93 protein-coding genes (1 of these 93 running past the window's edge) are annotated in these 115,343 nt (G+C 71.4%); 45 read left to right on the top strand and 48 right to left on the bottom strand.

The window, feature by feature from the left end:
• The 5 genes from A3CQ_RS0116835 to A3CQ_RS0116815 form a co-directional block, all read left to right on the top strand.
• Positions 1-1,304, top strand: partial view of a DEDD exonuclease domain-containing protein gene (locus A3CQ_RS0116835; RefSeq protein WP_020512114.1) — the 3' portion only. It extends 481 nt beyond the left edge of the window; the window shows 1,304 of its 1,785 coding nt (coding positions 482-1,785); the start codon falls outside the window, past its left edge; it ends in the stop codon at positions 1,302-1,304.
• Between the two features lie 108 nt (positions 1,305-1,412).
• Positions 1,413-3,212, top strand: a complete 1,800-nt coding sequence (locus A3CQ_RS0116830; protein ID WP_020512113.1) for a RelA/SpoT family protein — start codon at positions 1,413-1,415, stop codon at positions 3,210-3,212.
• 95 nt (positions 3,213-3,307) lie between these two features.
• Positions 3,308-3,751, top strand: a complete 444-nt coding sequence (locus A3CQ_RS0116825) for an NUDIX hydrolase (protein WP_084699119.1) — start codon at positions 3,308-3,310, stop codon at positions 3,749-3,751.
• Complete coding sequence (locus A3CQ_RS0116820; protein ID WP_085944319.1) at positions 3,751-4,587, top strand: nucleotidyltransferase family protein; 837 nt, start codon at positions 3,751-3,753, stop codon at positions 4,585-4,587. Before A3CQ_RS0116825 ends, A3CQ_RS0116820 begins: the two co-directional genes overlap by 1 nt.
• Before the next feature lie 57 nt (positions 4,588-4,644).
• Positions 4,645-4,932 carry an Lrp/AsnC family transcriptional regulator gene (locus tag A3CQ_RS0116815; protein WP_020512110.1) on the top strand — a complete coding sequence of 96 codons (288 nt, stop codon included), beginning with the start codon at positions 4,645-4,647 and terminating at the stop codon, positions 4,930-4,932.
• 58 nt (positions 4,933-4,990) lie between these two features.
• Here A3CQ_RS0116815 and qcrB read toward each other — a convergent pair whose 3' ends face one another.
• Genes qcrB through ctaE form a run of 4 tightly spaced genes read right to left on the bottom strand, consistent with a single transcriptional unit; the run spans position 4,991 to position 9,219 of the window.
• Positions 4,991-6,610 (bottom strand): cytochrome bc1 complex cytochrome b subunit, encoded by a 1,620-nt coding sequence (gene qcrB / locus A3CQ_RS0116810; RefSeq protein ID WP_020512109.1) that lies wholly within the window; start codon positions 6,608-6,610, stop codon positions 4,991-4,993.
• Positions 6,607-7,701, bottom strand: a complete 1,095-nt coding sequence (gene qcrA, locus A3CQ_RS0116805) for a cytochrome bc1 complex Rieske iron-sulfur subunit (RefSeq protein ID WP_020512108.1) — start codon at positions 7,699-7,701, stop codon at positions 6,607-6,609. Before qcrA ends, qcrB begins: the two co-directional genes overlap by 4 nt.
• A complete protein-coding gene (qcrC, locus tag A3CQ_RS0116800; RefSeq protein WP_026205776.1) occupies positions 7,698-8,570 on the bottom strand; it encodes a cytochrome bc1 complex diheme cytochrome c subunit in 873 nt (290 codons plus the stop codon). Before qcrC ends, qcrA begins: the two co-directional genes overlap by 4 nt.
• Before the next feature lie 49 nt (positions 8,571-8,619).
• Complete coding sequence (gene ctaE, locus A3CQ_RS0116795; RefSeq protein ID WP_020512106.1) at positions 8,620-9,219, bottom strand: aa3-type cytochrome oxidase subunit III; 600 nt, start codon at positions 9,217-9,219, stop codon at positions 8,620-8,622.
• A 106-nt stretch (positions 9,220-9,325) separates the two neighbouring features.
• Between ctaE and A3CQ_RS0116790 the strand changes: the two genes are divergently transcribed.
• The 4 genes from A3CQ_RS0116790 (at position 9,326) to A3CQ_RS0116775 (ending at position 12,205) form a co-directional block, all read left to right on the top strand.
• Complete coding sequence (locus tag A3CQ_RS0116790) at positions 9,326-10,285, top strand: cytochrome c oxidase assembly protein (protein ID WP_020512105.1); 960 nt, start codon at positions 9,326-9,328, stop codon at positions 10,283-10,285.
• A gap of 49 nt (positions 10,286-10,334) precedes the next feature.
• On the top strand, positions 10,335-10,784 hold the full coding sequence (locus A3CQ_RS0116785; protein WP_020512104.1) for a hypothetical protein: 450 nt from the start codon (positions 10,335-10,337) through the stop codon (positions 10,782-10,784).
• Positions 10,785-10,820: 36 nt separating this feature from the next.
• Entirely contained in the window at positions 10,821-11,879 is a 1,059-nt protein-coding gene (gene trpD / locus A3CQ_RS0116780) for an anthranilate phosphoribosyltransferase (RefSeq protein ID WP_020512103.1), read from the top strand.
• A gap of 116 nt (positions 11,880-11,995) precedes the next feature.
• A complete protein-coding gene (locus A3CQ_RS0116775; protein WP_020512102.1) occupies positions 11,996-12,205 on the top strand; it encodes a hypothetical protein in 210 nt (69 codons plus the stop codon).
• A 42-nt stretch (positions 12,206-12,247) separates the two neighbouring features.
• Here A3CQ_RS0116775 and A3CQ_RS0116770 read toward each other — a convergent pair whose 3' ends face one another.
• Both A3CQ_RS0116770 and ctaC read right to left on the bottom strand, forming a co-directional pair.
• Positions 12,248-12,673, bottom strand: a complete 426-nt coding sequence (locus A3CQ_RS0116770) for a cytochrome c oxidase subunit 4 (RefSeq protein WP_020512101.1) — start codon at positions 12,671-12,673, stop codon at positions 12,248-12,250.
• Between the two features lie 10 nt (positions 12,674-12,683).
• Complete coding sequence (gene ctaC / locus A3CQ_RS0116765) at positions 12,684-13,619, bottom strand: aa3-type cytochrome oxidase subunit II (RefSeq protein ID WP_026205775.1); 936 nt, start codon at positions 13,617-13,619, stop codon at positions 12,684-12,686.
• Between the two features lie 207 nt (positions 13,620-13,826).
• On the opposite strand from ctaC, the gene A3CQ_RS0116760 reads away from it, so the two are divergent.
• Together A3CQ_RS0116760 and A3CQ_RS0116755 are read left to right on the top strand one after the other, a co-directional pair.
• Entirely contained in the window at positions 13,827-14,933 is a 1,107-nt protein-coding gene (locus A3CQ_RS0116760) for a cysteine desulfurase family protein (protein ID WP_026205774.1), read from the top strand.
• A complete protein-coding gene (locus A3CQ_RS0116755; protein ID WP_020512098.1) occupies positions 14,930-15,142 on the top strand; it encodes a sulfurtransferase TusA family protein in 213 nt (70 codons plus the stop codon). The genes A3CQ_RS0116760 and A3CQ_RS0116755 overlap by 4 nt, the downstream gene beginning before the upstream one ends.
• Here A3CQ_RS0116755 and A3CQ_RS0116750 read toward each other — a convergent pair.
• The 4 genes from A3CQ_RS0116750 to A3CQ_RS0116735 all read right to left on the bottom strand — a co-directional run bounded on the left by A3CQ_RS0116750 (position 15,135) and on the right by A3CQ_RS0116735 (position 18,303).
• On the bottom strand, positions 15,135-15,635 hold the full coding sequence (locus A3CQ_RS0116750) for a P-loop nucleotide/nucleoside kinase family protein (RefSeq protein ID WP_020512097.1): 501 nt from the start codon (positions 15,633-15,635) through the stop codon (positions 15,135-15,137). The genes A3CQ_RS0116755 and A3CQ_RS0116750 overlap by 8 nt on opposite strands.
• Positions 15,636-15,640: 5 nt before the next feature.
• Positions 15,641-16,618, bottom strand: a complete 978-nt coding sequence (locus A3CQ_RS0116745) for a carbohydrate kinase family protein (RefSeq protein ID WP_020512096.1) — start codon at positions 16,616-16,618, stop codon at positions 15,641-15,643.
• A gap of 123 nt (positions 16,619-16,741) precedes the next feature.
• Entirely contained in the window at positions 16,742-17,110 is a 369-nt protein-coding gene (gene erpA / locus A3CQ_RS0116740) for an iron-sulfur cluster insertion protein ErpA (protein ID WP_020512095.1), read from the bottom strand.
• Between the two features lie 89 nt (positions 17,111-17,199).
• On the bottom strand, positions 17,200-18,303 hold the full coding sequence (locus A3CQ_RS0116735; RefSeq protein ID WP_020512094.1) for a glycerate kinase family protein: 1,104 nt from the start codon (positions 18,301-18,303) through the stop codon (positions 17,200-17,202).
• Positions 18,304-18,359: 56 nt separating this feature from the next.
• Between A3CQ_RS0116735 and nadA the strand changes: the two genes are divergently transcribed.
• From nadA to A3CQ_RS0116720, 3 genes are all read left to right on the top strand, one after another.
• Entirely contained in the window at positions 18,360-19,523 is a 1,164-nt protein-coding gene (gene nadA / locus A3CQ_RS0116730; RefSeq protein WP_020512093.1) for a quinolinate synthase NadA, read from the top strand.
• 210 nt (positions 19,524-19,733) lie between these two features.
• On the top strand, positions 19,734-21,089 hold the full coding sequence (murA, locus tag A3CQ_RS0116725; RefSeq protein WP_020512092.1) for a UDP-N-acetylglucosamine 1-carboxyvinyltransferase: 1,356 nt from the start codon (positions 19,734-19,736) through the stop codon (positions 21,087-21,089).
• 59 nt (positions 21,090-21,148) lie between these two features.
• Positions 21,149-21,766, top strand: a complete 618-nt coding sequence (locus tag A3CQ_RS0116720) for a DUF3043 domain-containing protein (RefSeq protein ID WP_020512091.1) — start codon at positions 21,149-21,151, stop codon at positions 21,764-21,766.
• 68 nt (positions 21,767-21,834) lie between these two features.
• On the opposite strand, the gene A3CQ_RS0116715 is transcribed toward A3CQ_RS0116720, so the two are convergent.
• Both A3CQ_RS0116715 and A3CQ_RS53145 read right to left on the bottom strand, forming a co-directional pair.
• Entirely contained in the window at positions 21,835-22,143 is a 309-nt protein-coding gene (locus A3CQ_RS0116715; RefSeq protein WP_020512090.1) for an AzlD domain-containing protein, read from the bottom strand.
• Positions 22,137-22,832 (bottom strand): AzlC family ABC transporter permease, encoded by a 696-nt coding sequence (locus A3CQ_RS53145; protein WP_040432501.1) that lies wholly within the window; start codon positions 22,830-22,832, stop codon positions 22,137-22,139. The genes A3CQ_RS0116715 and A3CQ_RS53145 overlap by 7 nt, the downstream gene beginning before the upstream one ends.
• 66 nt (positions 22,833-22,898) lie before the next feature.
• On the opposite strand from A3CQ_RS53145, the gene A3CQ_RS0116705 reads away from it, so the two are divergent.
• Positions 22,899-23,465 carry a helix-turn-helix domain-containing protein gene (locus A3CQ_RS0116705; RefSeq protein ID WP_020512088.1) on the top strand — a complete coding sequence of 189 codons (567 nt, stop codon included), beginning with the start codon at positions 22,899-22,901 and terminating at the stop codon, positions 23,463-23,465.
• Between the two features lie 72 nt (positions 23,466-23,537).
• Entirely contained in the window at positions 23,538-25,436 is a 1,899-nt protein-coding gene (locus A3CQ_RS0116700) for an acyl-CoA dehydrogenase family protein (protein WP_020512087.1), read from the top strand.
• Here the strand turns inward: A3CQ_RS0116700 and A3CQ_RS0116695 are convergent.
• The 3 genes from A3CQ_RS0116695 to A3CQ_RS0116685 are packed head-to-tail and all read right to left on the bottom strand — an operon-like array spanning position 25,421 to position 28,012.
• Positions 25,421-26,371, bottom strand: a complete 951-nt coding sequence (locus A3CQ_RS0116695; RefSeq protein ID WP_026205773.1) for an ABC transporter ATP-binding protein — start codon at positions 26,369-26,371, stop codon at positions 25,421-25,423. The genes A3CQ_RS0116700 and A3CQ_RS0116695 overlap by 16 nt on opposite strands.
• A complete protein-coding gene (locus A3CQ_RS0116690) occupies positions 26,368-27,168 on the bottom strand; it encodes an ABC transporter permease (RefSeq protein WP_020512085.1) in 801 nt (266 codons plus the stop codon). Before A3CQ_RS0116690 ends, A3CQ_RS0116695 begins: the two co-directional genes overlap by 4 nt.
• Positions 27,161-28,012: an ABC transporter permease gene (locus A3CQ_RS0116685; RefSeq protein WP_370657612.1), complete on the bottom strand. Its 852-nt coding sequence runs from the start codon at positions 28,010-28,012 to the stop codon at positions 27,161-27,163. Before A3CQ_RS0116685 ends, A3CQ_RS0116690 begins: the two co-directional genes overlap by 8 nt.
• Before the next feature lie 2,376 nt (positions 28,013-30,388).
• On the opposite strand from A3CQ_RS0116685, the gene A3CQ_RS57475 reads away from it, so the two are divergent.
• Both A3CQ_RS57475 and A3CQ_RS0116675 read left to right on the top strand, forming a co-directional pair.
• Positions 30,389-33,376 carry a WG repeat-containing protein gene (locus A3CQ_RS57475; RefSeq protein WP_020512083.1) on the top strand — a complete coding sequence of 996 codons (2,988 nt, stop codon included), beginning with the start codon at positions 30,389-30,391 and terminating at the stop codon, positions 33,374-33,376.
• Positions 33,377-33,390: 14 nt separating this feature from the next.
• Complete coding sequence (locus A3CQ_RS0116675) at positions 33,391-34,389, top strand: aldo/keto reductase family protein (protein WP_020512082.1); 999 nt, start codon at positions 33,391-33,393, stop codon at positions 34,387-34,389.
• Between the two features lie 23 nt (positions 34,390-34,412).
• Here A3CQ_RS0116675 and A3CQ_RS0116670 read toward each other — a convergent pair whose 3' ends face one another.
• Together A3CQ_RS0116670 and A3CQ_RS0116665 are read right to left on the bottom strand one after the other, a co-directional pair.
• Positions 34,413-35,240, bottom strand: coding sequence for a site-2 protease family protein (locus tag A3CQ_RS0116670; RefSeq protein ID WP_020512081.1), 828 nt, complete (start codon positions 35,238-35,240; stop codon positions 34,413-34,415).
• Position 35,241: 1 nt separating this feature from the next.
• The gene (locus A3CQ_RS0116665; protein ID WP_020512080.1) at positions 35,242-35,439 is read right to left on the bottom strand and encodes a hypothetical protein; all 198 of its coding nucleotides are present in this window, start codon (positions 35,437-35,439) and stop codon (positions 35,242-35,244) included.
• Between the two features lie 82 nt (positions 35,440-35,521).
• Here A3CQ_RS0116665 and A3CQ_RS0116660 point away from each other — a divergent pair, with 82 nt between their 5' ends.
• Positions 35,522-37,540, top strand: coding sequence for a bifunctional adenosylcobinamide kinase/adenosylcobinamide-phosphate guanylyltransferase (locus A3CQ_RS0116660; protein ID WP_020512079.1), 2,019 nt, complete (start codon positions 35,522-35,524; stop codon positions 37,538-37,540).
• Positions 37,537-38,280: an adenosylcobinamide-GDP ribazoletransferase gene (gene cobS / locus A3CQ_RS0116655; RefSeq protein ID WP_020512078.1), complete on the top strand. Its 744-nt coding sequence runs from the start codon at positions 37,537-37,539 to the stop codon at positions 38,278-38,280. The genes A3CQ_RS0116660 and cobS overlap by 4 nt, the downstream gene beginning before the upstream one ends.
• A 17-nt stretch (positions 38,281-38,297) precedes the next feature.
• Here cobS and gcvT read toward each other — a convergent pair whose 3' ends face one another.
• The gene (gcvT, locus tag A3CQ_RS0116650; RefSeq protein ID WP_020512077.1) at positions 38,298-39,401 is read right to left on the bottom strand and encodes a glycine cleavage system aminomethyltransferase GcvT; all 1,104 of its coding nucleotides are present in this window, start codon (positions 39,399-39,401) and stop codon (positions 38,298-38,300) included.
• Positions 39,402-39,539: 138 nt separating this feature from the next.
• Between gcvT and A3CQ_RS0116645 the strand changes: the two genes are divergently transcribed.
• On the top strand, positions 39,540-41,075 hold the full coding sequence (locus tag A3CQ_RS0116645) for a leucyl aminopeptidase (RefSeq protein WP_020512076.1): 1,536 nt from the start codon (positions 39,540-39,542) through the stop codon (positions 41,073-41,075).
• A gap of 63 nt (positions 41,076-41,138) precedes the next feature.
• Here the strand turns inward: A3CQ_RS0116645 and A3CQ_RS0116640 are convergent, their stop codons facing one another.
• Positions 41,139-41,456 carry a hypothetical protein gene (locus A3CQ_RS0116640; protein ID WP_020512075.1) on the bottom strand — a complete coding sequence of 106 codons (318 nt, stop codon included), beginning with the start codon at positions 41,454-41,456 and terminating at the stop codon, positions 41,139-41,141.
• 164 nt (positions 41,457-41,620) lie between these two features.
• On the opposite strand from A3CQ_RS0116640, the gene lpdA reads away from it, so the two are divergent.
• From lpdA to A3CQ_RS0116610, 6 genes are all read left to right on the top strand, one after another.
• Positions 41,621-43,012 carry a dihydrolipoyl dehydrogenase gene (gene lpdA, locus A3CQ_RS0116635; RefSeq protein WP_020512074.1) on the top strand — a complete coding sequence of 464 codons (1,392 nt, stop codon included), beginning with the start codon at positions 41,621-41,623 and terminating at the stop codon, positions 43,010-43,012.
• 41 nt (positions 43,013-43,053) lie between these two features.
• Entirely contained in the window at positions 43,054-44,961 is a 1,908-nt protein-coding gene (sucB, locus tag A3CQ_RS0116630; protein ID WP_020512073.1) for a 2-oxoglutarate dehydrogenase, E2 component, dihydrolipoamide succinyltransferase, read from the top strand.
• Positions 44,962-45,175: 214 nt separating this feature from the next.
• The gene (locus tag A3CQ_RS0116625) at positions 45,176-46,081 is read left to right on the top strand and encodes a TIGR01777 family oxidoreductase (RefSeq protein ID WP_020512072.1); all 906 of its coding nucleotides are present in this window, start codon (positions 45,176-45,178) and stop codon (positions 46,079-46,081) included.
• A 32-nt stretch (positions 46,082-46,113) separates the two neighbouring features.
• Positions 46,114-47,976, top strand: coding sequence for a DUF6311 domain-containing protein (locus A3CQ_RS0116620; RefSeq protein ID WP_026205771.1), 1,863 nt, complete (start codon positions 46,114-46,116; stop codon positions 47,974-47,976).
• Positions 47,977-47,996: 20 nt separating this feature from the next.
• A complete protein-coding gene (gene lipB, locus A3CQ_RS0116615; RefSeq protein ID WP_020512070.1) occupies positions 47,997-48,626 on the top strand; it encodes a lipoyl(octanoyl) transferase LipB in 630 nt (209 codons plus the stop codon).
• Positions 48,626-48,790 carry a hypothetical protein gene (locus tag A3CQ_RS0116610; protein ID WP_020512069.1) on the top strand — a complete coding sequence of 55 codons (165 nt, stop codon included), beginning with the start codon at positions 48,626-48,628 and terminating at the stop codon, positions 48,788-48,790. The genes lipB and A3CQ_RS0116610 overlap by 1 nt, the downstream gene beginning before the upstream one ends.
• Here the strand turns inward: A3CQ_RS0116610 and A3CQ_RS0116605 are convergent.
• Complete coding sequence (locus A3CQ_RS0116605; protein ID WP_157295978.1) at positions 48,780-49,952, bottom strand: outer membrane protein assembly factor BamB family protein; 1,173 nt, start codon at positions 49,950-49,952, stop codon at positions 48,780-48,782. The two genes, A3CQ_RS0116610 and A3CQ_RS0116605, sit on opposite strands and share 11 nt — an antisense overlap.
• 51 nt (positions 49,953-50,003) lie before the next feature.
• Positions 50,004-51,269, bottom strand: coding sequence for an aspartate--tRNA(Asn) ligase (gene aspS / locus A3CQ_RS0116600; RefSeq protein ID WP_020512067.1), 1,266 nt, complete (start codon positions 51,267-51,269; stop codon positions 50,004-50,006).
• Positions 51,270-51,657: 388 nt separating this feature from the next.
• Between aspS and lipA the strand changes: the two genes are divergently transcribed.
• Together lipA and A3CQ_RS0116590 are read left to right on the top strand one after the other, a co-directional pair.
• The gene (gene lipA / locus A3CQ_RS0116595; RefSeq protein WP_020512066.1) at positions 51,658-52,554 is read left to right on the top strand and encodes a lipoyl synthase; all 897 of its coding nucleotides are present in this window, start codon (positions 51,658-51,660) and stop codon (positions 52,552-52,554) included.
• Positions 52,555-52,738: 184 nt separating this feature from the next.
• A complete protein-coding gene (locus A3CQ_RS0116590) occupies positions 52,739-53,710 on the top strand; it encodes a hypothetical protein (protein ID WP_020512065.1) in 972 nt (323 codons plus the stop codon).
• A 65-nt stretch (positions 53,711-53,775) separates the two neighbouring features.
• Here the strand turns inward: A3CQ_RS0116590 and A3CQ_RS0116585 are convergent, their stop codons facing one another.
• Both A3CQ_RS0116585 and A3CQ_RS0116580 read right to left on the bottom strand, forming a co-directional pair.
• Entirely contained in the window at positions 53,776-56,631 is a 2,856-nt protein-coding gene (locus A3CQ_RS0116585; RefSeq protein WP_245577249.1) for a helix-turn-helix transcriptional regulator, read from the bottom strand.
• Positions 56,632-56,684: 53 nt separating this feature from the next.
• Positions 56,685-56,867: a hypothetical protein gene (locus tag A3CQ_RS0116580; RefSeq protein WP_020512063.1), complete on the bottom strand. Its 183-nt coding sequence runs from the start codon at positions 56,865-56,867 to the stop codon at positions 56,685-56,687.
• 171 nt (positions 56,868-57,038) lie between these two features.
• Between A3CQ_RS0116580 and A3CQ_RS0116575 the strand changes: the two genes are divergently transcribed.
• Entirely contained in the window at positions 57,039-57,731 is a 693-nt protein-coding gene (locus tag A3CQ_RS0116575) for a DUF4191 domain-containing protein (protein WP_026205769.1), read from the top strand.
• Between the two features lie 73 nt (positions 57,732-57,804).
• On the opposite strand, the gene A3CQ_RS0116570 is transcribed toward A3CQ_RS0116575, so the two are convergent.
• Complete coding sequence (locus A3CQ_RS0116570) at positions 57,805-58,209, bottom strand: RDD family protein (protein ID WP_020512061.1); 405 nt, start codon at positions 58,207-58,209, stop codon at positions 57,805-57,807.
• Positions 58,210-58,427: 218 nt separating this feature from the next.
• Between A3CQ_RS0116570 and glnA the strand changes: the two genes are divergently transcribed.
• The gene (gene glnA, locus A3CQ_RS0116565; protein WP_026205768.1) at positions 58,428-59,852 is read left to right on the top strand and encodes a type I glutamate--ammonia ligase; all 1,425 of its coding nucleotides are present in this window, start codon (positions 58,428-58,430) and stop codon (positions 59,850-59,852) included.
• Positions 59,853-59,933: 81 nt separating this feature from the next.
• On the opposite strand, the gene A3CQ_RS0116560 is transcribed toward glnA, so the two are convergent.
• From A3CQ_RS0116560 to A3CQ_RS0116500, 13 genes are all read right to left on the bottom strand, one after another.
• A complete protein-coding gene (locus A3CQ_RS0116560; protein ID WP_020512059.1) occupies positions 59,934-61,136 on the bottom strand; it encodes a tyrosine-type recombinase/integrase in 1,203 nt (400 codons plus the stop codon).
• Entirely contained in the window at positions 61,136-61,321 is a 186-nt protein-coding gene (locus A3CQ_RS0116555; protein WP_020512058.1) for a helix-turn-helix domain-containing protein, read from the bottom strand. Before A3CQ_RS0116555 ends, A3CQ_RS0116560 begins: the two co-directional genes overlap by 1 nt.
• 335 nt (positions 61,322-61,656) lie before the next feature.
• Positions 61,657-63,315 carry a replication initiator gene (locus A3CQ_RS0116550; RefSeq protein ID WP_157295976.1) on the bottom strand — a complete coding sequence of 553 codons (1,659 nt, stop codon included), beginning with the start codon at positions 63,313-63,315 and terminating at the stop codon, positions 61,657-61,659.
• Positions 63,312-63,632, bottom strand: a complete 321-nt coding sequence (locus A3CQ_RS0116545) for a DUF4031 domain-containing protein (protein ID WP_020512056.1) — start codon at positions 63,630-63,632, stop codon at positions 63,312-63,314. The genes A3CQ_RS0116550 and A3CQ_RS0116545 overlap by 4 nt, the downstream gene beginning before the upstream one ends.
• Before the next feature lie 95 nt (positions 63,633-63,727).
• Positions 63,728-64,738, bottom strand: coding sequence for a hypothetical protein (locus A3CQ_RS60160; RefSeq protein ID WP_026205767.1), 1,011 nt, complete (start codon positions 64,736-64,738; stop codon positions 63,728-63,730).
• On the bottom strand, positions 64,735-65,037 hold the full coding sequence (locus A3CQ_RS0116535; RefSeq protein ID WP_020512055.1) for a hypothetical protein: 303 nt from the start codon (positions 65,035-65,037) through the stop codon (positions 64,735-64,737). The genes A3CQ_RS60160 and A3CQ_RS0116535 overlap by 4 nt, the downstream gene beginning before the upstream one ends.
• Positions 65,034-65,708 (bottom strand): hypothetical protein, encoded by a 675-nt coding sequence (locus A3CQ_RS63910; RefSeq protein ID WP_020512054.1) that lies wholly within the window; start codon positions 65,706-65,708, stop codon positions 65,034-65,036. Before A3CQ_RS63910 ends, A3CQ_RS0116535 begins: the two co-directional genes overlap by 4 nt.
• Positions 65,705-66,841, bottom strand: a complete 1,137-nt coding sequence (locus A3CQ_RS57470) for a DUF6197 family protein (RefSeq protein WP_020512053.1) — start codon at positions 66,839-66,841, stop codon at positions 65,705-65,707. The genes A3CQ_RS63910 and A3CQ_RS57470 overlap by 4 nt, the downstream gene beginning before the upstream one ends.
• A 119-nt stretch (positions 66,842-66,960) precedes the next feature.
• Complete coding sequence (locus A3CQ_RS0116520; RefSeq protein WP_020512052.1) at positions 66,961-67,359, bottom strand: hypothetical protein; 399 nt, start codon at positions 67,357-67,359, stop codon at positions 66,961-66,963.
• A gap of 67 nt (positions 67,360-67,426) precedes the next feature.
• Positions 67,427-68,305: an FtsK/SpoIIIE domain-containing protein gene (locus A3CQ_RS53125; protein ID WP_157295974.1), complete on the bottom strand. Its 879-nt coding sequence runs from the start codon at positions 68,303-68,305 to the stop codon at positions 67,427-67,429.
• A gap of 13 nt (positions 68,306-68,318) precedes the next feature.
• Entirely contained in the window at positions 68,319-68,783 is a 465-nt protein-coding gene (locus A3CQ_RS0116510) for a single-stranded DNA-binding protein (protein WP_020512050.1), read from the bottom strand.
• A 207-nt stretch (positions 68,784-68,990) separates the two neighbouring features.
• Positions 68,991-69,866: a hypothetical protein gene (locus A3CQ_RS53120; protein WP_157295972.1), complete on the bottom strand. Its 876-nt coding sequence runs from the start codon at positions 69,864-69,866 to the stop codon at positions 68,991-68,993.
• Positions 69,867-69,965: 99 nt separating this feature from the next.
• Entirely contained in the window at positions 69,966-70,718 is a 753-nt protein-coding gene (locus A3CQ_RS0116500; protein ID WP_020512048.1) for a GntR family transcriptional regulator, read from the bottom strand.
• 71 nt (positions 70,719-70,789) lie between these two features.
• On the opposite strand from A3CQ_RS0116500, the gene A3CQ_RS53115 reads away from it, so the two are divergent.
• Both A3CQ_RS53115 and A3CQ_RS60825 read left to right on the top strand, forming a co-directional pair.
• Entirely contained in the window at positions 70,790-71,881 is a 1,092-nt protein-coding gene (locus tag A3CQ_RS53115) for a DUF1152 domain-containing protein (RefSeq protein ID WP_020512047.1), read from the top strand.
• Between the two features lie 360 nt (positions 71,882-72,241).
• Positions 72,242-73,051, top strand: a complete 810-nt coding sequence (locus A3CQ_RS60825) for a Swt1 family HEPN domain-containing protein (RefSeq protein WP_157295970.1) — start codon at positions 72,242-72,244, stop codon at positions 73,049-73,051.
• A 743-nt stretch (positions 73,052-73,794) separates the two neighbouring features.
• Here the strand turns inward: A3CQ_RS60825 and A3CQ_RS63650 are convergent.
• Positions 73,795-73,926: a hypothetical protein gene (locus tag A3CQ_RS63650; protein WP_020512046.1), complete on the bottom strand. Its 132-nt coding sequence runs from the start codon at positions 73,924-73,926 to the stop codon at positions 73,795-73,797.
• A 1,121-nt stretch (positions 73,927-75,047) separates the two neighbouring features.
• On the opposite strand from A3CQ_RS63650, the gene A3CQ_RS0116485 reads away from it, so the two are divergent.
• The 6 genes from A3CQ_RS0116485 to A3CQ_RS0116460 are packed head-to-tail and all read left to right on the top strand — an operon-like array spanning position 75,048 to position 95,156.
• On the top strand, positions 75,048-78,416 hold the full coding sequence (locus A3CQ_RS0116485; RefSeq protein ID WP_020512045.1) for an SIR2 family NAD-dependent protein deacylase: 3,369 nt from the start codon (positions 75,048-75,050) through the stop codon (positions 78,414-78,416).
• Positions 78,417-78,472: 56 nt separating this feature from the next.
• The gene (locus A3CQ_RS0116480; RefSeq protein WP_020512044.1) at positions 78,473-81,850 is read left to right on the top strand and encodes an SIR2 family NAD-dependent protein deacylase; all 3,378 of its coding nucleotides are present in this window, start codon (positions 78,473-78,475) and stop codon (positions 81,848-81,850) included.
• Between the two features lie 52 nt (positions 81,851-81,902).
• Positions 81,903-85,250, top strand: a complete 3,348-nt coding sequence (locus tag A3CQ_RS0116475) for an SIR2 family NAD-dependent protein deacylase (RefSeq protein ID WP_020512043.1) — start codon at positions 81,903-81,905, stop codon at positions 85,248-85,250.
• Positions 85,251-85,263: 13 nt separating this feature from the next.
• Positions 85,264-88,623, top strand: coding sequence for an SIR2 family protein (locus A3CQ_RS0116470; RefSeq protein WP_020512042.1), 3,360 nt, complete (start codon positions 85,264-85,266; stop codon positions 88,621-88,623).
• Positions 88,623-91,988 carry an SIR2 family NAD-dependent protein deacylase gene (locus tag A3CQ_RS0116465; RefSeq protein ID WP_020512041.1) on the top strand — a complete coding sequence of 1,122 codons (3,366 nt, stop codon included), beginning with the start codon at positions 88,623-88,625 and terminating at the stop codon, positions 91,986-91,988. The genes A3CQ_RS0116470 and A3CQ_RS0116465 overlap by 1 nt, the downstream gene beginning before the upstream one ends.
• Before the next feature lie 36 nt (positions 91,989-92,024).
• Positions 92,025-95,156, top strand: a complete 3,132-nt coding sequence (locus tag A3CQ_RS0116460; protein WP_020512040.1) for an ATP-binding protein — start codon at positions 92,025-92,027, stop codon at positions 95,154-95,156.
• On the opposite strand, the gene A3CQ_RS0116455 is transcribed toward A3CQ_RS0116460, so the two are convergent.
• From A3CQ_RS0116455 to mptB, 6 genes are all read right to left on the bottom strand, one after another.
• Positions 95,082-95,876, bottom strand: coding sequence for an ABC transporter permease (locus A3CQ_RS0116455; protein ID WP_020512039.1), 795 nt, complete (start codon positions 95,874-95,876; stop codon positions 95,082-95,084). The genes A3CQ_RS0116460 and A3CQ_RS0116455 overlap by 75 nt on opposite strands.
• Positions 95,873-96,838 (bottom strand): daunorubicin resistance protein DrrA family ABC transporter ATP-binding protein, encoded by a 966-nt coding sequence (locus tag A3CQ_RS0116450; RefSeq protein WP_020512038.1) that lies wholly within the window; start codon positions 96,836-96,838, stop codon positions 95,873-95,875. The genes A3CQ_RS0116455 and A3CQ_RS0116450 overlap by 4 nt, the downstream gene beginning before the upstream one ends.
• A 96-nt stretch (positions 96,839-96,934) precedes the next feature.
• Positions 96,935-98,392, bottom strand: coding sequence for an esterase-like activity of phytase family protein (locus A3CQ_RS53110; RefSeq protein ID WP_020512037.1), 1,458 nt, complete (start codon positions 98,390-98,392; stop codon positions 96,935-96,937).
• A gap of 4 nt (positions 98,393-98,396) precedes the next feature.
• A complete protein-coding gene (locus tag A3CQ_RS64420; RefSeq protein ID WP_505558653.1) occupies positions 98,397-98,732 on the bottom strand; it encodes a YncE family protein in 336 nt (111 codons plus the stop codon).
• A 99-nt stretch (positions 98,733-98,831) separates the two neighbouring features.
• Positions 98,832-99,998, bottom strand: a complete 1,167-nt coding sequence (locus A3CQ_RS53105; protein ID WP_020512035.1) for a glycosyltransferase 87 family protein — start codon at positions 99,996-99,998, stop codon at positions 98,832-98,834.
• On the bottom strand, positions 99,922-101,325 hold the full coding sequence (gene mptB, locus A3CQ_RS0116435; protein ID WP_020512034.1) for a polyprenol phosphomannose-dependent alpha 1,6 mannosyltransferase MptB: 1,404 nt from the start codon (positions 101,323-101,325) through the stop codon (positions 99,922-99,924). The genes A3CQ_RS53105 and mptB overlap by 77 nt, the downstream gene beginning before the upstream one ends.
• Positions 101,326-101,464: 139 nt before the next feature.
• On the opposite strand from mptB, the gene A3CQ_RS0116430 reads away from it, so the two are divergent.
• Positions 101,465-102,946 (top strand): hypothetical protein, encoded by a 1,482-nt coding sequence (locus A3CQ_RS0116430; RefSeq protein ID WP_370657611.1) that lies wholly within the window; start codon positions 101,465-101,467, stop codon positions 102,944-102,946.
• Here the strand turns inward: A3CQ_RS0116430 and A3CQ_RS0116425 are convergent.
• Entirely contained in the window at positions 102,943-103,395 is a 453-nt protein-coding gene (locus tag A3CQ_RS0116425) for an Lrp/AsnC family transcriptional regulator (protein WP_020512032.1), read from the bottom strand. The two genes, A3CQ_RS0116430 and A3CQ_RS0116425, sit on opposite strands and share 4 nt — an antisense overlap.
• 79 nt (positions 103,396-103,474) lie before the next feature.
• Here A3CQ_RS0116425 and A3CQ_RS0116420 point away from each other — a divergent pair, with 79 nt between their 5' ends.
• On the top strand, positions 103,475-104,473 hold the full coding sequence (locus tag A3CQ_RS0116420) for a Glu/Leu/Phe/Val dehydrogenase family protein (protein ID WP_020512031.1): 999 nt from the start codon (positions 103,475-103,477) through the stop codon (positions 104,471-104,473).
• Between the two features lie 73 nt (positions 104,474-104,546).
• On the opposite strand, the gene A3CQ_RS0116415 is transcribed toward A3CQ_RS0116420, so the two are convergent.
• Both A3CQ_RS0116415 and A3CQ_RS0116410 read right to left on the bottom strand, forming a co-directional pair.
• Positions 104,547-107,555 (bottom strand): bifunctional [glutamine synthetase] adenylyltransferase/[glutamine synthetase]-adenylyl-L-tyrosine phosphorylase, encoded by a 3,009-nt coding sequence (locus A3CQ_RS0116415; RefSeq protein WP_020512030.1) that lies wholly within the window; start codon positions 107,553-107,555, stop codon positions 104,547-104,549.
• Positions 107,556-107,557: 2 nt separating this feature from the next.
• Positions 107,558-108,343 (bottom strand): type 1 glutamine amidotransferase, encoded by a 786-nt coding sequence (locus tag A3CQ_RS0116410; protein WP_020512029.1) that lies wholly within the window; start codon positions 108,341-108,343, stop codon positions 107,558-107,560.
• Between the two features lie 107 nt (positions 108,344-108,450).
• Between A3CQ_RS0116410 and A3CQ_RS0116405 the strand changes: the two genes are divergently transcribed.
• Positions 108,451-108,843, top strand: a complete 393-nt coding sequence (locus A3CQ_RS0116405; protein ID WP_020512028.1) for a VOC family protein — start codon at positions 108,451-108,453, stop codon at positions 108,841-108,843.
• Between the two features lie 20 nt (positions 108,844-108,863).
• Here A3CQ_RS0116405 and A3CQ_RS0116400 read toward each other — a convergent pair whose 3' ends face one another.
• Complete coding sequence (locus A3CQ_RS0116400) at positions 108,864-109,559, bottom strand: helix-turn-helix transcriptional regulator (RefSeq protein ID WP_020512027.1); 696 nt, start codon at positions 109,557-109,559, stop codon at positions 108,864-108,866.
• A gap of 117 nt (positions 109,560-109,676) precedes the next feature.
• On the opposite strand from A3CQ_RS0116400, the gene A3CQ_RS0116395 reads away from it, so the two are divergent.
• Genes A3CQ_RS0116395 through A3CQ_RS0116385 form a run of 3 tightly spaced genes read left to right on the top strand, consistent with a single transcriptional unit; the run spans position 109,677 to position 115,253 of the window.
• Positions 109,677-111,689, top strand: a complete 2,013-nt coding sequence (locus tag A3CQ_RS0116395; RefSeq protein WP_157295968.1) for a fibronectin type III domain-containing protein — start codon at positions 109,677-109,679, stop codon at positions 111,687-111,689.
• A 31-nt stretch (positions 111,690-111,720) separates the two neighbouring features.
• Positions 111,721-112,872 (top strand): low temperature requirement protein A, encoded by a 1,152-nt coding sequence (locus A3CQ_RS0116390; RefSeq protein ID WP_020512025.1) that lies wholly within the window; start codon positions 111,721-111,723, stop codon positions 112,870-112,872.
• 59 nt (positions 112,873-112,931) lie between these two features.
• Positions 112,932-115,253, top strand: coding sequence for a fibronectin type III domain-containing protein (locus A3CQ_RS0116385; protein WP_084699104.1), 2,322 nt, complete (start codon positions 112,932-112,934; stop codon positions 115,251-115,253).
• Positions 115,254-115,343 lie beyond the last annotated feature (90 nt).

Raw genomic sequence — 115,343 nt, 5'->3', positions numbered from 1 at the left:
TCGCCCAGTTCTTCCACGCCGCGGTCCAGCCCACCCACCGCGCGCTCGACGACGCCCGGGCCACGGTCGACGTGCTCCACGGCCTGATCGAGCGGCTGGGCAGCTTCCGGGTGCATACGCTCGGTGACGCCATCGAGTTCGCCAAGGCGGTCACGCCCACCCAGCGCCGCCAGCGCCACCTGGCCGAGGGCCTGCCCCACGTCCCCGGGGTCTACGTCTTCCGCTCGGCCGACGACCGCCCGCTCTATGTGGGCACCTCGAAAGACATCGCCACCCGCGTCCGCAGCTACTTCACCGCCAGCGAGAAACGCGCCCGCATCTCCGAGATGCTCGGCGCCGCCACCCGGGTCGAGGCGGTGGAGTGCGCCCACTCGCTCGAGGCCGAGGTGCGCGAGCTGCGGCTGATCGCCGCGCACGCCCCGCCGTACAACCGGCGGTCCAAGTACCCCGAGCGGGTGGTCTGGCTCAAGCTCACCGACGAGGTCTACCCGCGCCTGTCGGTGGTCCGCCGCCTGGCCGACGACAACGCGGCCTACCTGGGCCCGTTCTCCTCCCGGCGCACCGCCGAGCTGGCCGCCGCCGGGGTGTACGACGCTCTCCCGCTGCGCCAGTGCGGCCACTCCCTGTCCATTCGCACCCCCACCCCGGCCTGCGCGCTGGCCGAGCTCGGCAAATGCCCCGCACCCTGCCAACACCAAATCTCCCCCGAGACGTACGCGTCGACCGCCGCCCTGCCGTTCCGCACGGCCATCCACGGCGACCCCGAGATCGTCGTGGCCGCCCTGATGGGTCGCATCGACGCCCTCTCCGAGCACCAGCGCTACGAGGAGGCGGCGGTCCTCCGGTCGCGGTTGATCGCCCTGCTCCGGGCGACCGTCCGCATGCAGCGGCTGTCCGCCGTCACCCGCCTGGCCGAGGTGGTCGCCGCCCGGCGGGACGGCATCGGCGGGTGGGAGATCATCGTGGTCCGGCACGGCCGGCTCGCCGCCGCGGCCACCTCGCCGCCCCGCGAGCATCCCCGGCCCACTCTCGACGCCGCCCAGATGACCGCCGAGACGGTCCTACCCGGACCGGGCCCGGTGCCGGCCGCGAGCGCCGAGGAGACCGAGCGGATCCTCGCCTGGCTCGAGCGACCAGACACCCGGTTGGTGGAAACCTCCGGCGACTGGGTGTCACCGGTTCGTGGCGCCGCGCGCTTCACCGCCCTGCTCAACCGGGCAGAAGCCGCAGCAGCGGGCAAAGACTCGGCCGTTCGCTCATCCGTAACTGACCGTTCGGATGACGCTCGCTCGCTTAGGCTGTAAGGCAAGTGGAATCCCCCGGAGTGGTTCGGGTGACTTCACGGCGATTTGCCAGGCGGATCGCACGGCGCCTCACGGGTTCCGGGCGACCGAGCGGTGAGGGGGTGTCCAGTGGACGTCGACGCCGGCCACGGCGCCGCCCTTGGACGTGCCCTCCCCACCCAAGCTCCCGCCGTCGGCCCCAGCTCCATCTCGAGACGACTGCGCTCGTTCCTCAGCTTCCCGGGCAACGACGACGACCCGGTCGTGCGCCTCACCAAGACCCACCGCGGCATCCATCCCTCCGCCGACGCCGGCGTCCTGCGCCGCAGCTACGCGATCGCGGAGAACATGCACCGCGGCCAGATGCGCAAATCAGGCGATCCGTACATCACGCATCCCCTGGCCGTCGCCCAGATCTGCGCCGAGCTCGGCATGGACACGACGACTCTGGTCGCCGCCCTGCTGCACGACACGGTGGAGGACACGAGCTACACGCTCGAGGCGCTGCACAGCGACTTCGGCCCCGAGGTGACCCACCTGGTCGACGGCGTGACCAAGTTCGACAAAGCGTTCTACGGCAAGGCGGCCGAGGGCGAGACCATCCGCAAGATGATCGTCGCAGCCGGCAAGGACGTCCGGGTTCTGGTGATCAAGCTCGCCGACCGGCTGCACAACATGCGCACGCTCGATGCCCGCTCCCCCGCGAGCCGCGCCCGGATCGCCACCGCGACCCTCGACGTGCTGGTCCCGCTCTGCGACCGGCTCGGCATCCAGGCCCTCAAGCGCGACCTCGACGACGTGGTGCTCTACCACCTCGAGCCCGAGTCCTACGCCCGCATCGACGACCACGTGCGCAACCGCCCCGGCTGGGACGACTACCTCGCCGAGGTCTCCGGCAAGGCCCGCGCCGCCCTGCGCCGCCAGCGGGTGTCGGCCGAGGTGCGCGCCCGCCCCCGGCACTACTACTCGATCTGGAAAGACACGGTCGCCGGCGGCCACCCGATCCCGTTCGACCTGCCCCGCATTGCGGTGATCGTCGACGGCCCGGCCACCGACTGTTACGCGGCGCTCGGCGCGATCCACGGCCAGTGGCGCCCGGTCGCCGGCCGCTTCAAGGACTTCATCGCCTCCCCGAAGAACAACCTCTACCGCTCGCTGCACACGACCGTGACCGGCCCCGACGGCCGCCTGGTCGAGGTGCTGATCCGCACCGAGACGATGCACCAGTACTCCGAGTACGGCGTCGCCACGACGTACCGATATCCCAAGGTCGCCGAGACCACCGACGTGTCCGGCGCCGACCAGCTCTCCTGGCTCAAGCGGGTGCTCGACTGGCAGCAGGACACCACCGACGCCGCCCAGTTCCTGGCCTCGCTGCGCTGCGACCTCGCCGAGGGCCAGATCACGATCTTCGCCCACGGCCAGGCGTTCGAGCTGCCGAGCGGCTCCACCCCCGTCGATCTGGCGTACGAACTGGGCCCCGAGACCGGCGACGAGTGCCTGGCCGCCACGATCAACGGCCGCCTCGCCCCGCTGAGCTCGCCGTTGCGCGACGGCGACGTCGTCGAGATCTTCTCCGAGTCCGACGGCCACGTCGAGGTCGAGCCGAACGCACCGCGCGGCCCGCGCAAGGAATGGCTGGGCTTCGTCAAGTCGAGCCAGGCCCAGCTGCAGATCAACCGCTACTTCGACGACAAGAACCAGCCCGGCATGAGCATCGCCGACAAGGTGCGGCTCGGCCGGGCGACCATCGGGCTCACCCTCCGCAAGCACGACCGGGGCCTGGCCAGCGAGGTGCCGCTGCGCCGGCTGGCCGAGGAACTGGGGTACCCCGATCTCGAGACGATGCTGGTCGCCGTCTGCGAGCGCAACCTGGAACCGGACGCGGTCGTCGAGCAGCTCATCGCGCTGGTCGACCACCCCGACTGAGTCGTGCCCCGGTCGCCGATAGCCTTGCCTACGTGAAATTCCCTCGGCGAGTGCGCGGCCTGGCGTACACCACGTTCTACGGTCTGCCACTGCCCATGCGCCGCACGTTGGCCAAGATCGTCGCTCCCCGTTACGTGGTGGGCGCGGTCACCGTCCTGCGCGACTCGGAGGCGGCCGAGGGCGAGGACCGCCTGCTGCTGCTCCGCCAGCCGCACCGGGGCGGTTGGGGCCTGCCCGCCGGCCTGCTGAAAAAGCGCGAACAGCCGGTGGTGGGCGCGGCGCGCGAGCTCTTCGAGGAGACCGGCGTCCGGGTCGACCCCGCCGACATGACCGCCGGCTCGCCGAACGCGATCATCCACGTGGTCGGCGTGGTCGACACGGTCTTCTTCGCCTCGGTGCCGGCCGCCACGACGCCGCTGCGGGTGGACGGCGCCGAGGTGCTCGAGGCCCGCTGGTTCCCGGTCGCCGACCTCCCCCACCTCAGCGCCAACACGGCGTACCTCCTGGGCCGCTACGGCATCGGCCCTCAGGCGAAATGATCGGAATGCCGGATATATGCGCCGTTGTCCTGGCGGCGGGTGAGGGCCGGCGCCTCCGACCCCTCACCGAGAGCCTCCCCAAGGCCCTCTGCCCGGTCGGCAACGTCCCCCTGCTCGATCGCGCCCTGAGCCGGGTGGCCGCGCTCGGACTCGACGCGGCCGTCAACGCCGCCTACCTCGCCGACCAGGTACGTGACCACGTCGGCGCCCGCGCCCACCTCTCCGTGGAGCCCGACGGCCCGCTCGGCACCTCCGGCGGCGTCGCCCGCCTGAGGTCCTGGATCGACGGTCGCGGCGTCCTCATCGGCAACGCCGACGCCTACCTCGCCGACCCGCACCAGTCCCCGGGCAAGGACATCGCGGCCATGCTGGACGGCTGGACCGGCACGACGGTCCGTATGCTCACCAAGCCGTGCCGCCCCGGCGAGACGGGCGGCTTCAGCGGCCGTCGCTTCGCCGGCTTCTCCCTGCTGCCCTGGCGCTACGTCCGCGAGCTGGACGAGCACGACCACGGCAGTCTGGTCCGCACCGTCTGGCGCCCCGCCGAGGCCGCCGGCGAGCTCGAGCTCATCGGCTACGACGGCCTCTACATCGACACCGGCACCCCGGCCGACTACTTGAGAGCCAATCTGCACGCCGCCAACGGCCGGACCCTGATCGACCCCACCGCCGAGATCACCGGACGCGTCAGCGACTGCGTGATCGGCCCGCACGCCCGTGTCCGGGGAGACGCCACCCGCGTCGTGGTCTGGCCGCACGCCGAGATCCTCCCCGGCGAGCACCTCGTCGACGCGATCCGCGCACCCGGCGGCCTGACCGTCCAGGTCACAGCCTGACCGCGCGCCGATAGCATGGTCGCGACCGTTCCGCTCTCATCGCCGAGGAGCCGCCAGGTGAACACCGCGATCGTGCACATCGACTGCGCCACCGACTCGATCCCCGAGGTCGCCGAGGCGCTGGCCGCTCTGGACGGCGTCAGCGAGGTCTACTCGGTGGCCGGCAACGTCGACCTGATCGCCATCGTCCGAGTCCCGCACTTCGACGACATCGCCGAGGTCATTGCCGGCAAGATCTCCAAGACCCCCGGCGTCGTCAACACCGAGTCCCACATCGCCTTCCGCGCCTACTCCAAGCACGACCTCGAGGACGCCTTCGCCATCGGCCTCCCCGACGCCGACTGAGACACCGTAAGCACGAGAAAAGGGGCCCCCGAGGGAGCCCCTTTTCTCGTCAGTGAACTCAGCGGCCGGAGGTGATCTCCTCGCGCTCTTCCGCGGCGGTCACCGGAGGCATACCGGGCGAGACCGGCGCCTCGGCGGGCTTCTCGACCGGGAAGAAGAAGCCCTTGATCGCGGGAGCCAGGGCGCCCACGCGGTTCATCTTCTTCGGGACGACCCAGCCGCCGTACTCGAGCGGGATGGGGTGTCCGTGGTCGTCGACCGGGCCGAGCGGCTGGTGGACCTCGATGAACTGGCCGTTCGGGAGGCGGCGGATGATGCCGGTCTCCACGCCGTGCGCCAGCACTTGGCGGTCGTGCTGCTGGAGGCCCAGACAGATGCGGACCGAGATGAAGTAGGCCAGCGGCGGCCCGATGAGCAGCCCGATCCGGCCGGCCCAGGTCATCGCGTTCAGGCTGATGTGGAACTTGTCGGCGATCACGTCGTTACCGCCGGACAGGGTCGCCACGATGAAGAACGTGAAGGCCATCGCGCCGATGCCGGTGCGCTCGGGGTTGTCCCGCGGGCGCTGCAGCAGGTTGTGGATCGACTTGTCCTTGGTACGGCGTGCCTCGATCCACGGATAGAACATCGGGATCGTGGTGAGCGCGCCGAGGCCGACCACCGCGGGCCAGAACAGCGGCGGAATGCTGTACCCCTCGCCGATGGGGATGTAGATCTGCCAGTTCGGCATGAGACGGACCAGGCCGTCCATGAACATGACGTACCAGTCGGGCTGCGAGGCCGACGAGACCTCGGAGGCACGGTACGGACCGAACAGCCAGATCGGGTTGATCTGGAACAGGCCCGCCATCAGCGCCACGGTGCCGAAGACGGCCATGAAGAAGCCGCCCTGCTTGAGCGCGTACCGCGGGAACATGCGCTCGCCGACCACGTTGGTGTTCGTCCGCCCCGGGCCGGGCCACTGGGTGTGCTTCTGCACGAAGACCAGGCCCACATGGATGCTGATCAAGGCGAGCAGAGCGGCCGGGATGAGCAGCACGTGGGCGATGTAGAACCGCCCGATGATCAGGTGGCCCGGGAACTCGCCGCCGAAGATCGACGCCGAGATCCAGGTGCCGGCGACCGGGATCGACAGCATGATCGCCGAGGCGATGCGCAGGCCGGTGCCGGAGAGGCCGTCGTCGGGAAGCGAGTACCCGGTGAAGCCGGCCAGGAAGCCGAGCAGGAACAGCAGGACGCCGATCGCCCAGTTCGCCTCGCGCGGCTTGCGGAACGCGCCGGTGAAGAAGATGCGGGCCATGTGCACGACGATGGCCGCCACGAACAGCAGCGCCGCCCAGTGGTGCATCTGCCGCAGGAACAGGCCGCCGCGCACCTCGAACGACAGGCGCAGGGTCGACTCGTACGCCGCCGACATGGGCACGCCGCGCAGGGCCGGGTAGGCGCCGTCGTAGACGACCTCCTTCATCGACGGGTCGAAGAAGAGGGTCAGGAACGTGCCGGTCAGCAGCAGGATGATGAACGAGAAGAGCGCGATCTCACCGAGCAGGAAAGACCAGTGGTCGGGGAAGACCTTGTTGAGCAGCCCGCGCAGCGGGGTGGCCGCCTTGTAGCGCTCGTCGACGCCCTTGGCGAACGTGACGGGCGCCTGCGCGAGGTCGACTTTCCGGCGTTTCATGGCCGCTCCCAAAAATCGGGTCCGACGGTGTCCTTGTAGTCGCGAACTGCCACGAAGAACCCTTCGTCGTCCACGGTAAGCGGCAACATGGGCAGTCGGCGAGTGGCGGGCCCGAAAATGGGCTGCGCGTTACGCGTAATCAGGAACTGCGACTGGTGGCACGGGCAGAGCAGACGGTTGGTCTGCTGCTCGTACAGGCTCGCCGGGCAGCCGGCGTGCGTGCAGATCTTCGAGTAGGCGACGTAGTCGCCCCACATCGAGTCCTTGTTGCGCGGGTCGGCGTTGGCGTTCGCCCGGGTGAGCGCCGCGTCGTCGGGCCGCAGGTGGATGAGCAGGGTCGGCGAGTCGGCCCACTCGTTGGTGGCGCCGCCGGGGATGCCGGGGAACACCGTCATCTGCCCGCCGGTGCTGACGTCGTCGGGACGGATCGGGGAGCCGTCCTCGCGGGTCAGCCGCACCGGCTTGCCGCCGTTGTGCGCCGGGTTGTACCCGGTCGAGAACATGAACGGCGGGTCGTCCTTGTGCGGGTTCTCGATCAGGCCGCCGATCAGCGGCGCCGCGACGGCCAGGCCGAGCGGCGCGAGACCGACCGCGATGGCGCCCTTGAGCAGCGGCCGGCGCTGCACGCCCTGTCCGAGCTCCTCGCCCACGAAAAGCATGGTCTGGCCGGTGATGGTCTGCTGCTCGGCGGGCGAGCCGCCGTTGTGCCGCTGCTGGATCGACACCTCGTGCGGCAGCAGTTTCTTGGCCCAGGCGAGGATCGCGAAGCCGATGCCGAACAGCGCGATCGCCAGCGAGATGCCCAGCAGCGGCGTGTAGTAGTCGCTCAGCGTGTCGCCGAGCTCGAACTCCCACGGCCACCAGATGTAGAAGCCGAGGAAGGCCAGGCCGGCGGCACCGGCCAGGAGGAACAGCAGGGCGATGTTGCGCGCGACGCGCTTCTCGGCCTTGGAGTCCGTGCCGTGGAACTGCGACTCGTACGTGACGATCTCGATCTCGTCGCGCCGGGCGCCTTCCTTGACGATGTCGAATCGCGTCAGGCGCGGGTCGCTGACGTCGACCGGTTCCGTCTCGTCGTGCATGGTCGTCATGACTTCCCCGCAATCCACAGCGTCGTGAAGACCAGGATCGTGATGCCCACACCGAAGATGACGAGACCCTCGGTCACCGGGCCGTAGCGCCCGAGGTTGAACAGGCCACCCGGGTCCCTGTCCTGCTGCAGCTGCACCGTGATGTACGTGATGATCTGGCGCTTCTGCTCGGGCGTGAGCTCGTTGTCCCCGAAGACCGGCATGTTCTGCGGGCCGGTCAGCATGGCCGCGTAGATGTGCTCGGGGGAGACGTCGTGCAGGCCCGGCGCGTACTTGCCTGAGGAGAGAGCACCGCCCCCGCCGCCGTAGCCGTGGCAGGAGGTGCAGTTCACGCGGAACAGCTCACCGCCGCGGGCCAGGGCCTCGGGGTTCTGGTTGAGGTCCTCCGTGTAGACGCCGTCCTTGGGCAGCTCGGGGCCTCCACCGAGCTCCTGGATGTACTGACCCAGTTGCCTGGTCTGCGTCTTGTCGAAGGCCGGCTTCTTCTCCTCGGCCTGCGCCTCCTGGCGGGTCATCGGCATGCGGCCGGTGCCCACCTGGAACTCCACCGAGGCGGAGCCGACGCCGATCAGGCTCGGACCCCGGCCCTGCACGCCCTGCGCGTCGCGCCCGTGGCAGGTGATGCAGCTGTTGTCGAACAGCTGCTTGCCCTCTTGCGCGGTCGCGGAGAGTGGCACGTTGTCCTCGGCGAAGGCGCCGGGAGCGAACGCGGTGTACACGCCGCCGGCGAGCGCGAGCGCGGCGAGCATGCGCACCGCCGCGCCGAGACGCCGGCGCGCCCGGCTCGGCACGCCGCGGCGCCGGGTGAACACACCCCTACCGAGCCTGCTCAACCGGGGCCTCCGCCCGGCGGGGGATCCTGAAGTCATCAGCTGTGTCCCTCTGGTTTTTGACCTGAAACTCATGGACGGACGCGGGTCACTGAAGCCAATAGATCATGGCGTACAGCGCGATCCACACGATGTCCACGAAGTGCCAGTAGTACGACACGACGATCGCCGACGTCGCCTGCGCCGGGGTGAACCGGCCCATGGTCGTACGGATCATGTAGACGATGAAGGCGATCAAACCACCGGTGACGTGCAGGCCGTGGAAGCCGGTCGTCAGGTAGAACATCGAGCCGTAGCCGTCCTTGTTCAGCGCGACGCCCTCGTGGACCAGGTTGCGGTACTCGTTCGCCTGGCCGAGCACGAAGATCAAACCCATCACGAAGGTGATGGTGAACCAGCGCCGCAGCCCGTAGACATCGCCCTTCTCCGCCGCGAAGACGCCGAGCTGGCAGGTCACCGAGGAGAGTACGAGGATCACCGTGAAGGTGGTCGCGTACGGGATGTTGAGCTCCGGCGTGTGCTCGTCCCACAGGCTGTAGTCCGCCGCTCGGATCGAGAAGTACATGGCGAACAACGCCGCGAAGAACATGAGTTCGCTGGAGAGCCACACGATCGTGCCGACACTGACCATGTTCGGTCGGGTCAGCGAGTGGATCCGGCTCTTGTCGATGGCTGAGGCCGCTGTCACGGGCTCATTATTGCCCCGCGATCAGTCCAACGTGCCGCGGGGGGTGGAATCCGGCACGTGTCGCAGCCCGGGATAACGTGCGCCGACCGGATAGGCCTAGCCTCGAGTGGTGCAGCTAGCCGAAACGCCCACGCCGCTGGCCGCGGGCGGGGATACTGTTCTCCCGCCCTTCACGCCGGCGCGCATCTTCAGCGAGATCCACCTGACCAGCCTGGTCGCCCTGATCCTGTTGGTCTCGGCCGCGCTCTACGGGTACGGCGTCTACCGCCTGATGCAGCGCGGTGATCACTGGCCGATCGGGCGGACGGTCGCGTTCGTCGCCGGTGGACTCGGCTCGATCGCGGCGGTCACGCTGAGCGGCGTCGAGGCGTACGACGACACGCTGCTCTCGGTGCACATGGTCCAGCACATGGTGCTGTCGATGGTCGGACCGATCTTCCTGGCGCTGGGCGCCCCGGTGACGCTCGCCCTGCGCACGCTGCACGGCGGCAGCCGCAAGTCGTTGCTGGCGGTGCTGCACAGCCGGGTGGTGCGGGTGCTGACGTTCCCGCTGGTCGCGTTCGCGATCTTCATCGCGAACCCGTTCATCCTCTACTTCACCGGCCTGTACCGCGCGACCCTCGAGCACGCCTGGCTGCACGAGCTCGTCCACGTGCACTTCATCGTCACCGGTTGCCTGTTCTTCTGGCCGTTGCTGGGCCTCGACCCGCTGCCCAACCGCTGGCCGTACCCGGGACGCGCGCTGCTGATGGTGCTGTCCGTGCCGTTCCACACAGTCCTCGGGCTGACCATCATGCAGAGCAAGACGCTGCTGGCCGGCGACTACTACCCGAGCCTGCACCTGACCTGGGCGAACCCGTGGGACGACCAGGTCACGGCGGGCGGCATCCTGTGGGCCGGCGGCGAGATCATCAGCGTCACGATGCTGGGCATCCTGATCATGCAGTGGATCAAGCAGTCCGAACGGGAGGCCCGCCGGATCGACCGCGCCCTGGACCGCGCCGAGGCCGAAGAGGCAGCTCGGGCGGCGGCGATCAAGATCACAAACCCGCCAGACGGCCGGTAATCACATTCGGTACGATCAGCGAGCACCTACGACGAACCCGGGGCTATTCATGACCGACGCACAGGCGACTCCGCAGCCGGATCTCTACACGGTCCTGCTCTACAGCGACGACCCCGCGGTCCGCGACCGGATCCGGCTCGCCATCGGCACTCGCCCCGCGGCCGATCTCGCGGTCGAGTTCGTCGACGCCTCCACCTGGGAAGAGTGCCGCATCCTCCTGGACAAGTACGAGATCGACCTGATGGTCCTCGACGGCGAGGCGGCCCCGGCAGGCGGCCTGGGCATCGCCCGCCAGACCAAGGACGAGTACGCGACTCCCCCGCCCGTCTGCGTCGTGATCGCCCGCGCCGCCGACCGCTGGCTCGCGGCGTACGCGCAGGTCGACCAGACCCTGACCTACCCGCTCGACCCGGTCACCACGGGCCAGACGATCGCCGCGATGCTGCGCGCCCGCCGCGCCGGCGCGATCCCGCTGGGCACGCTGGGCCACCTGGGCTGACCGACCCCCTCTTCCAATCCCCCCGGAGGCCCCGCCATGGGCGCACGCACCTGGCCGAACCTGACTAGCGCCCTGCTGCGCGGCGAGGAGCTGGAGACCGCCGACACCGCCTGGGCGATGGGCGAGATCATGGCGGGCAACGCCACGCCGGTCCAGATCGCCGGGTTCGCGATGGCGTTGCGCGCCAAGGGCGAGACCCCGGGCGAGCTGGCCGGCCTGGTCGAGGCCATGCTGGCCAACGCCACCCTGGTCGAGCTGCCGGAAAAGGTGCGCACCAACGCGGTCGACGTGGTCGGGACCGGCGGCGACCGGGCCAACACGGTGAACATCTCCACGATGGCCGCGATCATCACGGCCGCCGCCGGGGTCACCGTGGTCAAGCACGGCAACCGCTCGGCCTCCTCCACGACCGGCACGGCCGACCTGCTCGAGCACTTCGGCATCCCGCTCGACCTGGGCCCGCAGGGCGTGTCCCAGACGGTCGCCGACGCCGGGATCGGCTTCTGCTTCGCGGCCCGTTACCACCCCGGCATGCGGCACGCCGCGGTCACCCGGCGCGAGCTGGGCGTCCCCACGTTCTTCAACGTGCTCGGCCCGCTGACCAACCCGGCCCGCCCGACGGCGGCCATGGTCGGCTGCTTCGACCAGCGGATGGCGCCGGTGATGGCCGCCGTCTTCGCCGGCCGCGGCGACTCGGCTCTCGTGGTGCGCGGCGAGGACGGCCTCGACGAGTTCACCACGGCCGCGCCGACCCGGCTGTGGATCGCCCGCTCCGGCGCCGTCGAGGAGCTCGTGGTCGACTCGGTCGAGCTCGGCCTGCCCCGCAGCCAGCCGGCCGATCTCCGGGGCGACAACGTGGAGTTCAACGCCCAGGTGGCCCATCGGGTGTTCGCCGGCGAGCCCGGCCCGGTGCGCGACGCCGTGGTGCTCAACGTCGCGGCCGCCCTCGCCGCGCACGCCGGCTTCCCCGGCGACTTCAGGGACACGCTGCGGGCCGGAATAGCCCGGGCCCAGGAGACGATCGACTCCGGCGCCGCGACGGCTCAGCTGGCCCGCTGGGTGGAGTCGGCGCAGGCCGCCAAGGCCGCGGAGTAGCGAAAATCGGGCGGGACACGCCGCCGACAATGCTCCGTGATGCCGGCGTTCCGTGGCAGCGTCTGAAGGACATTCGGGAAATCCGCACGGTCCGGCGACGAGCGAAGGAGCCACCCGTGTCCGAACGAGAACTGCGCTGTGTCATCTGCGACGGCGACATGATGTTCGAGGTGCCGCCCTGCACGGACGGCCACGACGACTGCCCCGAGCTGGTCTGCACCCGCTGCGGCGCCGCCGAGGTGGTCGCGCCCATCGTCGTCCACCTCTGGTGGAAGCCCCAGGGCCCCCGCCGCTGGACGGCCCCGCAACAGCGCCGCGCCGCATAGCAAAAAGGCCCGCGACCGCGGGCCTTTTTGACAAGAACAGATCTAGTGCTCGGCGGTGTGGCGGGTGCCCGAGTAGTACTCGAAGATCATCGCGCTGGCGGCGAAGATCACCATGATCAGACCGGCGCCGATCAGCCACCACATCCAGAACACGAGGCCCAGGCCGGCCACCGTGGCCGCCAGGGCGATGCCGAACGGCCAGTAGCTGCCCGGGCTGAAGAAGCCGATCTCGCCGGCGCCCTCGGCGATCTCGCCGTCCTCCCGGTCTTCCGGGCGGGGCTCGATGCGCCGCGAGACGAACATGAAGAACGTCGCGCACATCGTGCAGAGCAGGCCGGACAGGATCAGCGCGACGACGCCGATCCACTCCGTCTGGCCGGTCGCGCCGTGGGTCCAGAAGCCGTACAGGGTGGCGGCGCAGAACAGGAAGACGGCCACCCCGCCGAAGATCTTGTATTCGGTCTTCACGTCGCGTCCCTTACTTTCCCGAAGCCACGGCGTCGTGCTGGTTCCAGCTGTTCGCCTGGCGACGCGTGTTCAGCGGCTCGGTGGTCACGGCGTACGCGTCCTTGCCGGTGAAGCCGATCGCCTCCATCGCCTCCTGGGTGGAGGCGCCGGCCTTCTTCGCGGTGAGGAACTGGTCGAACTTCTCCGGGGAGACCACGACCATCTCGAACTGCATGAAGGCGTGGTACGTGCCGCAGAGCTCGGCGCACCGGCCGACGTAGCGGCCCTCCTTGTCGAGGGTCACCTCGAAGACGTTGCGCACGTTGCCGGGGAAGACGTCCCGCTTGAACAGCATCTCCGGCACCCAGAACGAGTGGATGACGTCCTTCGAGGTCTCCTCGAAGCGGATCTTCTCTCCGGTGGGGAGGACGAGCAGCGGGATGACGTCGGCCGAGCCGATGGTCGAGGCGACCGTGTTGGCGTCCTTGCCCATGCCGTCGCGGTAGTCGAACTCCCACTGCCACTTGAACGCCGTGATCTGAACGATCTGGTCGGGGTTCTTGGAGAGCTTGTCCACGTCGGTCTGCACGATCGCGGTGTAGTAGAACAGCACCGCGACCACGAGGATCGGCGTGACCGTGTAGAGGACCTCCATGGGCATGTTGAACCGGGTCTGCACGGGCAGCTCGTCGCCGCGCTTGCGGTACCGGATGATGCACCAGAAGATCAGGCCCCACACGAAGATGCCGACGACCAGGGCCGCGATCACCGCCGCGATCCACAGGTCGTACATCTTGTGGGCCTGGAGGCTCACGCCGCTACTGGGCCAGCCGAAGTTGCCGAACGCGCTCCCGAAGCTCTCCAACGAGCAACCGGATAGCAGGAACAGCAGCCCCGCGCCGCCGAGACCGAGCCCGGCGATCCGGACTGCCCCTCGCCTCCGTGCGGCCGAACTCTTTGCGCCCACCTGCTTCTGCCTCCCTTAGCAGCGTCGCCCCAGCCCGAAAACGGACACGGGCGGCAAGGCGTCACCGACGGTCGCACATTACTCGACCAGGCCCTACCGTCCGGTTCCGGGGGTCGGATCTTCAACGCCTGCGGAACCCCTCAACAAACGGACGATACCGTTCGCAGGGTGGAATACACGGGCGTTCCCGCCGGAGCGGCGGCCTACATGGACGCGGCCACCGCCGTACCGCTGCATCCGGTCGCGGCCGAGGCGCTGGTCGCCGCGCTGGCCGACGGCTGGGCGGACCCGTCGAGGCTCTATTCCGCGAGCCGGCGGGCCCAGCAGCTGAGTGACGCGGCCACGGCCGTTTTCGCCGAGACATTGGGCGTACGCCCCGACGAGGTGTCACTGTGGTCGTCCGGCACGCAGGCAGTGCAGGCCGCCGTGCTCGGTGGACTCGCCGGCCGCCGCCGTCAGGGCGACACGCTGGTCCACTCGGCCATCGAGCATTCGGCCGTCCTGCACGCCGCCCAAAAAGGTCAGAGCATGCAGGTGGGAGTCGACCGCCTCGGCCGGCTCGACCTGGCCGCCTGGGACGCGGCCGTCTCCGCCCCGGGAGTCGCACTGGCCAGCCTGATCAGCGCCAGTCACGAGGCCGGGACCGTGCAGCCGGTCGCGGCCGCCTCCGACTACTGCGCCGAGGCCGGCGTCCCGCTGTTCGTCGATGCGGCCCAGTCCATCGGCCACCACCCGGTGCCCCCGGGCTGGTCGATGTTGAGCGCGAGCGCGCACAAGTGGGGCGGCCCGCCGGGCGTGGGCGTGCTGGTGGTGCGCAAGGGTGTGCGGTGGATCTCACCGTACCCGCAAGATGATCTTTATCGTCCCGGCGCGACGGGCGCCCTCGACCTGCCCGCCGTCGTGGCCGCGGCGGCGAGCCTGCGAGCCGTTCTCGCCGAGGCCGGGGCCGAGGCGGCGCGGCTGAGCGCGCTGGTCGACCGGATCCGCGACCGGGTTCCCGCGACCGTGCCCGACGTCGAGGTGGTGGGCGACCCGGTCGACCGGCTGCCGCACCTGGTCACCTTCTCCTGCCTCTACGTGGACGGCGAGGCGCTGCTGCACGCGCTGGACCGGGAGGGCTTCGCGGTGTCGTCCGGCTCGTCGTGCACGGCGTCGACGCTGCGGCCGAGCCACGTGCTGGAGGCGATGGGCGTGCTCAGCCACGGCAACGTGCGGGTCTCGCTGCACCGCGGCACGACCGCCGAGGAAGTGGACCGCTTCCTGACCGTCCTGCCGGGCCTGGTCGAGAAGATCAGGAAAGAGGCGGGGATGTGATCACGCTCGACTGCCTCGGCCGGAAATGCCCGCTGCCCGTGATCGAGCTGGCGAAGAACATCCGGAATGTCGGGGTCGGCGAGGTCGTCCGCGTGCTCGCCGACGACCCGGCCGCCGCCAACGACATCCCGGCCTGGTGCCGCATGAAAGATCAGGAATACCTCGGCTCGCCGGAAAAAGACGCCTTCGACGTACGCCGGGTCAGCTGAGGTACTCCACGACCGGCCCGACCGGCTCCTTGGCCAGGAACGTGTCGACGACCAGGCGCGGGCCCAGGTACGGCTCGTACTCCTTCTGCCGTTCCAGCACCCGTACCCAGTCCGGGATCCCGTCGTGGTCGCGGGACTCGTAGCGGGCCTCGACCCGCCGCCGGTGCTCGGCGTCGTCGCCGCACACCACCTCGACCACCCGCAGCGGCACCTTCATCCGCTCGGAGAGCTCGACCCACAGCTGGCGCGCCGCCTTCACCGGGTTGACCGCGTCGATGATCACGTGGTGGCCGATGTGCAGCTGCAGCTCGGCCAGCGCGGCGACGACACCGTACGCGGCATAGCCCGGCCGCGTCTCGGTGACCTCGTAGCGCTGCAACGTGAAGTCGACGGTGTCGACGGCGAGCACGGCCGCGGGCAGCTCGGCGGCCACCCGCGCGGCAAGCGTGCTCTTCCCGACCCCCGGCAACCCGGCGAAGACGGCGAGGACCATCGGGATCAGGCGGGCAGGAAGGGCTTGACCTCGGCGGCGGCCTCATAACCGTACGAGTCGGCGAGCCGCTTGGCGAAGTCCTCGGTGCGGACGTCGTACTCCTGGGGGCCGACCGACTCGAGAACGAGCGCCGCCACCAGCGAACCCACCTGCGCGGCCCGCTCGAGGCCGAGCCCCCACGAGACGGCCGCGAAGAAGCCGGCCCGGAAGCCGTCGCCGACGCCGGTCGGGTCCTCGGGGATGACATCGCGGGCGACCGGCACGTGGATGCGCTCGATGTCGCGGCCGGTGATCTCCACGCCGTCCTTGCCGAGCGTGGTCACCCGGATCTTGACGTGCTCGAGGACCTGGTCGCTGGTGAGACCGGCCTTGGTCTCCAGCAGGGAGCGCTCGTAGTCGTTGGTCAGCAGGTATTCCGCGCCGCTGATCAGGGTCAGCGCGTCGCTGCCGTCCATGCGGGCGAGCTGCTGCGACGGGTCGGCCGCGAACTTGAAGCCGCGGGCCCGGCACTCCTGGGAGTGGCGGATCATGGCGGCCGGGTCGTTGGCGCTGATCAGCACGAGGTCGAGGCCGCCGGCCCGCTTGTCGACCGGGTCGAGCTCGATGTTGCGCGCCTCGGACATCGCGCCCGCGTAGAACGAGGCGATCTGGTTGAGGTCGTCGTCGGTGGTGCAGACGAAACGGGCCGTGTGCGCGACCTCGCTGATGTGCACCGAGTCGCAGTCGACGCCGTGCCGCTCGAGCCAGGAGCGGTAGTCGGCGAAGTCGGCGCCCACCGCCCCGACCAGGATCGGGCTGAGGCCGAGCTTGCCCATGCCGAACGCGATGTTGCTGGCCACCCCGCCGCGGCGGACCACCAGGTCGTCCACCAGGAACGAGAGGGAGACCTTGTGCAGCTGGTCGGCGATGAGCTGGTCGGCGAACCGGCCGGGGAAATGCATCAGATGGTCGGTTGCGATCGAGCCGGTAACGGCGATCTTCATGTCGGCCCTCGAGGTCGGGGAACAGGGGGCGGGCTTACCAACGCAGCCTACCGGCACGTTACGCGACGCAGGCCGTCCCGTTAACGGGACGGCCTGCGGAGGTTTCCAGCTGTTAGGGCGATGTCAGTGGAACGAGTCGCCGCACGCGCACGAGTTCTGCGCGTTCGGGTTGTCGATCGTGAAGCCCTGCGCGTCGATGCGGTCGGCGAAGTCGATGGTGGCACCCGCCAGGTACGGCGAGCTCATCCGGTCGACGACCACCTCGACACCGCCGAAGTCGCTGACGATGTCACCGTCGAGCGAGCGCTCGTCGAAGAAGAGCTGGTAGCGCAGGCCGGAGCAGCCACCGGGCTGAACGGCGATACGCAGGCGCAGGTCGTCGCGCCCTTCCTGCTCGATCAGGGCCTTGACCTTCACCGCGGCGACGTCGGTAAGGATGACGCCGGTGGGCGCGCTGGCCTCGGTCGACTGGGTGTGCGCTTCAGTGGTCACTGCGTTTCTCCCTGCAGGGTGCGGACTTCTGCCGTACTGCCCAACGCTAGCCCTGTTTCCGCTGATTCCCAATCCGGGTGGCCCACCTCTCACCGGCTCCACTGCTGAGAAAGACGCTCGGCGAGTTCGCGCAGGCCACGGGCGGGCTCGCTGAGGGCAGTTTCTTCCGACCCGAAATGCTCGGTGAGCGACAGGGTCTCGGTGACGCCGGCGCTGGCCGCCTCACGGTAGCCGGTTTCGTTCCGTCCGCAGACCACCACGCAGGGCAGGCCCCGGTCACGGGCGCCGTTGGCGATGCCGGCCACCACCTTGCCGCGCAGCGACTGGTGGTCGAACGAGCCCTCCCCGGTGATCACCAGGTCGGCGGTGTCCAGCTCCTTCTCCAGCCCGATCAGCGTGGTGACCAGGCCGATGCCGGAGGTGACCCGGGCGCCGAGGGCGATCAGCGCTGCCCCGATGCCGCCGGCCGCGCCGCCGCCGGGCGCCACCTCGAGGTCGGTCACGCCGAAAGCCCGCTCGAGCACGCCCGCGAACTGCTCGAGCGCGGCGTCGAGCCGGAAGACGTCCTCCTCGGTGGCGCCCTTCTGCGGGCCGTAGACCTTGCTGGCGCCGTGCAGGCCGGTCAGCGGGTTGTCGACGTCGGTCGCGGCGACCAGGCGGGCCTGGCGCAGGCGCGGCTCACCGCCGAGCGCGACGGCCGAGCTCAGGTAGGCGCCGCCGTACGGGAGGGCGTAGCCGGCCACGTCGACCGGGGCGGCGCCGAGCGCGGCCAGCATGCCCGCGCCGCCGTCGTTCACGGCCGAGCCGCCCAGCCCGATGACCAGCTCGCTCGCACCGGCCTCGACCGCGGCCATCATGAGCAGTCCCAGCCCGTACGACGTCGTGGTGTTGGGGTCTCGTTCTTCCTTGGTCAAAAGGTGCAGGCCACAGGCCTGTGCGCTCTCGATGTACGCCGTCGCGCCGACGATGAGGACCTCGCCGCTCGCGGGCCGCCCGAGCGGGTCGACGGTCGGCACCGGCAGCAGATGGCCGTTCAGCGCGGCGGCGAGCACCTCCACGAAACCGGGGCCGCCGTCGGAAAGCGGCCGCTGCACGAGCTCGTCGGCGCCCGTCCAGCCGGTGGCGACGGCGGCGGCGACCTCGGGGGCGGAAAGGGTGCCGGCGAACTTGTCCGGACAGATCAGTACGCGCACGCCTACGAGTGTGGCAGGCCACTGTTCGCCGTCGCGCGCTGTGCGACCATGGCGGCGTGACCTGGAACGAACCCGGTAACACCGCCACCGCGCTGCTGCTTCTCGGCCGTGGCACCGATCCCGCTTCCGAGCGCGGCGTCGACTGCCCCGGCGATCTGCCCGCTCCGAGCGACCCCGACCTGGTCGCCCGGGCCACCGCCGCCAAGGCCGCGCTCGGCGACCGCGTCTTCGTGCTCGGCCACCACTACCAGCGCGACGAGGTCATCCAGTTCGCCGACGTCACCGGCGACTCGTTCAAGCTCGCCCAGCAGGCCGCGGCCCGGCCCGACGCCGAGTTCATCGTGTTCTGCGGCGTGCACTTCATGGCCGAGAGCGCCGACGTCCTGACCACCCCGGCGCAGAAGGTCGTGCTGCCCGACCTGGCCGCCGGCTGCTCGATGGCCGACATGGCCGTGCTCGGCCAGGTGCAGACCGCCTGGGAGCACTTCGAGGACCTCGGCATCGCGGACGACATCGTCCCGGTCACGTACATGAACTCGTCGGCCGACATCAAGGGCTTCGTCGGCCGCAACAAGGGCGTCGTCTGCACCTCGTCGAACGCGAAGCGGGCCCTGACCTGGTCGTTCGAGCACGGCTCCAAGGTGTTCTTCCTGCCCGACCAGCATCTGGGGCGCAACACCGCCGTACTCGAAATGGGCTTTGATCTTGATGATTGTGTTCTTTACGACCCGCACAAGCCGAACGGCGGCCTGACCGACGAGCAGCTGCGCGACGCCCGGATGATCCTGTGGCGGGGGCACTGCTCGGTGCACGGCCGGTTCACGATCGACAGCGTGCGCGAGGTGCGCGAGCGGGTGCCGGGCGTGAACGTGCTGGTCCACCCCGAGTGCCGGCACGACGTGGTGCGTGCCGCCGACTACGTCGGCTCGACCGAGTACATCATCCGGGCCCTGGACGCGGCGCCGTCCGGTTCCGCCTGGGCGGTGGGGACCGAGCTCAATCTCGTACGCCGGATGGCGCTCGCCCACCCGGACAAGCAGATCATGTTCCTCGACCGGACCGTCTGCTACTGCTCGACGATGAACCGGATCGACCTGCCGCACCTGGTGTGGGCGCTCGAGGAACTGGTCGCCGGCCGGGTGCCGAACCAGATCTCCGTCGACGAGGACACGGCACACCACGCGAGGGTCGCTCTCGACCAGATGCTCGCTCTGCCGTAACCCTTAGTAGTGACAAGGGCGCGGTCCGAGTGACCGCGCCTTTATGTTGTCTTAATCATCAGCATTTCACGGCCCTCCAGGCGTTGTGCCGACTTCCCTCCTTGTCACTCAACGCTATGCTTCCCCGGTTGCAGGACGGGTGCCCCCGCCCCGGCCCTGCCCCCTCGAACAATTCGGGCGGCCCCGACCGCCCCCCGGCTGGAGGTTACGTTGACCGACGATGTCCTGGTCGTGCACGGCGGTACGCCACTGCAGGGCCAGATCCGGGTCCGTGGCGCCAAGAACCTCGTCTCCAAGGCGATGGTCGCCGCCCTGCTGGGCGAGACACCGAGCACCTTGTTCGACGTGCCGCGCATCCGCGACGTCGAGGTCGTCCGCGGCCTGCTCGAGCTGCACGGCGTCAAGGTCACCGACGGCGCCGACGACGGCGAGATCGTCATGGACCCGACGAACGTCGAGTCCGCCAGCACCGACGAGATCAACGTGCACGCCGGCTCGAGCCGGATCCCGATCCTGCTGTGCGGGCCGCTGCTGCACCGCCTCGGCCGGGCGTTCATCCCGGACCTCGGTGGCTGCCACATCGGCCCGCGCCCGATCGACTTCCACATCCAGGCGCTGCGCGAGTTCGGCGCGGTCGTCGACAAGGCGCCCGAGGGCATGCACCTGAGCGCGCCGAACGGCCTGCGCGGCGCCAAGCTCGAGCTGCCCTACCCCAGCGTCGGCGCCACCGAGCAGGTGCTGCTCACGGCCGTCCGCGCCGAGGGCGTCACCGAGCTGCGCAACGCCGCCATCGAGCCGGAGATCATGGACCTGATCTGCGTGCTGCAGAAGATGGGCGGCATCATCACGGTGCACACCGACCGGGTCATCGAGATCCAGGGTGTGCCGAGGCTGCACGGGTACGCGCACAAGCCGATCCCCGACCGCATCGAGGCCGCCAGCTGGGCCGCCGCGGCGCTGGCCACCAAGGGCGAGATCGAGGTGCTCGGCGCCCGGCAGGCCGACATGATGACGTTCCTGAACGTCTTCCGCTCGATCGGCGGCGAGTTCCAGATCACCGACGACCGGGTCTCCCGTACGGGCGTGACCGGCGTCGAGGGCGGCATCAAGTTCTGGCACCCGGGCGGCGACCTGCAGCCGGTGGCGCTCGAGACCGACGTGCACCCCGGCTTCATGACCGACTGGCAGCAGCCGCTCGTGGTCGCGCTGACCCAGGCCCGCGGCCTGTCGATCATGCACGAGACCGTGTACGAGCAGCGGCTGGGATACACCGACGCGCTCAACCAGATGGGCGCGACCATCCAGGTCTACCGGGACTGCCTGGGCGGGACGCCGTGCCGCTTCGGCCGCCGCAACTTCAAGCACTCGGCCGTCATCGCCGGGCCGTCCAAGCTGCACGCGGCCGACCTGGTCATCCCCGACCTGCGGGCCGGTTTTGCGCACCTGATCGCGGCGCTGGCCGCCGAGGGCACCTCCCGGGTGTACGGCGTCGACCTGATCAACCGCGGCTACGAGGACTTCGAGAACAAGCTCGCGGCCCTGGGCGCACACGTAGAACGTCTCTGATTCGCAATATTGGGCGGCGCGGTGTGAGAAGCACCGCGCCGTTTGGCTACTCTCCTACCGTGCCCTCGCTTTTTCGCCGCAAGTCAGCCGACGTCACCACTCCCGAACCCGAGGAGGAGGTGACCGACGCCGAGCGCCGGCCCAAGGGCTACACCCCCAGCAAGCGGGAGCTCGGTCAGGTCACGCCCAAGCGGCAGAGCACGGGCCGGCGGGTCAACGCCGAGGCCCCGGCCAACCGCCGCGAGGCCATGAAGCAGATGCGCGAGCGGCAGCGCACCGAGCGGGCCGAGGCCGCCGAGGGCATGCGGGCCGGTGACGAGCGTTACCTGCTGGCCCGTGACCGCGGCGCCGAGCGCAAGCTGGTGCGCGACATCATCGACTCCCGCCGTACGGTCGGCACCTGGTTCTTCGGCGGCGCGCTGATCGTGCTGATCGGCTCGACCGTCCGCGTCGGCGCCATCCAGCTCATCAGCAACCTGCTGTGGGCGCTGCTCGCGGTCGCCGTGATCGTCGACAGTGTGCTGATCGCTCGCAAGATCAAGAAGATGGTCCGGGAGCGCTTCCCCAAGAGCACGCAGCGGATGGGCTCGCTTCAGCTGTACGGCGTGATGCGGGGGCTGACCTTCCGGCGGATGCGCGTGCCGAAGCCGCAGGTCGACCTCGGCGCCAAGATCTGAAGACCTCGGGGCGCTGCCCCAAACCCCGGGTCACTCTGGGCGGCATTCGCCGCCAATCAAACCCTGTACTAGGGGACTCCGGCCAGGCGTAGCAGGGCGGCGGTTGCGGCGGCGGCCAGCACCACGACGACGAACGGGGCCTTGCGCCAGGCCAGGATGCCGCCGACCAGGACGCCGGCCGGGCGGGCGACGCCGGCGAAATCGGTGCCGGCCATCAGTGCGGCCGTGCCGGCCAGGGCGGCTAGCAGGGCGGCGGCGGCCATGGCCAGCACTCGCTGGACGGTGTCGGAAAGCTTCAGGCGGCCTCGCAGCAGCACGCCGCCCAGCCGCATGGCGTAGGTGCCGACCCCGAGCGCGATGATCGCGGCGATCAGCATGTCCGCTCCTTTCGGCGGGAGTGGGGCCGGACCAGCGTCAACAGGCCGGCCAGGGCGCAGATCACCGGCAGGCCGGCGGGGAGAACCGGGGTCAGCAGGACGGCGATCGCGGCGCCGGTCAGCGCGACCTTGCGGGTGGTGCGGTCGCGGAGCGAGGGCATGATCAGGGCGAGGAGAGCGGCCGGGAAGGCGGCATCGAGGCCCAGCGCGTCGGGGTTGCCGGTCGCGCCGCCCAGGAGCACCCCGAGGGCCGTGCCGATGTTCCACGACGTGAACAAGGTTGCCCCGATGATGAGGTAGACCCGGCGACGGCGTACGGGATCGGGCTCGGCCAGGGTGAAGGCCGCGACCTCGTCGGTGAGCACGTGGCTCGCGATCATGCGCTCGCTCAGCCGGGGCCCGAGAGCGTCGCCGACGGCCAGGCCGAACGGCAGGTGGCGGGCGTTGAGCAGCAGCCCGGCGAAGACGGCGGCCAAGGGGTTGCCGGCCGCCAGCAGGCCGACCGCGAGGAACTGCGAGCCGCCCGCGAAGACGACCGTGGACATCAGGAACGGCACCCACACCGGCAGCCCGTACGCGATCGCGATGGCCCCGAACGACGCGCCGACCGCGACCATGGCGGCGGCGATCGTCACCGCGTCGCGCAGCAGGGCCTGATCCGCCCCGCCTGTTCGCTGTAGCGTACGCATGGTTTGAAATACTGAACGATACGAGTAGCGTTCGTCAAATCGAACGACCCGATCGACGGAGCGAACATGCAACAGTCGGCCCCACCGCTCGCCACCATCGCCGCGGCCCTGCGCCGCGAACGCGAGCGGGTCGGCATCTCCCTGGCCGAGCTCGCCCGCCGGGCCGGCCTGGCCAAGTCGACGCTTTCCCAGCTCGAGGCCGGAACCGGCAACCCCAGCATCGAGACGCTCTGGTCGCTCGGGGTGGCGCTCGGGGTGGCGCTCGGCGTGCCGTTCAGCCGCCTGGTCGAGCCGCCCGCCGCCCAGGTGCGGGTGATCCGGGCCGGCGAGGGCCAGCGGCTCGAGGCCGACCAGGCCGACGTGCTGGTCAAGCTGCTCGCGGCCGGCTCGCCGCAGACCCGGCGCGACATCTACCTGATGGAGCTCGAGCCGGGCCAGCCGCGGGAGGCGGCGGCGCACATCCCGGGCAGCGTCGAGCACCTGATCGTCGGGGCCGGCCGGCTGCGGACGGGCCCGGTCGGCGAGGAGGTCGAGCTCGCGCCCGGCGACTACGTGACCTTCCCCGGCGACGTGCCGCACCACTACGAGGCGCTCGAGACGTCCTGGGCCGTCCTCGTCATGGAGCATCGCTGAGTGACAAAAGGTTGCTCACGGCTACCCCTGGGTAACACGCCTCGGTAACCTGGCGGTCTGAGGAGGTCGGCGATGACCACGACGCAGCGCAACGTCTCCGAACAGCAGGCACGCCAGGTCGCCGAGGCCGCTCGCGAGTCCGAGTGGCGCAAACCCAGTTTCGGCAAGGAGCTCTTCCTCGGCCGGTTCCGGCTCGACCTGATCGACCCCTGGCCCACCGAGCAGCCCCGCCCCGACGCCGACGAGTTCCTCGCCAAGCTCCAGCAGTTCGCCGGCACCGAGATCGACGGCGCCCGCATCGAGCGGGACGCGCGGATTCCCGACGAGGTCTTCCAGGGCCTGGCCCGGCTGGGCGCGTTCGGCATGAAGATCGACAAGGAGTACGGCGGGCTCGGGCTCACCAACCTGCACTACTGCCGGGCGCTCACCCTGGTCGGTTCGGCCAACGCCGCGATCGGCGCGCTGCTCTCCGCCCACCAGTCGATCGGCGTACCGCAGCCGCTCAAGATCTTTGGCAGCCCCGCCCAGAAGAAGGCGTTCCTCCCCCGGCTCGCGGCCGGGGAGGTCTCGGCGTTCCTGCTCACCGAGCCCGACGTCGGCTCCGACCCGGCGCGCCTGGGCACCACCGCCGAGCCGGTCGAGGGCGGGTACCGCCTGAACGGCGTGAAGCTGTGGGCCACCAACGGCACGGTCGCGACGCTGCTGGTCGTGATGGCCCGGGTGCCCGGCAAGGGCATCACCGCGTTCGTGGTCGAGGGCGACGCCGAGGGCATCACCGTCGAGCGGCGCAACGAGTTCCTCGGCCTGCGCGGCCTGGAGAACAGCGTGACCCGGTTCCACGACGTGTTCGTGCCGGAGGAGAACGTCATCGGCGGCCTCGGCAAGGGGCTCAAGATCGCCCTGACCACGCTCAACACCGGCCGCCTGTCGCTGCCCGCCATGTGCGTGAGCGCCGGCAAGCGGTCGCTCGCGATCGCCCGCGAATGGTCGGCGGAGCGCGTGCAGTGGGGCCGCCCGGTCGGGCAGCACGAGGCGGTGGCCAAGAAGATCGCGTTCATCGCCGCGACCACGTACGCGATGGAGTCGATGCTCGACCTCTGCTGCATGATCGCCGACGACGACCGCAACGACATTCGCATCGAGGCCGCGCTGGTCAAACTGTTCGCCAGCGAGATGGCCTGGCAGGTCGCCGACGAGGTCGTGCAGATCCGGGGTGGCCGCGGCTACGAGAAGTCCGACTCGCTGTCGGCCCGGGGCGAGCGACCGACCGAGGTCGAGCAGCTGCTGCGCGACCTGCGGATCAACCGGATCTTCGAGGGCTCGACCGAGATCATGCACCTGCTGATCGCGCGCGAGGCGGTCGACGCGCATCTCTCGGTGGCCGGCGACATCATCGACCCCTCGGTCTCGCTGGCGCGCAAGGGCCGGGCCGCCGCGCGGGCCGGTGGCTTCTACGCGAAGTGGCTGCCCACGCTCGCGGTCGGCAAGGGCCAGGCCCCCAGCGCGTACGGGGAGTTCGGCCCGCTCGCCGGTCACCTGCGCTACGTCGAGCGCGCGTCCCGCAAGCTCGCCCGCTCGACGTTCTACGCGATGTCCCGCTGGCAGGGAAAGCTGGAGCGCAAGCAGGGCTTCCTCGGCCGGATCGTGGACATCGGCGCCGAGCTGTTCGCGATGTCGGCCGTCTGCGTGCGCGCCCACGCCGAGCGCGAGCACCGGCCGGAGGGGCGCGAGCTGGCCGACCTGTTCTGCCGGCAGGCGCGCCTGCGGGCCGACGCGCTGTTCGACGCCCTCTGGGAGAACACCGACGCGCTCGACGTGACCGCGGCGAAACGGGTGCTCGAGGGGCGGTACACGTTCCTCGAGGACGGCGTCGTCCACCCGGCGAGCGACCTCGCCTGGGTCGCGGCCTGGCAGCCCGGCGCGGCCACGGTCGAGGACGTCCGGCGGCGCATACCTCAGGCGGAGGCGTAAAGGCGCGCCACCACGTCCTCGATGTCCGGCTCCACCACCGACAGGTCGCGTACCGAGGCGGCCGACACCAGGCCGGCCACCGCCGCGCCGGCCGACGCCGTGTCCAGGGCGAACGTGACCCGGTGCCCGTCCGCCTCGACCCCGGTCAGCGTCGCGCCGGGCAGCGTGAAGCCGTCCGGCAGCGGCCGGTCGAGGTCGACGACGAGGCTGCGCCGCGAGCCGTAGCGCTCGTGCAGCGCCTCGATCGTGCCGTCGTGCACCACCCGGCCGTGGTCGATCACCACGAGCCGGTGGCAGAGCCGCTCGATGTCGGCCAGGTCGTGGGTGGTCAGCACCATCGTCACGTCCCCGGTCGCGCCCAGCTCGGCCAGGAACGAGCGGACCGCCTGCTTGCTCACCACGTCCAGCCCGATCGTCGGCTCGTCGAGGAACAGCACACCCGGCCCGTGCAGCAGCGCCGCGGTCAGCTCGCCGCGCATCCGCTGGCCCAGCGAGAGCTGCCGCACCGGCGTGTCCAGGAACGCGTCCAGGTCGAGCAGCGAGCGGCAGCGCCGCAGCCGTGCCTCGTGCTCGGCGGCCGGCACCCGGTAGACGTGCCGGAGCAGCCGGAACGACTCGCGCAGCGGCAGGTCCCACCACAGCTGGGAGCGCTGGCCGAAGACCACGCCGATGCGCAGCGCCAGCCGGGTCCGCTGCGGCACCGGGGTCAGCCCGAGGACCGACACCTCGCCCGAGGTCGGCGCGAGCACTCCGGTCAGCATCTTCAGCGTCGTCGACTTCCCGGCGCCGTTGGGCCCGATGTAGCCGACCATCTCCCCCCGCTCGATGGTCAGGCTGACGCCGTCCACGGCCGCGACCGTACGTTTCTCCCGCCGCAACCGGCCGGCTTTGACGCGTACCGTGAAATCTTTTTGAAGGTCTTGCATGCGAATCATGAGCCCGTACTCCGGTAGTGACGGATGCCGGTGCCCCACACCAGCGCGGCGATCGCCACGGCCGGGGCGGCGACCAGCGGTGCGGCATAGCCGGCCCAGGCCGGCAGACCGAGGGGATCGGTGCGGCCCAGCAGCGCCAGCGCCGGCTGGTAGGCGACCAGACCAAATCCGAGGGCGTACGCGAAGAGGTCGCGGAACCAATCGCCATAAACCGTTATCGGGTACGACGTGAAGTCGCGCCCGCCGTACGTGAAGCTCGCGCCGATCTCGCCCGACTCCACCCACCAGAACGCGAGGCTCGCGGTCAGCACGAAGATGGCCCCGAAGAACACTCCGGCCGCTATCGGGGCGACCACGGCCAGCAGAGCGCGGGCCGCGGTCCATTGAATGTGGTTGGCGACGAGCGCCGCGGCGTACACGAAAATGCCGAAGGCCAATCGCAGCAGCTTGCGCAGCGGCAGGTCCATGAAGATCAGCTGGGGAAGCACCCGGAGGGGGCGGATCAGCACGGTGTCGAGGGTGCCGGTACGCACGTAGCGCTTGAGGTCGTCGATGTTGCCGACGATCATGTCGGCGAGCGTGAAGCCGGCCGCGGTGAGCCCGGTCATCAGCAGCGACTCGGCCAGCGAGAAGCCGCCGACCACGGCGGTCGCCCGGTAGAGCACGAAGACGGTGACGACGTCGAGCACCGTGCTGCCGAGGTTGCTGAGCAGCTCGATCGCGAACGACGTCCGGTAGGCGGCCATCGAGCGCAGCTTGCCCCCGAGCAAAGCGACATACGCCCCGATCTCACCCACCCTGCACCACCAGCTTGCGTTCCGCCCGGTGCTGCACCAGCCGGCACAGGGCGAGCAGCGCCACCGCCCAGCATGCCTGCAGCAGCACCAGGCCGGCCTGCTGAACCGGCGGGTCCCGCTCGACCAGCACGTCGAGCGGCGTCTGCAGCAGGCCCGGGAACGGGGTGGCGACCCAGAGCGTCACGGCCAGCCACTCCGGGAGCATCCGCAGCGGGAAGTAGAGCCCGGCCAGCAGGCCCGAGCTGAGCGTCCAGAGCACGAGCGGCCCGCGGGCGTCGTGCAGCCAGTAGGCGGTCGCGTTGATCAGGAAGCGGCACCCGAAGCTGCCGATCGTGGCGAGCACCGCGGAGACGGCGAAGAGCGGGACCGTCTGCCAGCGGGTCGGGACGGCCAGCGTGAAGAAGATCGCACCGACGATCAGCGGCCCGATCATCCGGGTGAGCACGGCGTGCAGAAAACGACCCAGGTCGGCGGCCAGGTAGGCGGTCACCGGCGCGACGGGACGTAACAGATCGGACGCGACGTCGCCGGAACGGATCCGGTCGGAAAGATCCGGTGGGCCCCAGATGCCCACCACGGTGAGTAGTCCCTGCCCCACCCAGACGAACGTGGCGAGCTGCGCGGTGTCGTACCCGCCCGGGCGGCCGCCGACCGCGCCCGCCGCCACGGCAAGGAGCACGTAGCAGCGAAGGAAGCCGAAGACTATGTTGGTGAACGATCCGGCTATGGTGGCTTGCCGATAGGTCGCGTAACGCCGGAAACCCGACCCCACCAGTGCACCGAAAGTAGTGACGGAGGCGCGCAACGGACGACCGGGAGAGATCGTCAGCACGCTGGCGTCAATCCCACCCACGCCGTTAATCTCCTTCCAAACCCCGCAGTGGAGCCGGGAGACTCTACCCGGGTCTCCGGACGGCCACCGCACATTTTCTGACGAAGAAGTGGACTTGACCGTGACGGAGCGTCGCCAATCGCCGGGCCGGCCCCTTGGTGCCCGATGAACGGCTGGAGCTCCCAGATCGGCGACGACCGCTGGGGGGACGAGCCCGCCTGGGTCTACGAGATCACCTGGGAGTGGGAGCCGCAGACGCCTGGGCAGCGCTATCCGGGCGACCAGGGGCGGCGGAAGGCCGTGCATACACCTGTCTATGAGGCATCCTCGGGCCCACCGCCGTCCGACGACCGCGGCCGGCCCTCCGGTGACGACCGGGGTCGGTCCTCGGGTGACGACCGCGGCCGGTCCTCCGGTGACGACCGGGGTCGGGGCGATGAGCGCGGCCGTGACCAGCGCGGCCGTGGCCCGGGCGACGAGCGGGGCCGTGTGCCGGGCGATGATCGTGGCGGGCGGGGTCGTGCACAGGTCGGGCAGGTCTCGACGCCGCCGGCTCCGGATCAGGCCGCGCGGTACGCCGCTTCCCGGGATGATCGCGCCTACGAGCCGCGGTCGGCATATGGGCAGCGCAGCGCGCCCGTGCCCCCGCAGCAGCGCGACGAGCCGTCTTGGAACCGCCCTGCCGGCATAACCGAGCGTGTCAACGACGAACGCCGCCGGCCGGGCGCGCCTGACCAGCGCCGGGGTTCGGCGCCGGTCTATGGGCGCCAGCCTGGGCCCGAGGGCGGTTACTCCGAGCGTGATCCGCAGCACCGCCCGCCGTTCCGTACGCCGCAGGTCCCGGTCACGCCCGGCGGCCCGCAGGTTCCGGTCACTCCGGGCGGGACGCAGCCTCCGGCCCACGGCGGCCGCGCCTCGATCTCGCCGGTCTCGGGCCCCGCCCCGCACCCGCAGTCAGCACCGCCCGGCGCGCCGCAACACGGGCAGGGGCCGGCGCACGGGCAGGGGTCGGCGCACGGGCAGGGGCCGGCGCACGGGCAGGGGCCGGGGCACGGGCAGGGGCCGGCGCACGGGCAAGGGGCGGCGCAGCGGCCTTACTCCGCGCCTCCGGGATCGCCGCAGCGCGGGCAGGCCATACCGCCCGGGTCGCCCCAGCGCGGACAGGTGACGCCGCCGGGATCACCGGGATCGCCGCAGCGTACGCAAGGCATGCAGCCCGGTTCTCCGCAGGGCCCGCGGCCTCCGCAGGGCCCGCGTCCGCCGGCTGGGCATGCCCCGGGTCACGGCGTCGCCCCGATCTCGCCGGCGAACTCCGGTGTTTACGGCGCCGCTCGCCCCCAGTACCCCGACGCTCCCGACCAGCCCTACCGTGAGGGACGCCCGGCCGCCGGCCCGCGACCGGTGTCGCCGGCCTCGGGACCGCACGTCTACGGCAGCGCTCGTCCCGCGCCCGCCGACGCCTTCCCGACCTACCCCGAAGCGCAACAGAGCCGCCGCCAGTTCGACGCGCCGTTCGACCTGCGCCCGGCGCCCGAGCTCGGATCCCCCGCACCGTCGCGCCCCGCGCCTCAGCCCACCCGGGTCACGCCGTCGCAGCCGTCCACTCCCCCGGCGCCGGTCTACCCGTCGGTCCCCGGCCAGGCGCGCCCCGTCTCGGCCCAGCCCGGCCCCGCCGACCACCCGTGGTCCACATCCGCCCCGGTCCAGCCCGGCCCCGAGCACCCGCGCCCGGTCTCGGCGCCCGCCCACTCCGGCCCCTCCGGCCCGGTCTCGTCGAGCCCGTCCGACTACGCACGCCCGGTCTCGTCGGGCCCGTCCGACCACGCACGCCCGGTCTCGGCTCCCGCCCAACCCGGCCCGGAACACCCGCGCCCGTTCTCCGCGCCCGCCCACGCCGGGCCGCCCGAGCCGCCGCGCCCGACCTCCGCGCCCGTGCACCCCGGACCGACCGAGCCGTCGCGCCCGGTATCCGGACCTGTCTACGCCGGACCACCCGAACCGTCCCGCCCGGTATCCGGGCCCGTCTACGCCGGACCACCCGAACCGTCCCGCCCAGTATCCGGGCCCGTCTACGCCGGACCACCCGAACCATCCCGCCCAGTATCCGGACCCGTCTACGCCGGACCACCCGAGCCGGGCCGGCCGGTCTCCGCGCCCGGATACGCCGACTTCCCCGAGCAGCCGGGGCCGGTGTCCGCTTCGGCCTACGCTGACTCGGTCGAGCCTTCGTGGCCGGGTTTCACCCCGGCTCAGTCCGCTTATCCCGGGGCGGACCACCCCTATACACCTCGGGCGCGGCACTCCACGCCGGACGAGTTCGGGGGCGAGGCGGAGCCGTTCGACGCGTCCGTTGCGCCGGTCACCTCGCCGCCCGCGTCTGATGGCGTTGTGCTGCCGGACGGGCCGGTGGCGGGTTCGGGTCTGGAGCCGGTCACGGCGCCGCCGATCGAGCCCGAGCCGAACTGGGCCGAGTCGGCCTGGGCTCGGACCGCTGCTCCCGAGCCGTCCGCCGATCCACAGCCATCCGCCGATCCGCAGCCGAACGGCGAGCCCCACCCGAACGGCGAGGCGCACCCGAACGGCGAGTTCCCGTCGAACGTCGAGGCGCAGCCGGGCGCCGAGCCAGAGCCGGTTGCCGAGCCGCAGCCGGGTGGCGAGTCGGAGGGTTCGCACGGGCTGGGCTGGCTGCTGTCGCAGAGCGGACTCGGAGCGACCTCGCCGGTGCCGATCGAGGCCGCTCCGGAAGAATCCGAGCCCGAGCCCGAGCCGGAACCCCAGCCGGTCGTGGTCGAGGACCCGGCGCCGGTGAGTGGCGTCCCGGAGAAGCAGAACTGGTTCGTCCCGGTCACCGGCGCGCAGCCGATCATCACCCCGGCCGAGACCCCCGCCGAAGACCCGGCCGAGTCCGACCCGGCGCCGACGAGTTCCGGACCGGTCAGCTCTGCGCCGACCGGCACCTCCGCGCCAGCCAGCACCGGGCCAGTCAGCTCCGCGCCAGCCAGCGCCCAGCCGGCCAGCTCCGCGCCGGTCAGCGCCGCCCCCGTCAGCGCCCACCCGGTCAGCGCCCACCCGGTCAGCGCTCACCCGGTCAGCTCCGGGCCCGTCAGCTCCGGACCCGTCAGCTCCGCGCCCGTCAGCTCCGCGCCCGTCAGCTCCGCGCCCGTCAGCTCCGCGCCGACGAGTGATGGGCCAATGAGTGATGAGCCGGTTAGTGCCGCGCCGGTCAGTGCCGCGCCGGTCAGTGCTAGCCCGGTGGCTGCTGCCTATGACGACGTGCGGTTCGATCGGGAGGCGTTTGGGGCATCGCTGGGAGGCGTGGCGCCGGTCAGCGCGGCTCCGGTCAGTTCGGCTCCCGCGGAACCGTTTGGCGTGCGGCCGACCAGCGCGTCTCCGTTCAGCACTACGCCGGTCAGCGCCTCGCCGGCCGACGCCGAGGCCGGTGACGGCGGTTCGCTCGGCGACGGTTCGGTCGGCGACGGGCCGGTTGGCAACGGGCCGGTCAGTGCCGTTCCGGTCAGCTCGGCTCCCGGTAGTGCTACGCCGTTCAGCGCGACTCCGGCCGGTGACGCCCCCTCCGAGCCCGTGAGTGGGGCGCCCGTCGAGACCGACCCGGTGGGGACTGACCTCGTTGAGGCTGAGGCGGTTGAGGCTGAGCTGGTCGACGTCGGGCCGGTCGATGCCATGTGGGTTGAGGCCGAGTTGCCGCCGCCAGTCGTTGAGGATCGCCTTGAGCCGGGCGAGGAGGAGGGCGACGCGCCCGCTGAAGCCGAGCTTGTGGACGCGCCCGCTGCCGAGGCCGTGGACAGCGCCGACGGCATGGACATCGACGGTGACGACACCGATGTGGACGACACCGATGTGGACGACATCGGGGGCGAGGCGGTTGCGGATGAGACGGACGCCACCGGGCTCGGTGGGGACGGGGATGAGGGCCCGGGGACCGGCGAATCCAACGTGAAGCCGGTGGCGCGCGAACTTGCGGGGGCGTCTGGACCCGTACGAAATGATGCGCCTGGGGTGGGGGACGCCAAGCCGAAGGTGATCCGCCAGCGTGGGGATGGGGCCGGCGCAGCCAGCAGTCGGAGGGCGGATCCGGAGCAGGTGCTGGCGGCCTACCCGTGGGCCTTCGACACCGAGACGTTGCGGGAGCAGATCGACGACCCGGACCCGATGTGGGTTGTCGTGGATCGGCTGACCGACAAGTTGGAGTACGCCGAGCGGGACAGCGTGCGGGCCCGGCTGTTGAGTCTTCGGGCGGTCGCGGAGCGGCTCGCGGGTGATCTGGACGCGGCCCTGGAGGACGCGCGGGCGGCGCTCACGCATGCGGCAACCGTGGGTGAGCTGCGGCAGACGGCGATCGTGCGGGCGCGGCTGGCGCACGTGTTGCAGTGGCGCGGGGATTTTGCGGAGGCCGACCGGTTGTACGCCGAAGCCGCCTCGCCCGAATTGCCGTCGCGGCTGCGGGCCGAGATTCATGAGCTCGCGGGGCGGTCGGCGTTCGATCAGGGGCGCTACCTGGAGGCCATGAACCACTTCGAGACCTCCCTCGACCTGCGGAAGGGCGCCGACCCGGAGCTGGTGGAGCGGATCGAGGCGGCGCTCGACACGATCACCAAGCGGACGGCGGGCGGCTCGTGGGGGCCCTACCCGCGCACCAGCGACGAGATCCTGGGCCGCGCGGAACCACCCCGCCCGATTCGAGATGATAAATCGGGACTTTGGGGGTACGTGGGGGCGGTGCCACCACGGTACGCGCAGGCGCAGCCGTTCGCGGACGGGCTGGCCTGGGTGCGGCGGCCCGAGTCGCAGACGTGGGAGCTGATCGACCTGAGCGGCGCTACGGTGATCGACGCGTCGTCGGGGTATCTCGCGGCCGAGCGGTTCGCCGAGGGGCTGGCGTGGGTGTCGCGGGACGAGGCCGGCGGCTGGTACGCGATCGACCGGCAGAACCGGCTGATCATCCCGGGCGGGTTCGACGACGCGAAGGCGTTCCACCACGGGCTCGCGCTGGTCCAGCGGGGCGGCTGGGGCGTGATCGACCGGCACGGGCGGGTCGTGGTGCAGCCGCGCTACCGGGCGTTCGTGACGCCGCTGGTGTCGGGCGGCCCGATCGAGGGCTTCACCGACGAGGGGCTGGCCGTGGTCGACGCCGGCGACCGGTTCGGGGTGGTGGACCGTGGCGGTCAGGTGATCGTGCCGGCCGAGCACGCGGCGGTGGTGATCCACCCGGTGGCGTTCCTGGTCGGCGACCAGTTCGGGCTGTGGGGCGCGCTCGACCGCAAGGGCAAGCCGCTGGTCGAGCTCAAGTACAAGGAGCAGGCCGAGGTGGTCGAGCAGATCGAGCGGCGGCTGACGGATGGGCGTCCGGTTCTGTAAGTAGAGTCAGACGTATGGAGTTCCGTCATCTCGGCCGTTCCGGCCTGCTCATCAGCGAGATCGCCTACGGCAACTGGATCACCCACGGTTCCCAGGTCGAGGAGGAGGCGGCGGTCGCATGCGTCCGCGCCGCCCTCGACGAGGGCATCACCACCTTCGACACCGCCGACGTGTACGCCGGCGGGCGTGCCGAGGAGGTGCTGGGCCGCGCGCTGAAGGGCGAGCGCCGCCAGGGTCTGGAGATCTTCACCAAGGTCTACTGGCCGCTCGGGCCGGGTCCGAACGACCGCAGCCTGTCCCGCAAGCACATCATGGAGTCGATCGACGGCTCGCTGCGCCGGCTGCAGACCGACTACGTGGATCTTTACCAGGCGCACCGCTACGACTACTCGACGCCGCTCGAGGAGACCATGCAGGCGTTCGCCGACGTGGTCCGCTCGGGCAAGGCGCTCTACATCGGCGTCTCCGAGTGGAGTGCCACGCAGCTGCGCGCCGGCTGGGAGATGGCGCAGGACCTGAAGATCCCGTTCGTCTCCAACCAGCCGCAGTACTCGGCGCTCTGGCGGGTCATCGAGGCCGAGGTGGTGCCCACCTCGATCGAGCTGGGCATCGGCCAGGTGGTCTTCTCGCCCATCGCGCAGGGCGTTCTCACCGGGAAGTACGCGGTCGGCCAGCAGCCGCCGGAGGGGTCGCGGGCGACCGACGAGAAGAGCGGGGCGCGCTTCATCTCCCGCCTGCTCGGCGACGAGGTGCTGACCGCGGTCGCCGGCCTCAAGCCGATCGCGGAACAGGCCGGGCTGTCGATGGCCCAGCTCGCGGTGGCCTGGGTGCTGCAGAACCCGAACGTCTCCGCCGCGATCGTCGGAGCGTCCCGGCCCGAGCAGGTCAAAGACAACGTCAAGGCCTCGGGTGTACGCCTCGACGCCGACGTCATGAAGGCGATCGACGCCGCGCTGGACCCGGTCGCCGAGCGCGACCCGGCCCTGACCGTCTCCCCCGCGAAACGGCCGTAGTTCTCTCCGCTTCTGGGAGGGGGTTAATTCCCCTTCCAGAAGCGCATGAGCTCGAGGCCGACACTGATCGCGTTCTGGTCGAGGCCGATCTTCTCGGAGAGCCAGAAGACCACGTCGTAGAAGTACACGCTCAGCCTGGTCTGCCACAGGAGCAGGAAGAGCAGGATGAAGCCGTACGGCGCGAACAGGGCCCACGCGCGCTGGTAGGCCGGGCTCATCCACGGCGCGATGATGCTGCCGCCGTCGAGGCCGGGGATCGGCAGGAAGTTGAGCACGCTCGCCGTGACCTGCAGGAAGGCCAGCGCGGCGAGAGCGCACCAGAACTCCGGGTGGGTGCCGCCGAGGGTCAGCTGACCCGACGGGAGCACGACCAGGTCGGTGGAGCCGTAACCGGCCAGGAACGGGGCGGCGAGCACCAGCGCGAGGATCACATTGGTGAGCGGGCCGGCCGCGCTGATCAGCGAGTCCTTCGCCTTCGACTGGATGTACCGGTGGTCGATCCAGACCGCGCCGCCGGGCAGGCCGATGCCGCCCAGGATCACCACGACGACCGGCAGCACGATGGACAGCAGCGGGCTCGTGTATTTCAGCGGGTTGAGACGCAGGTAGCCGCGTTCCGCCACGGTCTTGTCGCCGGAGAAGAAGCCGGCCAGGGCGTGCGCGTACTCGTGCAGGCAGAGCGAGACCAGCCAGCCGGCCACGATGAACAGGAAGACGTCGACCTTGACGTTGCCGAAGTGCGTCCACGTCATCACGCCGCTGACCGCGAAGATGGCGACGATGCCGACGAAGACCGGGCTCGGGATGAACGCGTTGCGCGGGGTCCGCGTGTACACGGGCTCGTAGGTCACGTCAGTCCGCCGGCAGCAGGCTCATCGCGTAATCGACCCGGTCGTCCTCGACGAGAACGACCTGGGCGACCCCGGCGTCGGCCAGCTCGCGCCACTCCTGGCCGATCCACGACTCGGCGTCCGCCTGGCTGCTGAACGTCTCGGCCGGGCCGGAGACCGGCTGTCCGTCGCCGTTCTCGTACCGCCAACTCCACGGCATTCGCCGTTCCCCCTCACGTCTGGGCTCGTGCGCCTCCACCCTACGGCGTCCGCCTGTGCGGCCCGGCCTTAAGGTACGGGGCATGTCCGATGATCGGTGGAACACCGTCCTGGTGCTCGGCGGTATCCGCTCCGGCAAATCAGCGTTCGCCGAGGCGCTGGTCGCGGACGCACCCTCGGTGCGGTACGTGGCCACGGCCGTGGGCGGCGAGAACGACCCGGAGTGGCTGGCCCGGATCGAGGAGCATCAGCGGCGCCGGCCGCAGTCCTGGTCGACCGACGAGACCGCCGCCGACCCGGCCCGGCTCATCGCCCTGCTCACGGAGGCGAAGCCGGACGACACGCTGCTCGTCGACGACCTCGGCGGCTGGGTGGCGGCGGTGCTCGACCCGGCCCGCCAGCCCAACGACGACGAGGCCGACGTGGCGGCGCTGGCGGCGGCGGTGCGCGGGTGCACGGCCCGGGTCGTGCTGGTCAGCCCGGAGGTGGGGCTGGCACTGGTGCCGACCACGCCGGTGGGCCGGGCGTTCACCGACGCGCTCGGCGCGACCAACCAGGCGCTCGCCGAGGTGTGCGACCGGGTGGCTCTGGTGGTGGCCGGTCAGCACGTGTGGCTGAAGGCCACCGTAACCGACAAACCTGACTTGTCCGAAAAGGCGAGTGTCGTCCCGGTCGTCGCTGACGAGGATCTGCCCGAGCCCGAGCTGGTCGTCCCGCTCGCCGCCGGCCCGCTCGGCACGGTCGCCGAGATCGTCGCCCAGGAGACGGCCTTCACCGAGCCGACCCAGACCCTCCCGGTCGTCGGCGACCGTTTCGCTTTCGAGCCCGGCCTCGATCTCCCGCTCCCCGACGGCGACGCCGGCCCCGACGCCCGCGACCGCCTCGTCAACGTCGACTTCGCCGGCGCCGGCCTCGGCGACCTGGTCGAGGCGGTCGAGTTCGCGGCGGCCACCCAGGGCACCACGATCCCGCGCCCGTGGGAGTCCGTGCGCGTCCTGCTGATGTCGGGCCGCCACGAGGGCGGCGCGGCCGCCGGCGAGGACCCGGACGACGCCGAGCGCCGGGTCGCGCAGGTCGAGCAGGGCGAGGGCGTGCTCAGCCGGCTCGCCGGCCAGGCGGGCGCCGATGTCGCGGTGCTGCGCGTGGCCCGGGCCGGCGCCATGGAGGACGGCCCGGTGATCGACGAGTCGGCCGTGGACGTGGCGCTGCGGCAGGGCTGGCGGCTGGCCGAGGCCGCCGCCGACGCCGGTCGCGACCTGCTCGTGCTCGCCTCGATCGGGGTGGGCACCGACGCGGTGGCCGCCGCGCTGTCCGCCGCGATCACGGGCGCCGAGGCGGTCGAGGTGCTGCCGCGGGTGCTGCGTCCGGGCGGCCGCTTCGACGACGAGGCGTGGATGGTGCGCTGCGCGGCGGTGCGCGACGCGCTGCACCGGATCCGGCAGGAGCCGCGCGGCGCCAAGGACATGCTGCGCGAGCTCGGCGGGGCCGACCTCGCGGTGGCCGTGGGCGCGCTGCTCGGCGCGGCCTCCCGGCGCCTGCCGGTGGTGCTCGACGGGCCGGTCGGCATCGCGGCCTGTCTGGTCGCCCGCGACCTGGGCAGCCAGGCCCGGCACTGGTGCCTGCTGCCGGATGCCGGCAAGCTCGCGCTGGTCACCAAGGGCGCCGACGTGCTCGGCCTCAACCCGGTGCTCGACCTGGGCCTGGGCCTGGGCGAGGGTGCGAACGCGCTGGCCGCGCTGCCGCTGCTGCGGGCCGCGATCGGGCTGGCCGCGGCGGCGCCGGTGCACCCGGCGCTGCTGACCGAGCCGGGCGACGAGGGCCTGGCCGACCTGATCGTCCCGACCGAGGCCGACCTCGCGCCGAGCGTCGAGGCCGATCTGATCGCGCCGAACGACGAGGCCGATCTCGCCGCGCCGACCGTCGAGGCCGATCTGATTGTGCCGAACGACGAGGCCGATCTCGCCGCGCCGAGCGTCGAGGCCGATCTGATCGTGCCGAACGACGAGGACGTCGACTTCGCCGAGCCGGAACCGAACGGCCCGGGCCCGGCCACCACCGAGCCGGAGCCGGACGGCACGCGCCCGGCCACCACCCAGGAGTGAGCGACGCCGCGGCCGGTCTCCGGCTGGCCGTGACCACGCTGACCGTTCTGCCGGCCGGCGGCGGCCGGGTGGACCGGAAGGCCGCGGCATGGGCGATGAGTCTCGCGCCCGTCGTCGGGGCGCTGCTCGGCGGCGTCCTGGCCGGGCTGCTATGGGCGCTGCGGTCGCTGGGCGCTCCCTCGCTGGTCGCCGCCGCGGTGACGGTCGCCGCCGCCGCCCTAGTGACGCGCGGCATGCACCTCGACGGCCTGGCCGACACGACGGACGCGCTCGGTTCGTACCGCCGAGGCGACGAGGCCCTCAAAATCATGAAAAAGTCGGACATCGGGCCGTTCGGCGTGGCGGCGATCGTGCTCGCGTTGCTGATCCAGACCGCGTCGATCGCCGGCCTGGCGGGCGGAGCCGTCGTGGTGGCCTGGGCGACCGGCCGGCTCGCGATCACGGCCGCCTGCCGCCGGGGTGTGCCGGCGGCCCGTCCGGAGGGCCTGGGCGCACTGGTCGCCGAGACCGTCCCCCGCCCGGTCGCCGCGGCGATCGCGATCGTCGTCCTGGTCGCGGCCGTTGCCGCGACCCCGGACCGCCCGTGGCAGGGTCCGGCCGCCGTCGTCGCGTCACTGGCCGTCGTGCTCGCTCTGCTGCGTCATGCCGTACGTCGTTTCGGCGGCATGACGGGTGACGTGCTGGGCGCGTCGACGGAGATCGCCACCACCGTGGCGCTGGTCGTCCTGTCCCTACGCTGACCGGTTTCCTCGGCTGGTCAGCGCACCGAGGGCCGCACGAACGGCGGCTTGACCACCTTCGCCTCGATCCGGCGGCCGCGGATGTCGATCTCGACCAGGTCGCCGTCGTTCACGCCGGCCGCGGTGTCCATGAGGGCCAGCGCGATCCCGACCTTCTTCGTGGGCGAGAAGGTGCCGCTGGTCGTCTCGCCGATCGCCTGCTCACCCGCGTACACATGCATGTGTCCGCGGGGGATCCCGCGGCCCGTCAGCTCAAGTCCGCGCAGAAGGCGACGCGGACCCCGGTTTTTCTCCTCGAGGAGCGCCTCGCGCCCCCAGAACGCCGGCTTGGACCAGCCGACCGCCCAGCCGGAGCGGGCCTGCACGGGGGTGATGTCGAGGGAGAGGTCCTGGCCGTGCAGCGGGTAGCCCATCTCGGTGCGCAGCGTGTCGCGCGCGCCGAGCCCGCACGGCTGCACCCCGGCGCCGACGATCGCGTCCCACACCGCGGCCGCGTCGTCCCAGGGAACGACCAGCTCGTAGCCGTGCTCGCCGGTGTAACCCGTGCGGCAGACGATCAGTTCGGCGTCGCCGAGACGCGCCGTCGCGAACGACATGTAGTCGTGATCGATGGGCAGGCCGAGCTTGCCCAGCACGTCGGCCGAGGTCGGGCCCTGCACCGCGAGGACCGCGAAGTTCCGGTGCTCGTTCTCGACGGTCACGCCCTCGGGCGCGGCCGACACCAGCCGCCGTACGACCTCGGCCGTGTTCGCCGCGTTCGGGATCAGGAAGACGTGGTCGTCGGCGAACAGGTAGGCGATCAGGTCGTCGACCACGCCGCCCGTCTCGTCGCAACAGAGTGTGTACTGCGCCTGACCGGGCCGGATGCGGCCCAGGTCGTTGGTGAGGCAGGAGTTCACGAACGCGGCGGCGCCCGCCCCGCGCACCCGGGCCTTGCCCAGGTGGGAGACGTCGAAGATGCCGGTCGCCTCGCGCACGGCGGCGTGCTCGCGCAGCACCCCGCCGCCGGCGTACTCCAGCGGCATCTCCCAGCCGCCGAAGGCGGCGAACTTGGCGCCCAGCGCGACGTGGCGCTCGTGCAGCGGAGAGCGGAAAAGGTCGTGGACGGCGTCGGCAGACATGAGAGTGAACTTACCCGTGACCTTGCTAGTCGTTATTGTCGCGGGGACACCCTTCCCCCGTCGCCATCGCGGCGGGGCACCCGACCAGCCGGCGCGCCCATGAAGCCGCCGGCCCCGAAACGCCCGCGGAGTGCCCGAGTGAGCCAGCCCAGCCTCAGCCTGGTCGACACCGACCCGGCCGAATTGGCCGTCGATGCGATCGTCATCGGCCTGCACAGCCAGCCCGACGACGGTGGCGCCCTGCTGCCCGCGGCCGGCGCCGAGAGCATCGCCGCCGCCTTCGACGGCAAGCTGACCTCGACGCTGGCGCTGCTCGGCGCCAGCGGCGCGCCGGGCGAGGTGACCAAGCTGGCCACGCTCGGCACGATCGCGGCGCCGCTGGTCGTGGCGGTGGGCCTGGGCGACGAGCCGTCCGGCTCCGCCCCCGAGCCGGAGAAGCTGCGGCGCGGCACCGGCGCCGCCGTCCGCGCGCTGGCCGGCAGCGGCACGGTCGCGCTGGCCCTGCCGGTGCCCGACGACGGGGACGCGCCCGGCGTGCTGCGGGCGATCCTGGAGGGCGCGCTGCTTGGCGGGTACAAGTTCGCCGGCTACAAGACCAAGGCGCAGCCGAACCGCCGGGAGCCGGTGGCCGCGCTGCGGGTGCACGTGCCGGACGCGGGCGACGCGGCGGCCGGCGCCGAGGTGGCCCGGGCCGAGTCGGTGGGCCGCGCGGTGCGGCTGGCCCGCGACTGGGTCAACATGCCGCCGAACCAGCTGCGCCCGCCGCAGTTCGCCGAGGCCGTGGTGGCCGCCGCGCAGGGCAGCGGCCTCGAGGTCGAGGTGCTCGACTTCGAGCAGCTGAAGGCGGCCGGGTACGGCGGCATCGTGGCGGTCGGTCAGGGCTCGGAGGCGCCGCCGCGGCTGGTCCGGCTCAGCTACGTGCCCGAGGGCGTCGACTCGCCGCGGAAGGTGGCGCTGGTCGGCAAGGGCATCACGTTCGACACCGGCGGCATCAGCATCAAGCCGACGGCCGGCATGTGGGAGATGAAGTCGGACATGGCCGGCGCGGCCGCGGTCGGCGCCGCGATGCTGGCGATCGCCGCGCTCAAGCCGTCCGTCGCGGTCAGCGGCTACCTGGCGATGGCCGAGAACATGCCGTCCGGCTCGGCGTACCGGCCGGGCGATGTGATCACGATGTTCAACGGCAAGCGGGTCGAGGTGTTCAACACCGACGCCGAGGGGCGCATGGTGCTCGGCGACGCGATCGCCCGGGCCTGCGCGGACGGCGCCGAGTACGTGCTCGAGGCGTCGACGCTGACCGGCGGCCAGGTGATCGCGCTCGGCAAGCGGATCGCCGGGCTGATGGGCTCGGACGCCGCGGTCGAGCTGATCCGCGCGGCCGGCGACAAGGTCGGCGAGCAGGCCTGGCCGATGCCCCTGCCCGAGGAGGTGCGCAAGGGCATGGAATCGGACATCGCGGACATCTGCCAGACGAACTCGAACCTCGACCGCGCCGGGCACATGCTGCAGGGCGGCGTGTTCCTGCGCGAGTTCGTGGCCGACGGGGTCGAGTGGGCGCACATCGACATCGCCGGGCCGGGCTATCACAGCGGCGAGGCCACGGGTTACTGGACCAAGGGCGGCACCGGCGTCCCGGTCCGCACCCTGCTCCAGGCGATCGACGACCTCGCCTGATCTCTGACTACGACGCCCGGCGATCGCCCGCGGAGCGAAGCGGAGCCAGCCAGCTCAGCCAGCTCAGCTCTGCCTCTTCTGCCGGGCGTTGTAGTCGCGCATCCGTTGTGGGTAGCCGAGGAGGCGTACGTCGTAGATCGGGACGGACAGACCCTGCGCCCAGCGCCGGGCGATCTCGGGCGACTCGATGCGCCGCCGGGTCCACTCGCCGTCGTGTGCCACGAGCAACACCGTGGTCTCGGTCACGGTCGTACGCGGCTCGATGAATGCCTCGACCCCGCGGCGGGAGCGGACGAACTCCGCAAGGTACTCAAGATCGGCACGATCGACCGGCCGACCCGCCACCCGCTGCGGCGTGGAACGCCGTCGAAACCAGGCCACTGCCCGCTCCTCACGCTCAATTCTCGCAAGGGTACGACGGGCGGGCACGCCGGTGCCGACCTGGCTGCATCGACGGGTTCCATAAGTGACAAGATGGCGTGGACATACTGTGACCGTTTCCATTGTGTGACCCACATGGCAACGATGCGACCACTGGAGTCAACGTGAGCCAGCCGAACGGCGGAACCTTCGACATCGTCATCCTCGGTGCCGGCAGCGGTGGGTATGCGGCCGCCCTGCGCGCCGCCGAGCTCGACCTCTCCGTAGCGCTGATCGACAAGGCTGAGCTGGGCGGCACGTGCCTGCACCGCGGCTGCATCCCGACGAAGGCGCTGCTGCACGCGGCCGAGGTCGCCGAGCAGACCCGCGAGGCCGAGCAGTTCGGCATCAAGGCCGAGCTGCTCTCGATCGACATGGCCGGGGTGAACGCGTACAAGGACGGTGTCGTCGCCCGCCTGTACAAGGGCCTGACCGGCCTGCTCACGCACAACAAGAACATCACCGTGGTCGCCGGCGAGGGCAAGCTCGTCGGCAAGGACACGGTCGAGGTGGCCGGCCAGCGGTACACCGGCCGCAACGTCATCCTGGCCAGCGGCTCCTACTCGCGCTCCCTGCCCGGCCTCGAGGTCGACGGCAAGCGGGTCATCACCAGCGAGCACGCGCTCCGGCTCGACCGTGTGCCGGCCTCCGCGATCGTGCTCGGCGGCGGCGTGATCGGCGTCGAGTTCGCCAGCGTCTGGAAGTCCTTCGGCGCCGACGTCACCATCCTCGAGGCCCTGCCCCGGCTGGTCGCCGCCGAGGACGAGGAGATCTCGAAGCAGCTCGAGCGCCACTTCCGCAAGCGGAAGATCAACTTCAAGGTCGGCAAGCCGTTCGAGAAGGTGGAGTACACCGACAACGGCGTGCGCGCGACCATCCAGGGCGGCGAGACGGTCGAGGCCGAGGTGCTGCTGGTCGCGGTCGGCCGCGGCCCGACGACCGCCGGTCTCGGCTACGAGCAGCAGGGCATCACGCTCGACCGCGGCTTCGTGATCACCAACGAGCGGCTGCACACCGGCGTCGGCAACATCTACGCCGTCGGCGACATCGTTCCCGGACTGCAGCTCGCGCACCGCGGCTTCGCCCAGGGCATCTTCGTGGCCGAGGAGATCGCGGGCCTGCGCCCGGCGCCCATCGACGAGGCCGGCATCCCGCGGGTCACCTACTGTGACCCCGAGATCGCCTCGATGGGCCTGACCGAGGGCCGGGCGAAGGAGAAGTACGGCGACGACAAGATCTCGACGTACAACTACAACCTCGGCGGCAACGGCAAGAGCCAGATCCTCAAGACCCAGGGCTTCGTGAAGCTGGTACGGCTCAACGACGGCCCCGTCCTCGGCGTGCACATGATCGGCGCGCGGATGAGCGAGCAGGTCGGCGAGGCCCAGCTCATCTACAACTGGGAGGCCTTCCCCGAGGAGGTCGCCCAGCTGGTGCACGCCCACCCCACGCAGAACGAGGCGCTGGGCGAGGCGTTCCTCGCGCTCGCCGGCAAGCCCCTGCACGCGCACAGCTGATCTGATCATCGAAGACGTAGCGGTTAGAAGGAGTTCTGAGAATGCCGGTATCGGTCACCATGCCGCGGCTGGGCGAGAGCGTCACCGAGGGCACCGTCACTCGCTGGCTGAAGCAGGAGGGCGAGCGGGTTGAGGCCGACGAGCCGCTGCTCGAGGTCTCCACCGACAAGGTCGACACGGAGATCCCGTCGCCGGCCGCGGGCGTGCTCACCCGCATCGTGGTCGGCGAGGACGAGACGGCCGACGTCGGCAGCGAGCTCGCGGTCATCTCGGGCGACGGCGAGGACGCCGGCGCGGCCGCGCCCGCTCCGGCCGCCGCCGCGCAGGCCGACGAGCCGCAGGCCCAGGCCCAGGCCCAGGTCGAGCCCGAACCGGCCGCGCCCTCCACGCCGTCGACCGAGAAGCCGGTCGAGGCCGAGGCGCCCGCGCCGCAGGCCGCCGCGCCGGCCCAGGGCGGCCAGGGCACCGACGTGAAGATGCCGGCGCTCGGCGAGAGCGTCACCGAGGGCACCGTCACCCGGTGGCTCAAGCAGGTCGGCGAGACGATCGAGGCCGACGAGCCGCTGCTCGAGGTCTCCACCGACAAGGTCGACACCGAGATCCCGTCGCCGGTCGCCGGCACGCTGCTGGAGATCAAGGTCGCGGAGGACGAGACCGCCGATGTCGGCGCCGTGCTCGCCGTGATCGGCACGCCGGGCGGCGCCCCGGCTGCTGCCCCGGCCCCGGCTGCCACTCCGGCTCCGGCCGCGCCGGCCCCGCAGGCCCCCGCGCCGCAGCAGGCCGCCGCCCCGCAGCAGGAGGCGGCGCCCGCGCCGCAGCCGCGCATCGAGTCGGCGCCCGCGCCGTCCTTCGCGCCCGGCGACTCCTACGCCGAGCCGTCGGCCGACGCCGAGGTGGCGTCCGACCCGTCGGCCGCCGAGCGCAACGCCGAACCCCCGGCCGCGGGCACCACGCCGACCCGCGAGGCCACCAAGGCCAACGGCGCCGGCGACGCCGGTTACCTGACCCCGCTGGTCCGCAAGCTGGCCGCCGAGCGGGGGGTCGACCTGTCCTCCCTCACCGGCACCGGTGTCGGCGGGCGCATCCGCAAGCAGGACGTCATCGACGCGGCCGAGGCCGCCGAGAAGGCCAAGGCCGCCCCGGCCCCCGCCGCGGCTCCGGCCGCCGCCGCCCCGGCCGCCTCCGCCCCCTCCGGGGCTCCCGTCGCCAAGCCGGCCCCGAGCCCGCTGCGCGGCCGCACCGAGAAGCTGACCCGCATGCGCCAGACGATCGCCCGGCGCATGGTCGAGTCGCTGCAGGTCTCGGCGCAGCTCACGACGGTGGTCGAGGTCGACGTCACCCGGATCGCCCAGCTGCGGACCAGGGCGAAGGCCGACTTCCAGGCCAAGCACGGCGTCAAGCTGACCTTCATGCCGTTCTTCGCCCTGGCCGCGGTCGAGGCGCTGCAGCAGCACCCGGTGGTCAACTCGTCGATCGACACCGAGGCCGGCACCGTCACGTACCACGACGGCGAGCACCTGGGCATCGCGGTCGACACGCCGCGCGGCCTGATCGTCCCCGTGATCCGCGACGCCGGCGACCTCAACCTGGCCGGCCTGTCCAAGCGGATCGCCGACGTGGCCGACCGCACCCGGAACAACAAGATCGGCCCGGACGAGCTGTCCGGCGGCACCTTCACGCTGACCAACACGGGCAGCCGGGGCGCGCTGTTCGACACGCCGATCATCAACCAGCCGCAGGTCGGCATCCTCGGCACCGGCGCGGTGGTCAAGCGGGCCGTGGTCGTGGAAGACCCCAACCTGGGCGAGCTCATCGTGCCCCGCTCGATGATCTACCTGGCGCTCAGCTACGACCACCGGATCGTGGACGGCGCCGACGCGGCCCGGTTCCTGGTGACCCTGAAGGAGCGCCTCGAGGGCGGCCACTTCGAGGCCGAGCTCGGCCTGTAACACCCGCTCGCAGAGGGGGCGTCCCGGAGTGATCCGGGGCGCTCCGCGATCGCCCCGCTGATGAGGAGGCAGTCGGTTTTTCGACGCCGCGGGGTTTGCGGTGCCGGAAAATCGCCTGCCTCCTCATCAGCCCCGGAGGGGCGATCGCCCGCGGAGCGAAGCGGAGCCAGCCAGCTCAGTTTTGAACCTGTTCGAATGCGGGCATCATGGTGCCATGCGGATTCTGATGGCCGGGGCCTCCGGCTTCCTTGGGACGCGGCTGGGCGACCGGCTCACCGAGGCCGGTCATGAGATCACCCGGCTCGTCCGGAAACCGGTCGCCGGGCCGGGCGAGTCGTCCTGGCGGCCGTCCCAGGGCCAGATCGACCCGGCCGCGGTCGCCGCGGCCGACGTGGTGGTCAACCTGTCCGGCGCGAACGTGGGGACACACCGCTGGACCAAGCGCTACCGGGGCGAGCTGCGCTCGAGCCGGGTCGACACCAGCGGCACCCTCGCCCGCGCCATCAAGCAGCTGCCCGCCGCCGATCGCCCGGGCCTGATGCTGCAGGCCTCCGGCGTGGGCCGCTACGGCGACACCGGCGACCGGCCCGCCACCGAGGAGGCGCCGGCCGGCAACACGTTCCTGGCCGACCTGTGCCGGGTCTGGGAGGCCGCGGCCCGCCCGGCCGAGGATGCCGGCACCCGGGTCGTGCTGCTGCGTACCGCTCCCCTGCTCGACGGGAGCGGGGGCATGCTCAAGCCGCTCATGATCCCGTTCAAGCTTGGCGCGGGCGCCAAGCTCGGCGCCGGCCGGCAGTGGATGGCCTGGATGGCGCTGGCCGACTGGCTCGGCGCGGCCGAGTTCCTGCTCGACCGGGAGGACATCGCCGGCCCGGTCAACATGGTCAGCCCAGTGCAGTGCACGAACGCCGAGTTCACCAGGGCGCTCGCCCGGGCCGTGCACCGGCCGGCCGTGCTGAGCGTGCCGGGCTTCGCGCTCGACCTGGCGCTCGGCGGGCTGGCCGAGGAGCTTCAGATCAGCCAGCGCGTCGTCCCCGCCGTACTGGAAAAGGCCGGTTTTCACTGGGCCTATCCGGATATTGACGCGGCGGTTCGAGTCGCAGTCGATACTTCTCACTAAGCGAGCCAGGTTCGCTTGCTAACCTGCCGCTGATGTCCGTCGCCGCTCCCGCCACCGAATCCGCCGAGGACCGTCCGGCCCCGCCCGTCGAAGCGACGACGGCCCGCCGCCGACGGTCCCATTTGATCGTGGCCGCCGTGGCGCTCGGCCTCGCCGCCTACCTCACCCACGGCCTGTGGGCGCAGCCGTACACGCACGTGATCGCCGGCAATGTCGGCGACCAGGCGTTCTTCGAGTGGGTGCTGTCGTACGGCGTGCACATCCTGCGCGACGGCGGCGATCCGTTCTTCACGACGGTCATGAACACCCCGGCCGGGGTCAACCTCGCGGCGAACACCTCGATCACCGTGTACGCGGTTCTGTTCGCCCCGGTCACGATCCTGGCCGGCCCGCAGGTCAGCTTCGTGGCCGTGCTGACGCTGAACCTGGCCGGCTCCGCCTTCGCGTGGTACCTGTTCCTCGATCGCTGGGTGACCCGCAACCGGATCTCGGCCGCGATCGGCGGGCTGTTCTGCGGGTTCGCGCCCGGCTTCGTCTCGCACGCCAACGGCCACCTCAACTGGACCGCCGGCTGGATCGCGCCGCTCGTGCTCTGGTGGCTGTTCAAGCTGCGGGAGGAGGGACGCTGGCTGCGCAACGGCGCGATCCTCGGCGCGATCCTCGGCGCCTGCTTCACCATCGCGGCCGAGGGGCTGTTCTTCACCGCGCTGGCCGGCGGTGTCTTCGTCGTCGTCTGGTCGCTCGCGGCCGTCACCCGGCCCGAGGCACGGCGGGCGCTGCCGACGGTGCTGGCCGGGCTCGGGGTGACCGCGGTGGTGGCCGGCGCGCTGCTGGCGTACCCGCTGTACATGCATTTCGCCGGGCCGCAGACGTTCGCCGGCACCGGCTTCAACCAGCGGCACTACGCCGAGGACGTGGCGGCCTACTTCTCCTACTCCGACCGCACGCTGGCGGCGCTGGCCGGGGTCGGCAACAACCTCGCGGCCAACCCGACCGAGCAGACCTCGTTCTTCGGCCTGCCGCTGATGCTGCTGATCATCGTGGCGTTCGTGCTGCTCTGGCGCCGGGCCGACCCCGGGCGCCGGGCGACGCTGCGGGCCCTGGCGATCACCGGCGGCCTGTTCATGCTGCTGTCGTTCGGGCCGCGGCTGCGGTTCAACGGGAACGAGACCGACATCCCGCTGCCGTACGCGCTGCTCCAGCGCCTGCCGCTGTTCGACTCGGCGCTGCCGCTGCGGCTGGCGCTCGTGCTCGTCGGCGTCTTCGGCGTGGTCCTCGCGTTCGCCGCCGACCTGCTGCTCGACCGCGAGGAGGTGCCGCACCCGGGGCACGCCCCGTTCGCGGCCGCGTTCGCCTTCGCCCTGATCCCGATCTTCCCGCTGCCGCTGCTGTGGGCCGAGCGCGCGCCCGAGCCGAAGTTCATCGCCGACGGCACCTGGGAGAAGTTCGTTCCCGACGGCGGGACGATCAGCGCGCTGCCGTTCGCCGCCAACGTCGCCGCCGACGGGCAGCGCTGGCAGGCGTACACGATGGCTCGTGGGGGTAAGCAGTTCCGGATCCCGGATGGGTACTTCCTCGGTCCCGAGGCCGGCGGAGCGGACGAGAAGGGCCGCATCGGCGCGCCCGCGCACCGCACCGACTGGCTGTTCCTGCGGGCGGCGCTGTACGGCTATGTCCCGGAGATCGACAACTGGGACCGCGCGCAGGCCCGGGCCGACTTCCAGTACTGGGGCATCGAGGCCGTCTTCCTGCCCGACGAGATCACCGGGTCGGAGAGCATCCTGTTCCGCTCGGCAGTCGAGATCAGCGCGACCCAGCTGCTCGGGCCGCCCGAGCGCGTCGACGACGTACTGGTGTGGCGCATCAGGCCCGGTGTGGATCCCATCGATCGCTGAGCCAGGGTTATCTTGGGGGCGTGACAACCTCCACGCTCACCGTGCTGCGTCCCGGCCTGGTCGACTACCGTCAGGCCTGGGCCGAGCAGCGCCGCCTGCACGACGCCGTGGTGGCGGGCGACCAGCCCGACACCATCCTGCTGCTGGAGCACCCCAGCGTCTTCACCGCGGGCAAGCGCACCGAGCCCGCCGACCGCCCGGTCGACGGCACCCCCGTCGTCGACGTCGACCGCGGCGGCAAGATCACCTGGCACGGCCCGGGCCAGCTGGTCGGGTACCCGATCCTCCGCCTGGCCGACCCCGTCGACGTGGTGGCCTACGTGCGCCGCGTCGAGCAGCTGCTGATCGACGTGTGCGCCGAGTTCGGCGTCGCCACCGACCGGGTCGAGGGGCGCAGCGGCGCCTGGGTGCTGGCCGACGACCGCGGCCCCGACCGCAAGATCGCGGCGATCGGCATCCGGGTCGCGCGCGGCGTCACCCAGCACGGGTTCGCGCTCAACTGCGACTGCGACCTTTCGGCGTACGACCGATTCGTGCCCTGTGGCATCCGCGACGCGGGCGTGACCTCGCTGAGCGCCGAGCTCGGCCGGCCGGTCACGGTGACCGAGGTCCTCCCGGTCGTCGAGCGACACCTGCCCACGCTGTTCTGATGGCCCTCTACCGCGATCCGCGCGACCGCCGGGTCTTCGTGCCCAAGCCGGGCGGCGGGCTGGCGCTGAACTTCGGCCACCCCGTCGCCTGGGTCATCCTGGTCTGCACGACGATCATCCCGCTGGTGATCGTCGCGGCCGTGACGATCGCGGTCATCGCCTGATCCGCCACACCGTCAGCATGTTTCCCCCGGTCGGGCAGGCAAGATACTGCCCGGCCGTCGCGCACGACGCCGGGGAGACCAGCGGCAGCTCCCCGATCACGTGGCCGTCGCCGAGCCGGGCCGCCCAGCTGCGGTCCCCGTCGAAGCGCAGCAGCAGGTCGCCGGCCGGCCCGCCCCGGCCGAGATCCTCGACGACCCGTCCGGTCGCCAGGTCGAGCCGCTGCGCGCGGCCGTCGCCGGTCACGCCGATGTCGCTGGTGATCGACCGCCACGCCCGGCTGGTCCAGCGCACCTTGCCGGTCGCCGGGTCGGCCGCGGTGACGCCCCCGTTGCCGGTCGCACAGATCAGGGCCCCGCACCCGGCGATCCAGATCGGCAGGGCGACCGGGGTCCGCCAGAGCGGCTTCAGATCCGGCAGGCGATGGGCGGCCAGGAACGTCGACGTCCACCAGTAGAGGGTGTTCCCGAGCACCAGCCGGCCGCCGTAGCCGTCACCGAAGTCGGCCAGGTCGAGGGACCGCCCCGGGTTGAGGACCCGCCCGTCGGCGGAGGCGAAGACGGAGCTGGTGCCGAATTCGTCGATCGCGACCACGAGGCGCTTGTCGCCGACGAGAGCGGTCGCTCCGGTCAGCCGCTGCCAGAGCGTGCGCCCGGTGGCGACGTCGGCCATCCGGAGCCGGCCCGTCTCCTGACCGTCGATCCAGGTCCAGACCGCCACCCGGTCGCCGAGGACGCGGACGATCGCGTTCTCCGGCGGCCGCCACCGCACCCGGCCGGTGCGGGCGTCGACGAAGGCGGCCTCGCCCTCCTCCGGAGGCACCACCGCGATCGTGGAACCGTCCGCACTCAACTCGAGCGTGGGCTCGACGGCAGCCACCGTCGCCGACCAGCGGGGGCCGCCGGCCGCCAGCGGGATCGCCTCGACGTCGGCGCCCTCCGCGCGCAGCCGAACGGTGTAGAGCGCGGACGGCGTCAGCAGGCGTTCGGAGACATCCAGGCCATCGGTTTCGGCCACCTTGATCACGCCGTCGGCCGGCGCCGGGCTTGTTGCGCCGCCCATGATCAACAGGAGCGCCGCGACCATGACGGCCTTGAGCGGTGGCCCCGGGTCGCGGCGGACCCGGGGCCGAGAGCGCGGAACAACATCGAGGTCGATCAGCACGACCACATTGGATCCCGGCCGTCGTCAAAGCCCGGTGAAGCGGCCCACGTCCTACGGCGCGATCCGGTGCAGGTCGCGCGGAAACGCCGTCACCTCGCGCACGTTGGCCACCCCGAGCAGCCGGGCGACCAGGCGTTCGAGGCCGATCGCCCAGCCGCCGTGTGGCGGCATACCCAAGCGAAAACCTTCGAGATAGCCCGCGTACGGCTCGAGCGACTCACCCGCGGCGGTCAGGGCGGCCACGTAGTCCTCGTAGCGGTGCAGCCGCTGTCCGCCGGTCACGATCTCGAGACCGCGGAAGAGCAGGTCAAAGCCGTTCGAGTACGCCGGGTCGGCCGGGTCGGGATGCGTGTAGAACGGCCGCTTGCGCATCGGGTACCCGGTCACGTAGACGAACTCGGAGTCGTGCTCGCGCCGGGCCCACTCGCCGAGCGCCCGCTCGTAGGCCGGGGTCATGTCGCCCTCGCCGGCCGGAGCGCCGACGATCCGCAGCGCCTCGGCGAACGGCACGGCCGGGATCTCCGCCGGCACCTTCGGGGTCGCCGCGCCGGTACGGTCGGCGATGGTCGCCATCATCACGCTCAGTGTGCCGGTGAGGGCGGCCATCACGTCGCGATGGTCGGTGACGAAGCCCATCTCGGCGTCGAGCGACGTGTACTGGGCCAGGTGGCGGGCGGTGTCGCTGGGCTCGGCCCGGAACACCGGGCCGACCTCGAAGACCCGCTCGAAGACGCCGACCATCAGCTGCTTGTAGAACTGCGGCGACTGCGCCAGGTAGCCGGGCCGTCCGAAGTAGTCGACCTCGAACACGTCGGCGCCCGACTCGGTGGACGATCCGACGATCTTCGGCGTGTGGATCTCGACGAATCGCTGCTCGGTCAGCGCCGCGCGGAATCCGGCGGTCGCCGCCGCGGCGACCCTCAGCGCTCGCCGTCGCGCCGGATGGCGCAGCGCCAGCGCGGCGTGGTCGAGCTGGGTGGGCAGGCTCGCGCTCAGCGTGGGCCGATGCAGTTCCAGTGGCAGCCGTACGTCCACGCGCGACAGCACCCGGATGACCGGGGAGGTCAGCTCGATTCCGCCCGGCGCCTGCTCGTTGGGGGTGACCGTGGCGACGACCTCGATCACGCTCTCCTCGCCGAGCGCCTCGAGCCGCGCCCGGGTCTCCGGCTCCTCGACGACGACCTGGCTGAGGCCCTCGGCGTCGCGGACGATCAGGAAGGCCACCGATTTCAGCATTCGCGTGCGGTGGATCCAGCCGGCGATGGTCACGGTCTCGTGCACATGAGCGCCCAGCTGGGTGGAGAGGATGCGTTGCATGGGTGGACCTCCTCTGGTGTCTGCAACGCGGCCCCAGGGAGGTGTGGGCGAGCGGGATCCTCGCGGTGCCACCACACCTTCGCGCCGGTCGCATGGCTTCCGGCGCCTCTTGGTCGTGCTCGGCTCAGGAGTGTCTTCACGCCCCGGCGCACGGGCCGCCATCACAGCTACGGCGGCTCTCTCGGCCGGCGATCGGGGCGGTACTCGGTTCCCTCACAGCCGTCCGTGGCACGTTAACGGCAGGCGACCAGCAGGGAAAGCGATTTACCACGATGTGAGGTGATGGCGGTCACATCAGCGGCCACGTGAGCCTCGTCGCCCCTGTCTAGGCAGGAACCTATTCAGGCGTAATCTCGGGGCTGTGACTATTGCTCCCGAGGGCCGCCGCATGCTGCGCATCGAGGCGCGCAACGCCGAAACTCCCATCGAGCGGAAGCCTCCGTGGATCAAGGTCAAGGCCAAGATGGGCCCGGAGTACACACAGATGCGCGGCCTGGTGCAAAAGGAAGGCCTGCACACGGTCTGTCAGGAAGCGGGCTGTCCCAACATCTACGAGTGCTGGGAGGATCGCGAGGCGACCTTCCTGATCGGCGGCGACCAGTGCACCCGCCGGTGCGACTTCTGCCAGATCGACACCGGTAAGCCGGCCGAGTTCGACGCCGACGAGCCGCGCCGGGTCGGCGAGTCCGTCGCCACCATGGGCCTGCGGTACGCGACCGTCACCGGCGTGGCCCGCGACGACCTCCCCGACGGCGGCGCCTGGCTGTACGCGGAGACCGTCCGCCAGATCCACAAGCTCCAGCCCGGCTGCGGCGTCGAGCTGCTGATCCCCGACTTCAACGCCGACCCGGCCCAGCTCGCCGAGGTCTTCGGCAGCGCGCCCGAGGTCCTGGCGCACAACGTCGAGACGGTCCCGCGCATCTTCAAGCGCATCCGTCCCGGGTTCCGCTACGAGCGCTCGCTCGACGTGATCACCCAGGCCCGCGCGGCCGGCCTGGTCACCAAGAGCAACCTGATCCTCGGCATGGGCGAGGAGCGGGCCGAGGTCTCCCAGGCGCTGCGTGACCTGCACGCGGCCGGGTGCGAGCTGGTGACCATCACGCAGTACCTCCGCCCCACCCCGCGCCACCACCCCGTGGAGCGCTGGGTCAAGCCGGAGGAGTTCGTCGAGCTGCGCGAGGAAGCCGAGCAGATCGGTTTCGCCGGGGTGATGAGCGGGCCGCTGGTCCGGTCCTCCTACCGCGCCGGCCGCCTCTACCGTCAGGCTCTCGACGCCCGCGGGTGACCATCCCCACGGCCGATCCGGACTTATCGTCTTTGTCGCTTTTATGCGACGAGCTAAGCTTGCCCGGAAACCTGTTTGTCAGGGGAGACGCAGACCCGGGCCGAGCTTCACTCGGTCACCGTTCGACGGCCCGGTGAGTCAGTGGTGAGACCGCCCCCACCCATTCGATGTGGGGGGCTCGCCCGTGCGCCGTTTGCTGCTGATCCTCGCCGGTGTGGCGTCCGTCCTCGGGTTGCTCGCGGCGCCCGCGGCGGCGGCCACGAAGAGCTGCGTCTACCGCCACTCCTTCAACGGCGCGGCCGGCACCCTGACGATCACCGCTTCCCAGCCGCTCTGCGTGGGCCAGTCGCGGACGGTCTCGCTGGTCTCCTACACCGCCGCCGGGGCGCCCGGCACCGCCGCCGGCCAGTTCATCTACGACGTCGCGTCCGGGAAGATCACCGCCGCCGACCGCAGCCTGACCCTCCGGGTGGCGGTGCCGTCCTGCCGTACCCAGGTCGACGCCTTCTTCGGCACCGCGGTCCAGACCGAGTTCACCAGCACCGCGACCCCGTACGGCGCGGCGATGCTGGGCAGTGCCGGTAGCCGCTCGGCCGGCGCCCTGGCCTGGTATGCCGGCGGTACGACGGCCTGCGCCGCCGCGTCCACGGTCACCTATGTCAACGCCTGCGACGGCACCTTCACCGCCACCCTGGCCAACGCCGCCGGCGCCAACACCTCGGCCGTCTTCCTCACCGGCGGCCGGCGGATACGCCTCTCCCCCGGCCGCTCCACCAGCATCAAGGTCGCCAAGGGCAACACCCTGACCGTCCGGGACAGCACCTTCACCACCCACGTGGCCACCTGGGGCACCCCGGCCACCGCCTGCACCGCTCCTACCACGCCCGTCGTCGCTACCGTCGCCCCCGCGGCGCCACTCCCCCTGGCCTCGACGACGCCGACCGCCTCCGCATCACCGAGCGCCTCGCCCAGCCCCACCTACGCCCAGGCGCCCGTCGTCTATCCCACGTTCCCCGACAGCAACGCCGCGACCGCCCTGGCCAAGACCGGCATGGGCCTCGGCAGCCTCCTCGCGATCGCCCTCGGCCTCCTGCTGATCGGCGGCGGGGTGGCCGCCATCACCTACCTGGTCCGCCTGAACCGAGGCCTGGCCTGACGCCGCCAGTGGCGGGCAATGGCGGGATTCGCCGCGGCTCACGCGGTGGCCACCCGCGCGCCCCCTCAGTCAGACAGCAGGCCCAGTCGGTGGGCGACCGCCGCCGCCTCTCCCCGATTGGCCACCTCGAGCTTCGCGATGATCCGCGAGACGTGCACACTGGCCGTCTTGGACGAGATGTACAGGCTCGCGGCGATCCGGCTGTTGCTGTACCCCTCGGCCACCAGCCGCAGCACCTCGCGCTCGCGGGCGGTCAGGATCTCGGTCCCCTGGGCGACCACCACGGCCGCTCCCGGGGCACGCAGCCCGAGCCGCCGGGCCAGCGTCTCGGCCGCCACGGCCAGCGGTCCCGCCCCGAGGTCGTCGGCGATGGCGTTGGCCTCGGTGAGCGTCTCGGCCGCCTGCCCGCGCGACGCGGCCTGCGCCTCGGCCAGCCCCAGCAGCGCCGCCGCCAGCTCGTACCGGCGGCCGTCGGCCCGCCACGCCCGCACCGCGGCCTGCCAGCGCTCCACCCCGCCCGACAGCCGCGCCGCGACCTCGGCCGCGTAGGCCAGTTCGGCCGGATATCGCCGCGGCAGCCGCTCGGCGACCTCGCCCACGGCGGCGGCCAGGTCTTCCGCGCCGGGCGCGGTCATCGCGGCCCGGGCCGCCGTCGCCAGCATCGGCCAGCTGTAGCGAGGCCGCTCGAAGACCGCGGGCTCCGCCACCGCCGCCCGCGCCACCTCGGCCGCCCCGATCGGATCGCCGGACTCGAGCGCCAGCAGAATCCGCAGTTCGAGCAGGTAGAGCCGGTTCTCCGCTTGGAGGTACGGCTTGCCGAGCCACATGGCGGCCCGGTTGACCAGGGTCTCGGCGCCGTCGACCCCGCGCACCAGCCGCAGCCAGGCCCGCAGCCGCAGCCACGGCAGTGCCAGCCGCCCGGGCGGATCGTGCCGCGCCGCCTCGGCCAGCCGGGCGTCCGCCTCGTCCCACCGGCCGAGCGCGATCAGCGCCTCGGCGAGGTTGGCCAGCAGGAACACCCCCGTGGTGCGGCTCACACCGACCCGGTCGGCGTCCGGCACCCCCTCGGCCGCGGCCTCCGCCGACTCCTCGTAGCGCGCGAGCTCGTACAGCGCGTCGGAGATGTTGACCAGCGAATGCGACAGGCTGGACAGGTCGCCGGCCGCCCGGGCCCGCTCGGCCGCCGCATAGACCGTGGGGAGCGCCTCGCCGGGCGGCATCCGGCCGGCGCATACCTCCCCGAACACCACCTCGGCGGCGACGACCGTGGCCAGGTCGCCCTCGGCGGCGGCGGCGTCCTTGGCCTCCCGCGCGATCTCGGTGGCCCGCTCGCCGTCGATGCCCGAGTAGACGTGCGCGACCTCGGCCAGCAACCGCACCCGGTCGGGCCCCTGCGACGCCATGCCGAGCAGGCGGTACGCCTCCTCGCACTGGGCGGCCCCGTCGCTCTTGCCCGCGTTGCGCAGCAGCTTGGCCCGGCGCAGCAGCATCCGGGCGGCGCGCAGCGGCTCCGCCTCGGCGTCCAGATCGCCGAGGGCGACCCGGGTCAGCGTGAGCGCGCGCATGTGGTCGCCGGCGTCGATGGCGACCATCGCCGCCTCCTCGAGCAGGTCGAGGTGGCCGATCCCGAGGAGGTTCGCGGCGTCGGGCACGTCCTCCCACAGCTCGATGACGCGGTCGAGGAGACGGGCCTGCTCCCCGTAGGCATAGCTGCGGCCGGCCTCGTCGGCCGCGCGTTTCGCCGAGACCAGGGCCCGTGCGTGATCGCGTGCCGCGTACCAGTGGTGGGCGATCTCGGCCGGAGCCCGGCCCGCCGAGACCAGCGACGGCTCGGACTCGACCGCCTCCGCGTAGCGCGCGTGCAGCCGCGCGTGCTCGCCCGGCAGCAGGTCGTCGTGCACCACCTCGCGCACCAGCGCGTGACGGAACTCGTAGCCGCCGTCGGGGTCGAAGACGATCAGCTGGGCCGCCACGATCGACCGCAGCGCCGACTCGAGGGCGCCCTCCTCCATCCCGGCGACCCGGAACAGCAGGGCGTGGCCGAACTGGGTGCCGCCGACCGCGGCCACCCGTAGCACCCGCTGGGCCGGCTCGGGCAGCAGGTCGACCCGGGACAGCAGCAGGTCACGGAGGCTGGTGGGGATGTCGCTGCAGGCGGGGTCGGCCGCGGCCGCGAACTGCTCGATGAAGAACGGGTTGCCCTGGGCGCGCTCGTTGACCGCGTCGACCGTGCTGGCCCGCGGCTCGACGCCCAGGATCTGGGTGAGCATCTCGGCGGTGCCCTCGCGGTCGAGCCGGTCGAGCTCGTGCCGCTGGACGCCGCGAACCCGGTCGAGCTCGGCCAGGAACGGGCGCAGCGGATGCCCGCGCTGCAGCTCGTCGGTGCGGTAGGTGCCGATGAGCAGCAGCTGCGGCACCCGGGCCGAGCGCACCAGGAAGCCGATGAGGTCGCGGGTCGACCGGTCGGCCCAGTGCAGGTCCTCGATGATCAGGACGACGGGCTGCTCGCCCCCGACTCGCTCGAGCAGAGCGCCGACCGATTCGAACAGGAGGCCACGCCGGGCGTCACCGGGCTCGGGCGGCGGGCCGAGCTCGGGCAGCAGGCGGGCGAACTCGCGCTCGCGCCCGTCGAGAATGCCGGTGCCCTCGGAGCGCACCAGCTCGCGCAGGGCGGCCGCGAACGGCGCGAAGGGCAGGCCCTCCTCGCCGAGCTCGAGACACTGGCCGGTGAGCACCCGCACCGGCTCGCCGGCGAGACCGCGGCGGAACTCCTCCACCAGCCGGGTCTTGCCCACCCCCGCCTCGCCGCCCACCAGGACGGTGGACGGCTCGGCGGAACGGGCCCGTTTCAGCGCATCGCGCAGCGCGGCCAGGTCGGCCTCCCGGCCGACCAGAACCTCGCTGTGCGCATGCGCTGTCATGAGGTCGAGCATGCCATGGGGGTACGACAAGAATCGCGTCCCTTTTTCGGCGCTCATGCGGTGGCGGCGACGTGACCGCGGCCACGCTCCTCCTTGCCCCGCCAGCGGCCGAACCGCCGGCGACGGTTGCCCGCGGCGGAGCGGGCGCGCTCGTGGTCGACGGCCTCGCGGATCATCTGGTCGACCTTCTGGCGGTGCAGCTCGAGCGTGGTGGTGGGGTCGCTGTAGGGAAACATGGTGTGTGCCTTTCGACGATGTCCTTCTCTGCTGACATCGACTCTTCGCCGGAAGGCACCCCCGCCACATGAGGCAGCCTCCTCATTTCCGCCCCCGTACCCTCCTTACCCGGACCTCCGGCAGGTGCCCGGGCCGCGTAAGGCACCGCAGCACCACTACACTTGTGGGTTATGGCAAACCCCCAGGAGAAGGTGTCGTTCGGCGCACGCCTGAAGCAGATCGGTCAGGTGTTCTCGTTCACGGCAAAGCAGGACAAGTGGTTCGTCCCGCTGCTGGTCGCCGCGGTTCTGATCCCGGTCGCGCTCACCGTGCTCGTCGTTCTCCTCACGGGTGGCTACATCTGGATCCCGGTCGGCTTCATGGTGACCTTGCTGGCCGCCGTGATCGTGCTCAACCTGCGCTCCAACGCCGCGATGATGAACGCGGCCGAGGGCCAGCCCGGCGCCGCCGCCTCCCTCATCGAGAACATGCGAGGCGACTGGCGCGTCCGCGCCGCCGCCAGCTCCACCACCAGCTTCGACATGGTGCACGTGGTGATCGGCCGCCCCGGCGTGATCCTGCTCGGCGAGGGTCAGCCGCAGCGCGTCCGCGGCCTGCTCGGCCAGGAGAAAAAGCGTCTCTCCAAGGTCATCGGCAACGCGCCGATCTACGACTGGATCATCGGCAACGACGAGGGCCAGCTCCCGATCCGGAAGATGCGCTCCACCCTGACGCGCCTTCCGCGAAATCTGACCGGTAAGGACGTCAACGCCCTCGACAAGCGCCTCGGCGCCCTGATGGCCCGCCCGCAGATGCCCAAGGGCGCGATCCCCAAGAACATGCGGCCCGCGAAAGGCGCGTTCCGCCAGCAGCGCCAACGCTGAAAGATCAAAACCAGCCAGATTTCGTACGAGGCGAGCGACGCCCGCCGGAAGATCCCCGTCCCTGCCTGCCGGGCTACTTCGGGGCGCTCTGGACCATGACGGAGCCGGCGACCCGGTCGTGCAGTCCCCGACCGTCCCCATCGGAGATCACGGCCGGGATGACCAGGGCCAGCAGAACGGCCCGCAGCGCCGCCCGCGGGAGTCCGAGCGCCCCGCCGTCCGCCATGGAGACGCAGCGGATCCGCACCACCGCCATGCCGAGCGTCTGTCCGAAAAGGCCGACGAAGAACGCGTGGGCCAGCACGAACACAGCGAGCTGCGGCCACGGGTTCCGAGCGAGGCTGTCGACCAGGAAACTGGCGACCAGCGTGGCCGCGGCCCAGTCGATCAGCAGCGCCACGAGCCGCCGCCCGAACGAGGCCACCTGGGTCTGGCTGAGATCGAGGGCGGGCGGCTTCGGGTCCCTGGTGGTGGCCATGATGTCCAGCGTAACCGGGCAGGTTTCGGCGACCGGGCACGCGGGCGGCGGTCACCGCGATAGCCTCGCCTGGGTCGCGGCGTGCCCGCCCACTCCGTAACACGACGGAAACAATAGGGATACGCCTGGGCAACTCCGTACCCATAGCGTCGCGACCAGCCTAGCCACGCGGCGGATCCACGCCGCCCGGTATCGAAATCATGTGCCAGGAGGACGTGTTGTTCGCCAATCCCGAGGAACTCCTGCGATACCTCAAGGACGAGGACGTCAAGTTCGTCGACGTACGCTTCTGCGACCTGCCCGGTGTTATGCAGCACTTCAACACCCCGGTCGAGTCGTTCGACGACAGTGTCATCACCGACGGCCTCGCCTTCGACGGTTCTTCCATCCGAGGGTTCCAGGCCATCCACGAGTCCGACATGATGTTGCTGCCGGACGTCACCACCGCCTTCATCGACCCGTTCCGGGCGCAGAAGACGCTGGCGCTGAACTTCTTCATCCACGACCCGTTCACCCGCGAGGCCTACTCGCGTGACCCGCGGAACGTGGCCAAGAAGGCCGAGACGTACCTGGCCTCCAGCGGCATCGCCGACACCGCGTACTTCGGCGCCGAGGCGGAGTTCTACATCTTCGACTCGATCCGCCACGAGACCGGCCCCAACCAGGCCTTCTACTACATCGACTCGGTCGAGGGCGCCTGGAACTCGGGCCGCGAGGAGGAAGGCGGCAACCGCGGCTACAAGACCGCGTACAAGGGCGGCTACTTCCCGGTGGCCCCGCTCGACCACTACTCCGACCTGCGCGACTCCATGGTCCGCCGGCTGATCGACGCCGGCTTCACGGTCGAGCGCTCGCACCACGAGGTCGGCACCGCGGGCCAGGCCGAGATCAACTACAAGTTCTCGACGCTGCTGCACGCCGGCGACCAGATGCAGCTGTTCAAGTACATCATCAAGAACACCGCCTGGGAGCACGGCAAGACCGCGACCTTCATGCCCAAGCCGCTCTTCGGCGACAACGGCTCCGGCATGCACACCCACCAGAGCCTCTGGCTGGGCGGCGAGCCGCTGTTCTACGACGAAACCGGCTACGCGGGCCTTTCGGACACGGCCCGCTGGTACATCGGCGGCCTCCTGCACCACGCGCCGAGCCTGCTCGCCTTCACCAACCCGACGGTCAACTCGTACCGCCGTCTGGTCCCCGGCTTCGAGGCCCCGGTCAACCTGGTCTACTCCCAGCGCAACCGCTCCGCCTGCACCCGCATCCCGGTGACGGGAAGCAACCCGAAGGCCAAGCGAGTCGAGTTCCGCGTCCCCGACCCGTCGAGCAACCCCTACCTGTCGTTCGCCGCCCAGATGATGGCCGGCCTCGACGGCATCAAGAACAAGATCGAGCCCCCGGCCCCGATCGACAAGGACCTCTACGACCTCCCGCCCGAGGAGTGGGGCACCGTCAAGCAGGTCCCCGGCTCCCTTGACGCGGTCCTCACCTCCCTCGAGTCCGACCACGAGTTCCTGACCGCAGGCGGCGTCTTCACCGACGACCTCATCTCCACCTGGATCGACTGGAAGCGGGCAAACGAAATCGACCCGGTCCGCCTCCGCCCCACCCCCCACGAGTTCGAGATGTACTACAACGTCTAGGCCTGATCATGGTCACGACCAGCGGTTCCACCTGCTGATCTGATCTTGGGCCCACTTTGGGCCCAGACTCGGGAACGGCGGTCATGCTCGGCTCCCAGCCGGGGTGGCCGCCGTTTCACGTCCCCCAAGCGCCCCGTCGACCAGCGACCGTGTGCGGTCGAGGACGTCGGGCCACTCGTGCACGTACTCGTTGAGTGTCACCGTCGGGGTGGAGTGTCCGAGCGCCAGCTGTACCGTCTTGACGCTCGCCCCGGCATGGATCAGCAGGGTCGCGTAGTAGTGCCGCAGACCGTGGAAACCCCACCGCATCGGCAGCCCGACCTTGGCCCGCACGGGCGTCCATGTGCGCGAGAAGGTCGATGCCAGTACCGGATCTCCGTCCGCGTTTCGGAACACCAGCGCGGCCGGACGGCGGATCGGCCGACGAGGGTCGGTGTCGTCGTCGACCTCCACCGGATCGTGAACGGTCTTCAAGTGCTCCCGGAGCGCCGACGCCACCACCTCGGGCAGCTCTACCGTCCGGACACTGGTCTTCGTCTTGGGCTGCCCGAGGTAAACCGGGCGGCCCTTGTGCGATTTGAGCTGCTGCCGTACGGACAGCTCGGCTCGTTCGAAGTCGATGTCCTCCACCTCCAGGCCGAGCACCTCACCCAGCCGCAGCCCGCATCCAGCGGCCACGTAGACGGCCGCCGACAAACGGCCCGGCAAGAGCTGAGCTAACCGATGCACCTGCGCAGGCGACGGGATGACTCGCTTGCCCCGGTCAATCGCGGGTAGCCGGATGTCGACGCAGGGCGAGCTGGCGATGATCCGGTCCCGCGCGGCCGAGGCGAACATGGCGTTCAGGTAGCCGTACACCACGCGCAGCGTGGTCGGGGCGAGCACGAGGCTCCGGTCCCGCACCCACGCCTGAATCTTGCTTGGGCGGACCTGTCCGACCTGGAGGTGTCCGAGGCCCGGCACGATGTGCAGTCGGATGGCATGCTCGACGCGAATCGCGGTGCTGTCGATATGTAGCTGGCCGATCCGCCACTGTTCGGCGAGGCTGGCAACGGTGATCCGGCCCGCCCGGTCGTCGATGTACTGACCCCGGCTGAGGTCGGCCCGCACGTTCGCGTCAAAGCGCTCTGCGTCGGTCTTCCGGTCGAAGAGTTGCTCTCGGCTCTCGCCCCGATCGTCCACCCAGCGCACACGCCAGCGCCTGCCGCGCCCGTGCCGCTTGGAGGGCAGACGAGTGCCGTCCGGCCCACGTTCCTTGAGGTACCACCGGTCGTCAACGGGCATCAGGAACACCTCCGGACCCAGGCGCGGACCTCGGCGGGGTCGTAGAGCACGTGCCGACCGACCCTGTGCGACGGCGGTCCGACACGGCGGTGCCGCCACTGGTAGAGCGTGCCTTTCGATTTGCGGAGGAAGGCGGCGGCTTCCTCGATCGACCACAGGTTTTCGACCTCGGTTGTGTTGGTCATCCGGGGGGCACCTCCTTCGGAGTGACGGTGACGTAGAAGCGGAGCTCGTGGGCGTAGCTGGCAGGGCGAGTGCTGGTTCGGCAGACTGCCCGATCGCCGAAGTTTTCGGTGAGGTACTGGAGTAGTTGGGGCTTCTGTGCGGTCACGACATCGGCAGGGCCGATGATCCGGACCGCGAGCAGAGGCCTCGGTCGGGTAGGCATAGCGTTCGGGTCCTTCCAGGAATCGGGTTGAGAGGCACGTAGGCGGAGCAGAATGGGCCGAGGGTGCTTGCACCTAGCGCTGTGGAGTTGTCAAAGAACGCCGTCAAGGCGGGCCTGACGGTGGATCGCGGGTCAGGCCGCCGTGGTGGTGAGATACTCGCGGGCGGCCTGTTGGTGCTCCCGGGCCATCGCGGCGGAGGTGTTGGCGAGCATCGCGTCAGCGTTGGTGCGCCAGCCGGAGCCGACGAACTGCAGGAAGTTGACGATCAGCGTCGTGGGTTCCTGCGCTGTCCCGGTCGCCTCGGGGCCGGCCGATTGGTGGCGGCGGAAGACGACACGGTTGTCCCGGAGCATGGTGAAGGTGATCGAGTAGCGGCGGGACTTGGTCAGGAAGTGGCCGCCGAAGCCGAGCATGTGCGCCCACCGGCGTAGTCGCTCGAACCGTCCGGGATCGGCCTTGACGACGGCCGCGCGTCGCTCGACGCAGGCCGGGCAGGTGTCGTGGTGGGGGCACAGGGCGGCCGGGCACCGCCAGGTGGCGTCGGCGAGTTGCCAGCAGGCGTCGACAAGCCGTTCGGTGTGGCTACCCGCCGGATCGGCGTACACGTCGATGGTGTCCTTGGTCAGCCGGGCCGAGGTGTGGCCGGTGACCTCGGTCGACTTGGTGGCGTACTTCGCCAGGTACGCGGCTATCTGGCCGTCGGTGACGTCCCCTTCAGCGGCCACGGTGATCACCTTGGTCAGGATCTGGTCACCCCAGCCGATGTACCAGCCGCCCGGCCGGGCCGGATGAGCGGCGGTGACGAACCCGGTCGTGGCGGTGGCGTGGTCGATAGCGGCGACCAGGTCGTGCGCGTCGATCCCCGCCGGGGGCGGGACGATCGCCGTAGGGTCGGCCGGGTCGACGCCGTCGAGGCGGATGATCGCGTGCAGGTGCACCGCTCCCCGGCGTTGCATCTCGGCAGCACAGCCGAACTGCATACGGACCGGGGGCCGCTTCACGATCCGGCCGTCAGCGGAAATCGTTGGCACGTACGGGATTCCGCGTTCGCGACAGAGCCGCCACATGTACCGGTTGACCGCGATCGTGGTCCGCCGCCACAGCTCCTTGGCGTTCAGGTTCCACACCGCCTGGGTGCCGTACGGGTAGCAGTCCATGCACAGGGGCGCACCGAGCCGGGGATCGTCGGCGGCGTGGCGTGCGAAGCAGACCAGCCGGACCCCGTGCGAGCAGACCGCGATCCTCCGGCGGGCATGGCAGGGTTCGGGGCGGCAGTCGCAGTCCCGGCGCCGGGCACAGGTGTGCCGCTCAACCCGGCGGGTGTGGACCTCACCGAACGAGGGGGCCGTCAAGGTCGGGAAAACCGCCGGGTGCTGCGCAACCTCGTCCGGCACGCCCTTGCCACCGACCAGCCCGGCCCGCACGATCTGGTAGGCGTCGCGCTGGTAGAGCTTCGAGCACGACGGGCACACCGACTCGCGGCGGTTGCCACAAGGTTTGTAGATGACCCCGTCCGGCATGTCCGCGGTGGAGCGTTCGGCCAGTAGTCGGCCGGTGGCGGCTTCGATGGTGGCGATGGTTCCAACCAGCCGAACCGGCCGCGTGCACGCGGACGCGGGCTTGACGTGCGCGAGCCAGGCTTCGTAGTCCGGGCGGGCGGCCCGGGCGACGGCCTGTTGGCGCAGGTCGGTGGAGCGTCGCCACCAGGCCGGGACGGTGGGCGGTTCGGCGCAGGCCGCAGCGCCCGAGCGGGTGGGCTCGGGTGCCACGGGAAGCGTCGATAGGGTCACGCGGGAACCTCGGGGTTGCGGGCGGCTTGGCGGCGGGCGGCCAGGAGCGCGCCGAGGCCGCGCAGGTCGATGTGCTGGGCTCCCAGCTCGATCGCGCGGGTGCGGAGGCGGTCGACGACGTCGTAGTGCCAGTGGACGCAGGTTTCGGGTGTGTCGAGGCCGCTCTTGCATCCGATCTGGAACCACGACCGCTTCAGTCCGAGCTGGGCGGCGAACGCATGGAGCTCTTCTTGGGTGTCGGCGGTCAGGTGAGACCAGCGGCCTCGAATACGCCCGACGGTTGCGGGAATGCGGGCGTTGTCGACGTAGACGGTCACGGTTGGGTTCTCCTTGTTGGAAGCGGGGTCCGGCTGCGCGCCGGGGGCCGTACCCGAAGCGGTTGCTTCGGGTACGACGCTCAACGTGGAGACGGTCACCGGCTGGCCTTCACAGGTGTGCCGTTGACGGCCGGGATTTCTGTGGTGGGGCTGTCCGGATCGAGGTCGAGGACCTTGAGGGCCTGGGCGGCCTGGTCGGAGTTCACCCGCAGGCGGGCGGCGAGTTGTCCTGCGGTGATCGGGGTGCCGTGTTCGGTGCGGTACTGCGTGGCGGTCTCGCGGGCCTTGGCCATCAGGGCCGGGTCGACGGCGTAGGGCAGGGGCAGCTGTGCAGGCTCCGGCTCGGTGACAGGAATGTCGGCGGCGGGAGCGGCCAGCGGTCGTGCCGTGGTCGTCGGCTCGGTCTTGCGGGATGTCGGTCGCGGGTGGCCGGCAGTGGCCGTCCGGGTGGCGGTCGATCGCAGCGGGATCGTCGTCGGGCTTGGGGTGACCCGATCGGCCACGACGGCCGGGGTCGGGACATCGGTACGGGCAGCGGTCACGGGTTCCGGCGTCGCCGGGGCTGTGGTCGGCTGCGGTGCGTCAGCCGCCGTCGGCGGCGTGGTAGGCGTCGGGACGGCGGGCGGGGTCGGGGCCGGGACCTCGGTGAGGTCCGGGACGGCCGGGGTGGGTAGGGACGTGTTGGTGTGCTGGTGTTGGCTGGTGGCGATGATCGCGCCGGTGGCCATCACCATGAGCCCGTCGACTGCGAGCGGGCCGAGGATGCACACGATGGGTTCCTCGCCGTAGTAGGCGAGCAGCCCGGACAGGTGCCGGTAGGACACCAGGGCAGCAACCAGCGCAACCGGGGCGAGGCCACCCCAGCGCAGCAGCTGCCAGCGCCAGCCGTCGGGCCACGCCACGCGGGCAAAGATCTCGACGGCGCCGAACAGGAAGACCGGCCAGACGATCGCGCCGACCACGGCACCCGGCTTGGGTGCCCAGTCGGCCGGGGCTGCGGCCGGGGGTACGTAGGAGTGGGCGATGTTCGCGGCGATCGAGACGAGACCGCCGAGCGCGGCGAACGTGTATGCCCAGCCACGGCCGGAGGCGGTTGCGGTCCTCATGCCGTCACCGTCCAGCCGGACAGCAGGCCTTCCACGACGGTCACGACCGCCGGGAAGGTGAGTTGGCCGGGCACCCGGACGACAACGTCGGTGTTGTCGTCGGTGAACTGGTTCGGGAAGTGGATCTCCACTTCCGGGGTGTCGTAGTGAATGGAGATCGGCCCGGTCGTGACGATCCGGTCGCCGTCGTAGGCGACGGTGTTCTTAGGCCAGACCGCCCGCAGGTACCGGTGGAGCGAGTCAGCGCAGAACCGCCGGTAGGCGGCCAGCCGCGCGTCGTCCAGTGCACGAGAGATCATTGGGCCGGGTCCTTTCCGTTGAGGTCGAACAGGGTCGATCTCGGGTCCGGGCTCGGCAGGACGGACGCCGACTGCCGGACCGCTGCCCGCAAGCGGGCGGTAACGGGTGCGTGCAGATCGGCGTGCTGATCGCCAGACAGGACCGCGAGGGCGGTCTTGTCTTCGTGCCGCCGCCGGTACAGCAGTGGGCGGACGGTGGCGAGGGTGGGGCATTCGGCTACCCGGTCGGGGTAGGCGTAGCCGCAACCCGGGCAGCGGGAGGCTGGCGGGTTACCGGGGTAGTGGTCGGCGTATACCTGCGCGAGGGTCGCCACGGTCACGCCCATGCCGGACTCGAGCAGCCGGCGGTCGAGGGCGTCGCGGGTGGAGGGCTCGCCGAAGCGCTGTTGCGCGCCCTGCTTGGTGATGCCAAGCCGGTCGGCGATCTCCTGCCAGGAATACTTGTAGGGCTTGCCGTGCAGGCCCTGCACCGCGGCCCGGGCCAGGGCGTCCAGCTCGGTGGACAGGCTGACCAGGGCTCGCAGGTTCTCAATGTCACCGTCGGCGACGCGGCGGGCGTAGGCCCGCAGGATGCGCCGCGCGAACGCGTCGAACTGTGTGGTTTCGGTGTGCCGCTTGGCCCGCTTACGGGGTTTTGGCGTCAAGGCGGGCTTGACGGTGTTCTTGCTCATTCGGGCTCACCGTCCTGCCCGTCGCGCCAGGCGGCGGGGTTGGCGGTGTGCTCGAACGTGTCGCAGAGCTCGCAGTACCCGACGAGGTCCTCGCCGGGCTGCCCGTCGGGGTCGGCCCAGATGCCGCTGGGGGTGAGCAGGCGTGCCCGCTCGGCCAGCCACTGGTCCAGCCCGTAGGTGTCGGAGACGATCCGCAGGGTGTCGATCAGGTCGTCGGCCGGTCGGCTGGCCGCGTCCCGCAGCACGCGGGTGACGTCCTCGACCCGGCGGCCGGGGGCGTCGTTGAACTCGTACGACTCGGAGCCGTCCTCGGCCAGCAGGTACCGGTCGAGGTGCAGCACGGCCTCTTCGAAGTCGAGGAAGCCCGGGTCGTCGAAGTGCTGCGCCGGTGCCTCGCACGGTCCGCCGTAGCAGACCATCGCGATTGCGCCGACCATGTCGGCCGGGGGTGTGAACACTCCCGTGGTGCCGTCGTAGTAGGCGCCCTGGATCCAGCCGTGCCGTTCCAGGTAACGCGCCGCCGACGACAGCACCCAGGCAGCGTTGCCGGGTGCCGCACCAGCCGGGGCCGGCTCGACGGTTCCGGTTGCGGTCTCGCCCGGGTGCGCCGCGACGAACGCGACGCAGGACGGGCACAGCATTTCCGACCACGAGTACCAGCCCAGCATCGGATCGCCGCAGTTGCGGCACACGTCGGCCCGCTCGGCCTCAGCGCACATGCCGCACAACGGATCGATGGACGGGCCGAAGGTGTAGGTACTCCCGCAGCCCGTGCAACTCTCGTAGCGGCACGGCTCGTCGGCGTCGTGCGGGACGTCGCATCCGTCGTCGACGATGACGTCGGCTGGCTTCGGCTGCGACAACGTTCCCCCGCTGGGCGCGGCGATCACGTACCCGGCTGAGGCGCTTCCCGTCGGGTAGCGGGTCGGCTGAGCCTCGGCGGTGTGCTCGGCCTCGGCCAGTGCCTGGAGGCCGTGCTCAGTGATGTCGAAACGGTCCTCGGCGTCGCCGAAGTAGCCCGCCAGGCGGCGGACCAGCTTGAAGATGCCGCCACGGGTGACCGTGCCGAACAGGGTCGGTTCGGGCGAGGCGGGTTCAGGAGTAGTGCTCTCCTGGTCGTGGGTAGGGTTCATCGTGCCGACTCCTTCCGTCAGGCAGGGGTTTGGTGGGTAGGGCGGCGGCACCAGTTCGCTTTGGTCGGTGGACCTGGTGTCGTCCGCTCGGACCGGGGTCCGTGGGTTGTTGCTGCTGGTCAGTGCATGTGCTGCACGATGGTGACGCAGCGGTGACCGCCGACCGCGAGTCCGCTGACCAGCAGCAGAACCACGGGCATAGCGAGGGCACCGAGGCCGAGCGCGGCCAGGTGCTGCCAGATCAGCCAGCCGCCGATGAAGATCGCGGCCAGGAAGACCAGGCCGACCACCAGGCCGAAACCGGTGTAGAAGCGGCGGAACTTCTTGTCCCGCTCCTTAATCTCGGCCTGCCGGTCCTTCCAGCGCAGGTACAGCTCGGTGTTCTTCTGCTGCTGCTTGATGATCTCGGCCGGGTTCAGCAGCCCGTACCGGGTGAGGTCGGACTGCATGGCCGGGTCGACGTAGTGCACGACCCGCACCGGCTGGATCGGCTGGACGGGGAGATTGCGTCGGGCCATCAGAACGGCCCTCCTTCCACTGTGGATCGGTTGTCCGCCCGGACGTTCCGGGAGGCTTGTTGGGCGCTCACGCCGCTGGCGGGACCGACCGCAGCACACGACTGACGGCCTTCTCGGTCGCGGCGGTGGCGCGCAGGGTGGCCGCGTAGGCGGCGATGGCCGCGCAGGTGCGGTCATCCAGGTAGGCGACTTTGAGTAGTTCCGGGCTGCCGTTCTCGGCGATCAGCAGACCCGCGCCGGGGTTGTTCGGGCTGATCGCGTTCGCCGACCAGCCCTTCGCCACCCAGCCGTGTCCCAGGACGATGTCCGACGAGCTGTCGTTCGTGCACCGTCCCGCGAACCGCCACGCGAACAGGTCGCGTAGATCGGTGTCGATGATTTTCGAGCTGGGCCGCTGGGTGGCAGCGGCAACGATCAGGCCGATCGCTCGGCCCCGGGCGACCAGATCGCGCAGCAGCAGGTTGAACTCTTCCTTCTGCTGCTTGGTGCCGACCGTGGCTGAGAAGTAGGCAATCTCGTCGATAGCCAGCAGGATCGCGGTGAACACGTCCCCCGGGATGATCTTCCGGCGTTCGCATTCCTCCAGGTAGTCATACCGGCGGTCCATCAGGATCTGCAGCCGCTTGAGCAGCTTCAACGCCTGCTCGATGTTCGGGCCGACGAAGACATCCGCGCATTTACGCCATTGCCCCAGCTCGACGCGCTTTCCGTCGAGTAGCATCAGCCGGCAATCCAGCGACAAGGCCGCGTGCGCAACGATGCCGTTGAGCAGACCCGACTTACCCGATCCGGGCTCGCCGCCGATCAGGATGTTGCGCTCGATCAGCGGCACCCGCTTCGGTTGACCGAATTCGTCAATCCCGAAGTACACCGGGTCGAAGATGCTCAGCGCCGGGCCGAGCTCCACAACGTCGGAGCCGTTGTCAGCGACCAGGACAGGCGACACGAGTCACGCCCCCTCAGCCCGCCGACGCGGGAGCCGGGGCCGAGGCCGGGGCGATGTCCCACGGGTTGTCAGGCGCGGTGTCCGGGGCGAACCCGTCACCGGCCTTGGTGGCCCGGGACATCCGCTTGACTTTGGCCTCGGCGAACCGCAGCGAGGGGCCGATCTCGTCGACCTCCAGGCCGTACGCGGACCGCTTCTCACCCTCCGAGGTCTCCCACCGCGACAGCCGCAGCCGTCCGGAGACGATGACCCGGGTGCCCTTGGTCAGGGACTCGGCGATGTGCTCGGCCATGTCCCGCCAGGCGGTGCAGTTCAGGAACAGCGGGTCGCCGTCCTTCCACTGCCCCGACTCACGGTCGAGAGTGCGCGGCGTGGACGCGATGGTGAACTTCACCTGGCCCGTGCCGTTGGACAGGAACCGCAGTTCCGGGTCGTTGGTCAGGTTCCCGACGACCGTGATCACAGTTTCTCCAGCCATCTCACTTCTCCTTGTCTGTGATGGCTCCGTTCGGGCGGAACGCCGTCTGGCGCGCCCGGTGCAGGCACATCCACAGCCGATCCAGGTCGGCGATCCAGATGTGCAGGGCAGAATCCGTGCAGACACGGACCTCGCCCCAACCCAGGTATCCGGTCGGACCGACCCAGATATCAGGTTGTCCAGTGGTTCCGGACCCGTTCGCCGAACTCATCGACGACCGCCGCGCGGCGGTTCGGGTGCCGGGTCTTCGATGTCGGCCAGCTCCAGGCCGACCGGCGGCACGGCCGGTGACACCGGCACGTTCGACTCCGCCTCCTTGTTGTTGCGCAGGCTCGGGATCAGCAGCGCCAGCGGCGACTCCACCCGACCGGTCAGAGGGTCACGGCGGGCGATGTCGACGCGCAGCAGCGCGGCGTACCGCTCCGACGCGCCGGTGAGCCGGACCTGCTTTGCGATACACGCCACCGCGATCCCGGGAGCCTTGCCGTCCAGGTCCTCCAGCGCGAAGCCGGTTCGCAGCCACAGCCACACCCGCTCACCGGCGAGCGTCGGACGCGCCCACAACACCAGCGGCAACGCCACCGGACGCGACCCGGTCGTGCGCACCTGCGAGCGGACCAGCGTCGCGAAACACAGCCGCAGCCGGTGACGAACCACCAGACACCACGACCACGCCCACACGCACCGGCGCGAACGACCCGGCACGAACACGCCAGCAGCCGCCACGAGCAGGACCGCCAGGGCGATCCACCACACCGTCAGGTGCGCCAGTACAACCCAGCCGCCGACCACAAGCACCGCAGCCGTGATCTCGATCGACCACCACCACAGCACCCGCAGCACCGGCCAGACCCGCACCAGCACCCACGCCACCAGCGCGAACGCCACACCAGTCAGCGCGCCCAGCGCCACCGCCAGCAACAGCCGGCAAAACACGCTCGCCGTCGCCGTCACCAGCGCATCCGACGCCAGACCCACGACGATCGCCGCGAGCCGAGCCCGACGGGCATACCACTGCGACACTGGCGGCTCCACGATCGCCACCGAGCCGATGGGCTGCTTACTGAACAAGCCTTGTTCCATCGATGCACCCCCTTCTCTCGTAACTGGAATATACCACTCAGTGGCAAGTGGCATATGCCAATCTGGAAGCAGGGAGGCCAGTCGTGACGCCGCCGAGCCTCAGGCTTCGATCGGGTACTCCTGTTCGACGCTCCACATGTCCGGCGGGTATACGGACTCGGCGTACTCAATGATCTGATCGTCGGTTCCGAAGACCGAGTGTCGATAGACGAGCACCGCCGCCCCGCTCGCTGGTAACCCAAGGAGGTCGGCCTCGTCCGATGTCGCGAGACGAGCGGCCACCCGGTCCTTTGCGTAGGACGCGATCCGGCCAGTCACAGACTCCACGTATCGCACACTGCCGATTCCGCCCAGCGAGACGGGCTCCAGCAGCCGTGGCGCGTTGTCTGCCAGCGATGCCGGCCACCACGATGTTGCGATCTCAGCCGGGCCGAGATTCACGCGAGATATCAAGCGTCGTCGCGTCATCGCCTCTGCGGGCTGCTCAAGCCCGAGCGCCTCGGCGACGTGGTCGGGAGCGGCCACAATCCCAGTCCTCAGGATCTCCATGGACTCATCTGGCGCGTACTGCGCACCTTGGGCCCGGTACCGGTGGTACCTATGCGCCGCTCGACGGTGGGCCCTGACATCGCGGACGCGGGTACCAGAGCCCTGACGAGACTCGATCAGACCCTCTCGACGTAGAGCCTCTAACGCCTTCGTGGCGGTCGGCCGGGCCACCTTCCAGTCAGCCGCGATCTTCCGTTCGCTGTCCACCTCAGCGCCGGGAGCCAGATCCCCCCTGAGGATTCGGTCTCGAAGATCCGCGGCAATCTGAAGGTACTTGGGAAGGACAACCTTGATTTCGGGCATTCTGCGCAATCTGTGTAGGCGTTTGGCATAGGCCACTGGCCACCTCCACCATATCGCGTACCGTGGGAGGCATGAGTGTCACGCTGCAGGTGGCGGCGGGCGGCGGAGGCGATGCCCTGGCCGCCCTCATGATCGGCAGGACGCTCGACCCCGGCAGCGCACATGACCAGGTCGTAGCTAGCTACTCGTGGGACCGCTACATCATCGACCCCACGCCCGGCCCACGCCGGGTAAGCGACTTCACTGGCCTGGCCCGCCGGGCGGAGCACGTCTGGGAGGTTACTCCGCAGAGCCAGCTACTCACCGGTGGGAGATCCGGCCTAACGATTCTCGCCCAGCAGACGGACGCGCGCTTCTTTCTTCTTGACCCGTTCGATGGGGCGGCCGGGCTACGCAAGCAGATCGAGGCCTTGGCGTGCTACATCTCCGCCGCCTCCGTGGTGCTTACCGACGTTGGCGGCGACATCGCCGCCAAGGGCGACGAGCCCGAACTCTCCAGCCCACTCGCGGATTCCCTCGTGCTATCGGCAGTTGCGGGTTTGCCGGGACAAGCCACGGTCGTCGTCGCCGGCCCAGGCCTGGACGGCGAGCTTCCGCAAACGGTGGTCAGGGCGTACATGGAAGACGCCGGAGCGCGCCATTCTCGAGTCGCGTCCGGCGACGCCAAGAATTTCAGGGCCGCGCTCGACCGCCATCCGTCGGAAGCCACGGCCCTGCTGGCAGCAGCGGCCATCGGAATCGAGGGCGAAGCGGAGATCCGAGACAGCGCCGCGCTCGTTCCGCTCGACGCAGCCAGCGCCGACCTGCTGGTCGCAGACTGTCACCGGGTCAATAGCGTCAGCCGCGTCGCCCAAGCCGTAGCCAGCTCACGCACCTTTGAAGAGGCCGAGCAACTAACCCGCGAGGTGTGCCGCAAGACAGAGCTCGACCACGAGCGGACGAAGGCCGCTGCCCTGCTCCGCACGCCCTACGACAAGCCCGACGTCCACGAAATCCGCAGCCGCATTGCTGCACACAGGACCAAGGCAGCCGCACGCGGTGCCACGCTCATCAGCCTGCGTCGACTTACCGAAATCGGCGGACTCCGCACCTACGACCCCGAGCTAATCCGACGCATCGTGGGATCGCTGGCCTACGACGACGTGCCACTCTGCCGCGTCTGATAGCTGCAACGTCCACCGGTTGCACCCCGGGCACCACAAGCACATGCAGCGGCGGTAGCCAGCCTTCTAGGCGATGACTTCGCCTCCGTCGATCCGCCGCTTGCGAGCCGAACGCGATCGGCCTCAGGACCCCTCGCTTGTAAGTCCTGGGCGGCCCGTCTGGCGCAGTCTGTCTGCGGTTGGATCGGTTGCTGCACTTCGCTGCTGTATAGCAGTCGCGCGCGGGCCTCTGCCAGACTCCCACATTGCCAGGGGGCGCTAACTCAAGGGCCGCTGAGCCGCGTGTTGCCCGCTTGCTCGCCCGTCTAGAGTAGGGTCCAATACTCGTACAGATATCCCAACACGGCGAACGGCACGAACGTGGATATTGGAAACTCAATAAACGTCTTGGAAAATGCACTTCGAGATCTCGCCGAGGCACTGCTGCGCAAGAAGCATGGCGACAAGTGGTCCGAGCACCTCGGAGTATCAGAAGAGCGCCAGGCGGTATGGCAGGAAAGAATGGAGGAGGAGCCCAAAAAGAGGCCGGGTGGGCAGGCAGACAACCGACCACTCTACTACTCGGACTTCTACGACATCCTTCAGATCATCCGAAAGAATTGGGACATCGGCTTCAAGGATTGCTTTAAGGATAGGAAGCGATTCGATACCTACGTTGATCGCCTCGCAGCATTCCGAAATCCCGATGCGCATTCTCGCTCACTTCTGCCATTTGAGGAACACCTTGTCATCGGGATGACAGGAGAGCTGAGACAGGAAATTACGGTCTTCTTATCGGAAGGTTCAGGCGGCACCGAGCGGGAGTACTTCCCTCGAATTGAGGAGGTAATAGATAGTTTTGGAAACCGCGGGAACGATGGCCAACTCGTGCAATCAGGGCTGACTCTGCGCGTAGGTGATTCGGTTCAGTTCTCTGGCCGAGCTTGGGATCCTGATGGCGATGACCTTGCGTGGAAAGTAGTGGTTTACGGTACCCCTGCGAGCCGACATACCCCAACAACGGGAGTCGACAACACTTTTGAGTGGGAATGGCTTGTGACGGCAGAGCATATTCGCGAGAGCTGCTTTTTGGAGTTCTCCGTCATTTCCACCAAGGATTACCATAAGCATGCCGGTCATGACGGCCAAGTTACCTTCGCGTATACCATCCTTCCTCCCTACCGCGCGTAGCTAGAGGAGAAGCAAGCTCACGGAACGTCAGGGCAGCGTAGGCCTGGTGGTCATCGCCCGGGGCTGGGCCGGAGTCTTGTCGGGGGGCGTCAAGTCCTGGTTGACAGCAACGGGTGGTGACGACGAGTCGGTGCCGGGGCGGCGGTGCGCGACCTGATGAGGGCAGGCCACCGGCCTGCCCTTCGACCAACTGCCCGAGGGCCGTAGAGGCTCCGAGGTCAAGGGCGGCCCTTGGGCCGTCGCTTGCGACGCGAAGCGCCCTTGAGCTTGGAGGAGCGGCCCGGCACAATGCGCGCCGCCTGGCCCGGTGTCCGACGGCCGTGGTGCGCGTCGCCAGCTGGCCGCGTCATCTGTTCGCGTCGCCCAGGCCGTGCAGGTTGGCCGCCGAGCAATCCCAACACCCCTGTCCACGCTCTGGCAGTCTTCGGCAGGCCAGCCTACCGCTTTTCCACGCCAGCCGGCGGGCTGCCTGCGTGCACGGGCCAAAGCGACAGCGCCGGCACGGGCATGCGCCCTGACGGCGGCGTGAGCGGCCCGTTTCGGGCCGCCTTGAACTCGTACAGAAAGTTTGAACAACCGGACCAGCCGGTGAGAACTTTCTCTACATCTTCAAGGCGCGGCTACGGGGATCGGCGCTGCCGCCTTCGGCTCCGCGCCGACCCCGGCCGCGCAGATCCGACGATTCCTCCAGACAGGGCGAAGCCCCGACCTTCTTTGTGCCGATGGTCGGGGCTTCGCGCAAATCAGAGGAAGAAGTGCTTGACGGTCTCCCAGATCACCTGAGCCGCGACGCGGAGCGTGAGCTCGCGTGCGAGCTTCTCGGCGCGGGGCAGGTGCTCACGGACCTTCTCCTTGAGCTGGGCACGGCTGAGCATGTCGGCTCCTCAGCGCTTTCGCCTGACGCCCGGCAGGCGAAATCACGCGGGAGGTGACCACGGGGCGTGATCGCCCCAGAGCAGAGCCAATGCAGATCAGCACCGCCAACAAGCCCAGCGAGGCGATCAGGAGTTCCGATTCCCGAATCAGCGCGGCCGACATACAAACACCGTAGACCGTGCCCGCAAGTCGAACTGTTGCTCTAACGGGCAGCGCCTCCGACGGGCAGGTTCTCCGACCCTGCACCGGGGAAGGCCTCCGGCGGCCAGGGCTGCCAGCCCTGGACCTGGACGGCTCAGGGATGCCCGGCGGGGTAACCATCGCACACCGGGAGGCAGCCAGCGCCTGCCTGGTCCAGGTCGTTCGTCCAGTGGGGCGCTCCACCTGGACCAGGCAGGCGCGGCCCGGCGGGGCGGAGCCTGCGCGACGGGATGCCCGCTCAAGTAGGGGACCCCTTCCCTTGGGAAAAATCTGGGAGACGATCTTGCGATGAATCGCCACCACCGCTTGCCCAAGCCGAGGCAGGCTAAGGCCACTACCAGTGCGGATAGCCATACGTTGACGTAGCTCGCCAGACCCGACTTAGTTGACACGTAAGAGGTTGTCGGCTCGGCCATCCGGATCGGCGCACTGCCCAGCCTCCGGCGGCCGGGGCCGGCTGCCCCGGACCCCGCACCCAGGGCATGCCTCCGGCGGGCACTCAGGGAAGAGACTTCCCGGCACGCGCCGGAGGCAATCAGACCGCGCGCCCGGGGGCAAGCGGTGGAGCGTGCTTGCCCCCGACCACCCGGCCCGATTGGGCTGCGCCCGCGCGACGGGAAGCCTCTTGGGCCCCTGATTTGGGTAAAGATCATCCGGCCCAGACTTGGCCCAACCCAGCCCGGAAGACAGTGTGAAACGACGGCAATCAATAGCAACCGTCGCCGCAGGCCAACCGCCATTTGCAGCGTGTATGCCCAGGTGACCGCTACCCCGCGTTTGGTTCGAGATGTACTACAACGTCTGATACCAGACCTAAGAACGGCGGCCACCCAAGGCGTGGCCGCCGTTTCGTGTTACCCGGCATGATTCGGCATTCCGTGGGATGCACTCCGCCTGATCACCCTGGCAGGGTGAGTCCATGTCAGACGCCGCCCCCGCCTACCTCGCCGGGCTGGAGCCGGGGCAGGCGGAGATGCTCGCCCAGGTCAACGCGCCCGGGCTGAAGGCGTTGCGCCGCTACCTGGATGCCGGGGAGGCCGTGGCCTTCCTGGGCGCGGGGGCATCGGCGCCGCTGTACCCACTCTGGTCGGCGGCGATCGGTGAGTTGGTGGACGCGGCGGCGCATCGGCTGAGCCCCAGCCAGGCGGCCACCTGCCGGGCGCTCGCGGCGAAGGCGCCCGAGGAAGTGGTGGAGATCCTGCGGCGGCAGCTGGGGCCGCCCAAGTTCCGGGAGGCGTTGCGGGAGGCCTTCCGGGTGCGGCGGGATCCGGTTTCGGGGCGTACGTGGACCGGCGTGCAGGAGTTGGTGTGCCGGTGTGCCTTCAAGGCCGTCGTGACCACCAACTACGACCCGGGGATCGTGGACGCGCGGAACCGGGTGCGGCCCAACGCGGTGGGTACCGGGTTCATGTCGTGGACCGACGAGGACGCGCTGGACCGGTGGCGGACCGGCGAGATCTTCGGCGACGACGAGCTGCCCGTGCTCTTCGCCCACGGCCGGCACAACCAGCCGGAAGCCATGGTGCTGGCCAGCACGGAATACCGCCGGGCCTACGCCGGCAAGCTGTCGCGGGTGCTGTCGGCGATGGTCGACGCCGGGCATCTGGTGTGGATCGGCTTCAGCTTCGCCGACCAGCGCATCGCGACGATCCTGCGCGAGGTCGCGCACGCCTCGGGCACCCAGATCGATCCGGGCGCGGCGCCCCGGCACGTGGCGATCCTGCCCTGGGACCCGGACGAGGACGACAACGACCCGACCATCACGGCCGAGCGGGCCGAGATCGGCTACGGCGCCAACGTCGTGTTCTATCCGGCCCCCAACAACGATCACGCCGCCTTGGCCGCGCTGCTGACCGATCTGGCCGACGCCCGCTTCCCCGCCATCCAGGCGGCTCCGAAAACGCCCCCGCCCCACCCGGCCGCCCCGCGCATGCCCACGACCTGGATTCCTCCGGCGGAACCGGTGCCGCACTTCACCGGCCGCGCCGAGGAGCTCGCCCGGCTGTCCCGGTGGGCCGCCGATCCGGAGGTACGCCTGATCGGCGTCACCGCCTGGGGCGGCGCCGGCAAGACCGCCCTGGTCACCGAGTGGCTCGACCGCCAGGGCGGCGCCGCCGCGCGACCGGAAGTGCGCGGGGTGTTCGGATGGAGCTTCTACGCCAACGCCTCGGCCGAGGAGTGGGCCACCGCTCTGCTCGAGTGGGCAGCGCGCGAGTTCGGCGTGGGCGTTGCCGGTCGAGGCCGGCTCGGCGCCGCAGTGCTGAACTTGCTGGAGGCCGTACCCCTGGTCCTGCTTCTGGATGGTCTTGAGGTGGCGCAGGAGGGACCGGAGGGCGTCGAGTTCGGCCGGCTGCTCGACGGCACCCTGCGCGAGGTGCTAGCCGGCGCCTGCCACCTCACCCACCGGGGCCTCATCGTGCTGACCTCCCGCTTTCCGTTCGCCGACGTCGAGGGCTACGACGGCGGCGCGGCCCGGATGCTGGACGTGCCACCGTTCACCCCGGCCCAAGGCTCCACGCTGCTCGCCGCATCCGGCGGTGGCTGGCTCCCCGAGCCCGAACGACAAGACCTGGTGGCCGAGGTCGATGGCCACGCTCTTGCCGTCGCCGCCCTCGGCGCGGTCCTCGCCGAGCAACCACCGACCGCCGACCTGACCCGCCTCCGCGCGGAACTGGGCTCGGCGACGAACACCAACGCCCGCGTGGCCAAGGTCCTGAACTTCTACGCCACCCGCCTCGCCCAGGCCGACCGCTACCTGGTCGCCGCCGTCGCGCTCTTCGCACATCCGGTCGCCCCGGCGGCGGTGCTGGCCGTGGCCGATCATGAGGCGTTCGACGGATGCCTCAACGGTTGGACAGACCGCCAGGTGGAGTCCGTGGCCCAGCATCGGCTCACCGGCCTGCTGTCCTGGCACCCGGACGGCACGCTATCCGCGCACCCGCTGGTCCGCGACACCTTTCGGCCGCTCGCGCTCGGCGCCGCCGAGGTCGCCGCGGAGGCGACCCTCGTCGGCCTGCCCGCCGGCCCCATCACTAGCCGCGAGGATGGGCTGCGCGTCGTGGAATCCGTCGAGCTGCTGATCGCAGCCGATCAATGGGCTGCCGCTGACGACCTCATACGCAGCCGCGGCCACAACGGCGAGGTGTGGCAGGACCTGCCGGCCGCTCGACTCGGGCAGCGGGCCTCGTTGGCGTTCACGGCCACTTCGGAACGCCGCGACGCCTGCGCCCGCCACCTCGGTGAATACCGGCTCGGCTGTCACCTGACCGAGGTCGGCCTGTACGCGGCTTACAGCGGTGATCTGATAACCGCCGAGGAATACCTGAACGCCGCCATCGAACTCGACGAGGCCACCGACGACTCGCTAAGTCTCGCAGACGACCTGGGTACCGCGGCCGACTGTCTATCCGACCTCGGTCACCTCGACGCGGCGCTGCAGGCGGCCAAGCGGTCCGGCGACGCAGCCGTCCGCGCCGAGCGACGCGACAGGATCAAGGAGGCGGCGGCTTTTCAGGGACGGGTACGGATGTTGGCCGGAGAGACGCACCAGGCCGACGAACTGTTCATGACCGCCGACCGCATCGAATACGGCGACAACCACACGGGCAATCACCTCTATTCGGTTCGGGGGATTCAGTGGGCTGCGTTCCTGGCCCGGACCGGGCGGACCGGGCCGGCGCGGGAGCTGACTGAGCACAACGGCGCAGTCTGCGCCAGGAACAGCTGGAACTCCGATCTAGCCCGTTGCGACTGGCTGCTCGGCTCCCTTGATCTGGAAGTCGGCGACTCCGCCGCTGCCCGAGAGCGGCTGGCCGCGGCCGCGTTCGTCTTCCGGGGCGGCGACTACCTGGTCGACCTGGCCAAGACGCTGCCGGTGCTCGCCGACTGTGCCCGGCTCGACGGCGACCTTGAGGCCGCCGAACGACACGTCCACGAGGCTCTCTCCATCTCCGGGCCCCGCAAGCTCGTCCTGGTTCAGGCCGCGGCGCTGACCGTCCGCGCCCATATCCACGCCGACCGCGCGGCCGCCGGCGACCGTGCTCAACTCGAGTCGGGCCGGGACGCGGCTGACGCCGCTCTTCGCCTCGCCGTGGGGCATCGGCTGGCCTGGCACCAGCTCGACGCCTTGGACGCACACGCGCAGCTGGACACCATCGCCAGTACCGATCGCGGCTGGGCCACCAAGGCAACGGCATTGCGCGCCCGGCTCATCCCGCCCGGCCTTGACCCCGACCCGCTGGGCACCGTCGAACGGCAGGCCGGCGCCGCGGGCGGGGAGGAACCGTAGGCGATTCGGCAATCCGTGGGATGCGGTGGGGTGGATCACCCTGGCAGGGTGGGTCCATGTCGGAGGACGCCGGGGCCGGGTATCTGTCGGGGCTGGAGCCGGGGCGGGCCAAAGACCTGGCCCGGGTGAACCGGCCGGGGCTGGAGGCTCTGCGCGGGTATCTCGCGGCCGGGGAGGCGGTGGCGTTCCTCGGGGCGGGAGCGTCGGCGCCGCTGTACCCGTTGTGGACCCAGATGATCGGCGGGCTGGTGGACGCGGCGGCGCATCGGCTCAGTGAGGCTGAGGCGGCCACCGTCCGGGCGCTGGCGGGGCAGGCGCCGGAGGAGGCCGTCGAAATCCTGCGGCGGCAGCTCGGCGCGCCGGAGTTTCGGGAGGCGTTGCGGGAGACGTTCCGGGTGCGGCGGGACCCGGAGTCGGGGCGTACGTGGACCGATGTTCATGAATTGGTGTGCCGGTGTGCCTTCAAAGCCGTGGTGACCACCAACTACGACCCCGGGATCGTGGACGCCCGGAACCGGGTGCGGCCCGACGCGGTGGGTACCGGGTTCATGTCGTGGACCGACGAGGACGCGCTGGATCGGTGGCGGACCGGCGACGTCTTCGGCGACGGCGAGCTCCCGGTGCTGTTCGCGCACGGGCGGCACACGCAGCCGGAGGCGATGGTGCTGGCCAGCACCGAGTACCGCCGCGCCTACACCGGCAAGCTCGCCCGCGTGCTGGCGACGATGGTGGACTCGGGGCACCTGGTGTGGATCGGGTTCAGCTTCGCCGACCAGCGGATCGCGGCGATCCTGCGCGAGGTCGCCCAGGCCTCCGGCACGCGGGTGGACCCGGGAGCGGCGCCGCGGCACATCGCGATTCTGCCCTGGGATCCGGAGACGGCCGACAACGACCCGGGCTTCCTGGCGCAGCGGGCGGTGATCGGCTACGGCGCCCACGTGATCTTCTACCCGGCGCCGGGCAACGATCACTCGGCGCTGGCGACACTGCTGGCCGACCTGGTCGACCCACGATATCCGTCGGTACCGGAGCCGCCCGCCCCGAAGACAAAAGGCACCGAGATGCCGGTGTCGTGGACGCCGCCCGCCGAGCCGGTTCCGCATTTCACCGGACGCATCGAGGAACTCGCCCGGCTGGCCCGATGGGCCTCCGATCCGGCCGTACGCCTGATCGGCGTGACCGCCTGGGGCGGAGCCGGCAAGACCGCCCTGGTCACCGAATGGCTCGACCGCCGGGGAGGCGCCGCGGCCCGGGCGGGCATACGAGGCGTGTTCGGATGGAGCTTCTACGCCGACGCCTCCGCCGAGCACTGGGCCGAGGCGCTCCTCGACTGGGCGAGCCGCGAGCTCGGCATGCGCGTCGTCGGTCACGGCCGTCTCGGCGCGGCCGTGCTGACCCTGCTGTCCGCCGTACCCCTGGTCCTGGTCCTTGATGGTTTGGAAGTTGCGCAGGAAGGCCCGGACGAGGGCGAGTTCGGCCGGCTGCTGGACGGCACGCTGCGCGAGGTCCTCACCGGCGCCTGCCAGATCCCGCACGGCGGTCTCGTGGTGCTGACCTCTCGATTCCCGTTCGCCGACGTCGAGGGGTTCGACGGGCTCGCCGCCCGGATGCTGGACGTCCCACCGTTCACCCCCACCGAGGGCGCCGACCTGCTCGCCGCCTCGGGCGGTGGCTGGCTGCCCGAGAAGGAACGGCGCGAGCTGGTCGCCGGAGTCGACGGGCACGCGCTGGCCGTGGCCGCGCTGGGCAAGGTGCTGGCCGACCACCCACCCACCGCCGACCTGGCCGGCCTGCGCGCGGAGCTGGCCGAGGCGGCCGGCACCAACACCCGCGTCTCCAAGGTCCTGAGCTTCTACGCGACCCGGCTGGCCGAGGCCGACCGCTACCTGGTCGCGGCGGTGGCCCTGTTCGCCCGGCCGGTCACCCCGGCCGCGGTGCTGACCGTGTCGGGGCACGAGGCCTTCCGCGGGCATCTGGAGGGGTGGACGCCGGGCCGGGTCGAGGCGGCGGCCCGTGACCGGCTCGCCGGGCTGCTCTCCTGGCACCCGGACGGCACACTCGCCGCGCACCCGCTGGTCCGCGACACCTTCCGGCCGCTCGCGCTGGGCGCCGCCGAGATCGCCGCGGACGCCACGCTCACCGGGCTGCCGGCCGGGACGATCACGAACCGCGAGGACGGGCTGCGGGTGGTCGAGGCCATCGACCTGCTGATCGCGGCCGACCAGTGGCAGGCCGCCGACGACCTCTACGGCCGGCGCACCGGCGACGGGGACGTGTGGCTGTCGCTGCCGGCTGCCCGGCTCGGGCAGCGGGCCGCGTCGGCGTTCGTGGGCACCCCGCAGCGGCGCATCGAGTGCGCCATCCACCTCGACCACGATCGGGTCGTCTGGTACCTGAACGAGGTCGGCCTGTTCGCGGTGAACGGCGGTGACCTGGGCACGGCCCGGGAGTACCTGAACGCCGCCGCCGCGCATTACCGGGACACCGGCAACCACGCGTACCTCGCGATCGAGCTGCGGAATCTCTCCGAGTGCCTGGGCTTCCTCGGTGACATCGACGCGGCGCTGCAGGCCGCCGAGCACGCCGCAACCGCGGCCGACCGGGCCGGCGACCGCGGCGAGATCATGTACGGCGCCGCGTACCGGGGCTGGCTGTTGATGCTGGCCGGCGAGACGCTGGCCGCCGAGGAGCAGTTCCTGGCGGCCGACCGCGTCCAGCACGCCGACGACTACGAGGGCAAGCACCTGTACTCGTTCCGGGGCGTGCGGTGGGCCGAGTTGCTGGCCCGCACCAGCCGGACCGGCCCGGCCCGGGCGCTGACCGAGCGCAACCGCGCCGTCTGCCTCCGGAACGGCTGGAACGCCGACCTCGCCCGCTGCGACCAGCTGCTCGGCGCCCTCGACCTGGCCGACGGCGACGCCGAGCAGGGGCTGGAGAGAGTCGCCGCGGCCGCCGCCACCTTCCGGGACGCGGACTACCTGGTGCATCTGGCCGAGACGCTGCCGGTGCTGGCCGAGTGCGCGCGCGCCGACGGCGATCTCGACGCCGCCGAACGGCACGCCACCGAGGCGCTCAACCTGGCCGGCCCGCGCGGGTTCGCCCCGGCCCAGGCCGCGGCGCTCATCGTCCGCGCCCGGATCCATGCCGACCGGGCCACCGCCGGCGACCCCGCGCATCTCGAGCCGGGCCGGGACGCCGCCGACACCGCGCACCGGCTCGCCCGAAGGCACCGGCTGGCCTGGTACGAGCTCGACGCGCTCGACGCGCACGCCCGGCTCGACAGCGCCGCGGGCATCAACCGGGGCTGGGCCGCGAGGGCCACCGCGCTGCGGGCCCGGCTCGTCCCGGCCGGCCTCGACCCCGATCCGCCGGCCACCGTCGAGCGTCAGGTCGCCGCCGAGAAGGCGGCCGAGGACGCCCAGGAACCGGACTGATTCGGCAATCCGTGGGATGCCGCCCGACTGATCATGCTGGCAGGGTGGGTCCATGTCAGACGCCGATGCCGCTTACCTGTCGGGTGTGGATCCGGAGCAGGCGCAGATCCTTGCCCAGGTCAACGCCCCCGGGCTGAAGGCGCTGCGCGGGCACCTGGCCGCCGGCGACGCGGTGGCGTTCCTCGGCGCCGGGGCCTCCGCGCCGCTCTATCCGTTGTGGGCGGGGTTGATCGGCGAGCTGGTCGACGCGGCCGCGCACCGGCTGACCCCGGCGCAGCTGGTCACCTGCCGCGCCCTGGCCGTCCAGGCGCCCGAGGAGGTCGTCGAGATCCTGCGCCGCCAGCTGGGCCCGCCGGAGTTCCGCGAGGCGCTACGCGAGGCCTTTCGGGTCAGACGAGACCCACAATCCGGCCGTACGTGGACAGAAGTGCACGAGCTCGTGTGCCGCAGCGCCTTCAAGGCGATCCTCACGACGAACTACGACCCGGGCATCGTCGACGCCCGCAACCGGGTCCGCCCGAACGCGGTCGGCACCGGGTTCATGTCGTGGACCGACGAGGTCTCCCTCGACCGGTGGCGCACCGGGGACGTCTTCGGCGACGGCGAGCTGCCGGTCCTGTTCGTCCACGGCCGGCACACGCAGCCCGAGGCGATGGTGCTGGCCAGCAGCGAGTACCGGAAGGCGTACGCCGGCAAGCTGTCGCGGGTGCTGTCCACGATGGTCGACGCCGGGCATCTGGTGTGGATCGGGTTCAGCTTCGCCGACCAGCGGATCGCCGCCATCCTGCGGGAGGTCGCCCTGGCCTCGGGCACCCAGCCCGATCTGGGAGCGGCGCCGCGGCACGTCGCGATCCTGCCGTGGGACCCGGACGCGGCCGGCAACGACGCCGGAGTGCTGGCCCAGCGGGCGGAGATCGGGTACGGCGCCCGCGTGGTCTTCTATCCCGCGCCCGGCAACGACCACTCGGCGCTGGCGACGCTGCTGTCCGAGCTGGTCGACCCGCGCTTTCCGTCCGTCGCCGAGCCGCCCGCCCCGGAGTCGGCCGGGACGGCGTTGCCGGTGTCGTGGATGCCGCCGGCCGATCCGGTTCCGAACTTCACCGGCCGCGCCGAGGAGTTGGCCCGGCTTTCGCGATGGGCAACCGATCCCGCCGTACGCCTGATCGGGGTCACCGCCTGGGGCGGAGCGGGCAAGACCGCCCTGGTCACCGAGTGGCTCGATCGCCTGGGCGGTGCGGCGGCCCGGCCGGGGGTGCGCGGCGTGTTCGGGTGGAGCTTCTACGCCGACGCCTCCGCCGAGAACTGGGCCGACGCGCTCCTCGCATGGGCGAGCCGCGAGTTCCGGGTGCGCATCGTCGGGAAGGGCCGGTCCGGCACGGCGGTGCTGACCCTGCTGGCGGCCGTACCCCTGGTGTTGGTCCTGGATGGTCTGGAAGTTGCCCAGGAGGGCCCCGACCAGGGCGAGTTCGGCCGGCTGCTGGACGGCACGCTGCGCGAGGTGCTGACCGGCGCCTGCCAGATCCGGCACGGCGGGCTGGTGGTGCTGACGTCGCGGTTTCCGTTCGCCGACGTCGAGGGTTTCGACGGGCTCGCGGCCCGCATGCTGGACGTGCCGCCGTTCACCCCGGCCGAGGGCGCCGACCTGCTGGCCGCCGCGGGCGGTGGCTGGCTGCCCGAGAACGAGCGGCACGATCTGGTGGCCCAGGTCGACGGGCACGCCCTGGCCGTGGCCGCCCTCGGCGCCGTCCTCGCCGACCGGCCGCCGACCGCCGACCTCGCCGGTCTGAGGGCGAGCCTCGCCACCGCGGCCGGAACCAACGCCCGCGTCGCGAAGGTGCTGAACTTCTACGCGACCCGGCTGACCGAGGCCGACCGCTACCTGGTCGCCGCCGTCGCCCTGTTCGCTCATCCGGTCACCCCGGCTGCCGTGCTGACCGTGGTCGGCCACGCCGCGTTCGGCGGACGGTTGAACGGCTGGAGCGTCGGCACGGTCGAGGCGGCGGCCCGCGACCGGCTGTCCGGCCTGCTCTCCTGGCATCCCGACGGCACTCTGGCCGCGCATCCGCTGGTCCGCGGCACCTTCCGGCCGCTCGCCCTCGGCGCCGCCGAAACCGCCGCGATCACCACCCTGACCGAAGTGCCCGACGGGACGGTCGCCAACCGCGAGGACGCCCTGCGGGTGGTCGAGGCGGTCGAGCTGCTGATCGCGGCCGACCAGTGGCAGGCCGCCGACGACCTCTACCGCAACCGCACCGAGGACGGGCACGTCTGGACCTCGATGCCGGCGGCCCGCCTCGGGCAGCGGGCCGCGACCATGTTCGTGGCCACCCCGGCGCGCCGCGAGATCTGCGCCGAACGGCTCGGACGCCCCCGGCTCAGCTGGTACATGTCCGAGGTGGGCCTGCACGCCTCGATCGGCGGGGACCTGGCGATCGCGCGGGAGTACATGAACGCCGCCATCGCCCACGACGAGGACACCGACGACCGGGTCGGGCTCGCGACCGACCTGCGCAACCTGGCCGACTGCCTGGGCTATCTCGGCGATATCGACGCCGCGATGCGGGCGGCCGAGCGGGCCGTCGCCGTTGCGACCAGCACCGGGGACCGCCGGTCGCTCAAGAACACGGCCGTCTATCTGGGCTGGGTGCTGGATCTGGTCGGAAGCACCCGGGCCACCGAGGAACGGTTCCGGTCGGCCGACCGCATCCAGCACGAGGACGACCCGACCAAGCACCTGTACTCGTTCTACGGGCTCCGGTGGGGCGAGTTCCTGATGCGTACCGGCCGGACCGGGCCCGCCCGGAGGCTGACCGACCTCAGCCGCGTCGTCTGTGTCCGCAACGACTGGAACGCCGACGTGGCCCGCTGCGACCGGCTGCTCGCCTCCCTCGACCTGGCCGCCGGCGACGCGGTCGCGGCCCGGGCGAAGGCGGCCTCGGCCGCGACGATCCTCCGCGACGGCGAGCACCTGGTCGACCTGGCCGACGCGCTGCCGGTACTCGCCGACTGCGCCCGCGCCGCCGGGGATCTCGAGGCCGCCGACCTGCACGTCGCCGAGGCGCTCACGCTCGCCGCGCCCCGCGGGCTGGTGCTGACCCAGGCCGCGGCGCTGGCGGTCCGTGCCCGCATCCACGCCGATCGGGCGGCCGGCGGCGACCCCGCCCACCTGGAACCGGGCCGGGACGCGGCCGAGACCGCGCTCCGCCTCGCCGCCCGGCACCGCCTGGCCTGGCACGAGCTGGACGCCCTGGACGCGCACGCGCGGCTCGACCAGGTCGCCGCCGTCAACCACGGCTGGGCCGCCCGGGCCGCCGCGGTGCGCACCCGGCTCCTCCCCGACGGCCTCGACCCCGATCCTCTGACCACCGTCGAGCGTCAGGTGCAAGCCGATGAGTTCTGAGGCGGCACCTGGGATGCGGCCGGACCGGCCGGACTGGGAGGGTATGTCCATGTCAGAAGCGCTCGCCCGGGTGAACGGGCCCGGGCTGGCCGCGCTCCGGGAGTACCTGGCCGCCGGCGACGCGGTGGCCTTCCTGGGCGCGGGCGCGTCGGCGCCGCTGTATCCACTGTGGGCAGGACTGATCGGCGAGCTGGTCGACGCGGCCGCGCCCCGGCTCAGCGAGGCGCAGGCGGCGACGTGTCGCGCGCTGGCCGGGCAGGCGCCCGAGGAAGTGGTCGAGATCCTCCGCCGGCAGCTGGGGGCGCCGAAGTTCCGCGAGGCGCTGCGCGAGGCCTTCCGGGTGCGGCGGGACCCGGAGTCGGGGCGTACCTGGACCGAGGTTCACGAACTGGTGTGCCGGTGCGCCTTCAAGGCCGTGGTCACCACCAACTACGACCCGGGGATCGTCGACGCCCGCAACCGGGTGCGGCCGCACGCGGTCGGCACCGGGTTCACCTCCTGGACCGACGCCGACGCCCTGGACCGATGGCGTACGGCGGATGTCTTCGGCGACGGCGAGCTGCCGGTGCTGTTCGCCCACGGCCGGCACAACCAGCCCGAGGCGATGGTCCTGGCCAGCACCGAGTACCGCCGCGCCTACACCGGAAAACTGGCGCGGGTGCTCGCCCAGATGGTGGACGCCGGGCATCTGGTGTGGATCGGCTTCAGCTTCGCCGACCAGCGGATCGCGGCCATCCTGCGGGAGGTCGCCCAGGCCTCGGGCACCGAGCTGGACCCGGGCGCGGCGCCGCGGCACATCGCGATCCTCCCGTGGGACCCGTCCGCGCCCGACAACGACCCGGGCGTGCTGGCTCAGCGGGCCGAGATCGGCTACGGCGCCCAGGTCGTCTTCTACCCGGCGCCCGACAACGATCACTCGGCGCTGGCGACGCTGCTGGCCGACCTGGTCGACCCGCGCTTTCCGTCCGTCGCCGAGCCGCCCACCCCGAAGCCCGCCGCGAAGCCCGCCGAGGCGGCGATGCCGGTGTCCTGGATGCCGCCGGCCGAGCCGGTGCCGCATTTCACCGGACGCGTCGAGGAACTGGCCCGGCTGGCCCGATGGGCCTCCGATCCGGCCGTACGCCTCATCGGCGTCACCGCCTGGGGCGGAGCCGGCAAGACCGCCCTGGTCACCGAATGGCTCGACCGTCGCGGTGGAGCGGCGGCCCGGCCCGGCGTTCGAGGCGTGTTCGGGTGGAGCTTCTACGCCGACGCCTCCGCCGAGCACTGGGCCAAGGCCCTGCTCGACTGGGCCGCCGACGCGATCGGCCTTCGGGTCGTGGGTCGCAGCCGGCCCAGCGCGGCGGTGCTGACCCTGCTGGCGGCCGTACCCCTGGTCCTGGTCCTGGATGGTCTGGAAGTTGCTCAGGAAGGCCCGGACCAGGGCGAGTTCGGGCGCCTGCTGGACGGCACGCTGCGCGAGGTGCTCACCGGCGTCTGCCACATCCAGCACGGCGGCCTGGTCGTGCTGACGTCGCGATTCCCGTTCGCCGACGTGGAGGGCTTCGACGGCGGTCCGGCCCGGATGCTCGACGTTCCGCCGTTCACCCCGGCCGAGGGCGCCACGCTGCTCGCCGCGGCCGGCGGCGGCTGGCTGCCCGAGCGCGAGCGGCAGGACCTGGTGGCCGGGGTGGACGGGCACGCGCTGGCCGTGGCCGCCCTCGGCGCCGTGCTCGCCGACCGGCCGCCCACCGCCGACCTGGCCGGGCTCCGCTCCGAGCTGACCACCGCGGCCGGCACCAACGCCCGCGTCGCCCAGGTGCTCAACTTCTACGCCACCCGGCTGTCCGAGGCCGACCGCTACCTGGTCGCGGCCGTGGCATTGTTCGCCCGGCCGGTCACCCCGGCCGCGGTGCTGAGCCTGGTCGGGCACAACGCGTTCGGCGGCCGGCTGGACGGCTGGACCGTCGGCGGCGTGGAGGCGGCGGCCCGCGACCGCCTGGCCGGGCTGCTCTCCTGGCACCCGGACGGCACCCTCTCCGCGCACCCGCTGGTCCGCGAGACGTTCCGCCCACTCGCGCTGGGCGCCGCCGAGGTGGCCGCGGACGCCACGCTCACCGGCCTGCCCGCCGGGAAGATCGCGAACCGCGAGGACGGCCTGCGGGTGGTCGAGGCCATCGAGCTGCTGACCGCCGCGGGCCAGTGGCAGGCCGCCGACGACCTCTACAGCGGCCGCACCGACAACGGGTACATGTGGATGTACCTGCCCGCGGCCGGGCTCGGGCAGCGGGCCGCGCTGGCGTTCGTCGCCACCCGGGAGCGCCGCGAGGCGGCCGGCCAGCACCTCGCGCCGGACCGGGTCGCCTGGCTCATGAACGAGGTCGGCCTGTTCGCGTCGATCGGGGCCGACCTGGTGACCGCCCGGGAGTACCTGAGCGCGGCCGCCACCCACTACCGGAACGCCGGGAACGCCTCGGCCCTGGCCGCCGAGCTGCGCAACCTGGCCGACTGCCTCGGACGGCTCGGCAACATCGACGGGGCGCTGGAGACGGCCGAGCGGGCCGACCTCGCGGCCACGAACACCGACGACCGCAGCGAGACGATGAAGTCGGCGACGTTCCGGGGCCGGTTGCTGATGCTGGCCGGGGACACCGCGGCGGCCGAGGAGCAGTTCCTGGCCGCCGACCGGATCGAGCACGCCGCCGACCCGGACGGCAAGCACCTGTACTCCCGCCGGGGCGCGTGGTGGGCCGACCTGCTGGCCCGTACCGGGCGGGTCCGGCTGGCCCGGGCGCTGACCGAGCGCAACCTCGCCGTCTGCCTCCAGAACGGCTGGAACGCCGACGTGGCCCGCTGCGAACGCCTGCTCGGCATCTTCGACCTGGCCGACGGGAAACTCACGGAAGCGCGCGAACGGGTCGACAAGGCGGCGGTCATCTTCCGGGACGGGGAGCACCTGGTCGAGCTGTCGGAGACCCTGCCGGTGCTTGCCGACTGCGACCGCGCCGCCGGGGATCTCGACGCCGCCGACCGCCAGATCGCGGAGACGCTCACCCTGGCCGGGCCGCGCGGGCTCGTGCTGGCCCAGGCCTCGGCCCTGACCGCCCGCGCCCGCATCCACGCCGACCGCATCGCCGCCGGCGACCCGTCGTACGTCGAGAAGGCCCGCGACGACGCCGACACCGCGTACCGCCTGGCGATCCGGCACCGCCTGGCCTGGCACGAGCTGGACGCCGTCGACGCGCACGCCCGGCTGGACAGTGTGACCGGCATGAAGGGCGGCTGGGCGGCCCGCGCGGCCGCGATGCGCGCCCGCCTCCTCCCGGCCGGCCTCGACCCCGACCCCCTCGCCACGGTCGAACGCCAGGTGGCCGCCGACGACAAGGATTCGTGATGGACGAGTATCTGTCGGGCCTGGAGCCGGAGCAGGCCCGCGCGCTCGCCCGGGTGAACGCTCCTGGCCTGGCGGCGCTTCGCGAGTACCTGGCGGCGGGTGAGGCGGTGGCCTTCCTCGGCGCGGGCGCCTCGGCCCCGCTGTATCCGTTGTGGGAGGGCCTGATCGGCGAGCTGGTGGACGCGGCCGCGCCCCGGCTGAGCGAGACCGAGGCCGCGACCTGCCGGGCGCTCGCCGCGCAGTCACCCGAGGAGGTCGTCGAGGTCCTCCGCCGTCGCCTGGGCCCGCCCAAGTTCCGCGAGGCGCTGCGCGAAGCCTTCCGGGTCCGCCGCGACCCGGTCTCGGGCCGCACCTGGACGCCGGTGCAGGAGCTGGTGTGCCGGTGCGCGTTCAAGGCCGTCATCACCACGAACTACGACCCCGGCATCGTCGACGCCCGCAACCGGGTACGCCCCGACGCCGTCGGCACCGGCTTCATGTCCTGGACCGACCAGGACGGCCTGGACCGCTGGCGAACCGGCGACATCTTCGGCGACGGCGAGCTGCCGGTCCTGTTCGCCCACGGCCGCCACAACCAGCCCGACTCGATGGTGCTGGCCGGTACCGAGTACCGGCGGGCCTACACCGGCAAGCTGGCCCGCGTCCTGTCGGCGACGGTCGACGCCGGCCACCTGGTGTGGATCGGGTTCAGCTTCGCCGACCAGCGCATCGCGGCCATCCTGCGCGAGGTCGCCCAGGCGTCGGGCACCGAGCTGAGCCCGGGCGCGGCGCCACGGCACATCGCGATCCTCCCGTGGAACCCCGACGCGGCCGACAACGACCCGGGTGTGCTGGCCGACCGCGCGGAGATCGGCTACGGCGCCCAGGCGATCTTCTACCCGGCCCGCGGCAACGACCACACGGCCCTACCGGCCCTGCTCGCCGATCTGGCCGACCCGCACTTCCCGGCGGTTCAGGACCGGCCGGTCGCCCGCCCGGAGCCGGCGGCCGATGCGGAGATGCCGGCATCGTGGACGCCGCCCGCCGAGCCGGTGCCGAACTTCACCGGCCGCGCCGAGGAGTTGGCGCGGCTGTCCCGGTGGGCCGCCGATCCGGCCGTACGCCTGATCGGGGTGACCGCCTGGGGCGGGGCCGGCAAGACCGCGCTGGTCACGGCCTGGCTCGAGCAGCCGGATGCGTCGACGGCCAAACCGGGCGTGCGCGGGGTGTTCGGATGGAGCTTCTACGCCAACGCCTCGGCCGAAAGCTGGGCCGAATCCTTGCTCGCGTGGGCCCGGGACAAGTTCGGCGTACGGGTGAAGCAGGGCCGGCTCGGCGCGGCGGTGCTGGGGTTGCTGGCGAAGGTCCCGCTCGTGTTGGTGCTCGACGGGCTCGAGGTCGCTCAGGAGGGCCCGGGCCACGGCGAGTTCGGGCGACTGTTGGACGGCACACTGCGTGAGGTGCTCACCGGAGCCTGCCGCATCCGGCACGGCGGACTGGTGGTGCTGACCTCCCGATTCCCGTTCGCCGACCTGGAGGGCTTCGACGGGACCGAGGCCCGGATGCTGGACGTCCCGCCGTTCACCCCGGCCGAGGGCGCCGAGCTGCTCGCCGCGGCCGGTGGCGGCTGGCTGCCCGAGCATGAACGGCAGGATCTTGTGGCCCGGGTGGACGGGCACGCCCTCGCCGTCGCCGCCCTCGGCGCGGTGCTGGCCAACCGTCCGCCCACCGCCGATCTGGCCGGACTGAGATCCGATCTCACCACGGCCGCGGGAACCAACGTGCGCGTCGCCAAGGTGCTCACCTTCTACGCGACCCGGCTGACCGAGTCCGACCGATACCTGGTCTCGGTCGTGGCGTTGTTCGCCCGGCCGATCCCGCCGACCGCGGTACTGACCGTGGCCGGACACGAGGCGTTCGGCGGTCATCTGGACGGTTGGACCGCCGGCCAGGTCGGGGCGGCGGCCCGTGATCGGCTGGCCGGACTGCTGTCCTGGCATCCGGACGGCACCCTCTCCGCGCACCCGCTGGTCCGCGACACGTTCCGGCCGTTGGCCCTGGGCGCCGCCGAGGTCGCCGCCGATGCCACGCTCACGGACCTTCCCGACGGGCAGATCGACAACCGCGAGGACGGGCTGCGCGTGGTCGAGGCCGCCGAGCTGCTCATCGCCGCGGGTCAATGGCGGGCCGCCGACGAACTGCTCAGTGACCGCACCAACGACGGGCGGGTGTGGCGGTCCCTGCCGGCCGCCCAGCTCGGATACCGGTCCAGCATGGCCTTCGTGCTCACCGAGGATCGCCGCGACGCCTGCGTCAGCAGCCTCGGCCTCCGGCGCCTGAGCTGGCATCTGACCGCCGTCGGTCTGTATTCGGCCATCGGCGGGGACCTGGTGACCGCCCAGGAGTACATGAACGACGCCATCGCGATCGATCATGAGACGGATGACCACAAGAGTCTCGCCAGCGATCTGCAGAACCTGACCAACTGCTTGTGCGACCTCGGCGACATCGACGCGGCACTGCGCGCGGGCGAACAGGCCGCCGCCGCGGCCATGCAGGCCGACGATCGCGAAGAGGTACGGGATGCCGCCACGTACTGGGGAAAAGCGCTGGCGCTGGCCGGCGACACCCAACTCGCCGAACAGCAGTTCCTCTCAGCCGACCGCATCGAGTACGCCGACGACACCGAGGGCGACCACCTGTACTCCATCCGGGGGGTCTGGTGGGCGGACCTGCTCGTCCGTACCGGCCGGCTCGACTCGGCCCGAACGCTGACCGAGCGCAACCACGCCGTCTGCGCGCAATACGGGTGGGGCGCCAATCAGGCCCGTTGCGTACGGCTGCTCGGCGCCCTCGACCTGGCCGCCGGCGATCCGAAAACCGCCGCCGCGAAGGTGGCCGACGCGGCCGCCGTGTTCCGGGACGGAGATTATCTGGCCGAGCTGGCCGACACCCTGCCGTTGCTCGCGAACTGTGCCCGCGTCGCCGGCGACCTGGACGTGGCCGATCGCCATGTCGCCGAGGCGCTCGCCCTCGCCGGCCCGCGCAAGCTCGCCCCGGCTCAAGCCGCGGCGCAGACCGCTCGCGCCCACATCCACGCCGACCGGGCCGCCGGCGGCGACCGCGCCCACCTCGAAGTCGGCCGGGACGCCGCCGACACGGCTCACCGGATCGCCGTCCGGCACCGGCTGGCCTGGCATGAACTCGACGCGCTCGACGCGTACGCCCGGCTCGACGAAGTCGCGGGCGCGAGCCAGGGCTGGGCCGCCCAGGCGGCGTCGCTGCGCGGCCGGCTCATCCCGGCCGGGCTCGACCCCCACCCGCTGCGGACCGTCGAGCGTGAGGTCGCCGCCGAGAAGAAGAGGGCGGGCCGCAGGGGTAGCTGACGATTCCCGGTTGCGGGGAAGGGCAGAATCGTACGGGTGGACATCGCGGTGCTCGGGCCGGTTGAGCTTCGCGGCGGGGGCGGTCGGGCCGTGCCGGTCGCGGGCGCGCGCCTGCGTACCCTCCTGCTGTTGCTCGCGCTCGACGCCAACCGCAACGTGTCCGCCGAGCGGCTGATCGACGGCGTCTGGGGTGAGGAGCCGCCGCAGGCGGCCGGGAACGCGCTGCAGGCGCTGGTCTCGAGACTGCGCCGGGCGGCGCCCGAGCTGACGGTCGAGTCCACGGCCAACGGCTATCGGCTGGTGATCCACCCCGACCGGGTCGACGCCGTCCGTTTCATCCGGCTCGTCGAGGAGAACCCGGGCGAGGCCCTCAAGCTCTGGCGCGGGCCCCTCGAATTCCCCGAGAACGCGCGGGCCGACGCCCGGCGGCTGGAGGAACTGCACCTCGCCGCCCAGCGCAAGAGCCTGGCCGGGCAGATCGGCCACCGCGACGTCGTCCCCGAGCTGGAGGGCCTGGTCGCCGCCCACCCGCTCGACGAGCCGCTCACCGGCCTGCTCATGCGCGCCCTCCGCGACCAGGGCAACCCGGGGCGGGCGCTGGAGATCTACGAGGCTCTGCGCCGGCGGCTCGCCGACGAGCTGGGCGTCGATCCGTCGGCCGAGGTCGGCGCGATCCACCTCGAGCTGCTGCGCGAGCCCGCACCCCGCGGCAACCTTCCGGCCGAGGTCAGCAGCTTCGTGGGCCGCGAGTCCGACGTTCGCCACGTGCGCGCGCTCATCGACGACAACCGGCTGGTCACGCTGGCCGGGCCGGGCGGCAGCGGCAAGACCCGGCTCTCGGTGGAGGTCGGCGGCAAGGAGTCCGGCGAGGTCTGGCGGGTCGAGCTGGCCCCGGTGACCGATCCGGCCGAGATACCGCAGGCCATCCTCGGCGCGCTGCGGCTGCGGGCCCAGGTGCTGATCGCCCGGCCGACGTCGCTGGCCACCATGCCCGAGTCCGCGCCGCCGCTCACCCGGCTGAGCGAGGCTCTCTCCGGCCGCGAGATGCTTCTGATTCTCGACAACTGCGAGCACCTGATCGCCGCCGCGGCCGAGGTCGCCGACGCGCTGTTGCGGGCCGCGCCGAGGCTTCGGCTGCTGACCACCAGCCGCGAGCCGCTGGGCATCCCGGGCGAGCGGATTTTCGCGGTCGAGCCGCTGGCTCTCCCCCCGGTGGGTGCCGATGCTGCCACCGCTTCCGCATTTCCGTCCGTACGCCTGTTGCTCGATCGCGCGGCGGCCTTTGTGCTCACGGACGGCAACGCCGAGGCCGTGGTGCGGATCTGCCGGGCGCTCGACGGCATGCCGCTGGCGATCGAGCTGGCCGCGGCCCGCCTGCGCACGCTGCCCGTCGCGGTCCTGGCCGACCGCCTGGCCGACCGGTTCCGCCTGCTCACCGGCGGCAGCCGCACGGCCCTGCCCCGCCACCAGACGCTGCGGGCCGTCGTCGACTGGAGCTGGGATCTGCTCGACGAGGACGAGCGGCGGCTGTGGCGCCGGTTCGCCCTGTTCCACGGCGGCGCCGACGTCACCGCCGTCGAGCAGGTCTGCGCGGCCGACCTCGACCTGCTCGGCGCCCTCGTCGACAAGTCGCTGCTGGTGCTCGGCCCCGACGGCCGCTACCGGATGCTGGAGACGATCCGGGAGTACGGCCTGGAACGGCTGGCCGAGGCCGGCGAGTCGGAGACCCACCGGCTGACCCTGGCGCGCTATCTGATCGAGCTGGCCGAGGCGGCCGAGCCGCGACTGCGCGCCGCCGACCAGCTCGTCTGGCTACGCCGGCTCACCGAGGAGCACGACAACCTGCATGCCGCGATCCGGGCCGCCATCGAGGCCGGCGACCGGCCCACCGCCGCGGCGTTCGTGGCCCGGCTCGGCTGGTACTGGTGGCTGCGCGGGCACCGGATGGAGGGCGCGAGCCTGGCCGCCGAGGTCGCCGCGATGCCGGGCGACGCCGACACGGAAGACCTCGCACTGACCCACACCTTCGCCGCGATCAACGGCCTCGAGGGCGCGCTGCCGATCTCCGCGGTGCAGGAGCACTTCTTCAAGGCCGAGGAGTACGGCGCCGGCCCCGACGCGAAGCACCCCGCGCTGCGCCTGCTGCAGCCGCTCGCGGCCATCTTCGACAACCCCGACCCGGACGCCGGCTTCCTGGCGATCGAGCCGCTGTTCGAGGACCAGGACGCGTGGCTGCGCGCCGCCGCCAAGATGATCGTCGCGCACCTGCGGCTGAACTTCGGACAGAGCGGCGAGGTCGCGGCGGCCGACATGCGGGAGGCGATGGCCGGGTTCCGAGCCCTCGGCGAGCGCTGGGGCATGGGTTTCACGCTGAGCGCGCTGGGCGACCTGGCCGCGGCCGAGGGCGACTTCGTGCAGGCGGTCCGCTGGCAGCGGGAGGCGGCCGCGATGATCCGTGAGGTGGGCATCCGGGAGGACCTGCCGCAGCTGGAGGCGAAGATGGCCCACCAGCTGTGGCTGGCCGGCGAGCGGGACGAGGCGCGGCGGGTGCTGAAGCAGGCCCGGGAGACGGCCGAGGAGCTCGGGCTGCCCGAGGTGATGGCCTCGGTGCACTACGGCTACGCCACGATCTCCCGGCTGCAGGGCGACGTCGACGAGGCCCGCGAGATGATCACCCGCTCGGCCGGGATGATGTCGAACCCCGCGTTCGCGCCCCAGTTCGGCTCGATGACCCGCAACACGCAGGGCCTGATCGAGGCGGCGGCCGGCGACCTGGCCCGGGCCCGCCGCTACCACGACGAATCGCTGCGGATCGCCGTACGCTCCCGGGACGCTCCGGTGGTGGCGATGTCCCTGGTCGGCTGGGCCGATCTGGTGCTGCGCGAGGGCGACCCGGAAAAGGCGGCCTACCTGCTGGGCGCCGCCGACGCGGCCCGCGGCTCGCTCGACCGGACGGTGCCGGATGCCGAGCGGATAGCGCTCGAGGCCCGCGCCGCACTGGGCGACGCGGGCTTCGAGGCGGCGTACGGACGGGCGGCCGGGGTCACCGTGGCCACGGCCCTGGACGCCGTTGGTCTGGAGGCGGCCGTGGGCCTAGACCCGCCGGCGGAAGGCCCAGACCGAGAGCGGGGCGAAGACCACCAGCAGGATGGCCGCCCAGATCAGTGACTGGACCACCGGCGTGGCGACCGGCCCGCCGTTGAGCAGGCCGCGCACCGCGTCGGCGAGGATCGTCACCGGGTTGACCTTGACCCAGGCCTGCAGCCAGCCCGGCATCGACTCGGTCGGCGCGAACGCGTTGCTGGCGAAGGTGATCGGGAACAGCAGCACGAAGCCGAAGATCTGCACCTTCTCCGGCTCGCTGACCAGCATGGCGACCAGCACCGACATCCAGGACGTGGCGAACGCGAAGACCAGCAGCAGCGCGTAGGCGAGCGCCACCTCGGCCGGACCGGTGCCGATCCGGAAGCCGAGGATCGTGCCGACGACCAGCAGCAGCGTGATCGCCCAGGCCTGCTTGACGACGTCGGCCACGATCCGGCCGGCCAGCGGCGACCACCGCGAGATCGGAAGCGACCGGAGCCGGTCGAAGACGCCCTTGTTGATGTCGGTGTTCAGGCCGACGCCGGTGTTGAGGGTGGCGAACAGCAGGTTCTGCACGATGATGCCGGGCAGCCCGAACGTCAGGTACTCCGACGTCGAGCCGGCGATGGCCCCGCCGAAGACGTACGTGAAGAGCACCAGGAACATGATCGGCTGGACGCTGAAGTCGAGCAGCTCGAACGGGTTGTGCTTGATCGACACGAGCGTTCGCCAGGCGAGCGTGAGGGTGTTGCGCACGGCCACGGTGGGACTGACGCGCGGTTCGAAAGCGGCGGTGGTGGTCATGCGACGCTCCCCTCAAGCTGATCTTCGTCGTCCGAGGCCGGGTGGCCGGTCAGGGTCAGGAACACCTCGTCGAGGCTTGGGCTGCGCAGGGCGAGCTCGGCGACGATCAGGCCCTTCTCGTCGAGCCGGCGTACCAGCGTGGTCAGCGCGGCCGGGTCGGTGACCGGGGCGCTGATGATCGGGCCGCGCAGGTCGACCGCCCCCGAGGCGATCCCGCCGACGATCGCGGCGATCGCGTCCCGGTCGTCCTCGGCGGCCGGGCGCACCGTCACCGTCTGCGCGCCGGTGCGGGCCTTGAGCTCGTCCGACGTACCGGTGGCGATCACCTTGCCGTGGTCGATCACCACGATCTCGTCGGCGAGTTGGTCGGCCTCGTCCAGGTACTGCGTCGTCAGCAGCACGGTGACGCCCTGGCCGACCAGGTCGCGGATGATGTCCCACATGTCGTTGCGGCTACGCGGGTCGAGGCCGGTGGTCGGCTCGTCCAGGTAGAGCAGCCGGGGATTGCCGACCAGGCTGGCCGCGAGGTCGAGCCGGCGCCGCATGCCGCCGGAGTACTTGCCGGCGGCCCGGTCGGCGGCGTCGTCGAGGTGGAACCGGGCGAGCAGCTCGCGGGCGCGGGCCTTGGCGTCGCGCCGGGAGATGCCGAGCAGGCGGCCGATCAGCAGCAGGTTCTCGGCGCCGGTGAGGGTCTCGTCGACCGACGCGTACTGTCCGGTGAGGCCGATCAGGCTGCGGACCTGATGCGCCTGCTTCACCACGTCGTAGCCGCCGACCGTGGCGTGCCCGGCGTCGGGGCGCATCAGCGTGGCCAGCACCCGCACCGCGGTGGTCTTGCCGGCGCCGTTCGGCCCGAGCAGGCCGAGGACGGTCCCCTCCCGTACGGCAAGATCGACGCCACCGAGGGCGGTCGTGTCGCCGAAGCGCTTGACCAGCCCCTCGGCGACGATCGCGTTCGTCATGATCAAACTCCCGTCATGGATGTCGTGACGGGAGTCATCCTGCGCCGGACCGCTGACACGGCGCTGACAAATTCGCCGGCGCCGTGTCAGCGGACGTCAGAGCAGGCGGCCGAGACGCAGGAACAGCGTCTCGCCGGTGGCGTCGTCGATCGCGTCGTTGTCGGTCACCGCGTACGTCTGACCGTTGCCCGCGACCGCGAGACCCTCCACCTTGTCCTGCACCCAGCCGTGGTCCGACTTCAGGATCGGCAGCAGGTCCTTGACCAGGCGCTTCTTGACCGTCGGGAAGCCGGTCCAGGTCGCCGGGACGTCGAACTCGTAGATCTTCTTGATCGACGCCTGCGGGCCGCGCTGGTTGTCCCGCTCGATCACCGCGAACGTGTTGCCGTCGACGGCGACCAGCTCGGAGAGGCCCGACCAGCCCAGCGGCGCGGTGTCAACCGGGTAGCCCAGCCACGACCACTCGCCGGTCCGCGGGTTGTAGCGGCCGATCCGGTTGATCGTCTGCGGGTCGGTCTTGAGCGAACGCTGGATGGCCACCCAGACATAGCCGCCAGACTCGGCGACACCCTCGTATCCGTTGGTGGTGACCGCCGCCGCGATGTCCGCCGGCAGCGGGATCTCCTGCCGTACGGCGCCCGCCGAGTCCAGGCGGACAAGTAGGTTCGGCGTGCCGGCCGAGCCCTCGGACGCGATCCAGTAGCCGCCGCCCGTGCGTGCGACGAGACCCTCGGCGTCGTACCCGACCGGCTTGCCGTCCTTGGTCACGGTGAGCTGCTTGAAAATCGTGGCGGGCGCCGACGAGGTGTCGATGGTGAGGATGCGGGTGGGCACGTAGGCGGCGTCGGTCGACGCCACCAGCTGCGAGGGCTTGCCGGGCACGGCCGACAGCGAGGAGAGCGTGCCCCACGGGATCAAGTCCTTCGACACGATCGACGGGAACAGCCCGTGACCGATGCCGTAGATGCCGACCGCGCCGCGCAGGTTGTTGTCGGGGTCGTCGGTCTCGCTGGAAACGATGACCAGGCCGCGCGACGGCACCGCCACGACGCCCTCGGGGCCGGCCGCGGTCAGCAGCAGCTGCCGGAACTTCGGCGAGCGCGGGTTCGACACGTCGTACACGGCGGTGAAGTTGCCGCGCTCGGAGTTGACGAAGACGTACGGCACGCCGTTGAACCGGGCGAAGGCCACGTTCTCCGGCTCGATGCCCTTGGCGTCCGACCGCTTGTCCGGGTAGAGGCCGTGCTCGACGGCGATGTGCTCGAGCGTGTTGCCGGCGTCCCAGACGACGCGGCCGTTGCGGTCGAAGATGCTCCAGCCGCGCGAGCCGCCCTCGTAGTCGCCCTCGTTGGCGCTCGCGAACAGCTCGTCGGAGAGCCAGGCGACCCCGTCCGGCTCCCGCTTCGCGGTGATTGTCCCGTCCAGGACGATCTGGTCGTCGTCGCGGGTGTCCACACCGGACACGGTCACGGCGCCGGCATCGAAGTGCCGGACGACCTTCCTGTCGCGCAGGGAAACGATCGCGAAGTGGTTGTTCTCCTGGATCGAGACCACGGCCTCATCGCGCGAGTTCGATCACCACGGCGATGTACCGCCCGCTCGGCGCCACCGCCACCGAGTCCGGCTGCCCGCCGAGGTCGATCTCGCGCACCACCGACCGGCTGCGGTCGTCGACAACCACGAGCTTGCCGGACGGGTCGGTGAAGCTCTCCCGGGTGTTCACCGCGGCCAGCAGCAGGTGGCCGAGGTGCGACACCGAGGTCGGCTCGCCGCCCAGGGCGAGCGTGCCCGCCGGCTTCGGCGAGCCCGGGTTGGTGATGTCGACGAAGCCGAGCCGCCGACCCGGGCTGTCGGTGTAGACGACCGTCCGGCCGTCCTCGGTGACCGTGGAGATCTCCGCGGCCGCGGTGTCGTCGATGGACGAGTTCAGGTACGCCGGAAAGGTCGCCAGGCGACGGAATTCGGTGTCGTGCGAACGGCCGTGCGCGGATGACTACGTGAGGATCTTGTCCGGTTCATGGACGACAGACGAACGCGGCGTGCCGACGGGTGTCCAGATCAGGAGGGCCAGGCTGAAATAGACATAGAGATTGGCGCCGATGATCTCCAATGGCGGTCGTGGCGGTTTCTCCCACAGCCAGGTCAACCGCGAGGTCATGATCACGTACGCGGAACCGGCCAGATAGAGCGGACGGCGTTCCCGCCGGGACAGTCCCACGTCGACGCAGCGGACCAGTGCCGGGATCAGCCAGACACAGTGGTGGATCCAGGTGACCGGGCTGACCAGGCAGCCGGTCACCCCGGTCAGCGCGAGCCCGCCCACGATGTCGTCGACCGGCATCCGCCGTACACGGAAAATCCAGAAACCCAGAGTGACCAGCACGCAGGCGAGCCACACCTTGGACTCGACCCGGTCGATCGGGAGCCGGGCCAGGAAGCCGCGCTCGGACTGGTTGGACAGGAACGACAGCACGCCGACCCGGTTGGTGTCCCAGAGCGCCGAGGTCCAGAACTCGCGGGTCTCGTCCGGGAAGACCGCGCCGGCCAGCAAGGTGGCGCCGGCCGCGGTCGCCGCCGAGACGCCGGCCGCCCGCCACCGCCGGGTGATCAGCAGGTAGACGATGAAGAGCCCCGGCGTCAGCTTGACCGCCGTGGCCAGGCCGATGCCGATCCCCGCCCAGCGCCGGCCGCGCGCCACGCCGAACAGCAGATCGCCGGCGACCAGCGTGAGCAGCAGCGTGTTGACCTGGCCGAAGGTGATCGTCTCGCGGACCGGCTCGAAGGAGAGGGCGATGCAGCACGCGACGCCGAAGGCGAACCAGGTGGGCCAGCCCATCCGCTTGATCAGCGGCCCGGCGAACCACCAGATCAGCAGCGCGGTGGTGAGGATCGTGGCGATCACGGCGATCACCACGACGGCGCCGAACGGCAGGATCGCCATGGGCGACATGACCAGGCCCGCGAAGGGCGGGTAGGTGAAGCCGTACGGCGTGTCGGGCCGCAGCCAGTCGTAGACCATGCCGCCGTCGCCGTGGAACCAGTACTGGATCGCCCCGTAGTAGACCTTCGAGTCGAAATACTCGTTACGGATCTCGGCGAGATAGTTGATCACCAGGGTGATCAGCCCCAGCAGCGACAGGATCAGGATTTTTCGCTTCATGCGTTGCTTTCAAATATTTTATGCCGAGGTAGCAGAGTAGAGCGGTCATGAGGACGGCGCCCTGCGACTTCAGGGCCAGCGCCATGTTGTAGCCGTCCGGCAGGCAGAGCGCGGCGACCACGGCGAACGGCGCGACGAGCCAGAGCGTCTCCCGCCGCACGGTCGCGGCCAGCGGCACCAGCGCCCACACGGCGTACCAGGGATGGAAGACGGGCGCGAGCACCACGGTCGCCGCCAGCGCATAGGCCGCGAATCGCAGCGGATCGTCGGCTCGGGCACGCCACCAGAGCACGACCAGCACGACGGCGAGCAGCGCGATCCCGAGGATCCGGGTGACCGGCACCGCGTCGACCCCGAACAGCTTGATCACCATGCCGACGGCGGTGGGCGGCGAGGTCCACTGCACCGAGACGCCGCTGCCGGTCAGCCCGGTGATCCAGCCCAGCCCCCGCCCGGACAAAAGGGACATAGCGAGGAGCGTCACGACGGCTCCGGCCAGTAGCGCGACCACCGAGCGCCACCGCCGGACCGGGAAGACCATGAGCAGGGCGAACGGCACCACCACGACCGCCGTCGCCTTCACCCCGATCGCCAGGCCGAACAGCACCCCGGCCGCGAGCGGTCGCCGGGTGATCGCCAGCGCCAGCCCCGCCACCAGGCAACCCACCATCACCGCGTCGTTGTGCGCCCCCGACACCAGGTGGATCGGCACCAGCGGGCAGGCCAGCGCCAGCCACACCGCCCGCTTCACCGGCACCCCCGCCCGCCGGGCCAGCACCGGCAGGCACACCGCGATCAGCGCCACACCGAGCACCGCGATCACCCGTAGCAGCGCGAGGGTCCCGCTCAGCGAGCCGCCCAGCTTCGCCGCCCCGGCGGCCAGCAGCAGAAACACCGGGCCATACGGCGCCGGGGAGTCCCGCCAGGTGGGTGCGACGGCGTCGGCCCAGGGACACCCCAAAAGATCGACACCGCCCGCGTACGGGTCGAGACCGGTCGATTGCTGCCAGCCCTGGCACGCGTACGAGTAAATGTCGTAGCTGCCGAGCGGAAGGAACGGCAGCAGCGGAACCACCCACAGCCCCGCCGTCACATAAGCCCAGCGTGTCGAGGGCACGTACCGCCGGCCGGCCCACCACGCGCCGATGAGCAGAACCGTCCCGAACAGCCAGGCAAGCGGCAGCACGACACCGTTCTCGCCCTCGAAAATGGTGCGCGGAGTGATCGTCGGCTGCCAGGGGCGGGAGGCGCCACCGAGCCAGGCGGCGACCGCGAGGAGCAGACTGCCTGCCAGGCCCGCGTATCGGACCAGGGCGGGGCGGGACATGGCGAGCACCCTACCGTGACTCGCTGCAACCGCCGGGCGGCCCGGTAGGGTCGGGCGCGTGTTGGCCCGGCACCGGCTCGAGTGGGGCACGGCCGTCCTGGCGTCCGTGCTCGGCGCGGCGTACCTTCTGCTGCCGCCCATGGGCTCCGACCTGTCGGCGCAGGTGGCCCGGGCCGATTTCTTCGCCGCGCACGGGTACACGCCGATCGACCTGCGGTGGTACGCGGGCGTCGACCAGCTCGGCTACAGCCTGCTTTCGCAGCCGATCATGGCGCTCATCGGCGTACGCGTCACCGGGGTCCTCGCCCTCATCGCGGCCACCGTCCTGCTCGCGGTGCTGTTCCGCCGCACCGCCGCGCCCCGGCCCTGGCTCGGCGCCCTCGCCGGGGTCGCCTGTATCGCCGGAAACCTGGTCAGCGGCCGGGTCACCTACGGGCTCGGGGTCGCCTTCGGGCTCGGCGCGCTGACCGTGCTCACCTTTCCGCGGTGGCGCTGGCTCGCGATCGTGCCGGCGCTCGCGGCCTCGGCGACCAGCCCGGTGGCCGGCCTGTTCCTCGGCCTGGCCGGGGCGGCGCTGCTGCTGGCCGGCCGGGTGCTCGACGGGCTGCTGGTGGCGGTGCCGGCCGCGGTGCCGCTGGCGCTGACCGCGCTGCTGTTCGGCGACGGCGGCTGGATGAACATCAGCCACCAGGACACGCTGCGGGCCGTCGTGGCGAGCCTCGTGGTGGCGGTCCTCGTGCCACACCGGGCGGTGCGGATCGGGGCGCTGCTGTCGGCGCTCGGCGTGCTCGGGGCCGCGCTCGTGCACACGCCGGTCGGCCTGAACGCGACGCGCCTGTCGGCGATGTTCACGCTGCCGCTGCTGGCCGCGTACGCCGCGGTGCCCCGGTTCCGGCGGGGCGTGCCCCTCGGCGTACACGAAAAGGGTGGTCCGCTGGAGCCGCCGCTGTGGGTGGTGCTCATCCTCGTGGCCGCGGCCTGCTGGTGGCAGCCGCCGGTGGTGACCGGGGACGTGCGTGACATCGGCAATCCCACGGCCTCCCCGTCCTACTTCGCTCCCCTGTTGTCCCGGCTGGGGCAGGAGACGCTGACCGGCCGCGTCGAGATCCCGCCGACCAGGGACTATTGGGAGTCGGCCCACATGGGAGACGTGCAGCTGGCCCGAGGCTGGTTGCGCCAGGCGGATCTCGACCGCAACCCCCTCTTTTTTCACGAAATTCCCGGCACGTCGGGTACGGGGGTGTCGCTTACCGCCGCCAGCTACCAGGCTTGGCTCACCGACGTGGCCGTCCAGTTCGTTGCCGTGCCCGACGCCGAGCTGACCTGGTCGGGCCGTCCCGAGGCCGCCCTGATCGCCGCCGGCCTCCCCTACCTCACGAAGATCTGGCAAGGCGACCACTGGACCCTCTACCGCTTCAGCGACTCCACCCCGATCGTTGCCGACATCACCGGCCAGAACGCCACCTCGGTCACCTTCACCACCGAGTCGGCCGGCAATGTCGTCGTCCGCGTCCGCTACTACCGCTGGCTGAAGGCCTCCGGAGGCGCCGTCGTCTCCCGCACCGGCCCGTGGACGCTGGTCCGAGTGCCGGAGCCCGGCCGCTACACCCTGACCAGCTAGAGCGGCTCGATCACGCGGTTGCGGGCGTGCTGGTAGATCACCGAGCTGCGGAAGCCGACGATCTCGCGGCGGCCGGTGAAGCGGTCCATCAGGAACGAGTGCAGGGCGTCCACGCTCGGCACCGCCACGTGCACGAGGAAGTCGTCGCCGCCGGCCACGACGAAGACCGAGAGCACCTCGGGCAGCCCGATCGCGTACGCCTTGAAGCCCTCGATCACGTCCCGGCTCAGCGGCCGCACCTGCACGTGGAGGAACGCCTGCACGTGCCGGTTGAGCGCGCCCAGCTCGATCTCCGCGTGGTAGCCGGTGAGCACCCCGCGGTCGCGCAGCAGCCGCACCCGCTCGAGGCACGTCGACGGCGCGATGCCGACCGCGCGGGCCAGGTCGCGGTTCGTCTGCCGGGCATCGCGCTGCAATTCGCGCACGATCGCCGAATCAACGTCGTCCACGGCCGCTCACTTTCGTCTCTCACCGAACTTCGTTCGGCCAACCCGCTTTTGGTTCCGCCAGGCGTCTACCTTCCGCTTCATGTTCCCGTACGAACGCCTGAGCGTCCGGCGCGGCCCCGAGTCCGGCCTGCCGATCATCGTCGCCATCCACTCCACCGCCCGCGGCCCGGCGATCGGGGGCTGCCGCCTCGCGTCGTACCCGGATTGGCGGGACGGCCTCGCCGACGCCCTGCGCCTGTCCGCCGCCATGACCGACAAGTGCGCGCTGGCCGGTCTCCCGCACGGCGGCGGCAAGACGGTGGTCGTCGCGCCGCCCGATCTCTCGCCCGCCGGCCGGGTCGCCGCGATGCACGACGTCGGCACGACCATCGACGAGCTGGGCGGCGCCTACGCCACCGGCCCCGACGTCGGCACCGGCCCGTCGGACATGCTGCTCATCGGCGAGCGCACCGACCACGTCTTCTGCCGCCCGGAATCGGCCGGCGGCAGCGGCGACTCCTCCCCCGCCACCGCGGCCGGCACGGTGGCGGCGCTGCGAGCGTTGTGCGAGTTCCGCTTCGGCTCGCCCGATTTGTCGCGCCGGTCCTTCGCGATCCTCGGGCTGGGCCGGGTCGGCGCCCAGATCGCCCGGCTCCTGCCCGGCTCGCACCTGGTCGTCAGCGACATCGACGAGTCCAAGCGCTCGCTGATTCCCGGCGCGGAATGGACAAGTCCCGAAAAATGCCTGCAAGCCGACGTGGACGTGCTCGTCCCGGCCGCACTGGGCGGCGTCCTCACCCCGGCGGCCGTGCCCGCGCTGCGCTGCACCGCCGTCGCCGGCCCGGCCAACAACCAGCTCGACGCGCCCGCGACCGCGAAGCTGCTGCACGATCGCGGCATCCTCTGGGCACCCGACGCCGTCGTCAGCGCCGGCGGCATCATCCACGCCACCGCCGTCGAGCTCCGCCACGTGCCGCCGGCCGAGGCCCTCACCCTGGTCGAGGCCATCGGCGACACGCTGGGCGCCCTCCTGCGCGCCGCCGCCAAGGACGGCATCCCGCCCGCCGAGGTCGCCCACCGCACGGCCGCGAATTCCTGACCTCGTGCAAGCGCAACCGCGGCCCGCCGCACGGGCGCCGGACGCCGACGCGGTGATCTGCGCGACCGACGATCTAGGCCTCCATGACCCGTTCCATCGCGGCGCGGGCGCGCCGGGTCAGACGCAGGTACCGGTCGACGAACTCGCCCGGATCACCGCCGCCGAGCAGTTGGACCGTGCCGGCCAGCTCGACGCCGTGCCGGGGCAGCTGGTCGTTCGGGCGGCCGCGCACCAGCGTGAGCGCGTTGCGCACCCGCGCCGCCAGGGTCCAGCCGGCCTCCATGGCGGCGGCGTCGACCTTGTCGACCAGACCGGCCGAGACCGCGGCGTTCAGTGCCTCGAGCGTCTTCGTCTTGCGCAGGTCGGGCAGCGCGTACGCGTGCCGCAGCTGGATCAGCTGGACCGCCCACTCCACGTCGGACAGCCCGCCCCGGCCGAGTTTCGTGTGCGTGTTGGGGTCGGCGCCCCGGGGCAGTCGCTCGGTCTCCACCCGGGCCTTGATCCGCCGGATCTCGACGACCTGCTCGCGACTGAGCCCGCCGGATGGGTACCGCACGCCGTCGGCGAGCCGCTCGAAGTCCAGGCCGAGCGTCCGGTCCCCGCAGACGAAGCGGGCCCGCAGCAGCGCCTGCGACTCCCACACCCGCGACCAGCGGGCGTAGTACTGCTGGTAGGCGCCGAGGCTGCGGACCAGCGGGCCCTGACGCCCCTCGGGGCGCAGGTCGGCGTCGACGCCGAGCGGCGGGTCGGGCGCCGGCGCGCTCAGCATGCGGCGCAGCTCCTCGGCGATCGCGTGGGCGGCCGCGCTGGCCTCGCTCTCCCCGACGCCGACCGGCGGGTCGTAGACGAACAGCACGTCCGCGTCCGAGGGGTAGCTCATCTCGTACCCGCCGAGCCGGCCCATCCCGATGATCGCGAAGCGCAGGCCGGGCGGGCCGGGTCGCGCGGCGCGGGCGGCCTTGAGCGCGGCGTTCAGCGTCGCGTCGGTGACGTCCGAGAGTGCCTCGCCGAGAGCGTCCACGTCGATCGGCTGGGCCGGGGCCAGGTCTCCGGCCTGGCTGAGGATGTCGGCGCAGGCCAGCCGGAACAGCTCGCGGCGGCGCAGCGCGCGTACCGCGGTGGTGGCCTTCCCGGCGTCGGCGCCGTGCCGCTCGGCGGCGGCCGCGAAGCCGTCGACCAGCGCCTGGCGGCCGCGCGGCACCAGCTCGGCGTCGTCGGCGAGCAGTCGCAGCGCCTCCGGGTCGCGGGTGAGCAGGTCGGTGGCGTACCGGGAGAGGCTGAGCACCCGGGCCAGCCGGCGGGCCACCGGGCCGCCGTCGCGCAGCAGTCGCAGGTACCACGGCGTGCTGCCCAGCTTGTCGGAGACGTCGCGGTAGTTGAGCAGGCCGCGGTCGGGCTCGGGCGCGTCGGCGAACTCCTGCAGCAGCATCGGCAGCAGCGTGCGCTGGATGGCCGCGGTGCGGGTGACGCCGCCGGTGAGCGCGGTGAGGTGACGCAGCGCGCCGGCCGGGTCGGCAAAGCCGAGGATCTCCAGGCGCTTGCGGGCCGACTCGGGGGTCATCCGCAGCGCCTCGGCCGGCACCCGGGCGACCGACTCGAGCAGCGGCCGGTAGAGCAGCTTGACGTGCAGGCGGCGCACCTGGGCGGCGTGCCCGACCCAGTCCGATCGGAACGCCTCGACCGCGTCCCGGCCGGGCAGCGCCGTGTAGCCGAGGGAGGCGGCGAGCCATCTCAGCCCGGCCGGATCGTCCGGCACGGTATGCGTACGCCGGAGATGTTGAAGTTGCAGTCGGTGTTCGACTCCGCGCAGGAAGCGGTACCCGCGCAGGAGCGTCTCGCCGTCCTCCCGGCCGACGTAGCCGCCGGCGACCAGCGCACGCAACGCCGGAAGCGTGCCGCCCGAACGCAGCGTCTCGTCGACCCGGCCGTGCACGAGCTGCAGCAGCTGGACGGCGAACTCGATGTCGCGCAGGCCGCCCGGCCCTCGCTTGATCTCCCGGTCGAGCTGGTTGGCCGGCACGTTGTCGATGATCCGGCGGCGCATGTCGCGGACGTCGGCGACCGCCTCGGGCCGCTCGGCCGCGTGCCAGACCAGCGGCGCCAGGTCGTCGATCCACTCCCGGGCGAGCCCCAGGTCGCCGGCCGCCGGGCGGGCCTTGAGCAGGGCCTGGAACTCCCAGGTGCGCGCCCACCGACGGTAGTAGGCCTGGTGGCTGGCGAGCGTGCGGACCAGCGGCCCGCGGCTGCCCTCGGGGCGCAGCGCCGCGTCGACCTGCCAGGCGACCTGCCCGCAGATCTCGATGAGCCGCGCCGCGACCGTGGTGCCCGCGCTCAGGTCGTCGTCGCCGGCGGCCACGAAGATGACGTCCACGTCGGACACGTAGTTGAGCTCGTTCCCGCCGCACTTGCCCATCGCCACGATCGCCAGCCGCGGTTCGCTCACGCTTGCCGGCAGGCCGGCCACCGCGATGTCGTACGCGGCACCGAGCGTCTCGTCGGCGAGACGGGAGAGGGCGGCCATGGTCGGCTCGAGTCCGCGGCCGCCGGTGAGGTCGGCGGCGGCGATCCGCAGCAGCGAGATCCGGTACGCGCGGCGCAGCACCGGCACGGTGAGGTCGCCCTCGATCTCGAGGTGGCCCTCGGCGCTCGGCGGCATGCCGGTCTTGCCAGTGGCCAGCACCTGCCACTCGTCCGGGTTCGCCACCAGGTGATCGCCGAGCGCCGAGGAGGCGCCGAGCACCGCCACCAGCCGCCGGCGCAGCCCGTGATCGCGGTACAGGGCCTCGAACAGCGCGCCGGTCGCCTCGTTCGGGCTGATCTCGCCGCCCGGCCCGGTCACCCGGCGGCCGTTGGCGCGGTCGCCCGCCCGCCCGGCCGCCTCGACCAGCCGGTGCAGCTGCCGCAGCGCCAGGGTGGGGTCGGCGGCCTTGGACAGCGAGTGGATCAGCTCGGCGGCGTCGGTGCCGGTCGGCGCCTGCGCCTCGGCGTCCCACAGCCGCAGCCCGGAGGGGCCGAGCAGGTCGGCGGCCCGGGCGCCGGTGTCCGCGAAGCCGTACCGGGCGAGCCGGCTGGGCCGCGTCACCGTTACTGCCCCAGCAGCGGCAGCGTCCGGCCGGTGCCGGAGTGGGGTATGTCGGCGTCGGGCAGGGTGCCGAGCGCGAGCGACGCGAAGCGGGCCGCGAACGGCTGCCACACCTCCTCGACGTCGGCCAGCACCTCGGCGATCGCGTAGACCACGGCCTCGGCGTCGTAGCCCAGCTCGTCGAGGGTGGCCGCGTCGTCGGCCGCCCACTGCTCGACCATCTCGATGTCGCACTCGATGTGGAACTGCACGCCCCACGCCCGGTCGCCGAGCCGGTAGGCCTGGTTCGGATAGCGGCTCGACGCGGCGAGCAGCACGGCCCTCAGCGGCAGCTCGGTGATCTCGTCGCGGTGCCACTGGATCACGTCGGGCAGCAGCGGCACCCACTTGAACAGCGGGTCGGTGTCGGCCGCGTCCCTCTTGCCGACCAGGCCCGGGCCGATCTCGGGGCCGGACGTGCTGCGCTCGACCAGGCCGCCGTGCGCCTGGGCGAGCAGCTGCCCGCCGAGGCAGATCGCGAGCGTGGGCACACGGTTGCGCACGGCCTTGCGCAACAGGCCCTCGAGCGCGGGGAACCAGGGCGCGCCGGGGGTGCCGTCGGCCGCCGCGTACGCGTTCTGGTCGCCGCCGAGCACGACCAGCGCCAGATGGTCGTCGAGCGTGTCGGGCAGCGCGTCTCCCGCGTGCGGGCGGAGGACGGTCAGCTCGAGGCCGGCCTCGGTCAGCCACTCCCCCAGCCGGCGCAGGTCGTCGGTCGGGTCGTTCTCGATGACAAGTGCGGTTCCCACGCCCCGAGGCTAGTCCGAAGCCGTTCCGGAAACACCGACAGGAGGCTGTCGCCGCGCACCGGGAGGGTGGGCCTCGACGGATTTTCCTTCCAAGCGAGGAGCACGACATGTCCGGGATCAACGGGATCGGCTGGTTCGAGGTCGCGACCGACCAGCCGGCGGCGGCCGAGCGCTTCTACGGCGACGTCTTCGGCTGGACCTTCGGCGACGACACGGGCGGCGCGACCGGCGCCGACGACACCGCCTACCGCATGGTCACCACGCCGGGTGGCGAACGCCCGGCCGGCGGCATCTGGCCCACCGGCGGCAAGACCCCCAACTACGCCATCTTCTACGTCCTCGTGGCCGACCTCGCCGCGACCTGCAAGTCGGCCGAGGCGGCCGGGGGCAAGGTGCTGCTGGCGCCGCAGACGACGCCCGACGGCCTGTCCTTCGCCCACCTGCTCGACCCCTCGGGCAACCACTTCGGCATCTTCACCCCGCCCACCGGCGGCGAGTGATCAGCCCAGCCTCGAAGTGATCAGCCCAGCGTCAGGCTGTGGACGATGTGGTCCGGGATGTCGAAGGCGTCCGGTTCCACGACACGCGGGGGCGGCACCTCGGCGGTCACCGTGACCGAGGCGATCCGATCGGTGCGGAAGGCACGCATCGATCGGCGCATCCGGCAGTAGGCGGCCAGGTACCAATGCGAGGGAGTGCCGATGAAGGCGAGCGGCTCGATCTCGCGCACGGTGGGGGCGCCGCCCTTGTCCTCGTAGCGGATGCGCAGCACGCGCTGGACCTGGAGGGCGTCGGCGATCACCCGGGGCACGGTGGTGGCCGGGGCGCCGCCGACCAGGTGGATGCGGCCGGCCAGGGCGCGGGCCGCGGCGGCGTCGCCGGGCGGCATGGCGACGACCAGCTTGCGGAGGGCCGTCGACGCCGGGCCGTGGAACGGGGTGCCGTCGAGCCGGTGGAGCGCGAGGGCCATGGCGACCGCCTCGGCGGCCGTGAAGTTGACCGGGGGCAGCGTGTGTGACCGGTCGAGGCAGTAGCCCCCGGCCCGGCCGGGCTCGGCGTAGACCGGGGTGCCGGACTGCTGGAGAGCCGAGATGTCGCGCTCCACCGTGCGCACGCTGACCTCGAAGTGGTCGGCGAGCCAGCGGGCGCTGCGCGGCCGGGGCGACACCGCACGGAGCTCCTCGACCAAGGCATACAGACGATCGGTCCGGTTCACGCGAGCGACGCTAGCCCCGGGGTATGACAACTTTCTCCCCGAGCATGCCGTCGACCAACGCCACCAAAAGCCGGAAAAGTGCCCTATCGCCGCTAATATCCTCATACGGTGCAGATCATGGTCAGATCGCATCGGCGGCGATTCGGGGCCGCACTTCTCGCGACGGTTTTGTGCGGCATGCTCGCGGTGGTCGATACGCCGCCGGCCGTGGCGGTGGTTCCGACCGGCGACCTCACCGAGGTGGCCGTGTACACCGTGTCGTTCTCCGGCGACGTCATGCGCGTCGGCCCGGACGGGACCGTGACGTTCCCCGCCACCGGTCTCACGCCCCTGGGGCAGGGCATCGCGGCCGCCCCGGACGGGACCCTCTACGTGTCCAGTCCACCCAACGACACGGTGTGGAAGATCGCCCCCGGCGGGTCGCCGGCGGCCGTGCCGTTCACCGCGACGGTCGACTCGCCGCAGGACATCGCCGTGGACGACACCGGCGCGCTGTACACGGTCAGCACCGGGACCGGCAAGGTCATCAAGCGGGCGACGAACGGCACCGAGGCCGAGATCCCCTTCACCGCGGCCATCGTGAGCGCCATGGCCGTCGACCACGACGGCAGCCACATCTACCTGCTCGACGTCATGAACGGCGAGATCGTGCGGATGGACGCCGACGGCGGCAACCGGACCGTCGTCGTGGGCTTCAACGACATTCACAACATCCAGGCGATCACCGTCGACGACCAGCAACGGGTCTACGCGGGCACGGTCGACGGCCACATCTACCGGATCACCCAGGGGCCCGGCCCGAGGACGATCGACGACCTGACCTCGGCCGCCGGCAACATCACCGACGTGGCCGTGGCCGACAACGGCGAGGTCTTCGCGACCCGATTCACCAGCGCCGACGTGGTACGGGTGCACACCGACGGCAGCGTCGAGCAGGTGCTCGACCAGGTCCCCTCCCCCATCGGGCTGCTGGTGCGAACGGTGCCGGCCCCGCCGGCCACGGTGACCGCCACCGCGGGGGCCGGCTCGGCCGACGTCGAGTGGGACACCGGCCAGACCAACGGCGGCTCCCCGATCGTGCGGTACACGGCCGTCTCCGACCCCGGCGGCCTGACGTGCACGCCGATCGTCCCGGCCGACACGCACTGCACGGTCACCGGGCTCACGAACGGCCAGGCGTACACCTTCAAGGTCGTCGCCTCGACCACGATGGGCGGCGACGGCGAGTCGCTCCTCAGCCCGGCCTCCGGCCCGGTGACCCCGAGCCTGCCCTCGCCATCGCCGTCCCCCTCGACGACCTCGCCGTCACCGGCACCGTCGACGATCTCGCCGACGACGCCTCCGATCACATTGCCGTCGCCGTCACCGTCGACGACGTCCGCCTCGCCGAGCCCGTCGCCGACGCCGACGCCGACATCCACCGTTCCGAACCCGCCGACCGGCGTGACCGCCACCGCCGCGACCTCGTCGATCGAGGTCTCCTGGCAGCGACCGGCGGACAACGGCGTCGCGATCACCGGCTACCGCGCGATCGCCGACCCCGGGCCCGCCCTCTGCACCACCACCGGCGCCACCACCTGCGTCCTCGGCGGCACCGCCGGAACGTCCTACCGGGTCCGCGTCGTCGCACTCTCCGCCAAGGGAACCTCGAAGCTCTCGGCCTACTCGAATGCCGCCGTGCCCACGGCCCCCACGGTGGCCACCACCCCGCCGGTCACGAGCGTTCCGCTGAACACCGACCAGGGACAGATCTCCACCGCGGCGCCCGGGCAGAGCGTGACCCTGGTCGGTGAGGGCTATGCCGCCTACTCGACCGTGACGCTTACGATCTACTCCACGCCCGTGGTGCTGGCGACGATCGCGACGGACAAGAACGGCGCCTTCTCGAAGACGGTGACCGTGCCCGCCGACCTGGCGAGCGGCAAGCACGCGTTCACGGCGACCGGCGTCGACCCGAGCGGCAAGCCGCGCGCGATGCGCCTGGACGTGACGGTCCAGCCGGAGCCGAGCAGGCTACCGGTCACCGGTACCGCCGTCATGTGGCTCGTCGTCACCGGCCTAGGCATGACCATCGCCGGCGCCGGACTGCGGTTGGCGTCGGGCGCCGAGCGTACGAAATCTGGGTTGTAGAAGGCCCGGTTGTACGCAATAAGCTGCTGCAATGGCCGAGCCCACGCCCGCGGTGCGGGTGTCGACGTTGGAACTGTTCTTCGATCTCGTCTTCGTCTTCACGATCACCCAGCTCGCCGAGATGCTCGCCGAGCACCTGAACCTCCCCACGCTCGGCAATGTGCTGCTGATCCTGGCCGTGGTCTGGTGGATGTACTCCGGCTACGCCTGGCTCACCAACGCGGTGGCGCCCAACTCGACGACCCGCCGCACGCTGCTGCTGACCGGCATGGCCGGCTTCCTGGTGATGGCGCTCGCCATTCCGGAGGCCTTCGGCGAGTACGGCTGGCTGTTCGGCGTCAGCTACCTGGTCGTCAACGTCGTGCACACGCTGCTGTTCCAGAGCGCCGGACCGGGCGCCCGCGCCGCGCTGCGCCTGCTCGGTCCGCTCAACATCCTCTCCGCGCTGCTGGTGCTGGCGGGCGGCCTCGTGCCCGAGCCCTGGCGTCACCTGCTGTGGCTGGCCGCGCCGCTGGTGCAGATCACCGGCAGCTACCTGCACCGGATAGACATGCACACGATCTCGGCCGGCCACTTCGCCGAGCGCCACGGCCTGGTCGTCATCATCGCGATCGGCGAGTCCATCATCGCGATCGGCGCCGGGTTCGCGGGCGTCCACCTGGGCTTCGACGAGATCCTGGTGGCGATTCTCGGCCTCTGCATCGCGTACTACCTGTGGTGGTTCTACTTCGCCGGCGACGACGCCCGCGCCGAGCACGTGCTGGCCCGCACCGCCGACCCCTTCCGCCGCGGACGCCTGGCCCTGCAGGCCTGGGGCTACGCCCACTACCCGATGCTGCTGGGCATCGTGATCGCCTCGGTCGGCATCAAGAAGACGGTCGGTCACGCCCAGGAGTCCCTGCACTGGGGTGAGGCGCTCGCCCTCTCCAGCGGCGTCGCCATCTACCTGCTCGGCCACGCCGCGTTCCTGGCCCAGCTCCGGCTGCGCGGCGTCTACCACCGCATCGGCTGCGCCCTGGCCGTCCTGGCCACCATCCCGCTCGGCCACCTGATGGCGATCGTCCAGCTGGCGGCCGTCGCCGTCGTGATGATGGTCGCCGCCATCATCGAGGATCTTCCCGAGGTTCGCCGCTCCGGTTCCACCGCCATCGGCGACTTCGGCCGCACCCCCACCCACGACTGATTGCGCTTTAAACCTTTAAAAGCACTATATGCCGCCTGGTCTGTACATAACGTACGAATATGGTCAGATCAAAACAGCGGCGGCGCAGCGCCGCGCTCCTTGCGATGATCGTGGTCGGCATGCTCGGTGTGGTCGGGCCCGACCCGGCGGAGGCCGACGGCGGCCTGGTCGGCGTCGCCGCCTACTACGTCGATGGCAACACCGGCCAGGCCGTGCGCATCGACCAGGAGGGCAACCACGAAATCCTCGGCACCAACCTCGGCGGCAGCCCGAGCGTCGCGGTCGGTGACGACGGCACGCTTTACGTGGTGAGGTCATGGGACCGCACGGTCTTCAAGATCGAAGCCGGCCAGTCGCCGGTCGCGATTCCTTTCAACACCACCATCCAGGCCTCCACCGACCTCGCCGTGGACGGTTCGGGCACGCTCTACGACGCGGCCGACTCCGACGGCGTGGTGAAGCGGCTGGCCGACGGCACCGAGACAACCCTGACGTCCCCGGACATCCTCCAGTACTCCCAAGTGGCCGTCGGGAGTGACGGCACCGTCTACGTGCTCGATCCTTTCAGCGACACGGTCAACAAGATGGATCCCTCCGGAACCTCGTCGACCGTGGTCGTCGGCGGACCCGAGGTCAACTCGATCAGCTCCCTCGCCATCGACGACCAGGACCGGCTGTACGTGGGCGCCGGCACGACCGGGACCGTCTATCGGGTCACGCAGGGGAACGGCCCGCCCACGGTGGATACGCTCACCACAAGCCTCGGCACCATGCTCGACATGGACGTGACGCCGGACGGCACCGTCTACGCGTCCCGGGATTTTCCGAGCCCGAACGACCTGGTCCGGATGGACAGCGACGGCGACCCGGTGATCGTCGACGGCAATGTCTACGCGAGGGGCCTGAAGGTCATGGTCCTGCCGGAACCGCCGACCAACGTGACCGCCGTCGCCGGAGACGCCTCGGCCGAGGTCAGCTGGGACGACGCCAGCGGGAACGGTGGCGGCTTGATCAGGCGTTACACCGCCGTCGCCTCCCCCGGCGGTGCGACGTGCGTGCCGACCGTGCACACCGACACGGCCTGCACCTTCACCGGGCTGAGCAACGGCACCGAGTACACCTTCAAGGTCACGGCGTCGAACACCGACAACGACCGCGGGGAATCGCTGCTCAGCGACGCCTCCAACGCGGTGACGCCGGGCGTGCCGGAGGCGCCGTACCAGCTCCAGGCCACCCCGGCCGACGGGGCGGCCGACCTCACGTTCCTTCCCGGCCGCGCGGGTCCCGATCCGCTGCAGAACTTCGAGACGTCGATCGACGGCGGCCAGAGCTGGCAGGCGCTCGTCATCCAGGTCGACATCGACGGGGTCGCGTCCGGAACGGTATCGAACCTGCCCAACGGGATGCAGACGACGATCATGCTGCGCGGCCGCACCGGCTTCGGGGCCGGCCCGGCCGCCACCACGACGGTCACCGCGGCGTCGCCCTCGCCGTCGCCTTCGCCTTCGCCGTCCTCGTCGTCCCCGTCCCCGTCGCCCTCGCCGTCGCCGTCGCCGTCGACGAGTTCGCCCACCACGAGCCCGCCCACGACGAACCCGACCACACCGCCCACGACGAGCCCGACCACACCGCCGACGACGAGCCCGACACCGTCGGCAAGCCCCACGCCCTCGACGAGCCCGACACCGCGGCCGACCAAGCCGCTCGCGCCGGCCGGCGTGACCGCCGTCGCCGGCACCTCCTCGATCGAGGTCTCGTGGCAGCCCTCGGCGGACAACGGTGTCGCGGTGACCGGCTACCGCGCGATCGCCGACCCCGGTCCCGCCGTCTGCACCACCACCGGCGCGACGAGCTGTGTGCTCGGCGGCACGGCCGGTGTCTCCTACCGGGTGCGGGTCGTGGCGATGTCGGCGAGCGGCCTTTCGGCGCTGTCCGGTTACTCGGCGGCCGTGGCGCCCACCGCTCCGCCGGTGGCCGGAACGCCGCCGGACACGACTGTGCCCCTCGACACCGACAAGGGCCGGATCTCGAATGCCGCGCCCGGCCAGCAGCTGGTTCTGGTCGGCACGGGCTATGCGCCCTACTCCACCGTGACGCTCACGCTCTACTCGGACCCGATCGTGCTGGGCCAGGTCCGGGCCGACGCGCACGGCGCGTTCCGGAGTGCCGTGACCGTGCCCGCGGACCTGGCGACCGGCGAGCACTCCTTCGCCGCGACCGGGGTTGACCCAAGGGGCAAGGCTCGAGCGATGCGCATGGACGTGACCGTCCGACACGTGCCGCAGAGCCTGCCGGTCACCGGCACGGCCGTCGTCTGGCTGATCGTCGCCGGCCTCGGCCTCACGCTCGCCGGAGCCGGCCTGCGCACCGTCCGCCGCTGACGCGTCCGTCGGATGGGCTGCCGCGAGATCTCGCGGCAGCCCAGCCCGGAAGCGGCGGCACGGAGGCCGGGACGGCAGCGCCCGGCCTCG

It is taken from the genome of Paractinoplanes globisporus DSM 43857, assembly GCF_000379645.1.
GTDB lineage: Bacteria > Actinomycetota > Actinomycetes > Mycobacteriales > Micromonosporaceae > Actinoplanes > Actinoplanes globisporus.
Note: the sequence above shows the minus strand (reverse complement) of the source record. Positions and strands in the feature narration are given on the sequence as shown.

Excerpts from the sequence above, each read along its gene's own strand:
- A3CQ_RS0116825 (WP_084699119.1), top strand. The coding sequence starts at position 3,308 with ATGCGCCGCACGTTGGCCAAGATCGTCGCTCCCCGTTACGTGGTGGGC.
- qcrB (WP_020512109.1), bottom strand. The coding sequence starts at position 6,610 with ATGAAACGCCGGAAAGTCGACCTCGCGCAGGCGCCCGTCACGTTCGCC.
- qcrA (WP_020512108.1), bottom strand. The coding sequence starts at position 7,701 with ATGACGACCATGCACGACGAGACGGAACCGGTCGACGTCAGCGACCCG.
- qcrC (WP_026205776.1), bottom strand. The coding sequence starts at position 8,570 with ATGACTTCAGGATCCCCCGCCGGGCGGAGGCCCCGGTTGAGCAGGCTC.
- A3CQ_RS0116785 (WP_020512104.1), top strand. The coding sequence starts at position 10,335 with ATGACCGACGCACAGGCGACTCCGCAGCCGGATCTCTACACGGTCCTG.
- trpD (WP_020512103.1), top strand. The coding sequence starts at position 10,821 with ATGGGCGCACGCACCTGGCCGAACCTGACTAGCGCCCTGCTGCGCGGC.
- A3CQ_RS0116760 (WP_026205774.1), top strand. The coding sequence starts at position 13,827 with ATGGACGCGGCCACCGCCGTACCGCTGCATCCGGTCGCGGCCGAGGCG.
- A3CQ_RS0116750 (WP_020512097.1), bottom strand. The coding sequence starts at position 15,635 with ATGGTCCTCGCCGTCTTCGCCGGGTTGCCGGGGGTCGGGAAGAGCACG.
- A3CQ_RS0116745 (WP_020512096.1), bottom strand. The coding sequence starts at position 16,618 with ATGAAGATCGCCGTTACCGGCTCGATCGCAACCGACCATCTGATGCAT.
- A3CQ_RS0116715 (WP_020512090.1), bottom strand. The coding sequence starts at position 22,143 with ATGCTGATCGCCGCGATCATCGCGCTCGGGGTCGGCACCTACGCCATG.
- A3CQ_RS53145 (WP_040432501.1), bottom strand. The coding sequence starts at position 22,832 with ATGCGTACGCTACAGCGAACAGGCGGGGCGGATCAGGCCCTGCTGCGC.
- A3CQ_RS0116705 (WP_020512088.1), top strand. The coding sequence starts at position 22,899 with ATGCAACAGTCGGCCCCACCGCTCGCCACCATCGCCGCGGCCCTGCGC.
- A3CQ_RS0116700 (WP_020512087.1), top strand. The coding sequence starts at position 23,538 with ATGACCACGACGCAGCGCAACGTCTCCGAACAGCAGGCACGCCAGGTC.
- A3CQ_RS0116695 (WP_026205773.1), bottom strand. The coding sequence starts at position 26,371 with ATGATTCGCATGCAAGACCTTCAAAAAGATTTCACGGTACGCGTCAAA.
- A3CQ_RS0116675 (WP_020512082.1), top strand. The coding sequence starts at position 33,391 with ATGGAGTTCCGTCATCTCGGCCGTTCCGGCCTGCTCATCAGCGAGATC.
- A3CQ_RS0116665 (WP_020512080.1), bottom strand. The coding sequence starts at position 35,439 with ATGCCGTGGAGTTGGCGGTACGAGAACGGCGACGGACAGCCGGTCTCC.
- A3CQ_RS0116660 (WP_020512079.1), top strand. The coding sequence starts at position 35,522 with ATGTCCGATGATCGGTGGAACACCGTCCTGGTGCTCGGCGGTATCCGC.
- gcvT (WP_020512077.1), bottom strand. The coding sequence starts at position 39,401 with ATGTCTGCCGACGCCGTCCACGACCTTTTCCGCTCTCCGCTGCACGAG.
- sucB (WP_020512073.1), top strand. The coding sequence starts at position 43,054 with ATGCCGGTATCGGTCACCATGCCGCGGCTGGGCGAGAGCGTCACCGAG.
- A3CQ_RS0116625 (WP_020512072.1), top strand. The coding sequence starts at position 45,176 with ATGCGGATTCTGATGGCCGGGGCCTCCGGCTTCCTTGGGACGCGGCTG.
- A3CQ_RS0116620 (WP_026205771.1), top strand. The coding sequence starts at position 46,114 with ATGTCCGTCGCCGCTCCCGCCACCGAATCCGCCGAGGACCGTCCGGCC.
- A3CQ_RS0116610 (WP_020512069.1), top strand. The coding sequence starts at position 48,626 with ATGGCCCTCTACCGCGATCCGCGCGACCGCCGGGTCTTCGTGCCCAAG.
- aspS (WP_020512067.1), bottom strand. The coding sequence starts at position 51,269 with ATGCAACGCATCCTCTCCACCCAGCTGGGCGCTCATGTGCACGAGACC.
- lipA (WP_020512066.1), top strand. The coding sequence starts at position 51,658 with ATGCTGCGCATCGAGGCGCGCAACGCCGAAACTCCCATCGAGCGGAAG.
- A3CQ_RS0116585 (WP_245577249.1), bottom strand. The coding sequence starts at position 56,631 with ATGACAGCGCATGCGCACAGCGAGGTTCTGGTCGGCCGGGAGGCCGAC.
- A3CQ_RS0116580 (WP_020512063.1), bottom strand. The coding sequence starts at position 56,867 with ATGTTTCCCTACAGCGACCCCACCACCACGCTCGAGCTGCACCGCCAG.
- A3CQ_RS0116575 (WP_026205769.1), top strand. The coding sequence starts at position 57,039 with ATGGCAAACCCCCAGGAGAAGGTGTCGTTCGGCGCACGCCTGAAGCAG.
- A3CQ_RS0116570 (WP_020512061.1), bottom strand. The coding sequence starts at position 58,209 with ATGGCCACCACCAGGGACCCGAAGCCGCCCGCCCTCGATCTCAGCCAG.
- A3CQ_RS0116560 (WP_020512059.1), bottom strand. The coding sequence starts at position 61,136 with ATGCCCGTTGACGACCGGTGGTACCTCAAGGAACGTGGGCCGGACGGC.
- A3CQ_RS0116555 (WP_020512058.1), bottom strand. The coding sequence starts at position 61,321 with ATGACCAACACAACCGAGGTCGAAAACCTGTGGTCGATCGAGGAAGCC.
- A3CQ_RS60160 (WP_026205767.1), bottom strand. The coding sequence starts at position 64,738 with ATGAGGACCGCAACCGCCTCCGGCCGTGGCTGGGCATACACGTTCGCC.
- A3CQ_RS0116535 (WP_020512055.1), bottom strand. The coding sequence starts at position 65,037 with ATGATCTCTCGTGCACTGGACGACGCGCGGCTGGCCGCCTACCGGCGG.
- A3CQ_RS63910 (WP_020512054.1), bottom strand. The coding sequence starts at position 65,708 with ATGAGCAAGAACACCGTCAAGCCCGCCTTGACGCCAAAACCCCGTAAG.
- A3CQ_RS57470 (WP_020512053.1), bottom strand. The coding sequence starts at position 66,841 with ATGAACCCTACCCACGACCAGGAGAGCACTACTCCTGAACCCGCCTCG.
- A3CQ_RS0116520 (WP_020512052.1), bottom strand. The coding sequence starts at position 67,359 with ATGGCCCGACGCAATCTCCCCGTCCAGCCGATCCAGCCGGTGCGGGTC.
- A3CQ_RS0116510 (WP_020512050.1), bottom strand. The coding sequence starts at position 68,783 with ATGGCTGGAGAAACTGTGATCACGGTCGTCGGGAACCTGACCAACGAC.
- A3CQ_RS53120 (WP_157295972.1), bottom strand. The coding sequence starts at position 69,866 with ATGGAACAAGGCTTGTTCAGTAAGCAGCCCATCGGCTCGGTGGCGATC.
- A3CQ_RS0116500 (WP_020512048.1), bottom strand. The coding sequence starts at position 70,718 with ATGCCCGAAATCAAGGTTGTCCTTCCCAAGTACCTTCAGATTGCCGCG.
- A3CQ_RS53115 (WP_020512047.1), top strand. The coding sequence starts at position 70,790 with ATGAGTGTCACGCTGCAGGTGGCGGCGGGCGGCGGAGGCGATGCCCTG.
- A3CQ_RS63650 (WP_020512046.1), bottom strand. The coding sequence starts at position 73,926 with ATGCTCAGCCGTGCCCAGCTCAAGGAGAAGGTCCGTGAGCACCTGCCC.
- A3CQ_RS0116485 (WP_020512045.1), top strand. The coding sequence starts at position 75,048 with ATGTCAGACGCCGCCCCCGCCTACCTCGCCGGGCTGGAGCCGGGGCAG.
- A3CQ_RS0116480 (WP_020512044.1), top strand. The coding sequence starts at position 78,473 with ATGTCGGAGGACGCCGGGGCCGGGTATCTGTCGGGGCTGGAGCCGGGG.
- A3CQ_RS0116475 (WP_020512043.1), top strand. The coding sequence starts at position 81,903 with ATGTCAGACGCCGATGCCGCTTACCTGTCGGGTGTGGATCCGGAGCAG.
- A3CQ_RS0116470 (WP_020512042.1), top strand. The coding sequence starts at position 85,264 with ATGCGGCCGGACCGGCCGGACTGGGAGGGTATGTCCATGTCAGAAGCG.
- A3CQ_RS0116465 (WP_020512041.1), top strand. The coding sequence starts at position 88,623 with ATGGACGAGTATCTGTCGGGCCTGGAGCCGGAGCAGGCCCGCGCGCTC.
- A3CQ_RS0116455 (WP_020512039.1), bottom strand. The coding sequence starts at position 95,876 with ATGACCACCACCGCCGCTTTCGAACCGCGCGTCAGTCCCACCGTGGCC.
- A3CQ_RS0116450 (WP_020512038.1), bottom strand. The coding sequence starts at position 96,838 with ATGACGAACGCGATCGTCGCCGAGGGGCTGGTCAAGCGCTTCGGCGAC.
- A3CQ_RS53105 (WP_020512035.1), bottom strand. The coding sequence starts at position 99,998 with ATGAAGCGAAAAATCCTGATCCTGTCGCTGCTGGGGCTGATCACCCTG.
- mptB (WP_020512034.1), bottom strand. The coding sequence starts at position 101,325 with ATGTCCCGCCCCGCCCTGGTCCGATACGCGGGCCTGGCAGGCAGTCTG.
- A3CQ_RS0116430 (WP_370657611.1), top strand. The coding sequence starts at position 101,465 with ATGGGCTCCGACCTGTCGGCGCAGGTGGCCCGGGCCGATTTCTTCGCC.
- A3CQ_RS0116420 (WP_020512031.1), top strand. The coding sequence starts at position 103,475 with ATGTTCCCGTACGAACGCCTGAGCGTCCGGCGCGGCCCCGAGTCCGGC.
- A3CQ_RS0116405 (WP_020512028.1), top strand. The coding sequence starts at position 108,451 with ATGTCCGGGATCAACGGGATCGGCTGGTTCGAGGTCGCGACCGACCAG.
- A3CQ_RS0116395 (WP_157295968.1), top strand. The coding sequence starts at position 109,677 with ATGGTCAGATCGCATCGGCGGCGATTCGGGGCCGCACTTCTCGCGACG.
- A3CQ_RS0116390 (WP_020512025.1), top strand. The coding sequence starts at position 111,721 with ATGGCCGAGCCCACGCCCGCGGTGCGGGTGTCGACGTTGGAACTGTTC.
- A3CQ_RS0116385 (WP_084699104.1), top strand. The coding sequence starts at position 112,932 with ATGGTCAGATCAAAACAGCGGCGGCGCAGCGCCGCGCTCCTTGCGATG.